This is a genomic window from Cutibacterium sp. (assembly GCF_030525615.1).
In the GTDB taxonomy this organism is placed as follows: Bacteria; Actinomycetota; Actinomycetes; order Propionibacteriales; family Propionibacteriaceae; genus Cutibacterium.
The window spans coordinates 1-113,320 of the sequence record NZ_JAUNEJ010000006.1; the positions used below are offsets into that span (position 1 = coordinate 1).

A 113,320-nucleotide genomic window follows, 5' to 3' on the forward strand; every position below is an offset into this window, starting at 1 on the left:
ACGGTTGCGGGACAGCTCCGGATTCACACCGGATTCCCCTGCAGTTGCGGTGCCATTCTAAGCTCACGATCATGAGGTGTCCACACCGGGGTGGCGGCGGGAACACGTTTGGTAGCATTTTGGTGGTTTCACCGATGGAGAACCTGGTGAGAATCCAGGACTGTCCCGCAACCGTGTCGTCTGGCAGAAATGTCGGCCAAGTCGGATCGCCGTCGTTGAAATGTCTCGAACTCAATTCCGTCGTGGATAGCGGAACGGTCGGTCCTGTACCTGGCGACGAAGCGTCCACGCAGTGAAAGGCAGGACCCGTGAGACGGTTCAAAGGGTTGGCCGCAGTATTGTCTGCGGCCTTGGCGGTACCGATGGCCATTGCGTCATTCGTCCCGGCATCGGCGGCTCCGACGACGTCGTATGACGATGAGGCCCAGAAGTGCATCAACCAAAACCATGTGTTCGTGTATGCCGAGCGTGACGATGGTCACGTTGACACTGGTTGCGCTTCGGAGTTCTCCAATGGTGTGGAGGCGTTGAAGTCGGCTGGTTTCGATCTTGGTGGTACCGATTACGGCGGTGATCTTGGTACGTTCGTTGACACCATCAATGGATATCCAGAAAACCCGGATATGTTCTACGCATATTGGGGGTATTTCCATGCTCAGCCGGCGGGCAAGGACACCGAGGCGAAGTGGGAATATTCACAACTTGGTGCAAGTAGTTATCATCCCAAGCCCGGTTCCATCGAAGCCTGGCATTTCATGCTCATTGATGGGCCATGGGAGCTTCCACCAACCTGGACACCGAAGGTTGATCCCGCCTCGGCAACCCCGGCGGCCTCCTTCGAGATTCCTGACAAGGCGTTGCAGAAGTGCATCACCGACACGATCGGCACCACTACTCCCACCAAGGAGCAACTTGCTGACCTGACGAGCTTGAGCTGCCGGAACAAGGGAATCGAAGACCTAACCGGTATCAATCAGCTGACCGGCCTTGGAAAGGTCTTCCTGTCGGGAAACAAGATCACTGATCTCAAGCCCTTGGCCTCGCTGCCCAGCATTTTCAGCCTGGATATCAACAGTAACGAGGTCTCCGACATTGCACCGTTGCAGTCCTTGACGAAGCTATCTCGTTTGGATGTCGGTAAGAACCACATTCGCGACTTGTCCGCTCTCAAAGACATCAAGGGTCTGACCAGCATCACGTCGAACTTCCAGACCGTTGACGGGGGATCAGCCACCGTTGGTGTCGAGACTGCGGTTCCGACCGCCGTCGATCGCACTGGAAAGACCTTTGTGGCCGACCGTGAGGTTCCCGAGGGTGTCGAGATCAAGGGTAAGAACGTCACCTACCCCTCTGCCGGCGACTACGTCTGGCAGTTCCGTGACAGCTCGATGTACTTCAACGGCTCCATTACGGTTCACGTGAAGTCGGCTCCTGCGCCGGTACAGCCAGTCAACATCCCTGATGCCAATTTCAAAGCATGTCTGCAGGATGCCGTGGGCCAGGGTAAGCCCCTCACAGCCGACAACTTGGGCGCTCTCACCGAAGTCAAGTGCATAAACAAGGGCATCAAGGACATCACTGGCGCTGAGGCGCTGACCGGCGTCAAGACCCTGTATCTGACGACAAACGAGATCGAGAATCTGAAGCCGCTGGCCGGTCTGACGAAGCTTGAGACCCTGTATCTGCCCAACAACCACGTCAAGGATCTGACTCCGCTAGCAGGGTTGCTAAACCTCAGGGAACTGAGCCTGGATCAGAACCCGATCACTACGGTACAACCGCTGTCCTCGCTGACGAACCTGGCTGATCTGACGATCAACCAGAACAAGAACAAGAGCGGCAAGTACGCGTACCCCGGCGTCAGCAGCTTGGAGGGACTTGGTTCTCTACCCAAACTCGAGCGGTTGGTGGCCAACAACAACGTCAACCTGTCAGATCTGTCCGGGATCTCCGGAGCGACCTCGCTGAAGAAGCTCTTTCTCAACAACGACAAGATTTCCGATCTGAGCCCCATCAAGGGTCTGACAAACCTCGTCGATGTTGGTTTCGATGACAACGAGATTTCCGACGTCTCCGCCCTGGCTGGGATGAAGAACCTCACCCAGATCGGTCTGAGTTCGAACCACGTCTCCGACCTGTCACCGCTGTCGGGCCTGGACAAGATCGCATTCATGGGTCTGCGGGTTCGCTGGCAGACCGTGACGGCTCCGCCCGTTCTAGCTCAGCAGGAGGTTCCGGTCCCGGTGGCCAAGGCTGCCGACGGTACCAAGGTCGAGTTCACCGTTCCGGAAGGAGTGAAAGTCTCCGATGGCAAGGTGACCTACCCGGCTGCCAGCGACGGGTACAAGTGGGCCTGGTCGCACAAGGATGCGAACAGCCACTCCGAGGACTTCTCCGGGACCTGGATCCAGCCCGTGACGGCCGCAGCTCCCACGGTCAGTCCGAGTGTGACACCCACTGCCCCCGAGACGACTCCCACTGAGACGCCTTCGGTGACCCCGACGCCGACGGTTTCTCCCACGGTCACTCCGACGGAGACGCCTTCGGTGACCCCGACGCCGACGGTTTCTCCCACCGTCACTCCGACGGAGACTCCTGCTGAGACGCCCACTGCGCCTTCGGCGGCCATCCCGACGGTAGCTTCGCCGGTCACCTCACCTGGAAGCCCGACGCCGAGTGCACGTACGCGCGGACCTCGTCAGGGCAACATCCCAGTGACTGTGTCGTTGCGGAGCACCAATCTTGGACTTCCAGCCACGGGAGTCTGATTGGCCTTCCGGGAGTGTGATGAAGGGCCTTACCGTCATTGGCGGTGAGGCCCTTCATCACGCTGTGCGCGCTCTACCGGATCTGTTCGCATGAGGTTCGCGGTCACCGTGCAGAACTGCGATGATGACCGTGAACCGGCAAGCTACCACGTCCGCCCAGTGCCTGAACCCGCGTCCTTTTGAGACGTATTGGCCTGGTCGAGGGCCTTCTGACGCTGCTCCTGAGCCTTCTTGAGCTTCTGCTCCAGCTCATCTTCCTTGTTCTGCTGACCGGAGGAATCTGCCTCCTCGCCGGCATTTCCTGCACCGCCATTTTGACGCTTGCGATCTAGTCGAGATCTAGTGCTTCTTACCGCTGTCTGCTGCGACGACGAGGTGCACTGTGTATCAGTGAGCACAGCTTTACCTTGACGCCATCTGACTAAGGCCTCGTCGCGATTATCAGCCGTGGCATACCGGTCAGCTGACGCCTCCAACGACCACGCCCAGTTCAAACGAACCCGACACTGTTCCTCATCGGGGGCCAGACCGGCCGCTTTCTCGAACTTACTGGCGGCCCCGTCGTAATTACCTCGGGTGTACCGAGCAACCCCCGCGTCGTACGGAGCGATCCACTTGTCGATGGTTGCCAGTTTCTCAGCTGCCGTGAATTTTCCCTCCGCGCTGGCAGAGTCGCCACGGTCTAGGTCCGCCCGGCCACGATCTACGAGGATCATCGTTCGCGCTGGAAGGATTGCCGCCGCGAGGGCGACGACGGTAACGAGTCCGGCCCCAACCCGGACGGTCCACGGGGCTTTGACACCGTACATGCCATGGCGTCCAGGTCTTTCCAGATTTGCCATCACGCCACCTCCTTGCGCATTCGACGCCACGCCCGCACGCTGAGCCAGACGTCCGCCATCTCGCACACCAGGGCGGCTGCGGCGAACCACCAGGCCCAGTGGCGAACGTGTCCGGATTGTGGATCTGCCGGCTGCTGGAGTGGGTTCTCCCACCACGTCACCGTGCTGGCTCCATTACGCTGAACAAACCGTCCGCCCATTTGCTCGGCCATGGTCTGTAGCGATTGTGGATTGGCACGAGACACTGCCGGAGAACCATTTCTGGTCACTTTTTCAGTAGCACCCGGGCGGATGGGCATGGTGCCTCCCGAAGTCGTCCCATAGCCGAGAACCAGCCCACCGTCGATGAGTCCGGATACGTCGGAGAAACTGTGCGGAGCTGAGGACGCTGTCTGCTCTCCATCGCCCATGTACACCAAGTACCTCTTGGCGCTCGGACGACTCGCTCGTGCCTTGACGAGCATCTGGCGAGCCAGCGGTTCAGCCAGACCAATGTCGGTGCCAGTGGCGTTTACCGTCTCTCGCCAGCCCAAGGTCTCGGCGAGGGTGCGCAGTGCGGCCGGGTCGGTGCTGGGCGGCAAGGCGATACGTGCCTGGTTGTCCGAGGCGATGACGGTAACTCGGGCTGACGGCATTGCGGCGGCCAAGGAGATGAGGTCAGCGGTCACGCCGGACATTCGCGGTCGTCCGGAGTAGTCGGTTGCTCCCATCGAGGTGGTGCGGTCGACGATAACAACGACCTCAGCACCGGCGGCCTCGTTGCTGCGCGTGGTGTCGGTGCTTCCCGGGCGCAGTGCCACTCCCACGAGTAACAGGGCAGCCAGCACCCGACACCACATGGCCGTGGTAGATCGGGGAGAAGAATGGCGGGGTGCCATCACTGCGATGGCAGCCAGCACGAATGCTGCCAGGATCGCCACGACGAGGAGGATCCAATCGGGGTTGATGGTCATGAGTCCTCCTTCCGGCGCTTCAGGTCAACGGCACCCGCCGCGACGAGACACACCAAGGCCAGCACCCCGAAAGGCCAGACGACATCGACCTGCGTCCAGCGTGCAGTGGCGGCGGTACTACGAGCTTCTTGGTCGCTTACTGCGGTGATAATGCGATTCGGGTCTTCCAGATCTGTTCCAGTGACGAGGGTGACGTCGCCTCCCGTGTGTGCCACGGCGTCATGGAGTACTGACACTGCGGTGGCGTCCGCCTCCGAGGGGGAGACTCCTTGTACCAGCACCTTGCGCTTGGTGGCTTGACGGATAGCTTCGTTCAGACTGAAGACCGGTGTGCCGGACAGCTGATTGTCGGTGGCTAGGACGACGGTGCGTCCGCGCTGGTCGTCAGACCCGTCGAAACGCTGAAGGCAAGAGGTAAGACCATCGCCAATGAGGCTGGAACCGCTCGTACCCGCCCTAGATCCCGGGATGGGTCCACGGTCAAGATCATGGGAGAACTGGGAAAGCTGAGAGTCGATGTAGTCGGCGTCGTCGGTGAGTGGGAAGACCGTCACGGCTGCTGAGTCAAAAGCGACTAGCCCGATCCGGTTGCCGTCCAGGCGAGCAGCCAGTTTTCGGTACGCCTCGATGACGTCATGATCGACATCAGACATCGACCCGGACACGTCGAGGCACAGCACGACGTCGTGGTTGCGGCGTTGTTGCCAGTCCTCGTCAGGCTTGGCTGGCCGACCCACTAACACCACTAAGCACGCTGCAGCGATGAGGACGCACACCACCTGGATGAGGCGGCGTCGCAGCTGGCCATGCACAAGGTGCTGGTAGCGGGGGAGGACCCGCAGCCGGTCCAGGTGGTCTAGCGGAACCGCAGAATGCCGCGCCCGATGACGGAGAGGCCACAGGAATGCCGCGATGACGACCGCCAGGCCGACGACGGCGGCAACGACGGCGAAGGGCCATTGCATTAGTGCCATGAGGTCACCACCTCCCTCCCGGACGCGATAAGGTCGCGCGCACAGGACTCGCTGGGCTGTGGGCCGAAACAGGCGTCACGGGCCTGCTCCGAGAACGCAGCAGCTGGTTGCAGCCGGGGTTCACGCCGGGCTGCCCGTGTCAGTTCGGAGGCGGTGAGGTAATCGGCGTCCTCGGCGCTTACCAGGCCTACGAAGCGGCGTACGATACCGCTCACCTGGTGGCATGCGTCACGCGGAGAAAGATCCTCGCCCAGCTGGGCAGATACATCGTCGAGGGCTTTCAGGCACTCAGCTTTCAGCCTCGCCACGTCGTCACGAGGCTCTTCGTTGGCGTCACGCCGCCGAGACATAAGGATCAGAGCCACCAAAACAGCGATACCGATAGCAGACAGCGCGGCGACGAGAATCCACCAATGGGACGGTATCGGAACGGTGGGATTGATTTTGAGGGGAATCACGACCGCCTCCTGCTTCGTGACAGGGCCAGCGCAAGATTCTCCGGTGCCTCGGCGACGGCGTGTACCCGAGCATGGGTAATGCCGAGGTCGTCGAGCATGGAATCGGCGCGTCGAGCGAGGTCGATCTGGGCGAAAGCGGCCGCCTCACGCAGCTGACGATCGCCAAGGACCTCCTGCATGACAGAACGTCCACCATCAGCCGCCGTGATCGTGTGACCGGCAAGCCGTGGATCTGTGGCCAACATATCGGTGAGAGTGACGACGATGACGTCGTGGCGCACCGAGGCTCGGCTGAGCGCATTGGCCTGGGCCGAGGTGAACTCGTCGTCGTCGCGGATGAGGAGAAGTAGTCCAGGACGTCGCATGGCATTCGTGGCCGTCGCGAGAACTGTCTCCAAGACGTGTGGATCCGGGGAGCCCTTGGCGTCCCCGAGATTGATGATTTCATGGAGCATCCGCTCCACTTGTGGCAGCTGGGCGGTCGGACGCCATGACGACCTCTCGCTGGGTCCGGCGCACACCATGGCGACCCGATCGCCATGGTCCACGGCGATCTGGGCCATGATTGCGGTCACCACCGCTGCCAGATGAGCCTTCGTCACATTCATGTCACACCAGCCACGCATCGCTGGCGTCCCACACACCCCGACCATGAGGGTTGCCTGACGTTGGGCGACGTGGCGGCGGATGAGTAGCTCGCCGCGCCGAGCCGTAGCTTTCCAGTCGACATCCTTGACGTCATCTCCGGGAGCGTAGGCTCGCAGGTCGTTGAAGTCGAGGCTGCGGCCGACATGGACCGAGTCATGGTCGCCATCAAGCAGGGATTCCACCCGACGCCGCAACACCAGCGGCACTCGGGAGCGCACCGCTTGGATGAGAGCTCGCTCCCGGGTGTTCAGCACACTGGCGGAAGAGGTTACGGTCACGGGGTGGGCACCGCCTCGAAGATGGCGTCGATGACGTCGGTGGGACGCACCCGCTGGGCCTGAGCCTCGAAGCTGAGGACCAGGCGGTGGCGCAGCACGGCGTGACGCAGAGTCACGACATCTTCCGGGATGACGTGGGCGCGGCCATCCAGCAGGGCCAGCGCGCGTGCGACGGCCATGAAAGCGATCGAGGCACGCGGGGAGGCTCCGTACTCGATCGCACGGGCAGCGGAATCTGACAGAGCCGACTCGGGATGGCGAGTTACCGCGACGAGGTTGACGATGTAGCGCTTGATGGCTTCGTCGACGACAACACGACGGGTGAGGTCTTGCAAAGTGAGGACGTCGTTGGTGCTTACTGCGGGAGTGGCAGGGGCCTCAATCGATCCATCTTCAATACGGTTGAGGACTTCGAGCTCCTCAGAAACGTCGGGGTAGTCGAGCACTTCCTTCAGCAGGAAGCGATCCATTTGAGCGTGGGGCAGGACGTAGGTGCCCTCCTCCTCGATGGGGTTCTGGGTAGCCAGCACCATGAACGGGTCAGGGAGTGGGTGGACGACACCGCCGATGGACGTCTGGCGCTCCTGCATTGCCTCAAGCATGGCCGATTGGGTCTTCGCGCTGGAACGGTTGATCTCGTCGAGCAGCACGATGTTGGCGTGTACCGGACCCAGTTCGGTGCGGAAGGTCGCCGTGGACTGGTCGAAGACCTGGGTGCCGATGATGTCGGAAGGCAGTAGGTCGGGGGTGCACTGCACGCGGGTGAAGGAGCCGTCAACGGCCGAGGCCAGCGTGGAAGCTGCGAGAGTTTTCGCGAGTCCGGGCACCGATTCGAGCAGTACGTGTCCACGAGCCAGCATTGCCACGAGCAGGCTGGTGCGTAGGGCGGACTGCCCCACCACACGTGTGCTGAAAGCGGTGGACAGGGCGCCGAGTCGATCTGCGGCCCAGCTCAACTCCTGCTCGCCTAGCGGGGGCCGTGCGTGGACGTCGGCGTCAGTGTGATGTGTCATCATCGTCTCCTGAGTGGTGCGTGGTGGTCGGGAAGGAATCGGTGAGGTCGTCGAGACCTCGTTTGGCGAGGGCTTTGTCGTTGACAGCCGAGATGACAGGTCTGAGTCGAGCTGACGCGCGACGATCAGGGGCCAGGGCTTGCCGCAGGGCGCGAATGACGAACGGAATCACGATGAGCCACACGACTGCGTTCGTGATTGCTCGGGACATGTCGAAGGCCAGTGAGGTGGCTTGGGTCCAAGCCCATAGGCGTTGAGCCTCGTCGAGTGGGTTGAGACCTGCGAGGAAGGACTGTCCTGGATCGGTTTCCGCCCATGCCCAGCCCATGAGGTTGAGGAGAACCCCGGTGACCGGGCCGAGAATCACGCACCACAATGCCCCCGCGAGCCAGGTCGTGACTGTGCGCAACCGGACCATGGCGGCTCCAGCCAGTCCCCACAGCTGCCAGACGACGAGCTGGCCGGCGAGGGGGGTGGCGATGGTGCCGATGGCCGCCGAGGACACCAGACAGGTGAGGGTTCCTGCGAGGACGCCGCCGGGGGCTCCCAGTACCGCTCCGACGAGTAGTGGAATCCAGAAGACTGGCTCTATGCCGTTGGCTCCCGGGGCCACAGCGGCACGGATACCAGCGGCGAGCACGCAGGCGCCCAGGATCAGGCTGAGTTGGCGTGCAGATCTCGTTTCGTGGACGAGGACGGCTGCCAGGGCCGCACTGACACCGATCTGGGCTGCGATAAGCCACGGTGCAGTGGATTCGGCCTGGGTTTGAAGGGCCGCAGTGCGGGAACCCCAGACTGGCCAGGTGAGCCAGATGACGCCGAGTAGGACCTGGATGATGGCGATGGCGCGGCTGAGAGGTCCTGAGGTCGCTCCGACTGTCTGCCAGCGAGCTGTGGGTGCTGCCACGGTGGTCGTCATATCGTCCTCCCTTCCGCGACATCGAGGGAGTCGATGATGTCGCCCAGGGTCATGTGGTACTCGGAACCGGCCAGGGCACCGACGTGGGTGAGGGGAGCGAGTCCGAGGGCCAGTGGAGATCGGTCGGCAATGACGCGATGGCCGTCAATGACTATGACCCGGTGGACAGCACGTACCAGGAATTCCACGTCGCGGCTTGTGACAATGCGCACACCGGCTGGTGCGTTACGAAGACTCTCGGAGACCAAAGACCGTTCGATCGGATCAAGGTCGTGGTCAGCATGGGCCAGGAGTAGTGGGTCCGGAGTTGTCAAATGGCCGTGGACGCGCAGCCATGCCCGTTCACCACGAGATAGGTCGCGGCGGCGTTGTGACGCCAGCTCGGTTGTTCCCGCAACCTTGCGCGGGTCGTAGCTGGGACGAAGTTGCGATGAGGGGAGAGATCGTCCCGGCCGGGGAAGGGCGTGAAGCAGGCGGGAGGCAACGGATTCGGGTCGGATGGCCCCATCGGAGGTGTGGTCGGTGTTAAGTCCGGTGGCACCCGCGAGGTCGTCAGCGCGGACGATGGCCAGCGATTCGCGATCGTGGATGACGAGGTCGGGTCCTTCCAAGCCGAGATCGCGGCAGCCGATCATCGTCATGACAGGTCCGGTGCGGTGATCGTCATTGCGGCGTGGCCGTGGCAGATCGGAGAAGACGAGGGCGTCAGTGTCGACCTGGTCGCGTGCTAACGATGTGAGGGCTCGTCCGATCGGCAGCGGAAGGCCATGGGGGACCCAGGAATGAGCTGGTGAATCCGACACGACAGAACCTGCCGACATCTCCACGATACGGTCAGCCTCAGCCCACGCAGTGTCGAGGTCATGATCGGCCCACAGCACTGTTGCTCCCTGGTCGGCGATGGCACGCAGTCGCTCGGTGAGGGCATGACGTTGTAAACGATTGAGTCCGGAGGTTGGATGATCGACCAGGACAATTCCTTGCTCATCTGCCACGCGTGAGTTGACGAGGGATGCCGCGATCCGGGCGCGGATGTCGAGGGGCCAGGTGTCGAGAGGACGACGGGTCCACGGTCCGGGTTCGGGGGATGTCGAATCGTCCAGATCCGCCCACGTCAGCAGGTCGGTGTCAACGATGTGGGTGGTCTCTGCAAGGAGATCTGGTCCCATATCCATGACGTCGACGCCATCGATGAGGGCCTTTCCGTTGACTCGGGTACCAGCCGGTAACTGACCGGCGAGCAGCCGAAGCAACATCGTCGTTCCTGCGCCACGTCGGCCCACGAGACAGGTCACGGTGCCGGCATTCAGAGAAAGGCTGACGTTCTTCACGACGGTGCCACGCCCGGGAAGCCACACCGTCACGTCATCGAGAACAATCACGCGGAGACCTCCTGATGACGACGCGGGCTGGTAACAGCGACGGCTAGGGGAAGAGCGAGGACGCAAATGAGGCTGGCGATGGGAATCGGTGGCCAGCCTGGGCGAGGAGTGATCGCGGAGCCGTCAAGGCCGATGACCCACAGTGCGAGGGTGATGACGGCCAGAATCGCCACGACAAGGCTGAGTCCCGAGATCGTCCCGATGGGTTCTCCGGTCGGCAACAAGGCAGTGAAAACTGCGGCGGCGAGGAAAGCCAGCAAGGCTGTCGTGGGCTGATCGACTCCCGGCAACGGGTGTTTGGAAACGAGTCCGACGACCGGAACTGTCACGCACACGACAAGGATCAACGCACGTACTGGAGCAGTCCAGGAAGCCAACGGGCGGTGTCGCCGCGCCAGTCCAGACGCACCTTGACGTGCGGCTGTGGCGAGCGTAGCTGCGGAGACAGTCTGGCTATCCAAGCCGGCAGGCAGGGCGGCGAAGGGTTCCAGCGCGGATGACCACGAACCCAGCAGGCGGCGACCTGCAGCGGATACAGCGGTGGGCTGCACTGCTGTCATGCCAACTCCCGCAATCGTCACGAGGACAAGCGCTCTCATCATGGTCGTTGCGGTCAACAACAAACCCGAGGCTGTCATTGCGCCGCCTAGATGAACTCCCGGCCCGGGTGACCACGTCGGCAGCCGCCACATGATCGAGTCGATGGTTGAGTCCGCTGAGGGACTCACGATTGCCATGATGATCCACCACACCACGACGATTCCGGACAGCCAGCGAGTCATGGCTAGCGCGCCGGGCCGGGGGCTGAGCATTTTCAGGGTCACCACGAGACATACCCACATCACTGTCAGAAGTAGCGGGTTCGTCGTCGCTACGGCAATCACGGCCAGAATGAGGAGTTCAGTTCCCCAGGCCCAGGCGGGGACGGCTGAGGTCGGGTCGATACGAGGTGTCCTCATGAGGCACTCACCTGGTTGCTGGACTCTTTTTGTGCGCGGTCCGGGTTGTCACGTCGTTTGGGTCGGGATGTGAGGGCGAGCGCAGAGACGACCCCGGCGCCGAAGAGGACCCCAGTGGCAGCCTTGACCACCCCTTCGGGATGGCTGCCACGATCAGTGGTCGGTACGCCGAGATTGGTACCGACAGGCGGGGGAGTGAACAACGAGCTGCGGGCACCCTTGACCCCGTCGGCGGTCGGGATGAGGGTCCATGAGGTCGTGCGCCGCGGATCAGTGAGGGACTGCACCCTGACGTCGTGTTTCGTGCCGGTGAGTCCGCGTGGCACCGTCCAGCGTATGTGGCTGATCTGAGAGGGATTGGCGGCAGCCTCAGTGGTCTCGCCGATAGCAGTGGCGTCATGCCAGGTGTCGCCCTGCTTGACCTGTACCCGGTACCTCTCGCCAGGAACCGCGCCTGTTGCCTGCATATCGAGGGTCTGGCCAGCCGGCTTGCGTTCGGTGTAGCCGTCGCCCAGTAGATGTGGCACGAAGGACCCGAAGGGGACAAATTGTCCTGGCATTCGCGTGGTGTCGAGGCCCTGAATATCGGAGACGCTGACGAGGGCCCAGCCGCCTTCACCAATGTCCGGGGAGGAGGCAATCGGGACGAAAACATCAGCGAGGCCCTTGGCGTTGGTGAAGAAAGTTGTCTGCTTGCCGATCGGTTCAAGCCCAGTGAGCTTGTTGTCCTTGACAACAGCTCGGAAAACCCGCACTGTGCCGCGAACATTGGGATTTCCGCGGACGCTCACTCGTGGGGTCGTCCCTTCGCGCAGCCAACGATCTGTGGTCAGGCTGCACACCTTCGCTCCCGTGCACAATGCCGTCGTCTGGGCGCTCTGCTCGGCGTGGGCCGGGACAGCCCCCATGACAGCGCTACCCGAAATCATCAGGAGCGCGATCGACGTTGCGCCGATCGTGGATATGCGGTTCACTCTTCGTCCTCCCAACCTTGACGACGAGGACGACGATGGCCGAAAGCCGCGAAGGCCAACCCGGCCAGGGCTACGACTCCAACACCGACTGGCACCCACCATGGGACACCTGCGTGTTCGTCCTTGGCAGCAGACCGACGAGTACGGTCCTCGCGTCCCCACACAGGAGATGACGACGACTGTGGAGCCAGCGCAGATCCGGCGCTGGCGGCAGGAGAGGACGCGCTGGGACTCGGAGTTGGGGAACTCGGGGTGGCCGAGGACGGGTGAGGCTGTGATGGCGACACTGATGCTGTGTCGGACCGTTGTGGCTGGGGTGCCGTCGGCCTCACCGTGGAGATTGTGGTGAGGCGGCTGTCTGCATGGTCGCGGTTCTTGCCAGATTTGTGGCTGGTGCTGCGGCTCTTGCTCGGCTTGGGACGATCTTTCGAATCATCATTGTGTCGTGGTGCCGTTGACGGGTGGCGGTTCTGATGGCTTCCGCCATGGCCCTTTCCATGGCCTTCGCCGCCGCCGTGGCCTTCGCCGTGGCCCTCGCCGTCGTCCCCATCATGACCGCGATCATCGTCATCATCGCCCGGCTCGTGAGTCGGCTTTCCGGTGGGGCCGTGGGTGGGCTTTCCGGTCGGTCCTGCTGAGGGACCGGGATTCGTGCCTGGGCCGTCTCCGCCATCTCCGCCTTTGGCGAACTTCGGGGTCGTTGGAGGAAGCTTTGCTGAGTCAGCGGAAAAGACGATGACGCCAAAACCGTTGACCTCGAGATTGGGGCTCCAATTTGAGTTTTCGTTCCATCGACCGCCGGATCCCTCCTCAAAAGTGCCGGTGTGGTACCACCAGTACGCCGGGAAATCAGCGAACGGATCTGATTCGATGCCGTTGATTGTGCTAATGACACCACCGGACGATCCATATTCGAATTTGGCTAGTTTCACAGCGTCTTCGCGGCCATCACCGGAGGCCTGGTGTGATCCAATAATGCAGCGCACCAGGGTCTGGGAGTCCAGATTGCCCGGAATCTTGGGTGTGACGTCAGCGGGCTTGTCGGGCCAATACAAAACGACCGCAAACCCTTCGTCCTTTTGACACCACCCGTCGTGAAACTCCGCCCCCTCGGCAGTGGTTGGGGCAGCCATTAACGACCCGGTGGCGCACGCGAACGCAAGCAGGCTCGCAGCGGCGACATTCCGGCGACCCATCAGGCTCCTCTCGGCGGGGTCGCTGCGACGAACGAGAGGGTCGTCACGCCACGCAACCCACGACATGGCATCAACATCAACGCTCAACTGATTCGGCGATCCGGCTTAGCCACATGGCATCACGGTTGCGGGACAGCGCCGGACTTTCACCGGCTTCTCCGTCACAGCTGTCGGCCCGGGGCACACGACCTCGGACGGCCCGTAGTCTACGGCGTGACTTCCATCGGCGCGACCTGGCCCCTCTGATCGGACTTCTCCGTGTGGGGTGACAGCGGGAAAGGCGTTGTCAGATGATAATGACAGCAGCGACGAGAACAACGGTGACGCAAATCGTCATCCAGTTCGGGTGAACCTGGATTTCGTTGGGCTTCTCGCCTGTGGGTTTCTGCTGGTTGTCCTTGGCACTAGGCTGGTCGGACTGCGCGTCTGCCGTGGTCTGTGTGGCGGTCCGCGCCTTGCCCGTGGGGTGACGTTCGATCTTTTCGGTCTCAATCAGGCGGGCCGTCGAGTGAGAGTCCAAGGACCATCTCATCGGAACTTCGGAGCCGACGATGACCTGCGGGATGTGGCCGGCATTGCCCTTCATCGCGGTAGCGGTCCCTCGTGCCGGGGCAGCCCACGCCGAAATTGTGCGCGGCTTGCGAATCCCCTCGGCGTCTGGACGACGCTCGGCCGTCAGCGACAGGCCCCAACGTCCGGTGGCTTCTGTTATTCGTTGCCAGGGAACGTCCCAGATTCGGAATTGATTGACGACGGTCACTCCCTCGTCATGGATCCGGATCTCTGCAACTCCCCACACGATCCACACCAGCCACACGAAAAGCAGCAGGGCAGGAAGATTCGTCAACCCAGCTAGACCAGATCGGATGAGGTCGAGAATCGTCACCACGACGATGACCGCCAGGACGATCCCGACACCGATCCGCCCCCGGTGTGAGGAGATGATGATCGGCGGTCTCATGGCACTCCAGACGGGGTCGGACGGGCAGTGATGTGGAGCGACGTGGGTATTGCCGCTATAAGTTGATAGGCTACCCGCGCTGTGTCCATGCTCCCAGACATTTGCCTTCCGCGCGTCATGGGGGTTGGATTCGGGTAGTCAGTAGTCCACGAGATGGGAGAGGGCCCGGATGCTTTCCGCCTTCGCCAATGCTTTCCGAACACCGGATCTTCGCCGCAAGATCCTGTTCACACTCTTCATTCTGGCGGTTTTCAGGCTCGGGTCCGTCGTTCCCGTCCCGAACGTCAACGTGTCGAACATCAACACGTGTGTGAGCCAGGCGAGTTCCGGCTCCTCGGCCGGCCTGTACTCGATGATTAGCCTGTTTTCGGGCGGTGCTCTGCTGAAGTTGGCGATCTTCGCGCTCGGCATCATGCCCTACATCACCGCGTCGATCATCTTGCAGCTGCTGACCGTCGTCATCCCAAGACTCGAGACCCTCAAGAAGGAGGGAGCGTCCGGGCAGAACAAGATCACTCAGTACACCCGTTACCTCACTTTGGTGCTTGGCCTGTTGCAGGCGACCGCCTTCGTCACCTTGGCGACGTCGGGTCGGCTGTTCACCGGCTGCACCTTGCCGGTGGTGTACTCCACCTCGATTTTCGAGGTTATCGTGATGATCCTGACGATGACGGCCGGCACCACGATCGTGATGTGGATGGGCGAGCTCATCACCGACCGCGGTATCGGCAACGGTATGTCGATCATGATCTTCACCCAGATCGCTGCCCGCTTCCCGGATTCTCTGTGGGGTATCAAGGTTGCTCGTAATGGCGCAGGTCAGGCTCACGCCTGGTTTGTGTTCAGCATGGTGATTGCTATCGGGCTGCTCGTTATGGCCGCCGTCGTGTTCATCGAGCAAGGGCAGCGGCGAATCCCGGTGCAGTACGCCAAGAGAATGGTCGGGCGTCGTATGCTCGGCGGCTCGACCACCTACATTCCATTGAAGGTGAACCAGTCTGGCGTCATCCCGGTGATTTTCGCTTCGTCGATTCTGTATCTACCGGTGCTCTACGCTACCTTCCGACCGGAAACTTCTGCGGCGAAGTGGATCGGTAAGTATTTCACGACTGGCGACCATCCGGTCTACAACATCGTTTACTTCCTGCTGATTATCTTCTTCTGCTACTTCTACGTCGCCATCACTTTTGACCCAGTCGAGATGAGTGACAACATGAAGAAGTATGGTGGATTTATTCCTGGCATCCGGGCCGGGAAGCCCACCGAGGAGTACTTGGCCTATGTGCTGTCGAGGCTGACGGCACCTGGGTCTTTGTACCTGGCCCTCATATCGATGATCCCGACGCTCGCGTTCGTGTACCTCCAGGCGAACCAAAACTTCCCGTTCGGCGGCACGAGCATCCTCATCATCGTGGGTGTGGCGCTGGACACCGTGAAACAGGTGGAAAGCAAGTTGCAGCAACGACACTACGAAGGATTCCTGTCATCATGAGATTGCTCATCATGGGCGCCCCGGGCGCTGGCAAGGGAACTCAGGCCACCGCCATCGCTGAGCACTACTGCGTGCCAGCGATCTCCACCGGTGATATGTTCCGTGCCAATATCAAGAACGGCACCGAGTTGGGCAAGAAGGTCAAGGCCATCATGGACGCCGGCGACCTTGTTCCCGACGAGTTGACCGATGCGATAGTTGTCGATCGCCTGAACCAGGACGACGCTGGCAACGGTTTCTTGCTCGACGGGTACCCCCGCAACATGCACCAAGTTGAGGCACTCGACACGTACCTCAAAGAGCACGGGCAGAAGCTCGACGCGGTTATTAGCCTCGACGTCGACCCTGAACTGCTCACTCAGCGTTTGCTGAAGCGCGCAGAGATTGAGGGGCGTACCGACGACAACGAGGAGACCATTCGCAACCGCATGAAGGTTTATTCCTCTCAGACTGAACCGCTGCTCGAGCACTACCGTTCGGCTGGCATCCTTGTTCCGGTCGACGGTGTGGGTGAGATCGACGAGGTGCGTCAGCGTATCTTTGCCGCACTCGATTCCGCGAACTGACGTGCTGGGTCGCAATCACTTCCAGATCAAGACACCCGACCAGATCACAAAGATGCGTCGGACGGGGCTGGTTGTTGCCGAGGGCTTGCAGGCCATGAGCGCGGTCGCCGTACCTGGCGCCACTACTGCCGACATCGATCGGGTCGGTCGCCAGGTGCTTGAGCGTCACAATGCGGGGTCGAACTTCCTCAACTACGGGGGAGATTGGGGCCTTCCGCCCTACCCGGGCGTGGCGTGTGTGAGTCCGAATGAGACCATCGTCCATGGCATCCCCGGCGACCGCGAGCTCAAGGACGGTGACATCGTTTCCATTGATTACGGAGCCATTGTTGACGGCTGGCATGGGGATGCTGCGCGAACGGTTCTGGTCGGAGATGTCGGCCAGGAGGCTCGGACCCTGTCCGAGGTTACTCGGGAGTCCATGTGGGCTGGCATTGCCAAGCTTGCGCCTGGCGCTCGTATTGGTGATATCTCGGCGGCTGTGCAGGCTTCATTGGAGTCCCACGACCGTGACTACGGGATTGTCCGTGAGTACACCGGTCACGGGATCGGTACCCAGATGCACATGGACCCGGACGTCCCGAACTGGGGTCGAGCTGGCCGTGGCCCGAAGATCGTCGAAGGCATGGTGCTGTGTATCGAGCCGATGGCGACTCTCGGCATGGAAGACACTGCCACCCTGGACGATGAGTGGACGGTTGTTACAGTGGACGGCTCGTGGGCCAGTCACTGGGAGAACACCGTCGCCGTGACCAGCAAGGGCCTGTGGGTGCTGTCGGAACCCGATGGTGGCAAGGCTGAGCTGGAGAAGCGAGGATTGCCGTTCGGCCCGCTCGACTGAGGTTGAGTTTTGTGGTGCTTGCCGGGACGGTGGTCCCGGCGAGCACTGTTTTATGGAGTCCCGGTGTCCGGGCAGTTCCCTCGAGCCGGGCCTGCCTACTTCGGGGTGTCAGCGAAATCTGCCAAAAACTGGGGAAAACTTGGCCTGTAAACGTGTTCATGCCGACTTTTTGGCAGATTTCGCTGAGATAACAGATTGCCCTGTGGATAAGTGACGCATTGAGGCTCTCGTGACGACAACTGTCAGTATGAGAACCTCACACTGGACCGAGATTTCCATCCCCACCCAGCTATGCCCAGGGGGAGTCGTATCTACCGCCGTGCTTATCGGGACCGGCCTCTCCAAGGCCAAGATCGATACCGCTCAGCGTCACGGTTCCATTACGCGGCTTCGCCAAGGGTGGTGGGCGCTGCCCGACGCTGACCCCAACGTGGTGGCGGCGGTGAGAGCTGGTGGTGTTTTGGGTTGTGTCAGTGCCTTGAAGATGATGGGCGTCTGGTCACCACTGGGTTCCCAGGTGCACTGTCGAGGCCATCGTGAACCGTTGTCCGCAACGGTTCGTTCTTGCCCGGCACCACGCCGCGCTGCCCCCATTATCGCTGTCGACTCACCTGACATCGCAGTGCAATCGGTTGTCCGGTGCCTTGACCACGATGAAGCCGTGGCTGTCCTCGATTCAGTGCTGCGAAAAGGGATACTTACGCACGAACGGCTTGAGGAGTGCCTTGCTCCGATACCGGCAGGTCGGCGGACCCTCCCTGACCTTGAGTGGGCCGACTCCGGAACTGAGTCTTTGGTCCGGTGCCGGCTCCGTCGTCTCGGGCTGGTAGTGAGAACTCAAGTCACCATTGAGCACGTCGGCCGAGTTGACATGGTGGTCGGGGACCGGCTGATTATCGAGGTCGATTCGGTGGCACACCATACAGACGTCGCAGCATATTCCAACGATCGGCGGCGCGATCTTGAACTCGTCTCGCGGGGCTATCTGGTCATTCGGGTCACGTGGCACCAGGTCATGTACGACTGGGATCATGTCGAGCAGCTCATTATGGAAATCGTTGGAGCCGGTGACCACATGGGTGGTGTCCGCTCAAGCTGACAATGGCGAAACCCGATCCCGAGGGCTGGTGACCTGCGGCTGATTTGGGACGGCGGCGTTGAGAAGGTATCGTTACCTGCTGGCTTCGTGTGCGCGGAGCCAACAGCCGTACCCGCAGGGGGTACGGTCAGCGGACAGATGGGACGTAATGGCCAAGAAAGAGGGAGCACTCGAACTGGAGGGAACTGTCGTTGAGGCCTTGCCCAACGCCATGTTCCGTGTCGAACTCAAGAATGGACATCGCGTTCTTGCCACGATCAGCGGCAAGATGCGCCAGCACTACATCCGAATCCTGCCGTCAGACCGTGTTGTCGTCGAGCTGTCGCCCTACGACCTCACTCGCGGTCGGATCGTCTACCGCCACAAGTGAGCTACGGCTCATTGCCAAGCGCTTAACGGCGCACCACCCAGGTTCCCGCCAGGGGACCGTTACGCGAAAGAGAATCTCATGAAGGTTCAGCCGAGCGTCAAGAAGATCTGCGACAAGTGCAAGATCATCCGTCGCCACGGCCGCGTGATGGTCATCTGCGAAAACCCGCGCCACAAGCAGCGTCAGGGCTGAGCCCACGCCGCGACGGGATCGCAGATTGTCCATACGACGGTCAGCAGGAATGCAGGGGTTCGGCCCCTGAGGTCCACCGTCAGGCCCACCCGCCAGGTGGGAGCGGTGAACAAGTGAACTGCACAACAGAACAAGCACCGGTTGCACACACTGGTGCAGACCTCCCGGGCGCTGCTCGGGACACCGTGGAAGCACGTCCTGGAACCCCGCTCGAAACCATCGAGCACGGATCTGGGCCACTACCCCCGGACGAAGGCCGGGGCCTCGTCGGACGGTCAGACACCGCCCATCGTTCTTCGGAATGACGAGGACGCTCCACGCCGGACACCTTCGCGGCTCGACATTGTTCGAGTCGAAAGAACAAGAAAGGGATGCCACATGGCACGCCTCATCGGAGTTGACCTGCCGCGCGACAAGCGTCTCGAGGTCGCCCTGACGTACATCTATGGAATCGGTCGCACCCGCGCCACCGAGACCCTCAAGGCCACCGGAATTAGTGGTGACCTGCGCGTTCACGAGCTGACTGACGATCAGCTGGTGGCTCTGCGTGACCACATCGAGGCCAACTACCACGTCGAAGGTGACCTTCGCCGTGAAGTTGCCGCCGACATCCGCCGCAAGATTGAGATCGGCACTTACCAGGGCCGTCGTCACCGCAGTGGACTGCCGGTCCGTGGTCAGCGCACCCGCACCAACGCCCGTACCCGCAAGGGCAAGAAGAAGGCCGTCGCCGGCAAGAAGAAGGCCACCAAGTGAGCTGTGGCCCGTCGGGCACTCAGCAACCTTCATCGACGCGCAGATCACACTGATTTCAGGAGAAACACCACATGGCTACTGCAGGCCGCAAGGGCGCACCCAAGACCAAGGTGCGCCGCAAGGAAAAGAAGAATGTCGTCGCCGGACAGGCGCACATCAAGAGCACGTTCAACAACACCATCATCGCCATCACCGATCCTTCCGGTGCGGTGATCTCGTGGGCCTCTGCCGGTACCGTCGGCTTCAAGGGTTCTCGTAAGTCCACCCCGTTCGCCGCCCAGATGGCTGCTGAGGCCGCTGGACGTCGTGCCATGGAGCATGGCATGAAGCGGGTTGACGTTTTTGTTAAGGGTCCGGGCTCCGGCCGCGAGACCGCCATCCGTTCCCTCGGGGCGGTCGGCCTGGAGATCGGCCCGATCTCCGACGTCACCCCCGTTCCGCACAATGGATGCCGCCCGCCGAAGCGTCGCCGCGTCTGACCCATTCCGAGAGCAAAGGACTGATACACAATGGCCCGTTACACCGGCCCCCTTACTAAGAAGTCCCGTCGCCTCGGGACTGACCTTGTCGGCAACGACAAGTCTTTCGAGCGTCGTCCGTACCCCCCGGGCGTTCACGGTCGCGGTCGTACCAAGGACTCCGAGTACTCGCTGCAGCTGCGCGAGAAGCAGAAGGCTCGTTACGCCTACGGCGTCCTGGAGAAGCAGTTCCGTCGTTATTACGAGGAGGCAGACCGTGCCCAGGGCAAGACTGGTGACGTCTTGCTGCAGATCCTCGAGTCACGTCTCGACAACGTCGTGTACCGCGCCGGGCTTGCTGTTACTCGTCGTCAGGCTCGCCAGCTGGTCAGCCACGGCCACTTCCTGGTCAACGGTAAGAAGGTCAACATTCCTTCCTACCGTGTGAGTGCGCACGACATCATCGACGTACGTGAGAAGTCCAAGGACCTTCACCCGATCGTCGTTGCCCGCGAGACCTTCGAGACCCGTGAGATCCCGGCTTGGCTGGAGGTGCGCCCGAACAGAGGACGTATCCTCATCCATCAGCTGCCGACCCGTGAGCAGATCGTCGTCGACGTCAACGAGCAGGCCATCGTCGAGTTGTACTCGAAGTGATCTAAGGGGGACGACCCCCTTTGGATCCCCCGAGCGGGTCAAGCTTGGTTGTCTAGCCTCTGGTTTTGGTGGTTGGGTTCGGGTTTGGGTTTGCTTGGGATTGTTTTAGGGGGGGACGACCCCCTTTGGATCCCCCGAGCGGGTCAAGCTTGGTTGTCTAGCCTCTGGTTTTGGTGGTTGGGTTCGGGTTTGGGTTTGCTTGGGATTGTTCTCGGGGGGACGACCCCCTTTGGATGTGTGGCGGCTTTCGGTGATTCGGGGGCCGCCACTGAAAAACTGAATAACCTCCCGGCGGGGAGTTCCCGTCATCCCGTTCCCCTCTGCGCCTTCATATAGCGGTTGGCGCGAAAGGTAGAAAACATGCTCATCGCACAGCGTCCCACTGTCACTGAGGAGCCCGTCTCGGAGTTCCGCTCGAAGTTCATCATCGAGCCACTTGAGCCTGGCTTTGGCTACACCATCGGCAACTCGCTGCGTCGCACCCTGCTGTCGTCGATTCCGGGTGCTTCCGTGACGAGCATCAAGATCGAGGGAGTCCAGCACGAGTTCTCCACCATCGAGGGCTGCGTTGAAGACGTCACCGAGATCATTCTGAACCTTAAGGGCCTGGTGCTCTCCTCTGAGGAGGACGAACCCGTCACCATGTACCTGCGCAAGTCCGGTGCCGGCGAGATCACTGCTGCCGACATCAATCCGCCGGCTGGCGTGACCATCCACAATCCGGAACTGCACATCGCCACCCTCAACAACGATGGCCGTTTCGAGATGGAACTCGTCGTCGAGCGTGGTCGTGGTTATGTGTCCAGCACCCTCAACGACGACCCGAACTCCGAGATTGGCCGGATCGCTGTCGACTCCATCTACTCTCCAGTTCTCAAAGTGACCTATAAGGTCGAGGCCACCCGAGTTGAGCAGCGCACCGACTTCGACAAGCTCGTTGTCGACGTAGAGACCAAGCCGAGCATTCTGCCGCGTGACGCCGTCGCTTCGGCTGGCAAGACCCTCGTCGAGCTCTTTGGTCTGACCCGTGAACTCAACGCTGACGCCGAGGGTATCGAGATCGGTGCTGGTCCGGTTGACGAGGAATACGCCGAGAGTCTCGGAACCCCGGTCGAGGAACTCGACCTCACCGTCCGCTCGTACAACTGCCTCAAGCGGGAAGGTATCCACACTGTTGGAGAGCTTGTCTCTCGTTCGGAGCAGGACCTGCTTGCCATCCGCAACTTTGGGTCCAAGTCCATCGACGAGGTGAAGGAGAAGCTGGCTGAGCTCGGTCTGGCTCTCAAGGACTCCGCTCCGGGCTTTGATCCCCTGGCTGCCGCCGACGCCTACGACGAGGCGAATGACGACGACGATTACGCAGAGACCGAGCAGTACTGAGTTAACGGTGCAAGGGGGCGACCCCCTTGCGGCGGCGCTTACGAAGCAGGGGGACGACCCCCTTGCGACCCCCGAGGGGGTTCGGCTCTGGTTCTCAACCGTTGTTGGGTTGAGTACTGAGTCACTGTTAACAACTAAAGATTTCCTCTCTTCGGAGGGGAGGCCAGGGGGGTGGACCCTGGCCATACCCCCACCCGTCATCAGGGAAGGGGAGGGGAGGACAACCGTCCTTCCTCAGCCGGACTGCGGTGGGTCCACCTGCCCGCCGCACCGACACACAAGGAGAAAAGAATGCCGAAACCTACTAAGGGTCCCCGTCTTGGCGGCTCCCCGGCCCACGAGCGGATCATCCTGCGAAACTTGGCCAGCCAGCTCTTTGAGCACGGCCACATCGTGACCACGGTTACCAAGGCCAAGCGCGTCCGTCCGCTCGCCGAGAAGCTCATCAATCGAGCCAAGACCGACACTCTCGCCAACCGTCGTCTCGTCAACCGCACGATCACCGACCGCGGCATCGTGCACATCCTCTTCACCGAGATCGGCCCCCTCATGGAGGGTCGAAACGGTGGTTACACCCGCATTACCCGCATCGGCAACCGCAAGGGCGACAATGCTCCCATGGCCGTCATCGAGATCGTCACTGAGAAGCTGACCTCGAAGGCTCCTAACAGCGCTGCCGACGCCAAGGCACAGATCAACGCCGCCACCGAGGCCAAGGACGCTGAGCCCGAGGCCAACGAGGGTGACGCTGCCATTGAGGACAACACCCTCGCCGAGAACGCTGCTGCTGAGGCTCCCGTGGCTGATGAGCAGGACGCTGCCGAGGCCGACGAAAAGCCCGAGGAGAAGCCTGAGGAGAAGCCCGAGGCCTGATCCTCTTTCCAAACATCCAAGCGCCGGTCCCTCTCAGGGGCCGGCGCTTGTTTGAACACTCGATCCAGACTGGTCATCACCGCATAAGCTGAGACCGTGACGACCCTACGCATCGCTCAACTGGCCAACTTCGTCGGTCCTGTATCTGGTGGCATGAAGGTGGCCATCGACGCTCTCGGCAAGGGGTACGTCGCTGCCGGGCATGAGCGGATTCTCGTCATCCCGGGGCCGAAGGACCATATCACCGAGTCCGAGTCAGGTATCACGGTCGAGATTGCAGCACCGCGTGTTCCTGCTGGATACCGGATGATTGCTACCCCTTGGCGGGCCCTCGACGTCCTTGACCGGTTCCACCCCACGTCCATCGAGTCTTCGGACAAGTGGACACTCACGCCCGCAGCAGGTTGGGCGTCGCGACGCGGAATCGGTTCAGTTCTGTTCAGTCACGAGCGCCTCGACGACATGCTGGCGATGTGGGTGCGTCGTCAATTCGGCGTCGCTGCCGCAGTCGGTGCCCTGAACCGTCGTCTCTCCAAATCCTTTGACATCGTGGTCGTTACCTCGGACTATTCGGCGGGTGAATTCGCCGACACTGGTGCTCGTTTGGTCAAGGTACCTCTCGGTGTTGACCTGCAGACGTTTAACCCAGACAAGCGTCAGACCGGCTTGTCGACACCTCGTTCCGACGGCCTGCTTAGGCTGTGTTACGTCGGGCGGATGAGCCACGAGAAGAGCCCACAACTGGCCGTCGCTGCGGCCGTCGAGTTGCACCGCCGTGGCGTCCCGCTGCGCCTGGATATGTACGGAGTTGGTCCAGACACAGAGGCCATGAAGAAACAGGCAGGCGACGCCCCGGTCTTTTTCAACGGTTTCGTCAAGGGACGCGACGAAGTCGCGCGTCGTTTCGCAGCTGCCGACATTTCTATGTCAGTGTGTCCGGCAGAGACCTTTGGTCTGGCGTCCCTGGAAGCCCTTGCCTGTGGCACTCCGGTTGTCACTGCCAATCGTGGCGGTGCTCACGAAATCGTCGACGTTACCAGCGGGGAAGCAGGTAGTGCCGACGCAGATGGTCTGGCGGACGCCACTGAGCGATTGGCTGCCCGTCTCGGACCCGATCTGCGGATGGCTGCCCGGCGACGAGCTGAGCAATTCTCGTGGAGTGCCAGTGTCGAGAAGATGCTCGCCATCCATTCCGAGATTGCCGCACGCCCCGGTAGGAAGCCCTACTGGAAGCAGAAACTCAAGGACCGTCATGCCGCCCGGAGAGGTGTCGACGATCCACTCGCCCCGCACGATGAGCACATTGACGACCTACAGGAGCGTAGATGAAAAAGATCCCACTCGTGCTGGCCGGCATGGCAGCAGTCGCCCTCCCCGTGGTTCTGGCGGCGCCGAAACCAGAACCTGCCCTACCAGCAGGACCCGACGGCAAGCCGTTACGTACTTTCGATGATGTTGTCTCGACCTGCCGCGCGACGGGTAAGACCGGCTGGGCCCTCGTCGACGAGGCGACTCAACTCGTCCACCGGATGTATACCCATTACTCGTGTTGGCACCTGTGGCTTAGCCCAGAAGCTTCGTTGGAGGCTGGGCATGGCCATGCTGGGCAATACAACATCGCATTAGGACGAGTACTCGAGGAGCTGGGGTTCCAAGTTCGTCCAGTTCACGCTGCACGGGTTCGCTTGGAACACCACCCGTGGTACCACACCGGGCACAATTGGCTCCGGGTGACGTACGAGGGTAAAGAACTTGACGTGTGTGCCTCGCGGCCAGGCAACACCGCAGGGAACGTCGCTTTTGTTCCCATCACCGAGGTCCTCGACCGCACCAGGCTCAACAGTATTGACACCACCCTCGCACTAGCCCCGATCGTCGTCGTCAGTGTATGGAAATCCTGGTTAACGGGATCGGGGGTCCAGCGCTGGATTTACCGGCCATTCGGCCAGTCGGCCTGAATACGGGGAGATTCCAGCGTCAGGCATGCGACAGCTTCCCGGTTGCGGTCTTGGTAAGCGGCCGGTGCATGGTTTCAGGTGCCATGGACTGTCCAGTCACAGCGCCGACAACGCACAGAGCTGCCGCGATGACCATGCACCACTTGATACCAATCGTCTCGATACCAAGCGGGAGCAAATAAGTGCCGAGGAAGGCACCAACGCGGCTGGCTGCTGACCCGAATCCCACACCACTGGATCGGATGTCGGTATCGAAGATCTCTGAGGGATACACCGCAGTGAGGATGTCGCTGTAGGAGTTGACGAGGGCGAAGGCGGCCAAGCCCACCACCAGTACCCACGAGGGAGCATTGGTCCACAACCCGACAATCAGGAGAACTGCGGTCTGAATCCAGAACGGCCCGATGAGCATACGACGACGGCCGATTCGATCGATTGCCAGCACGCCAACGACTGCACCGACCACACCAATGGCGTTGGAGAGGATTGTCCCGGCAGCCTCAGACTTCACGTTGAGAGATTCCAGCACCTTCGGGGCGTAGGTGAAGATCGCGAAATATGGGGTGACGATGCAGGTCCAGAAAATGCAGACAAAGATGGTGCGACGCCGCTGGCCGGCACGAAATAGCTTGCGGTAACCCTCTCCGCTCACCGACTCCGCAGCGAGGTCCTCGGCATCGAAGTATTCCGGCCCCATGTGCGTCTCGACGACCTGGCGCGCCTCGGCCTCATGACCGTGACGAAGCAGCCAGCGTGGAGATTCTGGAAGACCGATCCGTAAACCCAAGACGATGAGGGCAGGGATGGCCGAAGTAGCCAGGATCCACTTCCATGAGACCCCAAGCCACAGCAGTGCGTACCCCAGCAGGACGGCGATGAGAAAGCCAATGCGCCAACACAGTTCGAGGAAAGCCAGCTTCGAGCCACGCTCGCGGGCCGGAGCGAACTCCGAGAGCATGGGCGCTCCGATCGAGTATTCGGCACCAATCGCCATGCCCAACAGGAATCTGAGGATTGCCAGCGAGATTCCGCCGGTGGCAAAGGCCTGCCCGACGCCGATAATGATGAACGCAATGATGTCGACGAGGAACATCTTGCGTCGCCCGAACTTATCGGTGAGGAAGCCGAAGAGCGGGGCACCAATGAAAATACCCAGCAAACTCGCAGCACCGACAAGCCCCTCTACCGCAGGGGAGAGTCCTAGGTCGTGATTGATATGCAAGATGACGACGCTGATGATGCCCAAATCGAAACCATCGAGACCGCCGCCGAAGGCCGTAGCAGCCGTCACGTGACGTAAGAATCGTCTGGCTTCGGGGGAAATCGATGATGACGCCACTTGTGTGTCAGACGTCGGGCGGGCGGTATTGAGCTGAGTGTTGGCGGCCATTGTGGCAGCCCCTTCCAGTGGCGGACAATGCACCACGGAGCGCGGTTTAAGCCGATCTATCGGTTGATCGATACGCCGCTCCATGGTTCTTCGGTCGATAGTTCTGGTTTTCGACCGATTTATTTACCGTACTGGCAATGGAGGTCGCAGCGCTGAGATTTGACACAATGCGGGTTTTCTGGACACACAATGAGGGACCCGTCGTGGCGACGAGTCCCTCATGAGTTCAGATGGCCTCTCAGATGAGACCCGGAGTCTGGGAACGGGCACGATCAAAGCGAGCCTGGGCGTCGGCCCAGTTCACAACATTCCACCACGCGGTGACGTAATCGGCCTTCGCGTTCAGGTACTGCAAGTAGTAGGCGTGTTCCCACATGTCGAGCTGCACGATCGGAATCTGCCCGGAAGGCAGGTTGCCCTGCTGGTCGAACAGCTGCATGGTGTTGAGACGCTGGCCCAGGACATCCCAGACGAGCATGCCCCAGCCGGAACCCTGAACCCCCTTGGCGGCTTCCTCGAACTGCTTCTTGAAGCCGTCAAAGGAACCAAAGAACTCGTCAATGGCGGCAGCGAGTTCGTTGCCCTCGGGGCGACCGCCACCGTCGGGAGACATGTTCTTCCAGAAGACGGAGTGGTTGATATGACCGCCGAGGTTGAAGGCCAGGTCCTTCTCGAGCTTGTTGATGGCTCCGAAGTCGCCCTTCTCGCGGGCCTCGGCCAGCTTCTCCAGGGCGGTGTTGGCACCCTTCACGTACGTGTTGTGATGCTTGTCATGGTGGAGTTCCATGATCTTGCCCGAGATGTGGGGTTCCAGTGCGCCGTAGTCGTAGTCGAGATCGGGAAGGGTGTAAACAGCCATTCTTCCTCCTGTGGAACGAGATGCGCCATGGCATTCGTCATGACGTGGCCCTCGGTGGGCCGCTTGTCCGGTACAACACCGAAGCTGTCTCCATCATTCCCGCTACTGCGAGGTTTTTCACGAAATGTGTCGGAATTGGTGTCACGTAAGGCTCTCGGGCTGCGACCTGGCAATCTGGTTTAATAACTGACATGACTGACTCCACTCGGCCTATGCCTCAGATGTCGGTGACGGCCCCGACGCATGAGCCAGCCGTCAAGATCGAGGGCCTCACCAAGAGATTCGGTTCCAAAGTAGCCGTCAACAACCTGACGATGTGGGTTCCGCGTGGCTCCATGTTCGGCTTCGTCGGTCCTAATGGAGCCGGAAAAACAACAACCCTTTCTATGGTCACCGGCCTGCTGCGTCCAGACAATGGCCGAATCGAGGTACTTGGTCACGACGTCTGGGCAGACCCAGCCAGTGCCAAGGCCCGGATGGGTGTCCTTCCTGACGGCATGAAGACCTTCGACCGGCTTTCGGGCCGAGAACTGCTGCACTTCTGTGGGATGCTGCATCGACTCGAGCAGCGCACCGTCAAGGAACGCACTGATGGGCTTCTGGAAGCCCTTGGTCTGGTGGAATCTGCTAACACTTTGGTCTGCGACTACTCCGCTGGTATGACGAAGAAGATCGGTCTGGCCTGCGCCCTTATCGCTGACCCGGCCCTGCTTGTCCTCGACGAACCCTTCGAGTCCGTCGATCCAGTGTCGGGCCAGACGATTCGCGCAATCCTGCGTCACTTCGTTGAAGGCGGCGGGACGGTCGTCATCTCCAGCCACGTCATGGAGTTGGTTGAGTCCCTTTGTGACTCGGTGGCTGTTATTGCGAACGGACAGCTCCATGCCATCGGGACCATCGACGACGTCTGCCAGGGCAAGTCCCTGCAGGACAGGTTTGTCGAGCTTGTTGGCGGGAATGCCAATGTCGGGGAGGGGCTGACGTGGTTACGAAAGTCCTGAAATATCAGTGGCGAACTACCCTGGCCCCCTTCCGCAAAGGTGCAAAGGCCTCGGAGGTCTTCGGCCTCATCGCCATCATCATCATGGCCTTGTTTCTGGGTCTCAGTTATTTCGCCTACGTGACGTCCACCGGACGACTCGGCGTCGATTCTCGTGGTTCCACCACTGCTGTGGCGGGCGCGTCACTCATCGTTTTCTGGATCGTTCTGCCGGTCCTCTTCGGCTCGCAGTCGACGTACACCGACCCCTCGCGATACGCGGTTTTCCCCCGGCGTGCTCGGGAACTCATGCCCGCGTTCGTCATGGCTGGGCTGTTAGGTATGGGCGGAATCGTCACTTTCCTTGCAGCTGTCTCCCATATTTTCGCATGGTCCAGCTCCGGGACGGTTGACGTCGTCGCAGCCGGTCTCGGTGTCCTACTGGGGTGGGCCGGTGCCATGGTCGCTTCGAACCTGTTATTGGCCGCGATGTCAGCGGTACTGGCCAAGCGTCGATTCCGTGAGACCATGATGATCTTGCTTTGGCTTTTGTGCTGTGGACTGGCAGTCGGGATGCAGTTCGTGTTGAGAGCTGACCCAACTACCACTGAGATTCCGGTGCATGTCGGTCGGATCGTCGGGTGGACCCCGCTGGGATGGTCATGGTCGATGCCGTGGGAGGCGGCCAATGGCAGCTGGCTGGCTTTTGTCGTCAAACTCCTCTTCAGTGTTGTTGTGCTGGCTCTCATGGTGGGGGCCTGGGGAATCATCGTCGACCGTCGCCTCGTCTCACCAACAGGAGACGGGGACGGTGCCGAAAAGGTCACGACCGAAAGCCGGATTGACCGCATATTTCCGGCTACCCCGACCGGGGCGATTGCCGGACGCACCCTGCGCTACATGAAGCGCGACCCACGAATGGTGTCGGTGTTGCTCACGACCTTCCTCGTCCCGGTTCTCTCGTCGATACCCATGTTCATCAATGACACGAATGAAGCGAGCGATACGACGTCAGCTCTGTTTTTCACCGGTTTTCCTTTCGTGGTCCTGCTGTGGGTGGCACCGCTCTACGCAGGTTCGCTCGTGAGTTATGACGGGACAGCCTTGTGGCATCACATCGAGGCGTCGATCAGTGGTGCAGAGGATCGGCGAGGCCGAGCGATTGCTTACCTGATCGCCACGACGCCTATTGGGTTGGTGCTGGCCTTCGTCTTGGTATGGCGCTGTGGTCAGTGGGAGCTGCTCCCCGTGGTTGTCGCTGAAGCGTGGAGCGCTCTCCTGCTGTCAACGGGGATTGGTTCGTGGATGGGTGTTGTCATTCCCGTACGGGTTGCCGAGAACCGCAAGGGGGGCGGTTTTAACTCGGGTTGGGGGTCGTTAGGTGCGAGTTACCTAGGTGTCCTCATCGGCATGGCGGTGGGATCCATCCTCTCTGCCCCGATCGTCTTTCTCGTAGTGCTGGTCGGAATCAGCGGGCATTCGTGGCAGAGCATTGTGTTGACCTTCGTCGTCGGGCTGGGATGGTCCTTCTTGGTGTTGCACCTCGGGATCATTGTGGGCGGGCGACGACTTGACCGCAGTTGGCACGAGGTGCTCGAAAAGATCACTCCGGTGGCGTGATCTGTCGGGGGAACCGATCAGCGGTGTGTGCATGCCAGCTTGTTACCATGGGTGTGTCCCCTGCGATCAACGATGTTTGGAGGAGAGACAATGACTGGACTGCTCGATGGTCGTACCGCGCTGGTGACCGGCGGATCCGTTGGAATAGGTCGCGGAATTGCGGAGGTTCTCGCCTCTCACGGTGCCCGGGTGGCCGTCACCGGTGTCACCGAGGAAGAATGCACTCAGGCTCGCGAGGACGGGCTTGACGCCTACCAGCTCGACGTGCGCGACAAGAAAGCATGTGTCCGGGTGGTCAATGATGTCGCTGTCGAATTCGGTGGTCTGTCCGTACTGGCTGCCAACGCGGGTGTGTACCCTCAGGCCCGCCTCGCCGATCTTGATGATGACCAGATCGACTTCATCTTCGACGTCAATGTCAAGGGCATGATGCACGTGGTGCAGGCGGCGACGCCAGCCCTGCGTGAATCTGGTCGCGGGCGCATTGTGGTGACATCATCGATCACTGGCAATATCACCGGCTATCCCGGGTGGTCTCATTACGGTGCCACCAAGGCAGCCCAGATGGGATTCATCCGCTCCGCCGCAATGGAGTTGGCTAGCGACAAGATCACCATCAATGCTGTGATGCCGGGCAACATCGTGACTCCAGGTTTGAAGGCGCTTGGCGAGGATTACCTTGCCGAGATGGCGAAGGCCGTGCCGCTGGGGATGTTGGGCGAGGCGAAGGACATCGGTGAGGCAGTGGCGTACCTCGCCTCGGACGGGGCTCGCTATGTGACGGGTCAGTCGATCGTGGTGGATGGCGGGCAGATTCTGCCGGAGGGGCCGGACGCGCTGGCGAATATGTAAGTCAGTTTTCCGGTGTGGGTTTCCTGGTTGCGTCCGGGACGAACTGGGCGCGTCGGGAAGCCCGGCGTAATACTCGCAGGATCGGGCCTCCCAACAGAGCTAGGCAGACGACGTTGGTGACCGCGCGCCCTAGGTTCCACCCCATCGATGTCACGACGTTGAACAGCACGAAGTGCCACAGGTTTGTGAGCGGGGAGGTGTGTGGGTCGAAGGAGAGTTGGGTGCCGTTTCCCAAGTTGAAGGGCCAGAAGGCGAAATCCATCAGCCAGCCATAGACGAAAGCAGAGACGAATCCCCAGCCGCATAGCCACGCGATTTCAGTTTTTCCTTTGGCTCGGGGAAGGAGACCCGCTCCCAGTCCGACGAAGCCCGAGGCGATCATCTGATACGGCAGCCACGGGCCGAAACCCGCAGTGAGAAGGGCGGACGCGAACATCGTCGTCGTCCCCACAACGAAACCGAACCCTGCTCCGAACACTCTCGCCCCAAGGATCATGAGGATGAAGACGAAGGAGATTCCGGCCATCGACGGGCTGAGGGTTCGCAGCGCGGCCCCACACGCGGTCAGGACGCCAATCATGGCGAGGGCTTTGACGTCGATTCCGTCGGAACTGAGTTGGGACACCACCACCGCCAGCACGACCGGCAGGATGGCCGCGAACAGGAAGGGGGTGCGCGTCTCGTAGTCGGCTGAGCTACCGGGATTCAGGAAGAGCGGCCAGAAGAAGGCCAGCAAACCCATGATTGCGGTGAGGATGAGTAGTACCCGCGAGGTCTTCGACGTTCGGACAGCGACGTTCTGCGTGTGCGGGATACTCATCGGCCTGAACCTCTCGGATTATCCACGAGCCTCTCAACATCAGCGATCGTCATGACGTCAGCGGGGTGGAAAACTTTGGCGATCTGCGGGCTGAAGGCCGGGGAAGAGGCACACACCGAGCGCGTGGATCCGTCGGCAACAACCTGGCCGGTTGCCATGACAATGGTGCGATCGGTCGTTGCTGCCGCGAATTCCACATCGTGTGTGGCCAGCAAGACTGCCGCAGGAGTTCCGGTCACGCCCGCCGTGATGTCTTTGACGATTCTCGCCAGCTCGTTTTTCATGGCGTAGTCAAGACCACGGGTGGGCTCATCGAGGAGAAGAACGTCAGGGCGGCTGGAGAGCTGGATTGCGAGTACAAGAGCTAGCCGCTGGCCCTCCGAGATGTCACGAGGGTTGCGATCTTTCGGTAATTCCACGCCGAGCTGGGAGAGGATGGCCTGCGTGGTTCCCTCGGGAACTTCCGATTCCTTGTCAGCCTGGGCGCACTCCTGGGCCACGGTCGGCAAGTAGAGCAGGTCGGCGGCGGACTGGGGGACCAAACTCACCATCGTCCGAGCGGTCTCGGCATTGGCTTTGCGCGGGTCGGTCCAAGAGCCATTGTGGTTGACAAGGACCTTTCCGGATGACTTTGTCGCTCCCTGGATTGCCCACATCAGCGATGACTTTCCGGAACCGTTACGGCCCATGAGGCAGGTGACTGTCCCTCGCTCCAAGGTGGTCGTCATGGTGTCAACGGCATGTATCTTGCCGTAATCGACACTGACTTTTTCCAGCCTCAGCACGTCGTCGCCGTTCTCCCGCCACGTCATGGCCTCGGAGGGTTGTGGCGCATCGGGGAGTTCGGGATGAGGGCCCACGCGGCGGCGGGCTTCGCGCACCGACAGCGGGATGGTCGACCATCCGAGCGCTCGGCCCAGAGCGGCCAGCGGCGGAACGACGTCAGCCTCGGCCAGGATTTGTTCCGGCGGTCCCTGCACAACGGACCCGTCACCGGGCAGCCACCACACGGTGTCGGCAGCGTGCATGACACGTTCCAGCCGATGTTCTGCCAGAACCACGGTCAGCCCGACGTCATGGACGAGCGTGGTGATCGAGGCAAGAACGTCTTGGGCTGCGGTGGGGTCCAGCGCGCTGGTTGGTTCGTCGAGAACGAGGATGCGCGGCTGAGCGGCGAGCACGGCGGCAATAGCGACCCGCTGCTGTTGTCCACCCGACAGACTCAGCAAAGCCCGTCGTCGCAGATCGGCGATCCCCATGAGGTCCAGGGTCTCCTCGACTCTTTTGCGCATCACTGACGGAGAAATACCCAGCTGTTCCATTCCATAGGCGATCTCGTCCTCCACGGTGTCGGTGACGAACCCGCTGACCGGGTTCTGCCCCACCACTCCGACGACATCGGCCAGGTCGCGTGGACGATGGGTGCGGGTGTCGCGGCCAGCCACTGTCACGGTGCCGTTGAGACGTCCGCCGGTGAAGTGGGGGACGATTCCATTCAAGGCACCCAGCAAGGTCGATTTGCCGGTGCCGGTACGTCCGACAACCAGCGCCAAGTCACCCTCCTCAACAGTGAGGTTGATGTTTTTGAGGGTCGGAGTCGTGGCTCCAGGGTGGGTAATCGACACGTTCGACAGGGTGATGACATCGCTCATGGCTCACTCACCTGATCTTTCCGGTTTTTCCACGATGCCGCCTGCTCTGGGTCGGCTGACGTGGATCGTTGAGGTGCTGGGGTGAAGATTCCGGGCAGCGCTGCTGCCACCACGACGATGAGCATGGCCGGTTCCAGCGGCGGCCAGACTACTGGTGAGGTGGAAACGGTGATGGCATCGGGGTTGGCCTGGGACAGCCAGATCATGGCGACCATCGCGGCAGCCCCGCACAGGCACGAGGCGGTTGCCTGCCACGTCCAGGGGTCGGGGCGGTACCGGCTTACCCCGAGACGGCGTCCCGAGACACGCAGACCGATGATCGACCCGACAATTCCGGCGATGACGAGGAGAATGCCGATGTGCTGACCCATCCGGTCGGCCAGGAACCACGAACACAGGCTGCCGGCGGCGCAGGCTGACGGGTCGGTGTTGAAGGACCCGGTCGGATCTGCGGTGAACGAGCCGGTCGGGTTGGCCAGAATCCCGTAACAGCCCAGGGTCAGTACCATCACGGAAAGAACGAGCAGAATCCGTGTCCCGGGTCGGACCCGACGGTCGTCGCGGGTGCGTCCGTAGCCGCGCGACTCCATCCCACGGGCTAGGGACATCGAGGTTTCCACCGAGTCCTCCAGCACGGGGACGATGACCGCGACGAGGGCCCTTATTCCTTTTCGGTCGTCGCCGCGCAGTCGTCGCGCACGGCGGACTCGTTGTACTGAAGCGATGAGTTGCGGAAAGATCGACAGCGCAATGACGATGGACACCGAGATGTCATGCAGAGCGGCAGGGACTGATTTGAGCACTCGTCGCGGGTTGGCTAGGGAGTTCGCGGCCCCGAAACAGATCAGCATTCCAGCCAGGCGCAAGGCATCGTAACCGGTGGCTGCCAAGCCTTCGGCGCTGACCGGTCCACCAAGACGGATTCCGGCTGCCCAGTCAGGCAGGGAGACCTCGGGTAACCGGAAAACGACGGTGCCCGTCCCGTCACCTCCCATTAAGATCTGGAAAAACACCCGAATGACAATGACCGTCAGGGCTATGCCGGCGTAGACCCCGGTGGAACGAGCCCATGGTTCGTCGGTGCGACGCAGGGCGACAACGAGCGCCACGGCCGCCATGATGAGGACGACGAGGAGGGGATTGTTCGTGAGGCTGATGGCAATCCCGCAACCAGCAGCCCAACCCCACCACGACCACGGGTGGACAGTTCGGGTACTTCCTGCTGTGACCGCGCCAGGGGCCTCAACGATCGGGTCGACCGTCCTCATCACCAATCTCGACACGGTCTATCCCCGGTTCCAGTCCCTGTGAGGCATATCTTCCTTCTCTCTTGGCACCACGTCAGCTTACGACGGGCTCAGGCATTGACGTCGATGACCCGGAACCCCTTCGCGGAGGCGACCCGGGCCGCGTCGAAGCCCTGCTCACACATCCAGCGGGTGAGGGAGTCTGCGCCGAGGTTTTTCCCGACGACGAGATGAGCAACCCCTTCGTCGGCCAGTCGGGACAGCCACGTTGTCAGTATTTCGTGCAAGATCGGTTTGCCGACCCGGATTGGTGGGTTGGACCAGATCTCGTCGAAGCGCATGTTCGGGTCGACTTCTTCGGGACGACAAGCGTGGACGCGATCGCCCACCCCAAGCGCGTTGGCGTTGCGGTTAGTGAGGTCAATGGCTAGGTCGTTGACGTCGACAGCGACGATCCTCGATCCGGGACAGGCCCGTGCCAAGGCGCAGGCGATGGGTCCATATCCGCAGCCCAGATCGAGGAAGGTGCCGTCGGAAGGCGGGGGAGTGATCTCACGCATGAGAACGGCTGTCCCGGGGTCCAGACGTGCTCCGGAAAACACCCCGCCGGCAGTGGTCATCGTCATGGAATCTCCCCAGACGTTGACGGTGATTGTGCGGGTTTGCACCGGCCCCTCGGGGGTGGTGAAGTAATGGCTGGGCGCGCGGCGATCGCGGCGGGATTGACTCATCGGCCCTCCTCACAGGTGTCGCAGAGTTCGTCATGGCTTCGTCGGGAACGGGCTTGGGCGGCGCGTCGGGCAAGGTCTTTGTCGGCTGGGTAGCCGACTTCTTCAAGGGTGAGGCCGCAGGCTGGCATAACGAAAACCGACGACGCCCTCGTTGGGCTGGCTGCTACCTCGTCGAGCCATTCTTGGCTGCGCCGCCCTGCGCCGACTGCAGTGAGAGCCCCGACGAGGGACCTCACCATGGAGTGACAGAAGGCGTCCGCGCGGACGGTAACCTCGACGGTTCTTGACGGGTCGTTGCGGCGCTCGGCGTGGCACTCGAGCAAGGTGCGGATGGTCGTCGCACCCTCGCGGTACTTGCAGAAGGCGGCGAAGTCGCGTAGTCCGAGCAAGGATTCCCCAGCAGCGTTGAGACGCTCAAGATCGAGGTTTCCTCGTACGGTTGCCACGTGAAAGCGCGTCAGGGGATCAGGCTGGGAGGACTCGTCCCAAAGTCGGTAGACATAGCGACGCCACAGTGCCGAAAACCGGGCGTCAAACTCATCGGGGACAGGGCGGATGGACCTGACGGCGACGTCGGGTTCAAGGACTCGCGCTAATCGACGCAGCATTGAGGAGGTGTCGATGTCGTCAGGAAGATCGAGGTGTGCCACCTGACCTCGGGCGTGGACACCGGCGTCAGTTCGCCCGGCGACCGTCAGCGGGGTTGGCTCGTCAAGCCGAAGCACCCGAGGAATCCACTTTTCCAACTCGCCTTGGACGGTGCGACGGTCGGGCTGGGCGGCCCAACCCGAGAAGTTCGCCCCGTCGTAGGCGATGTTCAGGCGCCAACGAGTCATGATTCGTCCACACGACGCCAGGTGAGGTCACGGACGGTTCGTCCGGCCGCGAGCCCTTTCTCTTCGTAGCGGGTCAATGGGCGCTCCTCCCATCTGGGGCTGAAACCATTCGCATTAACTGGCTCGAGGAGCGGCTCTGCTGACAGCACGTTGACCATCCAGGAAGCGTAGTCGTCCCAGTCGGTGGCCAGCCGCCACAATCCGCCCGGGCGCAGTCGGGACGCCACCAAGCGAGCGATGTCGGGATTGACGATGCGGCGTTTGTGGTGACGCCTCTTGCGCCATGGGTCAGGGAAGAAGGTCCAGACTTCGTCGACATGCTGAGGGGCGAAGAGACGATCTATCCCGGCTGCCGCATCAGCAAGGATGACGCGGGCGTTAGTGGCATTGGTGGCGTGAAGTTTGTTGAGAGTGCTCGCGACTGACGGCAGGTAAACCTCGAAGCCAATGAAGTCGCGATCTGGATGAGCTTGGGCCAGGGAGGCGAGGACGGTGCCGGCCCCAGTCCCAATCTCCACTGTGACTGGTGCTGTCCGGCCGAATATTCCTGGCAGGTCGAGATAGGGTCCAGGGGCCACCGAAGTACTGGTCGTGTCGCGGGGGACATCGATCAGATACGTGCTAGCCAGAGTGTCCATGGCACGTTGCTGGGACTCATTCATCCTGGGGGAGCGGCGCACGAAGGAGACGATGCCGCGGCGTACCTGCTTTGTTGGCCGGTCGGCGTTGGCTGAACGGGTGCCCCGGTGTGGTGCAGGTTCAGGCTTGGAGGGAGTGGATGTGCTCGCCAGCGTGGTGTCGGGGTCGTCGGTCACGGCAGTAATGCTAGGTGATAGGGGCAGTGACGCTCATATACAAGAACCCCGCCCACGTCGTGACGCGGGCGAGGCTCTTGTTTATCAGGTTCGCGAATCAGAACAGACCCTTGCTCTTGGCGGGCTTCCCGAAATCGTTGAGGGTAGCCGTCTTGGAGCTGACGTTCTGGTCGTTGTCGGTGGAAACGTCGCCATCGATGCGGCCAATCTGGGTGACCTCGATGGAGTTCACCAAACGGCCTTTCTTGGTCAGACCGTCACCGAAGGAGAGAGCGGTCAGGACTTGGTCCTCACCAGGCTCGATGGGGTTCGAGAGAGTTACCTCAAATGTACGGGTGGAGGTAGCGCGATCAAAACCAAGGTCACGGGCGTAGGCACCGTGGTGATTTGTGGTGGTAATCAGACGATCGACGCCCTTCGGACCCTTCTCAGTCTTGACTTTCACCAAGAAACGGGTTGGCTGGCTGATGTCTTTGTAGTACTCCTTGTTGCCAACATTTTTCACATGCACGGCGACGGAACCTGCGAAGCCAACAGCCTTGGCGTCGGAGACAGTAAGAGACGGCTGGAGGTCGTAGTCTTTCGCGTCAACTCCCTCGACAGCCTTCGGGACGTCGGCTGGAGCGATGTCGTACTTCGGGAGGTTGTCCTTCAGGCTGTCAGTAGAGCCGGTGATGGCACCGGTGGCGCGGTCGTACAGGGACACCCGGATCTCGTTCTGCACCGGTATCATGGCGCGCCATGCGACGGGGTTAGACCATGTTCCGTTGGGTTTGCAGTGCTGCTGGGTGCCGGTGATGTTCATGGTCCGGAATCCATAGGTGGCTTCCCCAGTGTGGGCAGCAGGCACCTCGTAAGGGCCAATCGTTTGGCCGACGTTCCACGACAGGGAGTACGAGGCTGAGACGCCGAGCTGCTTGCTTATCGACAAGCCGATGGACGGAGAAATCGAGGCGGATGTGCCGTCCTTGGAAGTTCCTGCGTCTCCACCCAGGCTGACGTCGATGGATTCCGTGGCGGAGCCATTGATCGAAAGGTCGATCGATTGTGAACGGGACAGATCCTGGGACAAAGAAATTGGCTTGTTCGTGTTATTGGTAGTCTTCACAGAACCAGCTGGAACAAAGTTCTGAGTGACCTTGTAGGCAGTTGTGCGATAGTCCTCAGAAGAGTTACATACTGGCGACGGATTGAGAATGTTGGCTTTGAGGTGATCCGAGCCGTGGTACGTATTTACCAGCGGAAGAATCTTGTTGGTCTTGGGGGTTTCCGGGTATACGTCGTGAGATTCCCCAGCCATTGCTGGGATGGCGGCTGCTGAGGCGACCAACGCGCCGAGTGCGATCCCAGCAACTTTACGGATATGTGACATCGGTCCTCCATCTAGATGATCCAAACAGCTTCAGGGGAAGCTGCCCGATGAGATATCGGTATCATTACTCTTGGGGAACAGCCGGTCAAGTCGCGTCCCAGGCATGAAATCTGTACTTTCGGACACGTTCAGCTGTACCGACGTTGCGGCCATGTGGACGCTGGTGGCCCAACGGGCTTTTCGTGGCTCGTGACAGGTAAGGCGCTCATCGCAAAATGAGGGTGTAGACGGCTGGCTTCTCGATCGGCTTGGCATCAGCAACAGACCCACCAAGGCCATCGATAATTGTCCGGAACACTTGTGTGGCTCGGCCCTGGGGTCCTGATCCACACATCACCAGATCATCTGTGGGAGACGGAGGATTCAGGCCGCCTGTCTACGCCCTTATTTGCGATGCCCCCTTGTGATTCTGGCGGAAAATTCTTCAAGGCCATTCGAAGTGGGTATCGCGCGAATTTCGGAAACTAGCGAAAGATGTAGTAGGCATAGAGCCATAATAATGACGCCCGCCAGTAGAGTATTTGTGTAGCCAAAATGCTCATAAAGGAAACCGTTAGCCGCAGTAATTGAAGCCCCAAAAATAAGCTCTAGAATCCCAGTAGCTGCGGTTGTTCGACCAAGTCTTTCGTCGGGAACTATGAGTAACTGTAGCGATCCAAGTACCGCGCTTCCTGCCGGAAGTAGAAGTAACGCAGGTGCGAGCAGAAGTAGATGAGCCACGGAGGAATGAAACATCAAAAGCAATCCGGTGGACGCAAGCGGCAAAACATAACCAAGGAGGACAATGATGCTACCACGGATGGCTCTCGTTAGCCGAGTGGCTATAGCGGCACCGATGAGTACTCCGACCGCCACAATGCTGTTTGCTATGCCGGCAGTTGCAGCGTTTCCAGTACTTTTTAGCGTATGCCATATCGTTGCTGTTATGACGGCGTTAAAAACGTTGATCGCTATATTTCCGGATGTTGTGACTACTCTGAGCAGCCGAATTGACAAAATGGTTTCAAATCCAGCAAGCAATTCAGGTATGGAAAATGATTTATGAGAGCCTTTCTTGTGGCTGAGGGCTGCCACAGAGATAGAACGCGGCAGGAATAAACTTGCGATGGATCCGAGAAGATTGCTGATAATATTGAACGCGTAAGGGAAAATATATCCAAGTTGAAGTAGGGCTCCAGCAAACGGGGAAGTTCCAAATTCAATTACCGCATCTCGCGCTTGATTTACCGATATAGCTTTCGGTAAAATATTACCAGGGATAAATGCTCTTAGCATGACGTTCGTCACGTTTGCGCAAAGCCCAGATCGTATCCCTAACGCAAACGCCAGGATGGAGGCCGTAACAAAGGTAAAAGTATCGGTTGACAGCAGAACGATTCCTGCAGCATATAGAACAATCCCGGAAATGCCATTCCAGAAGGCTACCTTTCGACGATCCCATGCATCTTGAATCCAGCCTCCCAAAATGTGTAATATGCCCGCTGTGACGAGGGTAATTGAGCTGACTATTCCAGCATGGGACGCGGAACCTGTTTGAGTAAGGACCAATATCGATAGGACAAATCCGTTTATGGCTGAAGATAAGGCGAATGAAGTGTCAGTTGTGAACCAGGAAATATATCCTGGATACCGCCAAAGGGAGGAAGGCTCAGCTTTTTTTAGGTTCATTTATCCACCCGGTAAGAAGTCCCTCTAGTGCCCCAATTCGATAGGCGCAGCCGACAGGATCAATTCCTGTGAAATTTCCGTTCATAGCAAAGATTCCACCGGGGCAGCCTCTACAAACCTCTCGTATGTCACAGGAAGAACAGAATTGTGTGGTGCGAGGGTTTGCATTGCGCAATTTTACCGCGATACTCTTATTGGCATGAATATCCGCGGGTGCATGTCTTGAAAGTGATCCCATCCGCCACTTGTCCTTGTCGTGAAGTAACGTATAACAAGGTAGAATCGACCCATCTACGTCGACTGTAAGTGTTGTGGTTCCTAAACCGCACCAGCCCAGGTTGGATGGGTGAGCGAAGATGATACGCATCTGCTCATCCATTACCGACTTGTAGGATTCGTGGCGGTCTTTCAGTCGCACAGCTTCACGTAGATACTCCTCGGCGCACGTGCGAATCCAGTGGGTGAACTTAGCTTCTTGGTGTTTGTCCTCAAGAGACGCCTGAAGAGGGGTTATGATTACGCCGGGAGAATCGAACTCATCGACCAGGAAGTCGTGAAGGGCGAGTATCGAGATGCCCGAGTCCATGTGAGCAGGAGAGTACACACATTCGATTCCGGCAATGTTAACTCCCGCATCCCGATACCGTTTTATATTAGCTTTTATTCGATTGTATGATCCCTTACCATTTCGGAAGCGACGGTTTTTGTCATGAATTTCGATTGGGCCGTCAATAGATGCGGTGATATGTAGGTTTATTTTGTGAGCAAGGCAAGAAATCCGCGCGGAGTAAATTGTCATATTCGTGACGCAGCCTATCGAAACTTGATTTCGCTGCGGCGTCGTCTCGTTCGAAAATTCTTGGACGGCTTGGGCGCATCCCTCCATTGCCGGAATGTTCATAAAAGGTTCGCCACCGAATAACTTAATACGGTGAATAGTCGGATGGGCGTGCAGCATTTGTAATGTGAAGTTGTAAGCGTCAGATTCTGTCATCCAGCTTGATGTGTTGCTACCGTACAGTCCTGCATTTGCGAAACAGTAGGGGCACTTTAGGTTACATCCCTTAGAAATGTTAAGTACGAGCTCTTCTGGCTTGTGCGGTGTGTCATCATAATTGGTGTGTTGGTGATGGACTCGATTTTGAATCTGGCGGTACAGTTCAAGCGCCGCAGAACTATGGAATCTGGCCATTTCAAGAAGCGAGGTGGGGCGAGGAAGTGTGCTGCTCACCCCACCTCTTCCGATCAGCTGATGCCGATTCCGGAACAGCCGAATCCACACCATGCCGCCGAAGCTAGCTTGGTGCTTCGTATGTACGATTCCATTTCTGAGAGAGTCTCGGCCATCATTGGCTCCTTTCCCGATTTGTGGTGTTCGTTACGAACGGCTTGATACTAGCACTACGTGGTTGCGTCGCACCGTGGTTGGGGTACTTGTGCAGTTGTTCATGATTGAGAATGTAAGGCAGTTTAATTCTGTCGGTGTTGAGGAGTAACCTCTCGCATACATGAGGCAAGGCCCGAAACGGCAGCTGAGTACAGTACAGGTGTTCGAAAACTATGTCGATAACTTTAGTTGACTGCTCGCGGGTATGGCGTATCAATCTTGACTGGAATGTTGGTCCCTTCGTTCTGGTGTCTGAGGGGTGCTGGACCCCTCAACACAGTGGACCCTAGGCGAGAGCCTCTATCGGAGTGACTCTATTGAAAAGGCCTTGTCAGATCGTGCTTGTCGACGAGTATGTGGTTAGCCGCAACCATAACTGTAGGGACTCATGACAAATAAGGGTATAGGCGGTTGATGGTGTGGCGGTGTTGGGTCAGCGGCCTGCCCCGATGGGGTATCACCCGCCACAATGACACCCTGGTCAGCGAGCGGACCCCGTATAAGAAGCGGAACAAAACTCAGTACACCTCGCTATTGGACGCCGGATGATTCAGACCTCCGTCTACTTCCTCAATTATGGAATGCTGCTTTCGTCACATGGTCTGGTGGTCTTGTCCACAGATTTTGCGGGTTGTCCACAGATTTTGGCTGTGGGGGTTCTCACCGGTTGTGTGGGCCTCCAAGATTGTGGCCATGGTGATGAATGGTGAGCATGTCGGACGTTGTAGACGGTGGGTAGCGACGATGGCTGTCTTTGCGGGGATGGTTGTAGGGGTGAGCGGGTGTGGTGGAGGGGGTTCGTCCGGGTCGATGGGCGGGGTGACTCCAGCTGCCAGTGCGTCGACGAGTTCGACTCCGGGGGCGGACGGGTTGAGGTTTGTGAAGGCGTCGGCGACGCCGGTGCCGGGGACGAAGGAAGACGCGGTGTTTCTGGAGGCCAAGAAGGTTTACGAAACGTATTTGGACGAGATTTACAAGCTCGAGGCCGAGGGGGTTGGGGACTCCTTGTCGCCTGAGCTTGAGGCGATTCTCAGTGACAAGGGCGTGGAAGTTACGTTCAAGGGGTACTCGGAGGCGAAGAAGAGGAAACATCGTGTCCTGCCACTTGAGAAACCGTATCCGGATACTCAAATTAAAGCAGAAAGGTCTGCTGACGGTCAGCAGATAACTGTGTACGGATGTGCAGATATTTCCGCGTGGAGGTTCACAGATTCAATAGACGACAAACTCATTCCGGGTCATATTCGGCGTGATCGTTTCGTGATGGAGCGAATCGACGGTGATTTGATTGTTATTGAAGTTGAGTCGGATCAGGTTGAATCATGTCACGTATGAACGTCGTTGCGATAGCTGCTCTCATGTCTATGCTGTGGGTGTCAACACCTGCTCTAGCGGATGATTCTGGCGGGGTTAGTGTGGATGAAGAGCGCGGATCTATAAGTGTCGGTTATAAAGGTGCCGGTTCTTACCGGAGGCCGGGTGTCGGTTTTGATCGGGGGGCTAAGCATGGTGCCCCGGGTAGCAGGGACTCTCATCATAAGCGTCATCGTTCTCGTGGTGCCGATGATGGTGGTGGTGCCTCGTCTGAGCCTGGGAAGCGGTGGGGACCTTATGATGATTCGCCGGTTGTTGTGGTGAATCGGATCCCGTATTGGGTTGGGTATAGCGATCCGGGGGAAGAGTCTCAATCCGGTCGTCGTTCTGCGCGTGGTAAAAATACAGGTCCGTCGGCTGAACAGGTGAGGGATTGGTCGGTTGATATTGCGGCGAATATTCAGTTGCCGAAACCTGTTATCGAGGTTGAGCCGCGTCCTTCGGCTAATAAGTGGAATATTACGGCGGTGGGGCAGCCGTTATGGTTTCATAATCCGGGGGTTGGGCATCGTCGAGCGAGTAATTCTTCCCATGGGATTGTGGTGTCTCTTGACGCACATCGGGTGAAGACTATCTATGACACGGGGGAGAAGGTTATTCGGTGCACGCATTCGACTCCTCGTCCTGCCAGTGCTGATCCGCGCGCTGAGTCCCCTGATTGCGGGTATGTGTATCAGCATCCTGGGGAGTACACCCTTGGTATGACGGAGGTGTGGACAGTGGGGTGGCGTGCGGGTGACCAGTCTGGTGAGATTGTGACGACACGGTCAGCGTCGAAACCATTCAAAGTTAACGAGCTTGTGGGATTGCTGACCAAACCCGGACAACAATAAGCCGAAGCGAACTGTCCCAGGTTTGTGGCTCATCGCAAACGAGGGCGTAGGTGGGGTGTGGATCCTCCGGCGTCGAGGAGTGATCTGGTGATGTCGTGGGTGAGGTTTCGGAATCCTAGGGCTGTGCCGTGTAGGTGTTGTTGATGGTTTCGGTGAGTCTGTGACTGGTATGGGACCACACGTGTTCGCCCAACCCCGATCACCCTCACCCCGTTGAGGCGGGCCGGATCGTTGATAAGCAGGTCATGTCCGGCGGTCACCACGGCGGTGTTGGCGGTATGCCAGGCCACCTTCAACCCGGCCAACCCGGGCGATCGGCGGGTAGTCGACCACAACCCTCCTGTTAAGGCCCAACCCAGCCCCGGCCCACGACATCATGGCCCGTGCCGGTGCAGCCGCAGCCATGTTGTGACGCCACAGGTGCCCACACCCTCGACACCGGTAACGGTGTACCTTCACCAGCACCACGATGGGCCGCCACCCGACCGGTTCACCGGCAAACCTACAAATCACTGTTGCCGACGCAACACCGTGGCCACCGCAGCGGTGACACCACTGATCGGGTTCAACAACACGGCAGCCCAACACTGCCTGCTGAAGGCCAACACATTAACCGGTAACTTCAGACCCCAGCTACTCAAAACCGCAAAACGTCGTCAGATCAGCAGTGGTGAAGATAGCGTCGAGGCCTTCCGAATGGACGCTGTGACAACGCCCATCATCGAGGGACCTCGACCCTGACCCCCAACCGTCACGCTCACCCGCTCAACTGCGAAGAGCCACTGTGGGGTTGCTGTTAAGGCTGCCATTATTTGTATCTCGTCACCGTATTAATTACTTGAATTTGACAGCGCGAAGAGTCCGAAAAGGTGAGCAAAGGCTGTGCTAATTTGCGGTCGTTACACCTTGTCAGAAGCAACTCTGAGATGAGGCTTGCCTTGCTTGCGGCTAGTGTTTTGGAGTCCTATGTTGAACATGTCAGACACGCGGTGGTCATTCATGAAAGGTTTCGACATGCCTACCGCAACTCCCGTTGTTTCCTGCACCTGCACCGACTGCGCTTTCAATGATTCCGGCTGCACTGCTATCGCGGTAACCGTCGGTGGAGTCACTGGAAAGCCCGCTTGCGCAACCATTGCCCGCCTTGACGCTCGTGCCGGCCTCTCCTCTGCCGCTGGACGCGTTGGTGCCTGTCACCGTATCGAGTGCATTCACAATGACAAACTTCTGTGCACTGCCAAGGAGGTCACCATCAGTGACGCGGCGGCTTGCACGGCTTACCAAGCCCGCTGAGTCGGGCGTACCAATTCCGGCTGTTGAAGGTGACGGTGAGAGCCGTCGCATCCCTGGCGCAACTGACCGCCGTGGTTCAGGCGTGGACCCTCTCGGGGGGAGAGAGGGCCACGCTGTCCCGGATCCGGCTGTCAGACACGCGTAGGGCGTACCGGGTCCGAGTTCAGGGGGAGCCGGGCCACAGCGGCCTCCAGCTCAGAGAGGGACGTCGCGTCCCGATCCAGAGGAATGAACACCGCACCCGTTTGATCGGGATTGACGTACATGAGGGTCAGTCCGGTGCGGTCGATGTCGGCGCAGAACACCCGCCCCACGGTGTGGGGGCATGCCTGGTGGGTGGCGCGCGACCAGCAAGTGCAGCCGAGCAGTTCTTCCCGTCTCACTGCGTCACACAGCTGCGACAGATGGAAGTCACCGATGGAGGCGACGACGTCAAGAGCTGAGAACTCGTCCTGGATAGAGGGAAAGACCTCGTCATTGGGCGTCTCGGCGATGAGAGTGGGGATGTCTATCTCTGTGCTTCCCATCGCGTCGTGCAGAATGGCCTGATGCGGGTCAATGACGCCAATGAGGCCATCATCGAAACCAGCGATTATCGAGACCTCACTCGGCACCAGCTCGGTTGCGAGCAGATGATCGATCTGGCTGACACTCAACCAGGTCACGGTTCCGAGGACGTGGAGAGTGGCCGCCAACAACCGGATTCCTGGCTCCGGGGAGTCCTTGGAAATCTCCAGGCGAATGTCAGTCGGCACGCCCACAGGGACCTGGCAGAGCGCCTGCGCAGGTTGTGAGCGCACGGCGACCACGAATCGTCCTGAGGTTGTGACTCCGTGAGCCTGCAGATCGCACGTCCACTGATCGGGGTCTCCGTCTGCCGAGATCATCGCGTGGGCGACCATGGTTGCCGCGCCGGCGCCGGCAAGTATGCGTCGTGCAATAGATGAAGTGCGTTGTGACAAGGTCGGTGCGATACGGGTCTTTGGATCTAGGGCCTCGCCTTTGTTGGTGTCGCCGATGGTAGTCATTGTCACATCCCTTCGGATTAGGTGAGCCTACTCTAACACAGCGGAGGTTTGCGGTGGGTTGAAGGTCGGTCTGCCACAACATCCCGTGGTAATGCCGAAAAGTAACGGTGCGCGTGCCATCTGGAGTGGCAGGGAACCTTGGTGTTACCGGTAATTCCACAAGCCGACCAGCATGAGTTATCGGCGGGAGTGGGGGAGATCGGGGTAGCTGGGATGAGGCCCCGTGCAGCGGGTCCTGGGTGACAAGAGCGAGTGTCAGGCGGGCACGACGCCAGCCATGATTTGGCGCAGGATGTGTTCGGGGAACGTCACCCGGGGACGGTGCCGCCGGTGAAGGTGGGAGGTGAGCCAATCCAGCACAAATTGCGGGTGTTGCCTAATCATGGTTGGGGTGGTGTGCAGGACCTTCCAACCGGACCGGTCAAGGTTGGCGGACCGCATCATCGTGTTCTCGTAGCCCTCAGCTGTTCCGTGAATCATCCTGCCGTCGATCTCGAGCGCGACTCTCTCAGCTTCAAACGCCTTGTCGAGGATGTACCGGCGATCCCCGGCACGTACCGCATGGTTTGGCTTCACGCCAGTGATTCCTACAGCTCGCAACAGTCGACCGAATTCCAGTTCAGGGACCGACCAGGACCGAAGGTTGATGTCAGCGAGTGCGGAGGCGATACGTTGCCGACTAAATCGCCAGGACAGGCTGGAACGCGCATCTCGACACGATTCCGGACTCACCAACCCCTGCCGGAGTGCCTCGCAGACCCATGCCCAGTCCCCGCGAATTGCAAGGAGCAGTACTGACACCTCGGGCTCCACGACCCACATGCCATGTCTCTGCGTCACGTACCGCCGAGGGACTCGCCATCGGTAAACACGGATCTCCTCTCGCTCGATTGAGCGGGTACGAGAATAGGCCTCAATGTCTTTCACTGCGTCAAAGTCATGAAGGTGCTCGCCGGGCGGTTTTAACCCTTGCATGACGAGGGCGGCCTTGCCGATGAGGACTGCGTTTTGGTGCCACATGTGCACTGCTCTGATTCGCACCCTCGGGTCACGTGCCACTGTCGTTGGTGACACGACACCCGGGAGTATTCGCACCGCCTTCCCAGCAGCTACCGCTCGGTCAGCTTGCCCTCTCAGGTGGCTGAATCGGTGAATGCGGGCCACCCCGCCGTTTGCGCGCCATTCGAAATCGAGTTCATTCATACCTTCAGTTGTCGTCTGAAGTTCTGAAATCCGTCACCATCTTTGAAATCTGTGGACAACTGGCAGAGAGCACTCAAAGATGCTTGTGGAAAACTCCCGACCTGGTTCTCGCTGCTACCGCAGGCGGCAGTCAGACGGTGATCTCACGGTTTTTCCTTGCGGCAGGCGGGGAGGGGCGCGAGCCGAGGGGTTTGGGTCTCGGAGCGTCCATGAGCGCGCCGGGTCGATGATCGGGGTCCCCATTTCGTCTTCGATTTGGGCCTCGGCCTGCTGTCCGTGTATTTTTACATCGTTGCCCTCGAGCAAACGGGAGTTGGCCGCCGCGGTCGCTCCGTCTGTCCGACACAGCGATGTCGTGATGCGGTTCCGGTCTCCGGCGTGTCACGCCGTCGAGTGGAGGAATCGCCCGCAGAGCACCACCACGTTGCAAGATCCCTGTGCGTGAGTTCGTACCGTGACTTCATGCATGGGACCGAGTTCGAGAAGGTACCTGTGACCACCTACAGCCCCAAGGCCGGAGAGGTGCAGCGGAATTGGTACGTCATCGACGCCGAGGACATCGTCCTGGGTCGGCTGGCTGCTACCGTTGCCAACCTCCTGCGCGGCAAGCATAAGCCGCAGTACGCCCCCCATATTGACACTGGTGACTTTGTTGTCATCATCAACGCTTCCAAGATTGCGCTGACCCGCAAGAAGGCCACCAATTCGCTGCGTTACGACCACTCGGGTCGCCCGGGCGGCCTGCGCGTCACCAGCATCGGCGAGATGCTGAAAGAAAACCCCCGTCGCGCCGTTGAGCGCGCGGTGTGGGGCATGATGCCCAAGAACAAGCTGTCGCGTCAGCAGCTCAAGAAGCTGAAGGTGTACGGCGGCCCTGAGCACCCGCACGCTGCGCAGAACCCGCAGCCTTATGAGATCACCCAGATCGCCCAGTGATCGCCCACGAAGGATTGTGACAGTGACTGACACCGCAACCGAGAACCTCGAGAACACCGAGGTCACCCCGTTCACCGAGGGCGACCGTGAGATCGCCTACCGCACCGACTCCAACCCGACCGTGGCTGCTGGCGACTCCAAGCGCCCCGCCGTGGTCGCCCCTGGTGCTGCTACCGGTCGCCGCAAGGAGGCCATCGCCCGTGTTCGCATCGTCCCTGGCTCCGGTCAGTGGAAGATCAACGGGCGCACTCTGGAAGATTATTTCCCGAACAAGGTTCACCAGCAGATCGTTACCGAACCCTTCACCACGGCTGGTGTTGAGGGTTCGTATGACGTCATCGCCCGTATCGATGGCGGCGGCATCAGCGGTCAGGCTGGTGCGCTGCGTCTGGGCATTGCCCGTGCACTCAACAATGTTGACCCCGAGGCCTCTCGCCCGGCCCTCAAGAAGGCCGGTATGTTGACTCGTGACGCTCGCGTCAAGGAGCGCAAGAAGGCCGGACTTAAGAAGGCCCGCAAGGCTCCGCAGTACTCGAAGCGTTGATCTGGTTTTCCTAGAACGTGGGGCGGCCCTCCCTTGGCGGAGGGCCGCCCCGTTTTTGTCGTCGCCACCTCAACAAACCGTGAGAAGGATGTCCCTAGGATGGGCGGGGATTGACGACAGGCCACCACGAGCCAGGATTACCAAACCAAGAGGCTCTTGGGGCGCGCGTGGATTGACGGGGAAGTTCGCGACCTCCCGCCACCTCTGGTGGCAGAACCCGACGTATGTCACGGTGTTTCCACAGGTGTTCGGGATCACCCCTACCGCCGGTACCGAATCAGGTCGATTCCAGTGAGGTGAGCGGATATTTCGTTCAGTTTGTGTGAGCGGTTGGTAGAGTGGCCCTCCGTGGCACGACTATTTGGAACTGATGGAGTGCGCGGTGTGGCCAACCAGGACCTCACCGCCGAATTAGCCCTTGATCTCTCGGTCGCGGCCGCCCACGTTCTGGGCGAGGCTGGCGCTTTCGGCCATCGGCAACCCACCGCGTTGGTGGCACGGGATCCTCGCGCCTCGGGCGAGTTTCTTGAGGCGGCCGTGTGCGCGGGTCTGGCGAGCGCAGGCGTCGATGTACTGCGGGCGGGTATCATCCCGACCCCGGCTGCGGCGTATCTGGTCAACGAATATCGCACCGACCTGGGCGTCATGCTGTCGGCTTCCCACAATCCCATGCCCGACAACGGCATTAAGTTCTTCTCGCGCGGCGGTGTGAAGCTTCCCGACGACCTTGAGGACGCGATCGAGCAGCGGATGGGGGAGCCTTGGGCTCGACCCATCGGTGACAAGGTTGGACGTATTCGCTACACCCCACAGGCTGTCGATACCTATGTCGATCACCTGGTGCGCTCCCTGCGTCAGCAGGACACCCTCAAAGGGCTCAAGATCGTCCTTGATACCGCCAATGGCGCTTCTTATCACACTGCCTCGGCAGCTTTCACCGCCCAGGGCGCAGAGGTCGTCGCGATCCATGACCAGCCGGATGGCCTCAACATCAACGACCATTGTGGTTCCACCCATCCGGAGAAGCTCCAGGCCAAGGTCGTCGAGGTCGGGGCCGACATGGGGCTAGCTTTTGACGGCGACGCTGACCGTTGCCTGGGTGTCGACCACGAGGGCACCATTGTCGATGGTGACCACATCATCGCGATTCTGGCTCTTGCGCTTCAGGAGGATCATCGTCTGGCGTCCAACACCGTCGTCGCGACGATTATGAGCAACCTCGGTCTCATCATCGCTATGCGGGAGCATGATATTCACGTTGACCAGACCAAAGTCGGTGACCGTTATGTGCTCGAGTCGATGAACGCTAACGGCTTTTCGCTCGGCGGTGAGCAGTCCGGACACGTCATCATGAGCGAGTTCGCCACCACTGGTGACGGCGTCCTCACTGGCTTGCACCTAGCCGCTCGCGTCGCCCGCACCGGAAAGACTCTTAAGGAACTCGCGTCGGTGATGACCCGCCTGCCGCAGGCCCTCATCAATGTGCGTGGGGTCGACAAGCTGCGTGCCGGTATCGATCCTGACGTCAACAGAGCCGTCGCTGACGCAAACCAGAAGCTCGGTGACACGGGTCGTGTCGTGCTGCGTCCCTCCGGCACCGAGCCGGTCGTGCGTGTCATGGTCGAGGCCGCCACCCAGGAAGAGGCGGACAAGATTTGCTCTGAGTTGGCTGAGACCGTCAAGAAGTGCCTGGCCCTGTGAGACTCTGATTATGGTGTTGTTTCGTCGCCGTCCCGACGCCGACCTGCCTGGTCTGGATGTCGGGGCGGCGAATCGTGTGCGCGGCATGGTTGCGCAATCCCTGGCGGCCATGGGCATTGTCGCGAAGGTCGACGCCAACCATGTCGTCACATCTGTCGGCGATATTCCGTTGGCACCCGTGGTCGATGAGCTCGACGGCCACGATCGCGGTGACTGGCCAGTAGTCGTCGATGAGCTCGTCACGCGTATGGTGCGCTCTCTCCTCGACGGGGCGACCCGCCTGACTGACGCGACCCTCGCCGATCATGTCGTGGTCAAGATCCTGGGAGACCGGGAGCGGGCTGGACGCAGTTTCGCCTACGCCCGCCCCTTGGTGTCGACCGCGACTGGCCAGCCGGTCCCCGGGTTCGTCGTCGCCCTGGCATGGCTCGACGACGGGGTTGAGCTTCTCAACGACGCGGCCTTGGCAGAGGTCGACGATCTGGATAGTGCCTACCGTCGTGGCTTCGAGAGATTGGCAACCGCATTGGCTGATGATCTCGATGTGGTCCGTCAGGGGAATATCGTTACCGTCACTGGGTCATCGTGGCTGGTGTCTTCCTGGCCTCTGGCCGCGGGGGCAGGGCGTCCCATTATGGCTGAAGTGGGATGTGACGTTGTTATCGGAATTGAAGCTGCGAACAAAGTCCTGGTCTCAGCGAGCAGCCACGCGCGTGAACTAGATGACGCCCTGTCTGCGTCGCGGGTTGCCGACCCCTTCGCGTGGCACATCGATTGATTGGTTACGTGTTGACTGGCGCACCGGTTGAGCGGCACTGGTTGCCCCAGCCGACATCGACCAGTCCTGCGGGCGGTGCTGCGTCGAGGGCTCGTCAGACTTTCCGAATCCACACGTTACGGATTTCGTGGTCGGGACCCTTGTGGAGGATTGCGGTGGCGCGGCCGCGGGTGGGGAGGACGTTCTGCACGAGGTTCGGGCCGTTGATGGTGTTCCAGATTTCCCTGGCCACAGCAATGGCCTCCTCGTCCGGCATACGTGCGTAGTCTCCGAAGAAGGAGTCCGGGTCGGTGAATGCGGTCTGACGCAGGGTCAGGAACCGGTTGATGTACCACCGAATGATGTCAGTCTCCTCGGCGTCGACGTACACCGAGAAGTCGAAGAAGTCGCTGAGGGCCAGCCCCATCGTCCCGCTGCTGCGGCGGCGCGGAGGTTGCAAGACGTTGAGACCCTCGATGATGAGGACATCGGGCTGACGGACGACGAGCTGCTGGCCGGGAACGATGTCATAGGTGACATGGGAATATACCGGTGCGGTGACTTCCGGCATACCAGATTTCACATCGACAACGAATTTCAGCAGGGCATGACGGTCGTAGGACTCCGGGAAGCCTTTACGCGACAACAGCCCACGTTCTTCCAGAACCTTGTTGGGGTAGAGGAATCCGTCGGTTGTCACGAGGTCGACGACAGGGCGGAGCGGGGAACGTCCCAGCAATTCTCGCAATAGACGAGCCACGGTCGACTTTCCGACTGCCACCGATCCGGCGATACCGATGACGAAGGGTGTGCGGCGCATACCGTGGCGGCTGAGTTGTAAGAAGGCATTGGAGGCGTCAAAAAGGGCGCCGGTGTGCATACAGTACAGGTGGATGAGCTGGGTCAGCGGTCGGTAGACCTCGACGACATCACGGTGACTTGTAGGGTCGCCGAGGCTGCGAATGCGATCCAGGGTGGCTTCATCAACGTCGATTTCAGTCGAGTCGGCGAGGGTGGCCCAGGACTCCCGTGACAATTCGATGAACGGACCGGGTTCGGTGTTGTCGTCGTCGGCGGGAGCAGGTGGTGTGAGATTCACTGTTGGCACCTCATCATGGCTGTATATGACGTCGAATGACTGTACCCATGTGAGGGTACCTTGCGCAGCGGATGGTCTGACGGCGCAGCCCCGCGAACTGCGCCGTCAGCTTTGGGCATGGGCGGAATCAGCCAAGGAATGGCTGGGGGACGCAAACCACCGGTTTGGCCTGCTCAGGATCCAGCGCGTTGACGGCCATCTGGTACACGTTGATGTCGTAGGTGAAGTTGATGTGGCTGGCGTGGTCAGAGCCGCAGGTGTTCTGAACGAGGATGTTCTTGACTCCGGACTCGTACAGGAAGGCGTTGGTGAACGGCACCACGGTGTCGTCGTAGCGTCCCTCAATGATCGTGTATGTGACGCCAGGGCGCGTCACCGGGCCGTTGCCGTACAGGTCCTTGTTGAAGCGGGAAGATCCGAGTTGTTGCTCGTAACTGGCGATACCGGCCTTGGTGAAGGCGGCCTCGATCTGCTCGTGTTTGGCCTCGTCAACGGCTTGGTTGAGGAAGGCGGAGACCGCCTTCGTGCCGATGCCGTGGTTCGACGGGGCGAGGGCGATGAGCTTGTCGACCTTCTTGTAGCCGCCAAGTTTGGTGATGTAGTAGTTCGGCAGCGGGCCGCCGCCTTGGGACCATCCGATGATGTCGACTTTCTTGGAACCGGTGGCCTTGAGCACACGGTCGACGAACCCAGCGACAGCTTTGGCGGAGATTCGGATGTCACCGGTGTAGGCGAAGTTGGGGAGCAGCTGTAGCCCGTTGAAATTCGGCGAGAACACGCAGTATCCGAGCTTGGTGAGCTTCGGGGAGTACATCGACCACGATGCGTAAGCGTCAGAGTTCGTACCGGGTAGCAGGACGACTGGGTTCTGGCCTTCGCGCGGCTTGCAGCCGAAGTCATTGGCCCCCTGAGGGTTGGTACCAGGATGGGCCAGGGCGTATACAGATGCCGGGTAGGTGAAGAGTTTGGTGGGTCCGTCACCAGCAGATGGAACACCATCCGGACTGCCGGGCATGGTGATCTCGGGCGGCACCGAGGTGTCGGCGTCGGCGGCATGTGCCGGGGCAGCTGAGACGGCTGCTAAGGAGGTGGCCACGGCAGTGGCCAGGGAAATCAGGACTGTTGCGAGCTTCTTTGATCTCATGTGTTTCCTTGATCGTGCGTCGGTGCAGGATGTGAAGAAACCTACGAATCGGCAGGGTCATGAGCGGGTGTGTGGCTGCGAATGAGGTCATTCGTGCATATGACAGCGGCGATAGGTGCTCATACGCGCAGGCGTTTCGGTTGGCTGAAACGCTCATAATTGATGTACGTTTCTTGCCATGTGCGGAATTGTTGGTTATTGCGGTCATCGACAGGCCGAACGTGTCATCATCGACGGACTTCGACGTTTGGAGTACCGAGGATATGACTCAGCAGGGTTGGCAGTTGTGGCGGATGGAGGCCTGCACCGGGCCAAGAAGTCCGGCAAATTGACCAATCTTGAGCAGGAACTCGCGGCTCATCCGCTCCCGGAATCCAACCAGGGTATTGGTCACACGCGCTGGGCGACTCACGGTGCCCCGACTGACCGGAACGCCCATCCTCATCTATCGTTCGATGGCCGGGTCGCGGTCGTCCACAATGGCATTATTGAAAACTTCGCCTCCTTGCGCGCTGAGCTTGAGGGACAGGGGGTCGCCTTCACCTCGGATACAGACAGCGAGACCGCTGCCCACATGATCGCCTTGCGTATGCAGCAAGGGTCCTCGTTGGCTGAGGCCATCGGTGCCGTCGCCTCCCGGCTCGAAGGGGCATTTACCCTTGTGGCCATGAGCGCTGACGCTCCCGATACCGTCGTGGCTGCGCGTCGCAACTCCCCGTTGGTTGTGGGTCTGGGGCAGGGCGAGAATTTCTTGGCCTCCGACGTCGCTGCCTTCATCGAGCACACCCGCGAGGCCCTCGAGTTGGGTCAGGATCAGGTCGTCGTGCTGACTCCCGATGATGTCACCGTCACTGACTTCGATGGCAATCCCAGCCAGGCTCGTCCGTACCACGTCGACTGGGACCTGTCGGCGGCTGAGAAGCAGGGCCACGATTGGTTCATGCGCAAGGAGATTTTTGAACAGCCGCGCGCGGTAGCTGACACCTTGCTGGGCCGCTGGTCTGAACGTGGGGAGTTGGTGCTCGACGAGATGCGCATTTGCCCGGAGGACCTGCGACGCATCACCAAAATCGTCGTGGTGGCCTGCGGGTCGTCTTACTATGCCGGGATGGTCGCCAAGTACGCCATCGAGCACTGGACCCGAGTGGCCTGTGAGGTCGACTTGGCCAGCGAGTTCCGTTACCGCGACCCCATCATCGATCCGACGACGCTGGTCGTCACAATTTCTCAATCCGGTGAGACCGCCGACACTCTTATGGCGATCCGGCACGCTCGCGAGCAGCATGCCAAGGTCATCGCCATATGCAACACCAACGGAGCGACGATTCCACGCGAGTCCGACGCCGTGATCTATACCCACGCCGGTCCGGAGATCGGTGTCGCTTCGACCAAGGGATTCCTCACCCAGGTCGTTGCCTGCTACCTGCTCGGCCTTTATCTGGCCCAGGTGCGTGGCATGAAGTACGGCGACGAGATCCGCGCTGTGATGTCCGAGCTGAATCAGATGCCGGGCAAGATTCAGCAGGTTCTCGACGACATCGAGCCGGTCTATGAACTGGCTCGGGTGATGGCTAAGGAAGAGGAAGCGGTGTTCTTTCTAGGTCGTCATGTCGGCTACCCGGTGGCTCTGGAGGGAGCTCTCAAGCTCAAAGAGATCGCCTACCTGCACGCCGAGGGCTTCGCAGCTGGCGAACTCAAGCACGGCCCGATCGCTGTCATCGAGGATGACACTCCGGTCTTCGTCGTGGTGCCGCCGAAGGGCCGGGACCAGCTTCACGACAAGGTGGTGTCCAATATTCAGGAGATCCGTGCCCGTGGCGCCAGGACGGTCGTGCTGGCTGAGAGGGGAGACGAGGACGTCATGGCGTTCGCGGACACCTTTATTGGTCTGCCGCCGTGTTCGACCTTGTTACAGCCGCTAGTGGCTGCGGTCCCATTTCAGGCCTTTGCGTGCGAACTGGCCACGGCCAAGGGCCACGACGTCGACCAGCCGAGGAACCTGGCCAAGTCGGTCACTGTGGAGTGATGCGAATTCCGGAATTGAGGATTCCGGCAGCGATGTGCAGGTCAGCGCGCGGGGTGCTCCTGGCGATCCACCTCGTCGAAGGTGAAGATCTGTAGGAAGGTCTTGGCCCTCTCGCTGGTCGGGTTCGTGAAGAATTGATCCGGCGTCGATATCTCGACGATCTGTCCGGCGTCCATGAAAACGATTCGGTCGGCAATGGCTCTCGCGAAATCCATCTCGTGGGTCACGAGGACGAGGGTCATGCCGTCACGAGCGAGTTCGAGGACGACGTCGAGGACCTCACGCACCATTTCGGGGTCAAGGGACGCCGTCACTTCGTCAAGAAGAACGACCTCCGGCTCCATCATGAGGGCTCGCACGATTGCCGCGCGCTGCTTCTGCCCGCCTGAGAGCTGACGTGGAAGGGCGGACGCTCGGTCCAACAGTCCGACGCGCTCGAGCAGCCGGTGGGCACGTTCCCGCGAGACCTCCTTGGACTCGTGCTTGACGAGTCTTGGCGCCAGTAACAGGTTGTCCTCGACGCTCAGGTGCGGGAACAGTTCGTAATTCTGGAAGACCATGCCGACGCGCTCGCGCATCTGGCGCAACCCCGACGGGGTGTACTCGAGAGCCTTGCCGTCGAAGGTGACGGTACCTGAGTCGATCGTTTCGAGGCCGTTGATGGTGCGCAGCAAGGTGGACTTACCGCAGCCGGACGGGCCGACGATGACAACGACCTCGGATCGGGCGACGTCCAGGGAGACACCGCGCAAGGCCGTCACCCCATTGGGGTAGGTCTTGGTGACCCCTTCGAGGGTCAGGTGGTGATCTGTCATGACAGCGCCATCCTCCTTTCGAGGTGACGGGAGTACAGGGAAATGAGGAAGCAAACGACGAAGTACAGGCAGAAAACCGTGCCGTATATCCACAGGGCGGCGTCTGGGTAGTCGAAACGGTTGCGGTCGATGAGGGCCTGGGCCACCTTGAGGATCTCAACGACCCCGATGAGGGAAACCAGCGCCGTCGTCTTAATCATGCGGGTGACAAGGTTGACCGTCAACGGTACAAGCTGCCGCAGGGCCAGTGGCATGACGATGTGGCGTCGCAGCGCACGGTTGGACATTCCGAGGGCTTGAGCGCTGACGATCTGGTGGCGCGGTACTGCTGCGATGGCGCCGCGCACCAGGTCGCCCATCTCTGCGGTGCCCCACAGGGTGAACACAATGATGGCCGCGACCTCGCCGCTGACGTCGAGACCGGCCACCTCCGCCATGTCGAAGTAGACGACGAAGAGCAACACGAGCTGGGGTAGCAACCGCAACGCTTCGACGTAACCGCGAGTCAGGATTCGCACCCACAGGTGCCGGGAATCCATCACGAGACCGAGCGGAATAGCCAGGATGATGGATAGCACCATTGAGATGAGGGCGATACGCACCGAGACCCATAGACCCTGCAGCAACAGGATCCAGGTCTGGGGGTCAAGCAGTGGCTGCATGACGACGTGTCCTCCTCTCGAGGTAGCGGCCCAGCAGAGCAATCGGGATGAGGATGAGCAGGTAGAACACGACGAGGAGGAAGAGTGCCTCAGTCGTTGTATAGGAGTTGCCGATCTGTTCCTTGGCTCGGTACACGAGGTCAGGCAGGGCGACGACCGACACCATGGAGGTTTCCTTGATGAGAAAGATGGTGTTTGCGGTCAGGGCCGGCATCGCGGTGGCCACGCCTTGGGGAACGAGGACATGGATGAAGGTTTGACGTCGATTCAGCCCAAGGGCTGCGGCACTCATGCGATGAATCTTGGGGATTTCCTCGAGTCCAGACCGTAGCGCCTCAGCCATGTACGAGCCGCCCAGAAAGGTCAGCCCGACGATGGCGCAGGTCTCGCCGGACATGGTGACGCCGACCTTCGGTAGACCGTAGAACAGGAAGAACAGCTGGACCAGCAGCGGGGTATTGCGCGACAGCTCGACGTATACCGCGACGATCTGGCGTACCACCGGGATACGAAAGTATTGCACAGCCGCGCACAGTGCGCCGAGGATGAGTGACGCGAGGACACCGATAATGCCAATGCGAACAGTGAGGGCGGCCGCCTCCGCATAGAGCGGAAGCGACCGTCCGATGACGTCGAAATCCATATGATCCGGTGTAGGGGATGAACCCTACTTCCTTCCGCCTTCGATGACGAGCTGGTCGGGTGTGATGGTGTCGCCGTAGACCGGCTCCAGGGTCTCCTTAAAGTTCTGGTGGAAGAACTTTTCCTTGCCGAGGGTGACGAGGTCGTCGTTAATCCACTCGCGAAGCGCGTCATTACCCTTCTGGACGGCTGGGGCGATGGTTGCCTTTTCGCCGAACGAGGTGATTCCGGTGACGAATTTCTTGTTCTGGCGCGTGAATGCCACGGCCTCGGTGTTGTCGGTGATCCACACGTCGCCGCGCCCGTCAGCAAGAGCGCTGGTGACCTCGGCGTACTGCTCGAACTTCGTCACCTTCCAATCCGGATGGTTTTCCTCGATCCAGGCGTCCTGGCTGGTGCCCTTGACGACCAGGATGTCAGCATTGTCGAGGTCGGAAACCTTCGTGATCGGGTGATCGGTCGGAGAAACAGCGCCGAAGGCCACCTGCATGTACGGGTTGGCGAAGTCGACCTTCTCAGCGCGGTCCTTGGTCACGGTGAAATTGGCAAGGATGATGTCAACCTTGCCCGATTCGAGGAACTCCACTCGGGACGCGGCGTCAACGGGCACCCATTCCAACTTGACACCCATGTCCTTGGCGAGACGCTCGCCATAGGTGATGTCGTAGCCCTCGTAGGTGTCCTTGCCTGTCAGGGACCCGAAGGGGGCTTTGTCGGCAAAGGTGCCGATGTGGATGGTGCCGTCCTTTTTGATCTGCTCGGGAGTGCGAGAACCAACGTTGCTCGCTGTTTCCGTGGAACCTTCGGATTCGCCTCCCACGTCAGGGGACCCACACCCGGCAGTCGCGCCAACCATCATCAGTCCGCAGAGCAGGGCAGCGACAAGTGCCTTGGTGCGGGAGCTGACAGCGTTGAGCGGGCTGGTAACCCGACTGTGACGCGTGATGCGGGACATGGAAAACTCCTGTTGTTGGTGACGTGTTGTCCCGGATAGCAATACCACAGTGGCTTTGGGGTTCTGACCATTGTTGACGGCGTGAAATCGTCGTCTGGGCCTGTCATGAAGCCAAAAACTCGGCCTTGAAGGCCGATCATAATAATCTGTAACGGTCTCATAAAATGAGATAGTGATTCAACAATTGAGACTATTTATCTCTTGAGGCCGTGTCTCACGCGTACCGGACTTCACCCCGCACCGCAGCACGACACCCACCCCTGGGGGCGCACCGCAGGCGTACCGCATACTCTTGGCGGGTGATTATCGGAATCGGGGTGGATGTTTGCGATATCGCTCGGTGGGAGGCTGCCGCAGCGCGTCATCCGGGGATGGTTCGCAAGATTCTCACCACCGTGGAGGCAGCAATGCCAGCACAATCGCAAGCTGCCCGATTTGCCGCGAAAGAAGCCCTATACAAGGCGTTGAGTGGGGGAGAGGGGCTGTCGTGGCAAGACTGTGAGGTGGTGCCTGACGAGGCGGTGTCGGCTGCTGTGCGGTTCGAATTGCGCGGATCGGTGGCGCGACGGGCCTCAGAGCTTGGTGTAACGCGGGTACACCTTTCTCTCAGTCATGACGCTGGGGTCGCGGTGGCCATGGTGGTGTGCGAAGGGTGATTCAGGCTCTCACACCGTAGCTGAGTGGCACTCATGATTGAATGAGAGCCAGTCTGCAGCGAGAACCCTGATTTGGGCTGGAGGAATCGTCATGGCAATTGTCTGCACCGCTGAGGCCACCCGAGCTGCTGAACAGAGGTGGTTCGATGCTCACCCTGGCCAGGACCTCATGGACGTCGCAGCCCATGCCGTCGCTCGCAAGGCCCAAGAATTACTGTTGGGCGGACTTGTCGATGACGTCGTGCCGGACTGGGCTGCCACGCAGTGTGTTCTCGTCCTCGTGGGTGGGGGAAACAACGGCGGTGACGGTCTCTTCGCGGCTGCTGCGTTGGCTCAGCGTGGCTGGCGGGTCGAAATCGCCCGGGTCATGGGCCAGCCCCACGAGGCCGGCATGGCCGCAGCATTGCAGGCTGGATGTATTCTCACCCCCCTTGGGGAGGTCACCACTCACTCCTACGACCTCGCTATCGACGCTGTCCTTGGAATCGGCGGGCGCCCCGGCATTCCGCAGTCTCTCGAGCGGATTGACGGATGGCTACGGGAGCGTCAGATCCCGGTGCTGGCGGTTGACCTGCCATCGGGTCTGGACGCTAACTCCGGTGAGGTGGAATCATGCGTCCACGCTACCCATACCCTGACCTTTTCCAGCCTCAAGTGGTGCCACATTGCCTACCCGGCCGCGAGGTTCTGTGGTCAACTTGAGGTCCATGACATTGGTGTCGATCTGGTCGACGACGAGGGGAACCCACTGGACGGAGTCGACGAGTACTGCGATCTGACCGAAATGGCCGCGCTGTGGCCGGTGCCTGACCGTCGTGCTGACAAGTATTCTCGCGGAGTTGTCGGTATAGACACCGGATCGAAGAGGTTCCCCGGGGCGGCGGTGCTGGGGGTCCTCGGGGCTTTGCGCAGCGGTCCAGGGATGGTGCGATTCGCCGGACCATCTGCGATTATGGCGTTCATCCTCAATCGGGCACCATCTGTGGTTATTGGGGAAGGACGCGTTCAAGCCTGGGTTCTAGGGTCGGGTTGGGGCGCTGACGACAGCAACGCCGACCGGTTCATCCAGCGAGCTGCTGACGGCGTCCCCATGGTCATCGACGCCGACGCGTTGAGCCTGCTACCGGCTGAATTGCCGAACGGATGTCTTCTCACCCCACATGCTGGCGAATTGGCCCGAATGCTGCGGATTGAGCGCAGTGAGGTGGCAGCTGACCCGAGGGCAGCGGCTCTCCGCGCAGCTCAACATTTTGGTGCGACGGTTTTGGTGAAGGGGTCGATCCAGTGGGTTGCACGCCCCGACGGTACCGTCCGGGCTGCGCTGCCGGGTCCGGCATGGACGGCTCAGGCTGGGTCTGGTGACGTATTGGCGGGAATCTGCGGGACTCTCATGGCGGCCGGATTGGACGCTGCCGACGCAGCTGTGTGCGCTGCTGGGATACAAGCCGCTACGGCGATCTCCATGCCTGGCCCGTACGCCCCCGACCAGATCGCCGAGTTGCTGCCGGGGATTGTGGCGACAGTTCTGGGCTGATCGGGCACCGTTTGGGGTCGCTGAGGACTGGGTGAGGAACTCGGGGAAACTGGGCTTCTCAGAGCAGGGGCGTTGCCTTAGAGGACCTCGTGAATTTTCGTCGAGCGTCCGGACGCTCGGATGGCTTCTTTGTAGTGTTCGACGAGCTCGGCACACAGGTGCTCCCAGGTGCGGTCCTCGATGGAAGCCCGAGCGGCAGCGCCCATGGCACGACGCTTGTAATCGTCACCCACGAGGTCAACGACGCGAGAGCGGAAGTCTGTCATGTCGCCAGGCTCGTAAAGCCATCCGGTACGAGACGGATCGATGAGGTCGATTGGTCCGCCCTTGCGGGGGCTGACGACCGGGACTCCACAGGCCTTGGCCTCTTGGACGGCCTGGCAGAAGGTCTCAAGCTCTCCGGTCGAGCAGAAAACGTCCATGCTGGCGACCGCGCGGGGAAGATCCTCACCGCCCAGACCCCCGGTGAAGATCGCGTGTGGCAGCTGTTTCTCCAGCTCGGCTCGTGAAGGGCCGTGGCCGACGATGACGAGCTTGGTATTGGGGATGTCTGCCAGGTTTGTCATGTCGGCGACTCGCTTTTCTGCGGCAAGCCGACCCATGTAGCCGACGACGACCTCGCCGTTGGGGGCCCATGTGTCATGGAGTTCCTGGGAGCGTTTGGAAGGATTGAAGCGCACCTTGTCGACGCCACGACCCCAGATACCGACTCGTGGTACCCCGTGGCTGATGAGCTGGTCTCGGGAGAACGTGGAGGGGGCATAGGTCGCGACGGCCAGAGAGTGAATCTGGCGGACGCGATACCACCCGTAGAACTCCAGTTTGCCGAATCCATAGCGGCCGGCGTAGGAGGGGATGTCGGTCTGATAGATCGCCACAGCAGGAACTCCGAGGGAAGCTGCAGCAAGCGCGCCCTTGTACCCGATCATGAAGGGGGCGGCCAGGTGAACGACATCGGGTTCGAATTCGGCGAGGTAACGCTCCATGGTCCACTGGGGGCTGGTGGACACGCGGACGTCCTGGTAACCCGGCCAGTGCAGGGAGGCCAACGGAATGACGGGGAATCCGGCGTACTCGTGGGGGGTTTGCGCATCGCCGGGGACAAGGACGAGGGCCTCGTGACCGTTGTCACGTAGGTGCTCCAGCACCCGCAAAACCGAGTTCGTCACTCCATTGACTTGGGGGAGGAATGACTCCGTGATGATCGCAACACGCACAAATCCATAGTAACCGGGGTATGTGACGAGTGAGCGGGGCTGCGGTGTCAGGTGGGTGAACATGGGCCGGGTGCGGTTTCCATTCCCGTGGCAATCTCGGGTAGAGTGAACACGTTGGCAACGGCCCGACGTGTTCGGACCCATGATGCGTTTCAGTTGCTCGATGTGCCCTCGGGGCATAACGGAGCCGTCGGCTCCGGGATTGATTCACTGCATTCACCTGCACAGCAGCTATTCGCCCGGCCATCGAGAAAGACAAGCAATCTAGGATTCCATCACCAAGGCCCCTGGGTCTGGTGCGTCGTGGCCAGATTCCGCGACCCCGTGCAGTGACGCCGCGCCTTCATGTGCGGTGACGTGGGTTGCCTGCGCCCGAGGAGTCCACTCACCGTGAGGGATGACCCCATTGAGCAACAAGAAACGCAACCCCAAGTCCTTCAAGGCCGACGGCACCCCGAAGCGTCGCTGGACCGCCGCTGAGCGTGCCGCTCGCGGCCACAAACCCCGCACCAGGGGAGGAGTTCGTCGCAGCCACACCGATTCCCGTGGCCGTAACTTCGAGGCGTGGAATCCCCGGGAGAATGCGGGTCGTGATGAGGGTGCTGCTGGCAAGGACCGGGATTACTCCCGCGATCGCCGCAGTGGTGGCGAGTGGTCTGACCGTCATGATGGCAATCGCCGCTATGACCGGCGTGGCAGCGGGCGTCGTGGTGATGGGGATTGGGATCGTCGGGACGATCGTCGTTGGTCGGATGACGGCGAATTCCGTCCGCACAGGTCACGTCGATTCAACAATGACGGCAAACGAGACTGGAAGCGTGACAACCGTCGTGGCTCGGGGTGGGGCGATTGGCCTGACAACCGGCAGCGTCGTAGTGGCCGCTATGACCGGCGCGAAGGCAGTCGCGATAGGTCCTGGGATTGGCAAGAGGATCGTCGTGAGGACCGTGGCGATTACGGGAAGCGCGATGATCGCGGCTACCGTGGCGACCGCAGCCGCCGGGACTTCCACAAGAACCACGGTTTTCGCGAGGACCGTCGCCGCAGCGACCACTGGACTGACCGGCGAGATGATCGTCGCTATCAGGATGACCGCCACGACGACTGGCACGAGGATCGCGAAGATGCCGACAACATGGACTGGAAGGCCACTGAGCTGACTGATCTCGACGTTTCTGGCGTCGACCATGAGGGGGGATTCTCGGCTCTCGGAGTTCCCGATGAGATCGTTGCCGCCCTCGCCGCCACGGGAATCACGAAGCCCTTCCGTATTCAAATTGCGGCGATTCCGGACGCCATCGCCGGGCGTGATGTTCTGGGTCGCGCATCGACAGGTTCGGGCAAGACCTTGGCCTTTGGTGTCCCCCTGTTGTCGCGGCTGTCTGCCGAGCGACGCGAGGACAAGCGTCCGGGCGCTCTCATTCTCTCTCCGACCCGAGAGCTGGCGATGCAGATCGCCGACGTCCTGTCCCCGTTGGCGTCCTCAATGGGCCTGTCCACTATCCTCATCGCCGGTGGTATGAGCTACGGTCCGCAGACTCGGGCCTTCAAGAAGGGAGTGGACCTCGTCGTCGCTACTCCGGGACGCCTGGTCGACTTGCTCGAGACCGGTGATGCTGATTTGTCCGGTATCACCGTGACCGTCCTCGACGAGGCCGATCACATGGCCGAGCTGGGGTTCATGGAGGCTGTCGGGTCAATTCTTGACGCCGTGCCTGCTGAGGGGCAACGCCTGCTATTTTCGGCCACTCTTGACAGTGCCGTCAACAAGCTCGTCAAGCGCTACATGCACGACCCCGTCATCCACGAGATCGACTCTGACAAGGGATCTGTGGCGACGATGACCCACTACGCCTTCCAGATCAAACCGCACGAGAAGGTGGGGCTGATGTGCGAGATCGCCAACCGTGACGGTCACACCATCGTCTTCGCCCGTACTCAGCGTGGCGCGTCTCGGATGGCTGAGCAGATTCGCGAGGCTGGCGTCATGGCTGGTGCCCTGCATGGGGGCCTGACGCAGGGTGCTCGTGCCCGGGTGTTGGCGGCATTCAAGGATGGCTCACTTCCCGTCCTGGTCGCCACCGACGTGGCAGCCCGGGGAATTGACGTCGATGATGTCACCCTGGTTCTGCAGGTCGACCCGCCGATGAACTCCAAGGACTATCTGCACCGTTCCGGACGTACTGCTCGTGCCGGGCACGACGGGGCCGTCGTCTCTCTCGTACTGCCGCACCAGCGTCGCAGTATGTCGCGTCTGTACCGTCAGGCTGGGGTCAAACCGGTCCAGGCGCAGGTCATGATAGGTGATGAATACGTCGCCGAAGTTGCAGGATGTCGCCCGGCTGAGGGAGCCCCGATCGACGAGAAGACCTACGAGGCTCTCGTCGCTCCCAAGCAGCAGCGCAGTAAAAAGTCTCGTGACGGCAAGCCCCGGCGTGGCAAGGGCGGACGTAACCGTGGAGGTCGCGGCTACGATCGTGATCGGCGCAGCAGCTATAACCATGAATTCCGTGGTCACAATGGCCGCAGCCACGAAGGGCGTCGTGGTCACGATGGTCATCGCCGCGACTTCGAGGCCAAGTACGGCCGCTCCGGCAACGACACGTGGTGAGTTGGCACTGAATCACCGTGCGGGCAACGGATGGTTTGGACATGTCGACAGCACCCGAACCATCGCGTTGCGTTCCGCCGAGGTAACCCACAGGTGATACTTCTTTTTCACCACAATCTGACGAGACACGTAGTCACAGCGATATGACTTGTTTGGCGGGAGCCATGTCGCAGCGTCTCCGGCACTCTTTTGCTGATTGGCCTTCCCCTCGACGGCCAACAGGTTGAGGGGGTCGTTCGCCAGTGCTTGGCGCTGATCCATCGACAGCTGTTGGGCTCCGGTGACCCAGGCATTCGCCAACGCGACAACGTGGTCAATCTGCACGACGGCAGATGTGTCGCGTCCTCGTTTCCACGTGATAGTTCGGCCGGTATAAGGATCGTGCAACGTCCCGGAGGCGACGACACACCGGCTGCCAGATTTCAACTTCGCCCCCACAAGGTCTCGCGCCAGGGCGTCATCACGGGTACCGCACCCGTTGTGCCCCCATGGGCGGGTGAGGGCGGGATCGGAGTCGTCATCCCAGGCCGAACCGAACTGTTCGCGTGCATACCCGGTCATGGGCGCTCGCCCTTTGACCGGAAGCTGGCCGAGGGCTTCGGCTGCCTGGCCGTAGGCTGTCGATCCCTCATCTGGGGCAGTCCGGCGATAGACGCCGACGAGAACCAGTGCTGCGGCGACAAGCAGCACCAGCCACACCCACCGTCGCCCTGTCCGTATCGCCATGTCCTCACCTCCACAATCGTGGCTTTGACCGGTGGCTTGACGCTACTCCCAACCGCCCACGGTGGAGAAGGGTTGCGGCGAACACGTTTGCCATGCTTCGGCATCGGCGTCGGCGAAAACCGGGCGCGGCTCGGGGACTATCCTGATCCCTTGTGGATGAACAGACCAGCCCGCAGGACGTGACCCCACAGCTTGGGGTCGCAGCCGCCGAAGAGGCCGCAGAACTGGCGTGCGCCCTCGACCTTGACGAGACGACCGTGTCCACATGGTTGACCCAGGGAATTGGAATTACGGCACGTCGCGGCGCCAAATCCGTCGGCCTGGCCCATCTGGTTGATGACGGCGGTCACGCTGAGGTCACCGATCTCGTCCTGACGACCCCTGACGACGACATCACCGCAGCTCTCGTCCGGGGCGCCGAGCAGATCGCTACCGATCTGGAGTCTCGCATTCTGGTCGTCTCATGCCTGGATGGTGCCCCCAGCCGCGAGTACCACCGTGACGGTGACGATTGGGTTCGTGCGCTGCCTACTCGGATTGTCGTGCCTACCACAGACGCCATGCACACCTTCGGGGCCGCGCTGGCTGCTGAGCTTCGCGCCGGCGACATCGTGCTGGCCTCCGGAGACCTCGGTGCCGGTAAAACCACCTTGGCTCAGGGAATTGGACTGGGCCTGGGTGTGGAGGGTCCGGTCATTTCGCCGACCTTTGTGCTGGCTCGACGCCACGCGGGGGTTAACGGGCGTCCTGGACTTGTCCACGTCGATGCGTACCGTCTTGGCTCAGCCGCAGAACTCGTCGATCTCGATCTTGACGAGACAATGGACCAGGCCGTCACTTTGATTGAATGGGGGGCCGGTATTGCTGAGGACCTCGGCCGCTCCCACCTGGACATTGACATTCGCCGCAGTGAGGATCCCGCCGACGAGACCCGCGTGGTGTACTTGGAAGGTTTCGGCCCTCGCTGGCAGCACGTTGACTTGTCGCCGCTGTCTGAACTTCCCCTCAACGCCACCTGTGAGCAGAGCGGAGACAACAACTGATGAACACTATCGTTTTGGGAATCGACACCTCGACGGCTGTCAGCGTCGGCTTGGCGCGCGGACCGGAGGTGCTCGTCAGCCTGCACCATGACGACCCTCGCGCCCATGCCGAACAACTCATGCCGTTGATTCATCGGGCCTGCGAACAGGCTGGGATCGCTCTGACCGATATTGGTGAGGTGGCTGTCGGAGTCGGCCCCGGCCCCTACACCGGGCTTCGTGTCGGGGTGGCCACCGGACGAGTGCTCGCTTACCTCGCGAATCTGACCCCCCATCCGGTCTGCTCCTTGGACGTGCTGGCTTGCCAATGGGCCGGTGATGGTGTCGACGGGGAATTTGTGGTGTGTACCGACGCCCGTCGCCATGAGCTGTACTGGGGTCGTTACGACGCATCCGGCAATCGCCTCGACGGTCCCAACGTCACCCGGCCTGAGGATTTACCTGAGGGCCTTCCAGTCGGCGGGCCGGGCTGCTTGGTGCGTGGTCTGACACCAGCTCCTGGGTCCCCAGAGCGCCTGGACGCTGGGGTACTCGCCGCGTCCTGGCGCACCATGCCCGACGTCGGTCTGGAACCCCTTTATCTGCGCGATCCCGACGCCACCGTTCCGACGACCCGCAAGGCAACCCTGACCCCGACGCGGCTCACCCTGCCCGACCTCAAGCGATGATAAGGACTGCCAACCCGACCGATCTCGACGCCATCATCGCCGTTGAGCAAGCCAGCTTCGACTCGTCCCATCAATGGTCACGAACGTCCTGGGCTGAGGAGATCTCCCCAGTATGCCATCGTCTCACCCTCGTGACGGGGGATGAGGAGGTCACTGGTGTCGCCACCTTCCATGGTTTTGACGTCGCCGACCTTGACCGGATCATGGTGAGGCCCGTGGCACGTCGGCAAGGACTTGCCGCCGAACTGCTATCTCGTGGTTTCGAGTGGGCATCCTCCCGAGGATGCCGCACCATGATGCTTGAAGTGCGCCGCGACAACGACCCGGCGATTTCTTTGTACCGACGCTTCGGATTCGAGACCATTTCCCAGCGTTCCAACTACTACGGCAGCGGGGTTGACGCCCTGGTGATGTCCGTCGACCTGCCTGTGAACACAACCGAGGAGAACCATGTCTGAACCGCTCATCCTGGGCATTGAGTCGTCCTGCGACGAGACCGGAGTTGGCATCGTCCGTGGCAATGATCTGCTCGCCAACGAGGTTGCCTCCTCGATGGAGCAGCACGTGCGCTTCGGCGGTGTCGTGCCCGAGGTGGCGTCCCGGGCCCACCTGGAGGCAATCGTCCCCGTGCTGGAAAAGGCCACCGCCACCGCAGGTGTGGACCTGTCCGAACTCGACGGTGTTGCCGTGACTGCTGGCCCCGGTCTGGCCGGTGCCTTGGTCGTCGGTCTGTCGGCTGCCAAGGCGTTGGCGAGTTGGCTCAACAAACCGCTCTACGGGGTCAACCACCTGGCCGGACACGTCGCCGTCGACCTGCTTGAGCACGGAGACCTTCCGATGCCCTGCGGCGCTCTGCTGGTGTCGGGCGGACACACCAGTTTGCTGCGAGTCAATGGCATTGCGACCGACATCATCGAGATTGGTTCGACGATCGATGACGCCGCTGGCGAGGCCTATGACAAGGTGGCTCGCGTACTCGGTCTGCCCTACCCGGGAGGTCCGGTCATTGACAAGGCAGCAGCCCAGGGAGACCCCAAAGCCATCCGCTTCCCCCGCGGATTGACGGCCCGCCACGACATGGCCAAGCACCGCTTCGACTACTCCTTCTCCGGCCTCAAGACCGCAGTGAGTCGTTGGGTGGAGACCCAGCAGCGAGATGGAATCGAGTTCCGGGTTGAAGACGTCGCCGCCAGTTTCCAGGAAGCGGTTGCCGACGTGCTGACTGCCAAAGCCGTCGACATGTGTCAGGAGTACGGTCTCAAGCACTTCCTCATCGGCGGAGGAGTAGCTGCCAACTCGCGGCTGCGTACCTTGCTCGCTCAACGGATGGAGGCCGCCGGGGTCGAGTTGCGACGCCCGCGCCCCGGTCTGTGTACCGACAATGGGGCGATGATCGCTGCCCTCGGCGTGCAGGTTGTCAAAGCGGGCCTCCCGCCCTCGGCTATGGACATCTCGGCCGATTCCGGGCTGCCCATTGAGAAAGTGCTTGTCTGAGCTGGAGTACGGTGACAAGACCGTCGGAAAACTGTTGGTCAGGCTCGACTCACAGATTGGCCCCTGCTGGATTATGCGCGGTTCTGAATCGTGCGCCATCCTGTGGGGTATCAGTATTCGAAAGGAATGGATGACGAATGAGTGAACCCTTCGTTCTTGATACCAGTTTTAGTGCCCTACGCGCCGAGTCCTTTGCCAATGATGTCACCGGGCGGCTGGTACAGAATGCGGTGAGCGGAACCGGGGCCGACACCGTGAGTCTGGACCGAACCGTGGTCAACGGTATCGACGAGACGACCTCCGAGCGGCTGGATTCTTGGGCAGTGACCGACCAGAAGCACTCCGGACGATGCTGGGAATTCGCTGGGCTTAATGTTCTGCGCGCCAAAGTCATCGACGAACTCAAGGTCGACAACCTGGAGTTTTCGCAGAACTACATCGCTTTTTTCGACAAGCTGGAGAAAGCCAACCACACCCTTGCCAGGGCCATCGCCACAGCTTCCCGCGACGCTGATGAGGAAGAAGTGCGCTCCCTCCTCGACTTCCCGGCTGACGACGGCGGATGGTGGATGGAGTTTACCGACCTCGTCATCAAGTACGGTGTGGTGCCGGCGTGGACTATGCCTGACACCGAATCGGCGGGCAACACCTTGCAGATGAATCGCGCATTGTCGACGGTGCTGCGTCGAGCTATCGGGAAGATTCGTGACGCCGCCACTAATTCTGACTCCTCCGAGGGAGCCGCCCAGATGGAGGCGGTTCGCAGCGAGGCATTGAACGCGGTATGGAAGATCCTTGCGATACATCTCGGTACCCCGCCCACCAGCTTCACCTGGCAGTATCGCGACAAGGACAAGAAGTTCCACCGAAAGGGCACCTACACCCCGCTGGAATTCGCGCACGAGATTGTGCCGCAGGTTTTTGAACCATGGGTCAGCCTTGGTCACGACCCGCGTGAGGAACACCCGGTTGGCCGCACCTACGTTCACGAGCACACCCCGTATATGGAAGGCGGCACCCCCTACTGGCACTTGTCGGTGGAGTTGGATGTCATGAAGAAAGCCGTCATCGACTCGATCGCCGCCGGCGAGCCAGTCTGGTTTACCTGCGACGTCAAGAAACAGTTCGACAAAGACCTGGGTGTCTGGGACGCCAAGCTGCATGACTACGAGGCGCTTTACGGGGTCGAGATGGAGATGTCCAAGGCAGAGAGACTGCGTCTGCGCGAGTCCGGCGGCACCCATGCCATGACCTTCGTCGGCGTGGACCTGGTTGACGGCGTCCCGGTGCGCTGGCGGGTTGAAAACTCCTGGGGCGACGCGGTTGGCAAGAAGGGGTTCTTCACGATGAATGATTCCTGGTTCGACGAGTACGTCTACAACGTCGTCGTGCCGCGTTCCCGGGTCTGCGAGGAGATCGCCAAGGCGTGTGACCAAGAGCCGATCGTCCTGCCGTTCTACGACATGATCTAAGCCCTGTGGCGAGGCTGGGCTGCCCGTCCGCATTCTTCGGCAGCTTTTGGGTGGGGGCCTCATCGCGCGTGGACAATCCGTGAGGTTGGTGAGGTTCTGCCAGCCGTCGTGGCGTGCGACGAGAGTTTTCCCGGGGATACCACGGGCGGGCGGGTATGCCGAGTTCCTCGCCTGGTTTTGAGGGGCGGCTGATGAGCTGGGCGGGTGCGGATATGCGCTGGTGGCTCGTCGTGTCCTACTTCTTGAGAAAATGACCTCATGATGACACCGATCCTCACCACCCTTGGTTTCGTTATGCACTCTGACGGCGAGCGCGTCCTCATGGTGCACCGAATCGCCCGCCCCGGCGACGAACAACTGGGGAAGTACAACGGTCTTGGCGGCAAGGTGGAACCGGGAGAAGACGTCGTCGCTGGTATGAAGCGAGAACTGCGCGAGGAAGCCAGTATCGAGGTCGACGCCATGCGATTACGGGGGACTGTCTCCTGGCCGGGATTCGGACGACATGGGGAAGACCACTTCGGGTTCATCTTCGTCATTGACGCATGGCATACCGTTGCGCCGACCCTCCCCGACGCAAACGAGGAAGGCCCGCTGAGTTGGGAGCGGGTCGACTCCCTCGATGACCTGCCGATGTGGGAGGGGGACCGCTACTTCCTGCCGCTGGTCTTCGATGTTGGGATCACCCAGTTCCACGGCTGCCTTCCGTATTCGGGTGGTCATCCCACAGGGTGGTCTTACTCAATCCTGTGACAACGCCGTTATCGGTGAAGGCCGTATTCAGCCAGCGAGTCCGGCGATCCACAGGATCAGGCAGACAACCGGGCCGACCCACCGGGAGCTCCATGCTCCGTAATGGGTTTCGGTGAAAATGCTGTCGGCACGCGGATTGCTGCCCGGCAGGCTGAAGGGTGCAATGATCGTCAGCACCAAGCTCACCGGCAGGAGAATCGAGAAGGCCACTGGAGTCGTGACGATCGGTGTTGCCGCGAGGATCCCCATAGCGATGATGCCGCCGAGAGCCAGCATGAGGGTCACTGCGGTAACGACGTCCTGACCGGTACCGTCCGGCTTCACGAATGATTCTGCGACGGTTAGCAGACCGGGGATGACGATGACCGCGATGAAGATCAGGGTCCAGCTGATGGTGGCCTGGGAGTCCATGCTGAGGGGCTCAGTGCGCGAGGCATAGTAGGTCGTCACCATAGCTGCGAGCTGGAAGGCGGAGCCGATGAAGTGATGGATGTACCACCCGGCAGAACGGTGTGGAGAACCATCCTCGGAAGTCACGTCCCTGGACTCTCGAGGCTGCGGGCGCTGGGTAAAGCTCGGTTGATTCTCGTAAGTGGTGATAGCCACGACCGTACTGTGTGCTCCTCGTGCGGAAAACAATGCAAAGCGATGTCTCGACCGAGGATTGTACCCAACCTGTCCGGAAGTACCTCTATGGTGGCAGTGTGGATCACACTGTGGCACGTCGTTTGGCCAGCGATGAGGGGGACGAAGCCCTCAGCCTTGCTGGCGCCGAAGCTGATCCGGATTCGCTGTCCGCTGCGACCAGGCTGCGTCGTCACATGGACGCCGATCTTGCTGCTGCGGCCCTCGACCAAATCAGCCTGAGACGTCGTGCCGTCGACAAAATTGGTCCAGCCGGGGCGGATATGCTGTGGACCCGCGACGGCCTGGAGCAGGCTACCCGTGGCGACGTCTCCCGATGGCGTGCGCAATGCCTCGTTTCGGCGGGTTTCACTGATGTTATTGACCTGGGCTGTGCCTGCGGCGCTGACTCCAGGGCTTACCTTGACGCCGGGTTGAGGGTGACCGCCGTCGAGATTGATTCGGCGACCGCTGAACTCGCCCGCCATAATCTGCCCGGGGCTCGCGTACTGTGCGCGAATGCGACTGAGGTCGTCGACAACCTGCTTGCGGACGCACCGGACACCACGGTCGTCATGATGGATCCGGCTCGCCGCACAGGCCGGGGACGGACATGGCGTTTGAAAGATGTCCAGCCGCCGTGGTCCTTCGTTGAGAAGGTGATCGGCGTGGCGCCCAGCGTCGTCAAGCTTGGCCCAGGCGTCGATCGTTCTCAGTTGCCAGATAAACCCGTCACCTATGTGGGTCATCGAGGGGATCTGGTTGAGGCGACGCTGTGGGCTGGATGTGGCGATCGTTGGCAGGGGGATCGGGCCGTTCTCGTCAGTTCCGAGCGGGTGCTCGAGCTGCCCGGCGCGCTGCCCGATCCGCAGGTTGGTGAGCTGTGCTCTTTTGTGGCAGAGCCTCATCCGGCGGCTATCCGGGCAGGCAGTCTTTCGGCGATCGATGATTCCCTGTGTATGGTGTCCGACGGCATTGCGTACCTTACGGCAGACACCCCTGTCGATTCTGCGTGGTTGACGTGGTTTGCTGTTAAGGACGTGCTTCCTCTAGACGTCAGGACCCTACGTTCCTGGGTGCGCGATCATCACGTCGGGACGGTCGAGATCAAGAAGCGCGGTGTTGATGTGGATCCTGTTACGTGGAGACGGAAGCTCAAGCCTTCTGGGCCACATGCCGTCACTCTAATCTGCACTCCAGCACGAGACGGTGCGAATCGACACGGTGCTAATCGAGACGGTGCGAAACGACACGGTGCGAGGGCGGTGGTGTGTGACCGAATTCGGTGACGCCGGAGACGTATCCAGCTCTTCACAGTTCAGCGGGTGGGGGTTGAACGTGGCGGTGATACCGGCTACGAGTCCTCCGCCGCCGAAGAGGTCCGTGAGACGGTTGCAGGTGTGGACCTGTTCCATGTGGTCCGGTTAGCTGGTGAAGACCTGGACCGGTGCCGGGTTTAACAACAGGTGCATGGTCGCTGTGGACGTGCAGCCAATTTGCGTATGTGTGGTGTTATGTGATTATGGTGACAACTCGGCGCTCAGCAAGATACTTCATGGTGTTGTTGCTGGCCCCACTCCTCCTGCTGTCCGGTTGCGGAAAACTCAACGTTGGTTTCGTCATCAAGGATGAAAACCATATTGGTGTGGCGATAACGGTCGGAGTTCTCAAGTCGGCGCTCAACGAGTTCACGGCAGGTGCGAGCGCGGAGGTCCTGAAAGAGTTTCGCGATTGTTCAAAGCTCAAGCATTCTTTCGATGGGATTGCTGCTGGCACGATGACGGTGAGGCCCTTTGACAATGACAGTCACGTGGGCTGTACGGTAACCGGCACGATGACGGCCCGCGAGCTGAGTGGCCAATCGTCACCCACGACCCCGTCGCAATCACCATCGCGGAGTTTCCAAGGTGAAGGGCCGGTCTTCATCGCATTCGATGATGACAAGATTCGATTCCATGTGGATGGTTTAGAAGTTCTCGATGCCTTCCCTGAGCTGGGCTTCTTGGAGTTGGGAAGCACATCCAGGACTTTTAATTTCAAGGTTTCTGTGACCTTTCCCGGCGAGGTCTTGAGCCATTCTGAATCGAGCAAGGTCGACGGTAAGACTGTAACGTGGACCAGCATCGAAGACTTGGAATCATATTCGGGTTTGGAGGCCTCAGGTAAGCGACAAGGTGAGTTTCCTGGCTGGGCATGGGTGGTCCTTGGCGTGCTGATTGCTGCGGGTGGTGGTGCTGTTGCGGCAGTGGTGACCAGCTCAGTAGCCGGCAAGAAAAAGAAGGACGAGTCTTCGTAGGGGGCGCAGAATACACCTTCTGGCCACGCATAGGGAGTTCTCGACCGTGTCGTGAAGCTGGCCCAGATCCGCACTGGTCTCGAGCTCATCCAGGAACCATGACGTCTGCGCCGCGCCGAGATATCCGCGCGCGGCAGTATCAGCGGCGGTGAGAAATGCTGATATGGCGACTCCTAACGTGACGATGACGTTCGTCTACGGGCCTATCCTCAGATCCCGTCCCTGTGATTGCATGGAGCTGTACTGGATGATGGCATTGTGCTGGATGAGGGCATTGTGCTGAACGATTGCATGGTAATGCGCTGAATGGTTGCATAGCACCATGCTGAGTGCTTCGCGCCACCTGAGACGCTACGCCGTCCTGTTTCTCCTGCCCCTGGTATTACTTGCCGGCTGCGTCAAAATCGACGCGGCGATGGACATCAAGGACGAGGACCACATCCATGTGAAGGTCACGATGGGTATGTCCAAGTCGGCGGCCTCAATGTCGCAGCAGAACATCATGTCTGAACTGTCCGACTGCAGTGACGTCTACGGTTTGGGTAGCGGTGTCAGGAATGCGAAGGGCGAGGAGTTCGAAGACGATCAGTACATCGGGTGCACCTTTTCCAGCGACGTGACGGCAACCGAGTTCAACGCTGGTGTCGGCAGCAAGATCATCTTCGACAAGGACAAGGTGACCTTCACGATGGATGCCGGTTATTTCGATGATGTCGCTGGTGTCGGTGTGCCCCGTGACACGAGCCTAATTACTGCGTTTACGCTGTCCGTCACGTTTCCCGGCAAGGTGCTGAGCCATTCGGGTTCCAGCACGGTCGACGGAAGTACCGTCACCTGGACCGATCCTCATGACGTGTTTTCGAGCGCCGGTCTCAGTGCCACAGGTGAGCGCTCGAAAGGTGCCCCGGTGTGGGTTTGGATCTTGGTTGTGGCAGTCGCGCTCGGTGCCACCGGGGTCGCTGTGGGCGTTGTGCGTAAGAATAAGAGCGAGTCAGACAAGGATGATTCCCGGCCGGCGATGCCGTACGCAGGACAGCCTCAGAATCAGCAGCCTCACCAGTGGAGGGGCCAGCCTTATCAGGACAGCCGCCCCTACCAGGACAGCACACGGACTCAACAACCGCCTCACCAGAGTCCGGGCCAGCACCAACCAGGCCAACCGTGGGGTAGTTTTCCGGGCAGTACAACCACCGGTCCCCAAGCAGGTCAAGACCCGGCTTCTGGGCGGGGTGCTCAGCCCAGCCAGCAGCCACCGCCAGACCCCGACGAGTTCTGGAAGTATCACGGACCCAAGTGATACTTGGCGAGATTGAACAGACCATTTCTGGCACTCCCGTTGCCTGAGTGCCAACTGCGGGTGTACTTTCGTGATTGGCACTCTCGTGGTGAGTGTGCCAACGGACCTGAAGCACCCGCGACGCAGAAGGTCCGTCGCGCTCGGGGCTCGCAACCCCTGGCGAGAGACAACGACATAATCCGTCTTCAGTAGAAAGGGGTCTTGACGTGGCAACCACGATCAAGCCACTCGAGGACCGAGTCCTCGTCCAGCCTCTCGAGGCCGAGCAGACCACCGCTTCCGGACTCGTCATTCCGGACACCGCCAAGGAAAAGCCGCAGGAGGGCAAGGTCATCGCCGCCGGTCCCGGCCGCGTTGATGACAAGGGCACTCGCGTTCCCATGGATGTCAAGGAGGGTGACGTCGTCATCTTCTCCAAGTATGGCGGCACCGACGTCAAGTATGACGGCCAGGAGTACCTGCTCCTCAACGCTCGCGACATCCTCGCCGTCGTCGAGAAGTGAGGCGCTGATACATGGCAGCCAAGCAGCTTCAGTTTGACGAGGAGGCGCGTCGCTCCCTCGAGCGCGGCGTCGACATCCTCGCCGACACCGTCAAGGTGACCCTTGGCCCCAAGGGCCGGTACGTCGTTCTCGACAAGAAGTGGGGAGCCCCGACCATCACGAACGACGGCGTGACCGTCGCCAAGGAGGTCGACCTCACCGATCCGTACGAGAACCTCGGAGCCCAGCTCGCCAAGGAAGTCGCCACCAAGACCAACGACGTGGCCGGTGATGGAACCACCACCGCTACCGTGCTCGCTCAGGCCCTCGTCCACGAGGGACTGCGCGCCGTGGCTTCCGGGGCGAACCCGGTTGGCCTCAAGCGCGGCATCGAGAAGGCCGTCGACGCCGTGGTGGAGGAGCTTCGCTCCATCTCCCGCGCCATCGACACCACCTCGGACATGGCCAGCGTCGCCACCATCTCCAGCCGTGATGAGAAGATCGGTGCCCTCATTGCCGAAGCTTTCGACAAGGTTGGCAAGGATGGTGTCATCACCGTCGACGAGTCTCAGACCTTCGGCACCGAACTTGACTTCACCGAGGGTATGCAGTTCGACAAGGGCTACCTGTCGCCCTACATGGTCACAGACCAGGACCGCATGGAGGCCGTGATTGAGGACCCCTACATCCTCATCCACTCCGGCAAGATCTCGTCGATGAACGACCTGCTCCCACTGTTGGAGAAGGTCATTGCCGCCCACGGCAGCCTCTTCATCGTGGCCGAGGACGTCGACGGGGAGGCCTTGAGCACCCTCGTCGTCAACAAGATTCGCGGCACCTTCAACTCGGTGGCCGTCAAGGCTCCGGCCTTCGGTGACCGCCGCAAGGCCATGTTGCAGGACATCGCCACCCTCACCGGTGGTCAGGTCGTCGCTCCCGAGGTTGGGCTCAAGCTCGACCAGGTGGGCCTTGAGGTTCTGGGCCGTGCCAAGAAGGTTGTCGTCACCAAGGACAACACCACGATCGTTGACGGTGCCGGGGCCAAGGCCGACGTCGAGGGACGCGTCGCTCAGCTGCGCGCTGAGTATGACAACTCTGACTCGGAGTGGGACCGCGAGAAGCTCCAGGAGCGTATCGCCAAGCTCGCCGGTGGCGTGTGTGTCATTCGCGTGGGTGCAGCCACTGAGGTTGAACTCAACGAGAAGAAGCACCGCATCGAGGACGCTGTCTCCGCAACCCGTGCAGCTATCGAGGAGGGCATTGTCGCCGGTGGCGGCTCCGCTCTTATTCATGCGGCTCACGTGCTCGACGAGAACCTCCATCTCGAGGGTGACGAGAAGGCCGGCGTCCAGATCGTCGCCAAGGCCGTTCGCGAGCCCCTGCGCTGGATTGCTGAGAACGGTGGCGAGCCTGGCTACGTCATCGTCTCCAAGGTCGCCGAGATGGAACCCGGACACGGCTACAACGGTAAGACCGGCCAGTACGTGGACCTCATCGCTGACGGCGTTATCGACCCTGTCAAGGTGACCAGGTCCGCCCTGGCCAACGCCGCGTCCATTGCCGCTCTGTTGCTCACCACTGAGACCCTCGTGGTGGACAAGCCAGAGGACGAGGACGACGACAAGTGAGTCACTGATCCTCGCTGATCGCTGCGGGCCCCAGAACCACACGGTTCTGGGGTCCGTTGTTGTGTGCCCATAGGTCGTGGTCCGCTTGACGCTTGGCGAACCGGTGGCGTGACTCGGCACGTGCGTGGAGAATCCGATAAATCCGGGGGCACGTGCCATCTGGGGTGGCACGAGGCGATGATTCTTTCGAAGATTCCACGGGACTTGCACGGGACTTGTTCGTGCCGGTGTGACGGGTGCGGTCATGAGGTTGCTACCTGTGGCGTGGGGACCACCGGCGATTGGGCGGTCGGCGTGGCGCTCACGTTGTGCGAACTCCACGATGTACCAACCGCAATATGCACCAGGGCCCGGGGAACACTCCCCGGGCCGATATGCACGACACTCCTATGACATCAGTCTTTGAGCGGTTTGCCTTCTCGGTCCATGGTGTCGAACAGCTCATGGTCCTCAGGCAGGTGTTCCAGGTAGTCGCGTTCGGTATCGGGGGCAGTGTGCCCCAGATTCAGCTTGTCGCTGCGAGCGTCCATGGCTGCTGCTCGCAGGGCGTACTCCTGGTCGGCAGTCTTCAGCTGTTCCGGGGTGGCCTCGTTGGCTACCATCATGCCGGCCTGGGCCTCCTTAGGCACCTGAGGAATGACGCCAGCGTCGAGGCGCTCTCGATGTCCCTTGATCTCGCGAGCGACCACTCGGGCCAGGAAGTACATGCCCAGTACGTTCGGAACCGCCATGAGGAAGAGCATGGCGTCGGCTAGACCGAGGATCGAGGTCATATTGGTGGCGGCCCCGACAACCAACAAGATCAGGAAGATCGCGTTGTAAATGTGCTCAGCGGTGGCCGAGTTACCGAACAAGAAGCCCACAGCTTTCTTGCCATAGAAGGAGTAGGACAACATGGTTGAGAAGGCGAAGAGCAGTACGGCTAGCGTCAGTAGGGAGCTGAACCACGGGGCGACCGTTCTGAGAGCACGGGCGGTCATTTGAACGCCATCGGCGTCGGGGGCCTTGTAGACACCGGTGATGATGATCGTGATGGCCGTCATGGTGCAGATGACGACAGAATCGATGAACGGCTCCCACATCGCGACGAAGCCTTCCTGGGCCGGACGACGGGTCTTCACGGCAGAATGGGCAATGCCAGCGGTACCGACACCTGCGGCGTTTGAAAAGGCAGCACGCTGAACACCGACGATGAGTACGCCGAGGACGCCTCCGGTAATCCCCTGCCCGGTGAAGGCGCCTGACCAGATGGATGTGAAGGCGGCACCGACCTCAGTGATGTTTGCGCCGATCACGGCCAGACACATGATGGTGTAGAGAATTCCCATGAAGGGGACAATCTTGGAGGTTGCTGCGCCAATCTTGGACGCGCCGCCAACGATGACGATGCCGACCAGGACCGCGAATACGAGCCCCACGACCCACATGTGGGTGCCGATCCACGAGTCTTTGCCGCCGACAAACATCGCCAGCTGGTAGGCGGCCTGGTTGGACTGGAACATATTGCCCGCGCCGATGACGCCGAAGGCGGTACATATGGCGAAAATGGTGGCGAGGACACGACCCAGCTTGGGTTTGCCGATCGAGGCCAGACCGTCACGCAGGTAGTACATCGGGCCGCCAGAGATGGTTCCGTCCTCGTTGATGACGCGGAACTTGACCCCGAGGGTCGCCTCGGACATTTTGACGCTCATTCCGACCAGGCCAGCTACCGCGATCCAGAAAGATGCACCCGGACCCCCGGTCGAAATGGCGATGGCGACACCGGCGATATTTCCCAGTCCGACGGTGCCTGACAGCTCGGTGGCGAGAGCCTGGAAGCTGGTGACATCACCGGGATCGGTATGGCGGGAGAAATGGCCCCGCATCACATGACTGGAATGGCGGATCGAGGCGGGGCGGATTTGCTGGAAGCCCAGGTAAACCGTGAAGAAGACGCCGGCTACCAGCAGCCATGCCAAGATGAGCGGAAACTCATTGCCTCCGGGCAGCGGTACGGCCCAGAAGACCGCGTCAGAAATGGCGGTGGCGACGGGGGAGAAGAATTCGTCAATGGCCTGATCCAAGCTCAGAGGAGCTGGAGCCGAGGTCTCGAGAATTGTGGAAACGGGCGATGACATGCTGCCAATTGGCACGAATAGTCCTATCCGTTGACGACATTGGACACCGAGCCCGGCAACACTGCAGTGAGCGACCATTTCGCGAGCGATCTCAACACCCACAGGGACCAGAAGCCCGGCGGGCACGACCACACCACACATCCCACATCAAGGGCAGGGTCGCACCAGTAGCGGAACACAACCGCCGTGTGCACCTTAGCGGGTGAGCGTGCCAATGTGGCTCAAAACGCTCGACACCAGCGCTTTCCGACGTCATCTGGCCATGCGGTTCCCGTACGCTGATTCCTGATGACTACAGCCACCCGCCCTCATGATTCTCAACCTGCGTTGAGCCATGCCCGCCCCGATCGGCGCCGTTTCGTCGAGGTGATCGTGATGGGATTCGTCGGGTCCGTCATGATGGTGGTGTGGGGATGGGGGTCTCCCGACGCCGGAATGCCAGAGCAGGTACGTCTTAGCGGTGTGGCGGTGGCTGCCAGCGGCGTCGTCGGTCTGAGCGCCATGATTATCGCCTGGCTGCGCTCCCGCAAGCTGGTCGGCGTTCGTCTTCTGACCGTCGTCGCATGGTCGGTACCGTTGCTGGCCGCCCCGCCTCTGCTCAGCCAGGATGGCTGGGCCTATGCCGCTCAAGGGTGGGTCCTAGCCCAAGGTATGGACCCCTATACGGTTCCGCAGGGCATGGCAGGTGTGCTCGGTCAGGCCGTCGACACTCCGTGGCGTGGGACGACGGCGGTATATCCACCGGGATCGCTGTGGATTCAGGCCGCGATGGTGACGATCGCTCACGCCGATCCGTTGTGGTCAGTGCTGCTCATGCGCGTCCCGGCACTTGTGGGCGCCGCCCTCATGTTCTGGGCGGTGCCACAGCTTGCCCGATATGCCGACGTAGATTCCGATCGCGCGCTGTGGCTCGCGGTGTGTTGCCCTTTGACGATCTTGTGCGTCATCGGTGGTATGCACAATGACGGTCTCCAGGTCGGCGTGTCACTGGTGGCCCTGGTCGTGACAATCCGGCTGACCTTGTCCGGGCGAGGATGGTTGGGACTGGTCGCCGGTGGGGTGATCGTCGGTCTGGCTGGCACTGTCAAGCAGCCAGGTGTGCTGGCTGGAGTCGGTGTTGTCGCACTTGTCCACGTCAACGCTGTGCGTCATGGCAGTCACCGCTGGCCCACTCGACATTGCTGGTCGGCCCTTTGCGTCCGTACGGCTGCGGCAGCCGTCCCGGCGCTGGCTGTTTTCGGTGGGATCTCCGCCATTCGCGGTTTGGGGCTGGGATGGCTCAACTCCACTGCCGGTAATCCCGTTTCCGTAACGAGCGACTCACCTATTGCTCTCGTCGTCCAGGTTTTGCGAGGAAGCGGCGGTATTCCATTGGATCAGATGGTCGGTCCGGCTACCGCCATCAGTTTGGTGCTCACCATCGCCGCAATGGTGTGGTGTTGGGGCCGTTGGGGTCCCGTCCCACCAGTGGGACGCCGCAATGACGCCGTTGGTCAGCTGGGCAGCCCGCTGCGGCTGCAGGCCGGCGTCATCATTGCTTTTGTGGTTTTTGGGGCCTCCCTGCAGCCTTGGTATCTCATTGGAGCGCTGGCCATGGTGGCCTCGGTTCAACTGCGTCGCACCCACCGCGACGTCATCACTGCCGGTGTGGTGGCCGTCGTCATCTTGACCTATCTGCAGTGGTATTGGTCGCCATACGTGTGCCTGCCGCTGGTCATCGTCGGCTACCTCATCGTCTGGAAGATCCCGAAGGCGCGGGCTTTCGTGACGGCCGCGCGATAACAATGGCCGGGGACAACGAGAGGGGACACCGACCGGTGGCCCCGCTCGAAGTGATCGAATCGGTGCCACCGACGATAGGATGATGTCTATCCCGGCGAAAGGTGGCTCATGACCTCGGATTCCCGCCCGACCACGATTGAGGAGCTGGCACCGCTGGCCCTCACCTTCGATGACGTCCTGCTGCAGCCTGTTGAGAGTAACGTCATCCCCTCCCAGGTCGATACGACGACCAAGGTTTCTCGTCATATCGAAATCGCCATACCGCTCGTCAGTGCGGCAATGGACACCGTGACAGAGACCCGGATGGCAGTGGCGATGGCCCGCGAGGGGGGCCTCGGGATTTTGCACCGCAACCTGTCCATCGAAGACCAGGCTGCGATGGTCGATCAGGTGAAGCGTTCTGAGGCTGGCATGGTTGACGAGCCCATCACCATCTCCCCGGACGCCACCTTGGCCGATGTCGAAGAACTGTGCCATACCTACCGCATCTCCGGAGTACCGGTCGTTGACGATAAAGAGAACCTCGTCGGCATTATCACTAACCGTGATATGCGCTTTGAAGAGGATCCGCGCCGGCCCATTCGTGAGGTGATGACCCCGGCCCCGCTGGTCACTGCTCCGGTGGGTACCAAGCCGTCTGACGCTCTTTCCCTGCTGGCCGCGCACAAGATCGAAAAACTGCCGCTGGTCGATGCCGACGGCAAGCTGCGCGGACTGTTCACTATGAAGGACTTTGTCAAAGCTGATAAATACCCCCATGCCACCAAGGACCCACAGGGTCGGTTGCGGGTAGGTGCGGCCATCGGCTTCTTCGGCAATGCCTGGGAGCGTGCCATGGCTTTGGTGGAAGAAGGGGTTGACCTCATCGTCGTCGACACCGCTCACGGCCACACCCAGGGTGTTCTTGACATGATCGCCAAGCTCAAGGCCGAGCCTGCTGCCAAATCCGTCGACGTCGTGGGAGGAAACATCGCCACCTACGAGGCCGCCAAGGCATTGTGCGAGGCGGGAGCTGACGGTATCAAGGTCGGTATTGGACCAGGCTCGATCTGCACCACCCGCGTGGTGGCCGGCGTTGGCGTCCCACAGGTCACTGCCATCTTCGACGCGTCACGCGCTGCTCGCCAGTACGGCGTGCCAGTCATCGGTGACGGCGGCCTGCAGTACTCCGGTGACATCGCCAAGGCCATGGTCGCCGGTGCTGATTCCGTCATGCTCGGGTCGTTGTTGGCTGGCTGCGAGGAGTCTCCCGGTGAGCTGGCCTTCATCAACGGCAAGCAGTTCAAGACCTACCGCGGTATGGGATCGATGGGTGCTATGTCGGCGCGCGGAGAAAAGCTGTCCTACTCCAAGGATCGCTACTTCCAAGGTGACGTCACCGCCAATGACAAGATCATCCCTGAGGGGATCGAAGGGCAGGTCGCCTACCGTGGCCCGCTGAGCGCGGTGGCTTATCAGTTGGTCGGCGGGCTGCGGCAGTCGATGTTCTACACCGGCGCTCGCACCATTGATGAGTTGCACGAGCGGGGTCGCTTCGTGCGTATCACGTCGGCTGGTCTGCGAGAGTCTCATCCGCACGACATTCAGATGACGGTCGAGGCACCCAACTACTCCGCCCACTGACGGGCGAGCCGGAGACTCCGGCAGGAAAGGAATCATGTACGACATCGGACGCAGCAAGCGTGCCAGCCGGGCCTACAGCTTGGACGACATCGCTCTTATCCCTTCCCGACGCACTCGCGACACCGAGATGGTGAACCTGGAGTGGCGTATCGACGCACTCACCTTCGATTTCCCCATCATGGCGGCCCCGATGGACTCGGTGATGAGTCCGGCAACGGCTATTGAGTTTGGGCGTCTGGGCGGTCTCGGCGTGCTCAACCTTGAAGGGCTATGGACCCGCTACGAGGACCCCACCCCGTATTTGGAGGAGCTCGCCGGGATGGGCGACGATGTCGCTACCACTCGCCGTATGCAGGAGATCTACTCGGAGCCGATCAAGGCCGAGCTCATCACCGCGCGAATGGCCGAGATCCGGGCCGCCGGGGTGCCGGTGGCCGGGTCCCTGTCCCCGAAGAACGCATCCCGATTCTCTGAAACCGTCGTCAACACCGGTGCCGATTTCTTCGTCATTCGTGGCACGACGGTGTCGGCTGAACACGTCAGCAGCAGGGATGACGTCCTCGACCTGCGCAAGTTCATTTACGAACTTGACGTCCCCGTCATCGTCGGCGGGTGTGCGACCTACCAGACGGCCTTGCACCTCATGCGGACCGGCGCCGCTGGCGTGCTCGTCGGCTTCGGTGGGGGAGCGGCTCACACCACTCGGCAGGTGCTCGGAATCGAGGTGTCGATGGCGTCGGCGATTGCTGACGTCGCCGAGGCGCGCCGGGATTACATGGATGAATCGGGCGGACGCTATGTCCATGTCATCGCTGACGGCTCAGTGGGATGTTCCGGCGATATCGCCAAAGCCATCGCGTGCGGTGCAGACGCCGTGATGGTCGGATCTCCGCTGGCTCGGGCTACCGAGGCCCCTGGCAAGGGATGGCATTGGGGTGCGGAGGCATGGCACGCTGACCTGCCGCGCGGTAACCGGGTGCATTTTGAGCCGGTGGGGACCCTCGCCGAAGTGCTCAATGGCCCATCTCGAGTCCCGGATGGCACGATGAACCTTGTTGGCGGTCTGCGTCAAGCTATGGCCACCACCGGGTATTCGGAGGTCAAGGAGTTCCAGCGTATCGAGTTGACGATTCGCTGATCGTCCCATTAGGCAGGACATCGCCATGGTGAGGGGGATGGGTGGCTAGCCTGCGGGCATGAGCGAACTTCCCGAAGAATTGATCGCGTTGCGCGGCGCGATCGACAACATGGACGCCGCCCTCATCCATTTACTTGCCGAGAGGTTCCGGATCACCCGTCAAGTGGGCCGTCTGAAGGCCGAGCGCGGCCTGCCACCGGCCGATCCGGCACGGGAAGCCGAGCAGATCGCGCGCTTGCGTCAGCTTGCCATCGAATCGAACCTCGATCCCGAGTTCGCCCAGAAGGTCATCACCTTCATCGTCGCCGAAGTGGTGCGTCACCATGAGGCCATTGCTGACAAGTCGGGTTCTGCTGATACGTCGGCGACGGAGACGTCCAGTGCTGAGGCCCCTGAGGACTAATTAGGCGATGACGTCGCCTTGGTGAACTTTCGACGGGATACCGACGACGACCGTTCCGGGGGCGACGTCCTTGATGACCAGGGCGTTGGCACCGATCTTGCAGTCGTCGCCAACCGTGATGTCACCGATGATCTTGGCACCGGCACCAATGAGGACGCGATTGCCAATCGTGGGGTGACGCTTGAAATGTCCGCGGGCACGACCACCAAGGGTGACCTGGTGGTACATCAGCACGTCGTCGCCGACGACCGCCGTCTCTCCGATGACGACCCCCATGCCGTGGTCGATGAAGAACCGACGCCCGATGGTCGCTCCCGGATGGATCTCGATTCCGGTGATATGGCGGGAGAACTGAGACAGCAGACGGGCCAGGGGTCGCAGCGCCGGGTATTTCACCCAGATGGCATGAGCCACACGGTGTGCCCAGATGGCGTGGACACCTTGGTAGGCAATAGCGACCATGAGTTTTGACGTGGCGGCGGGGTCTTCACGCATGGCGGCGTCGAGATCCTCCATGGCGCGTTCTTTCCATCGTTTGAGAGTCTGGAGGAGTGCCGTCGTCGGTGTCGTCATGGCCAACCTCAGTTCTGCTGCAGAGTACCGGTGGATAAAACTGTATCGAGTCCACACCCGCGAGCGGATGACCTGGGCTTCGGTTCCTAGCCATCTAACAACATTCCGATACTCATGCAAGGACGATCGCACAGTGTGGAACCGGACGAGTGGCGCGATACGGGGCGGTAGGCCATAGACTCGGCCTCATGGAACAACTCCACGACGTCGTTCTGGTGGTCGACTTCGGGGCGCAGTACGCCCAGCTCATTGCGCGCCGAGTCCGCGAGGCGAACGTATATTCCGAAATCGTCCCGCACACCATGTCAGTGCGCGACATGCTTGCCAAGGAACCTGCTGCGATCATCCTTTCTGGTGGCCCGGCTTCGGTATATGTGGATGGGGCACCGAGCGTTGACCCGGCCCTGTTCAATGCAGGTGTACCGGTGATGGGTATCTGTTACGGCTTTCAAGCTATGGCCCAAGCCCTCGGCGGGCAGGTCTCCCACACCGGAACCTCTGAATACGGACGCACCAGTCTGTGTATCAGCTCTTCGGGACAGCTTCTTTCTCGCATTCCTCATACCATCAGTGTGTGGATGAGCCACGGAGATTCGGTGTCGCGCGCCCCGGAGGGATTCTCGACCCTGGCTCGCACCGCCGGTGCCCCCGTGGCTGCTTTCGAGGACGTGGAGCGCAAACTCGTCGGTGTGCAGTGGCACCCGGAGGTGCAGCACTCCGAATCTGGCCAGACGGTTCTGGAGCACTTCCTTTTCGACATCGCCAGCTGCCGACCGGATTGGGATTCCAGCTCGATTGTCGGCGACCAGATCGCTCAGATTCGTGGTCAGGTTGGTGACCGGCGGGTTATTTGCGGACTGTCTGGTGGGGTTGACTCTGCGGTCGCTGCCGCTCTGGTACAGCGCGCCGTAGGCGATCAGCTCACCTGCGTCTTCGTCGATCACGGCCTGCTGAGGCAAGGAGAGGCCGAGCAGGTCAAGCACGACTTCGTTGAGGCTACTGGTGCCGATCTGGTGGTGGCAGACGAGTCCCAACGCTTCCTGGACGCTCTGGCTGGTGTCACCGACCCGGAAGCCAAACGCAAGATCATCGGGCGGGAGTTCATTCGCACCTTCGAGGACGTTGCCAAGCGACTCAACGCCGATCAGACGATCGACTTTCTGGTGCAGGGGACCCTCTATCCTGACGTTGTTGAGTCTGGCGGCGGCGACGGAGCTGCCAACATCAAGAGTCATCACAACGTCGGTGGTCTGCCGGACGACCTGCAGTTCAGCCTGGTTGAGCCGCTGCGCACTCTCTTCAAGGACGAGGTGCGGGCGGTTGGCCTTGAGCTGGGCCTGCCTGAGGACATCGTGTGGCGCCAGCCCTTCCCGGGTCCGGGATTGGGTATCCGCGTCATCGGTGAGGTGACCAAGGAGCGCCTTGAGGTGCTGCGTACTGCCGACGCCATCACACGCGAGGAGATGAGTGCGGCTGGTCTGGACCGCAAGGTCTGGCAGTGCCCGGTGGTCTTGCTTGGTGACGTTCACTCGGTGGGTGTGCAGGGAGACGGACGTACCTACGGTTCTCCGATCGTGCTGCGCCCGGTGACTAGTGAAGACGCTATGACTGCCGATTGGGCGCGTATTCCCTATGACGTGCTTGAGAAGATCTCGACCAGGATTACCAACGCTTGTCCGCAGATCAACCGGGTTGTGCTCGACATCACGTCGAAGCCGCCGGCCACCATCGAGTGGGAGTGATGAGCCTTTGATGTCACAAGGCCCGCACCGATCAGTGCGGGCCTTGTGTGCAGGTCAACCTGTGTGCAGGTCAACCTGGGTGAAGGTCAGTCTTCCCGGTAGGGGTCGAAGGGTTCGTCGGGACGATGTGGTGCTGTCGTGGAGTCATGGCTTGAGCGACGCATTTCCTGCTTCTTTCGCGCCTTCTGGGCAAGATCTCCAGCCAGACTCGCGCCGCTGCCCTCATCGGGGATAATCAACCACAACACGAGGTAGATGAGCGGCCCTGAACCGGCAAAGAGAACTAAAACTGCCGCAACCATGCGGACAATGGTCGGATCCAGATCGAAAGCCTTGGCAATGCCTTGGCAGACTCCGCCGAGAATGCGGCCCTCCTTGGGCCGGGTGATCTTGGTTGCCATAGGTCGGTCCTCCTGACTAGTGGCGTGTATCCATGGTGCCATATGCATTGCGAGGGTACGCGTCTGCATACAGTGAGGTGTTGGTGTGCAGTGACGCCGCTTTATGCAGTTTTATGCAGTGATTATGCAGCGAGGCCCCGTCGGATGACGAGACCTCGCTGAGGTGGGGGTTCAGGGTCAGTTCGTCACTGCTTGTTCTTCTTCTTGGTGATGGCACCCCAGATCCACAGCACGATGAGGGCACCGACGATCGAGACGAGCCAGGTCCACAGATTCCAGAAGTCGCCCAGCGGCTTGTTGAATATGAAGGACCCAAGCCAGCCGCCAAGCACCGCGCCCACAACACCGAGGATGAGGGTGACGAAGATTCCGCCGCCCTGCTTACCCGGCATGATGGCCTTGGCGATTGCGCCAGCGATGAGTCCGAGAATAATCCATGCAAAGAATCCCATGGCTCTAGTGTCCTTGACGTGGAGTCAAAACGTCCAGCGACGACCATGGACGATGGCCAAAAATGGGCCGAAAGGTAACCGTGTTACTGACGTCAACAGTCTTTTGACTAGGTGATACGTCATGTTACGCTGGCGACGAAATCTCAGAAGAATGGCCGCCACGGTGACAACAGCGCCTCGGTGAATTTCGCGACGTTGGATCGGGACTGCCATTCATCAAGGGTAAGTTCCACGCAGTTGGCCATATCGATCTCAAATATTTCAGCCATTCGCTTAGCGACAGTGGGATCAGTAATGGCAATGTTGACCTCGTAGTTGCCCTGCAGGGATAGCCGGTCGAGGTTGGCCGTCCCGATGGTCGACCAAATGCCGTCAATGGTGCAGGTCTTGGCGTGAACCATCGCTCCCTGATAGAGGAACAGCCTTACTCCCTGGTGAAGGAGCCGGTCGTAGTAGCCCCGGCTCAGCCAGTCTGCGATGACATGGTTCGACTCAGCTGGGATGACGATACGCACGTCGACTCCACGGGAGGTCGCTTGGTGGAGGGCGGCAACGACGTCATCGTCCGGGATGAGGTAGCCCTGGGTCATCCAGATTCGCTCGCTGGCGCGGTCGATGGCTTCCAGGTACATATTGCGAATCGGGTAGACGGCCATCCGTGGTGAGTTGCGATGTACGGCGAAAGGGGTGTCCCAGTAGCGCACCTCAGGGGAGGGAAGTACCGGCTGATTGCGTCGGGAAGGCAGTGCTCCTTTGGGCCGTTGATTCCACATATCGACGAAGACATTCTCGAGTTCACCGACAGCCGGGCCGGTAATGCGGGCATGGGTGTCGCGCCACCGGTCGGCATACAACGAACCAATGTTGTACCCGCCGATGTAGGCGACGGTGGAGTCGACGACAAGGAGCTTGCGATGGTCGCGACCCATGTTGCGCAGGGTCGGCACCCACGAGGGGGTGACGAGTGGTTGGGCGCGAACATGAACACCATGCAGTTCCCGGAAGAAGCGCGGATCCACGACGAGGTTGGCGAAGGTGTCCCACATCGCGTAGACCTCAACTCCACGGTCGGCGGCGTCGACCAGAGCCTGACGGAATTGACGTCCTACTTCGTCGTTCTTCCAGATGAAGGTTTCCAGGTAGACGGTGTGCTGGGCCGCCTCGATGTCAGCGAGCATCGCGGTATAGAGGTCGCGTCCGAAGGTGAAGATCTCGACCTGGTGCTCGCCGACCGTGAGGGGTTCGACTGGCGCGGTAGGAAAGCGGTAAGGTCGGCGGCCCCGTCTCTTGATGCCGTTGAAAGCGACGAGTGCTGTCATCGTGGCTATTTGGGCGGCAACCGTTCCACCTGCTGCCCAGTGCAGGGCGCGGCGGAGATTGACTTTATGGTGAGGGGCCCGAGTCATGTGTTCAGCGTACCGGCATTATGGACGTCGCCTGCGGGGCAGTCAGCGTCAACGGTTCGGGAGGCGTGGGTCGGGTGGGTGTGTCATAGCGACTTCGCCTGGTAGCGAGGCGTGCCATCGAGAGCGCTCACCGGCGTAGTGCCCGACGTGCCAACCAGTTACCTAGGAACTGAGCGAGCTGCACGACGATGATGATCGTCACGACGGCAACCGCTGTCACCGTCCAGTTGTAACGCTGGTAACCGTAGGTGATGGCGAACTGGCCGAGACCGCCGCCACCGAGAGCACCGGCGATGGCCGTCATGTCGACGATCGCGATGAGAATGTAGGTGTAGCCCAGAATCAGCGGGCCGAGCGCCTCGCGAGCCACGACGTCAAAAAGGATTCGCCACGGGCCTGCACCCATGGCACGTGCTGCCTCGATGACGCCAGGATCGACGGTAACGAGATTCTGCTCAACGATTCGGGAGATCGCGAAGCTGGCTGCAATGCACAGTGGGAAGGTAGCCGCACGAACACCGATCGTCGTCCCGATGACTTTGAGAGTCAGCGGCGCAATCGCCGTCATGAAGATGATGAACGGAATCGGCCGAATGATGTTGACGATCACGTTGAGGACGGTGTGGACGACTTTGTTGGCGAGCAATCCACCCCGTCGAGTGGCGTAGAGCAGAATGCCCAGCACCAGTCCGCAAATGCCACCGATCACGAGGGTAATCAGGGCCATGAAGAGGGTTTCCCAGATCGCCTGGAGATAAATCGGACGCAGGTACTCATTCATGAGCGGTCCTCCTGGCTGGTGGTAGCGGTGGCAGCCGTGTGGGAGGCGTCAGCCAGGATCTTGGCAGACGCCTCAACGGCTTCGTCCAGGCCCGATAACGCCACGGTGTAATTGCCCAACGAGCCGCCATGAACCTCGATGACCCCGCCGTGGACAATCCGGAAAGTTGCCCCGGTGGCACCAATGCGAGCCAGCGCGTCGCCGAAAGCCTCACTGGAAACTGAGCTGACGTCGACCAGGCGAGCGCCCGGGTTCTCCGAGCGCAGCCTAGCCTCTTCCTCGCCACTGGGGTGTTGACCAATGATCGTCGACAGAAAGCGCTGGGTGGTCTCGGATTGCGGATGCGCGAACACACTGCGCGCGCTTCCGGTCTCGACCAGGTGGCCGGCCTCGAGCACCGAAACCTGTTGGGCAATGGAGCGGACGACCTCCATCTCGTGGGTGATGACGACGACCGTTACCCCGAGAACCTCGTTAACCCGTTTGAGTAACGAGAGGACGTCGGCCGTCGTCTCCGGATCGAGGGCCGAGGTGGACTCGTCAGCGAGCAGGATTGATGGTTTGGTGGCCAGCGCCCGGGCAATTCCGACCCGCTGTTTCTGCCCGCCCGAAAGCTGGTCCGGGTGATCCCAGACCTTGCTCGTCAGCCCGACGAAGCTCAACAGTTCGGCGACGCGCTCCTTCTCCTGAGCCTTCTTCCAGCGAGCCAGCTTGAGCGGGTAGGCGACATTGTCGTAGATGGTCCGCGACCCAAACAGATTGAACTGCTGGAAGATCATCCCGATGTCGGCCCGCAGTGGGCGCATTTGTTTGTCGGAGAGTTGGGAGACGTCGGTGCCGTCGACCAGTACTCGTCCGCTGGTGGGGGATTCCAACCCATTGATGAGGCGAACCAGGGTGGATTTCCCGGCGCCGGAGTGTCCGATGACAGCTGAGATGGAACCTCTCTTAATCGCCAGACTCACGTCGTCCAAGGCTCGCACCGGTCCGGTACGGGTCTGGAAGTCCTTGGTGACGTGTTCGAAGACGATGTGATCGGGACACTGCGGCGCCGAGGACGGCGCGACGTCTGTTGCCATGAAGAGCCTCGCTGGAAAATGGGTAAGGATCAGGAATCGGAGTTCTTGATCTCGGTGGTCAGATCGCTCAGGATCTTGTCGAGATCAGCCTGAGGACGGTCAGTGACGATTTTGGTACTGCTGCCATACTGCGCGATGATCGCCTTCTTGACCTCAGGGTCGGACCACAGCTTGGCGACCTTTTTGAAAGTCTCGTTGTTCCTGTTTTCGGGCTTAACAGCGATGACGTTGATGTAAGGGTCGGCTGACTGGCCACTGGCGTCGTCCTTGAAAAAGGCGGTGTTGGCGTCCAAGCCGGCATCAGAGGCGTATCCGTTGTTGACAACCGCTGCATCGACACCGCCCAGGGAGGTCGCCGTCTGAGCGGCATCAATGGGCTTGACCTTCACCTTCGACTGGTCGGCGATGACGTCGGCAGGGGTTGACAGGGGAGAACCGCCGTCACGCAGCTTGAGCAGGCCCGCCTTTTGCAGCACCAGAAGAGCACGGCCCTGGTTGGTGGCGTCGTTAGGAATGGCGACGGTTGCCCCGGCAGGAAGCTGGGAGACTTCCTGGTACTTCTTGGAGTAGATATTCAGCGGCACGATGTAGGTCGCAGAGATCGAGGTCAGGTTGTCGTTGTTCTTGACGTTGTAGTCAGCCAGGAAGAACAGGTGCTGGAAGACGTTGAGGTCGACCTGGCCTTGAGAAAGAGCAACGTTGGGCTGCGTGTAGTCGTTGAAACTGACGACCTCGACGTTAATTCCCTGGGCCGAGGCCTTTTTCTTGACGACGTTCCAGTAGTCGCTGCCAGCCTCGGTGGTGCCGATCTTGACAGTCTTAGTGCCAGCTGCGGAGTCGTCGCCGTTGTTCTTGGTCACCGCGAAGATGATGCCGGCAATGATGGCCAGCACAACGATGACGACGGCGACGATGAGGCCGGTGTGGTGGCCTCCGGGCTTTTCGGGAAGAGCTTCATGGCTCGCGGGGGTAGATGCACTCATGGTTGGTCTCCTGAATATGTCTGGAAGATCGGAAATGGCAGGTAGCTCTGTGCGGGTCTGACCCCTATGGGTTAGCAGATGTGCGCACAGACCAGCCGCTGGCATGAACAGCTGGTAAGAGCCAGTACGAAAAGAGGGGGTAGGAGTCCTGCCGACGGAATGAGTCCGTCGTCAGCAGGTGCCGAGCATTCGCGGGCAGCACGAGCAGCACATCATCATCGAGACCGCGCGAAGGTCGGCGTCGACGGTGTGGCTGAAGGCCGCAGTCATAGCAGTGCTCCTGAATCCGGTGATGACCCTGATCGGGCCAAGCTTTCTTTGAACCTACGGCTATTCGTCCGAATCTGTCAAAGTGTGAGCGTCGGTATCACACCGTGAACAGGCGGTGGGCTGAGCGATCTGTAGACGGTCCTGGCGGGCCGGTAGGCTGTGAGCTGCCATGACGACACCGGATTTGTTTTCGTTCTTCGACAATGGCAGGCGCCACCCGGTTGAACCGGGAGTCTTGCCGACTCGTGCCCCGACGACTGGGGGAAGGGCCTCGTCTGCCGATCTGCTGGGTGATCTCAATGAGCCCCAACGTGAGGCTGTGCTCCATGCGGGCACGCCGGTCCTCGTGGTGGCCGGGGCAGGATCAGGTAAGACTCGCGTTCTGACTCGCCGTATCGCCCACCTGGTAGGGGAGCGTGGGGTCCATCCTGGTTCGATTCTGGCCATCACCTTTACCAACAAGGCTGCGGCGGAGATGAAGGCACGAGTCGTCGATCTGGTAGGTAATCGCGCCAAGCCAATGTGGGTGTCGACCTTCCATTCCGCTGCCGTCCGAATGTTGCGGACCGACATTGATCGCCTTGATATTTCGCGCAATTTCTCCATTTATGATGATACCGACGCGAAACGGCTCATCACTCTGGTGACTCGCGATCAGAATCTGGACCCGAAGAAGTTCCAGCCACGGACGATTATGAACTGGATCTCGAGCCAGAAGAACGAGCTTGTCTCTCCTAAACAGGCTCTCGAGAAGGCTAGCAGCGGAAACGATCGGACGAATGCTGAGGTGTACGTCGAATACCAGCGTCGGCTCCGTGCTGCGAATGCGCTGGACTTTGACGACCTCATTATGTGTACCGTGACGCTGCTGCGCCAGTTCCCCGACGTGCGAGAGCAGTATCGACGCCGTTTCCGTCATGTTCTCGTTGACGAGTACCAGGACACGAACACCGCTCAGTATCAGTTCATTCGCGAGCTGTGTGGTAATGATCCAGTGCAGGTGGTCGATGGGGTGCGCAGAGTCGATCCCCCCGAGCTGATGGTTGTCGGTGACTCGGACCAGTCCATTTACGCTTTCCGAGGAGCGACTATTCGGAACATCCTTGACTTTGAAAAGGATTTCCCTGGAGCGCGGACGATTCTGTTGGAGCAGAATTATCGATCGACGCAGACGATTCTTACCGCCGCAAACAATCTCATTAAGGTCAACTCGAATCGTCCTGCGAAGAATCTGTGGACCGACCAAGGCGACGGCGATAAAATCGTCGGATATGTCGCTGACACCGAACATGACGAAGCCGCTTGGGTTGCGCAACGTATTGACGAACTCGTGGATGAGGGACGTACCAGTTACGGACAGGTAGCGGTGTTCTATCGCACCAATGCCCAGTCGCGAGCTTTCGAAGACGTTTTTATCCGCACGGGTCTGCCATACCGGGTCGTCGGGGGTGTGAGATTTTACGAGCGCAAGGAGGTACGCGACGCCGTTAGCTATCTGCGTGCCATCGCCAACCCATCCGACGACGTTTCACTGCGACGTGTTCTTAATACCCCGCGTCGTGGTATTGGAGCGCGAGCTGAGGCTGCTGTCGAATTGTTCGCCACCGCACGGCGGATTAGTTTCTGGGAGGCGCTGACACGAATTGACGAGATCGACGGCCTTGCGACAAGGTCAGTCAACCAAATCCGGGCTTTTGTCAGCTTGATGAAAGACCACATCGCAATGGTCAGCCAAGGCAAGCGGGCTGACGAGATCGCCGGCTCCATTCTCAAGGAATCCGGTTATATCGCTGAGCTTGAGAACTCCAAAGACCCTCAGGATGAGACGAGGTTGGAGAACCTTGTCGAGTTGGTTTCAGTGGCCCAGGAATTCGTGGCGCGGGTCCACGCCGTCGACCTTGAGGCAGCCGGGGAAGGAAACGTCGAAGATTTTGAGGCTGATGACTCTTTGCCGGCCTTCTTGGAACAAATTGCCTTGGTCGCTGATTCTGACCAGTTGCCGACCGGCTCCGAGGGGGTCGTCACCCTCATGACTTTGCATACCGCCAAGGGGTTGGAGTTCGACACCGTATTCATCACTGGATTTGAGGATGGGATCTTCCCCCATATGAGGTCTTTGGCGAATGCCACCGAGCTGGCAGAAGAGAGGCGGCTGGCCTACGTGGGGATCACGCGTGCTCGCAAACAGCTGTTCTTGTCTCGGGCAACGGTGCGAACCATGTGGGGTCAAGCCCAGTACAACCCGCCCAGCCGCTTTGTCGACGAGATTCCCGAGGATCTCATTGAGTGGGAAAGGCTGGGGCAGGCGTCGGTGGGATGGTCGAGTGCTGCGAGTAGTCGCGCACAGTCGGCACGTGGGGCCTTGCACGGTGGCGCCCCTGTCTTTGGCTCTGGACGTGGACCGGCGAGTGCTCCCAAGAGCAAGGTCTTGACGCTGTCGGTGGGAGACAAGGTGCTGCATTCGTCTTTCGGGCTTGGGACGGTCAAAGCCACTTCTGGTGAAGGTGACAATGCCAAGGCTGACGTCGACTTCGGGTCGGCTGGTCTCAAGAGACTGGCACTGAAGTTCGCCCCACTCGAGAAGCTCTGAGTATCCGGTTTGTGATGACTGCGGTGATTGTCGCCCCAGATCGCTCGACATTGTGGCACTAGGTAGGCACTCGAGCGTCAAGGTTGTTAGTCTGTCCTCGGTGGGCAAACGACCAACCGTGCTGGCCGCCACATGAACATTCTTGTGTGTTTAGCAGGTTGCCGTCAGCCCTGTCCCCGGCCCGGTAACGGCCGGTCGACTCGCAGAGTGGAGAGATTGTGGACCTGTACGAATACCAAGCCCGCGACCTGTTTGAGAAGCATGGCGTGCCTGTGCTTCGAGGCATTGTTGCGGAGACTCCCGAGCAGGCATCCGAGGCCGCAGCGAAGCTCGGCACCCCCGTTGTCGCCGTCAAGGCGCAGGTCAAGGTGGGTGGCCGTGGCAAAGCCGGCGGCGTCAAGATCGCCAAGTCGCCTCAGGAGGCAGCCGAGCGCGCCAAGGCCATCCTGGGTATGGACATCAAGGGGCACACCGTTCACAAAGTGATGATCGCTGAGGGGGCGGATATTGCCGAGGAGTACTACTTCTCGATCCTGCTCGACCGTGGTGAGCGTCGCTACCTGGCGATGTGTTCGCGTGAGGGTGGCATGGACATCGAAACTCTTGCCAAGGAGCGCCCTGAGGCCCTTGCCAAGGTTCCGGTCGACCCGATCGATGGCATTGATGACGCCAAGGCTCGTGAGATTCTCACGGAGGCTGGGTTCCCGGAGGGCGAGCAGGACGCCATCGTCCCGGTCGTCATCAAGTTGTGGGAGACCTACCGTGATGAGGACGCGACCCTTGTCGAGGTCAACCCGATGATTAAGACCGGTGACGGGAAGATCCTCGCCATCGACGGCAAGATGACCGTCGACAACAACGCTTCCTTCCGTCAGCCCGAACACGCGGCTCTGGTGGACCGCGCCGCGACCGACCCGCTGGAGCTGCGTGCCAGTGAACTCGGCCTCAACTACGTCAAGCTCGACGGCAGCGTCGGCGTCATCGGAAACGGTGCCGGTCTCGTCATGAGCACCCTGGATTGTGTCGCCTACGCCGGCGAGGAATTTCCGGGTTCCCCGGCCCCTGCCAACTTCCTTGACATCGGAGGTGGCGCCTCGGCTGAGGTCATGGCGAACGGGCTTGACCTCATCATGAGCGACCAGCAGGTTCGTTCCGTGTTCGTCAACGTCTTCGGCGGCATTACCGCGTGCGATCAGGTGGCGCTGGGAATCAAGGGCGCCCTCGAGAAGCTGGGTGAGAAGGCCACCAAGCCGATCGTCGTCCGTCTCGACGGCAACAATGTGGCTGAAGGCCGCAAGATTCTTCAGGAACTCAACCATCCGCTCGTGACCATGGTTCCGACCATGGACGAGGCCGCCAGCAAGGCCGCCGAGCTCGCATCCAAGGAGGCCTGAGACATGGCGATCATTCTCGACCAGAACTCCAAGATCATCGTCCAGGGCATGACTGGCTCGGAGGGCATGAAGCACACCCAGCGTATGCTCGACTCCGGCAGTACCGTCGTTGGCGGCGTCAACCCGCGCAAGGCTGGCACCACCGTGTCTTTCAATGGCGGGACCACTGTCCCGGTTTACGGCACCGTCAAGGAGGCCGTTGAAGCCACCGGGGCCAACGTGTCTGTGGTTTTCGTCCCGGCCAAGTTCTCCAAGTCAGCTGTTATGGAGGCCATCGAGGCCGAGGTTCCGCTGGTTGTCTGCATTACCGAGGGCATTGCCGTCAAGGACACTGCGGAGTTCTTCACCGCTGCCCAGCGTTCCGGCAAGACCCGCATTATTGGCCCGAACTGCCCTGGCATCATCAGCCCGGGGAAGTCCAATGCTGGCATTATTCCCGCCGATATCACCGGGCCGGGACATGTCGGCCTGGTCTCCAAGTCAGGAACTCTGACCTACCAGCTCATGTACGAGGTGCGCGACCTGGGTATCTCGACCGCCATTGGTATCGGCGGAGACCCGGTTATCGGTACCACTCACATCGACGCCTTGCAGGCCTTCGAGGATGACCCGGAGACTGACATCATCGTCATGATCGGTGAGATCGGTGGTGACGCCGAGGAGCGTGCTGCCAAGTACATTTCCGAGCACATCACCAAGCCCGTCGTGGCTTACGTGGCTGGCTTCACCGCTCCTGAGGGCAAGACGATGGGCCACGCTGGTGCCATCGTGTCCGGCTCCTCCGGTACCGCAGCTGCCAAGAAGGAGGCTCTCGAGGCTGTTGGTGTCCGCGTCGGCAAGACCCCGACCGAGACCGCCAAGCTGGCTCACGAGGCGATGAACTCGCTCAAGAAGTGAGACCCTGATCCTGCGATGCTGCCAGACCCGGCCCCGTGTGGGGTCGGGTCTGGTGCGTTGTGGGGCGTACGGGGTGCGGTGACTGAAGAATCGTCGCCACTGGACGGTAGGGTTCAAAATGACCTTTTCCCCACACCGAACAGGATCTCCCACATGGGCACATCTGGCTCGACATCGACCTCGGCGAGGTTCGTCGTTGAGTCTTCCAAGACTGACGGACCCCGCGAGCCTCGTATTCCGTGGCCATGGCCGGTCGTCGTGCTAGCGGCGGCGGCCGTTGCCATCATGGCCCAATGGCTCGCATTGGCCGGGATCATCATTCCGGAGTGGTTGTCCAGCAACGGTCAGCCGTTCTCGAGCGTTCTCACCGCTGCGTCAAGCCTGTGGCTCAGCGGCCACGGTGTGCCCATCGACATTCTGGGGATTCATATCGGGCTCATCCCGCTGGGACTGACCTGCGTCAGTCTGGTGTTGGGCGAGGAAACCTGCCGCTATGGCACTCGCGTCCTGTGGCACCGCCACGACGGGCACCCGCCGCGTCGACATATCGGTGAGGCCATTGCTCTTCACACGACGGTTGAGGTTCTCGCGGCGATCACTATGACGGCGACCGCTGGCACATCTCATTGGGCGACGGCGACGGTGGGCGGCCTTCTGGTAGGACTGTGCTCGGGTGTTGTCGGAGCATGCTGTGGAGCACGTGTCAACCCATTCAATCGTTTGCCGCGCTGGGCCCGTGGACTGCCGAGAGCTGTCGGATCAACCGTAGCTGTCTGCTTGGCTGGCGGATCGGCTGCACTCGCGGTTGCCTTGCTCGTGCGCGCGGATAACGTCGTCCAGCTGCACGAGCACATGGGTGCCGCTGGGTGGGAAGGAATCTGCCTCATCCTGGCGCAACTGGCCTGGCTGCCAACCATGGCGTTGTGGGGAACCGCGTGGACGCTTGGTCCGGGTTTTGCCCTCGGAACCGAGACCTTCGTCTCACCACTGGGGACGCACTTAGGTATCGTTCCGGCACTCCCACTTTTAGGTGCGTTACCGGCCAATGGTCCGCTGAACCTCGCTGCCTGCGCATGGTTTGGGGTGCCGGTAGCCGCCGGGGTTATCGGCGGCATTCTCGTCATGAAATCCCTGCCAGAAGCCAGGTGCGAGTCCGGGGCGAGTCTGGGTGCCCTGTCTGGATTGGTGTCCGGACTTGTGCTGACGATGCTGGGTCTGCTGAGCCGTGGAAGTCTGGGCGACGAACGTCTCAGCGAGGTGGGGACGATTATGCCGGCCATGGCCGGATGTGCGGTCGGCATTTTGACCGTAGTCACCATGCTGTGCGGTTTCGTTATCGGAGTGATTCGACGCCTGCGTTCCAAGAAAACACCTCAGGAGGACGTCGGGGGCGGAGAGGTGAGCGAGGTCGGTGAGGAAGAGACCTCTCGCATTGTGAGCGTGCCCGATGAGGGTGCCACCTCACCTGAGAGCAATTCTTCCAGGGAACGCACCGGTTCCAAGAGGATCAGCCGTCCGAACGCGGCGTCAGAGGAAGCTAAAGCCATCAGGGAAGTGGCTATCGGCCACGACATCTACGACTCGATTCAAAACGACCGCGACGGTCTTGGCGGCGAAGACACCACTGACCACTCCTGAATTGTTCAGAGTCTGAGAGACAATGCCCCACGCCGTGGCAAATAGGTGCATACTTGTCAACAAGCACACGTGCTCCGGGGTCGGTGAAAGTCCGAACCGGCGGTGATAGTCCGCGACCCGAGCTGTCCTCGTGACGGTGAGGTTGAACTGGTGGAATTCCAGTACCGACGGTTAGAGTCCGGATGGGAGGCAGCACGGAAGGTGGTTGACGTTCTCGTCAGCCGCGTGCGTCGTCCTTGCGTACCCCCGGAGCCGCAACGGCCCGGGAGGACAAATGGACCAGAGATGGGACGACGTCATGAGACTCGCCCTGAACTTGGCAGAGAACTCACCTTGCCCTGACCCAAACCCACGTGTCGGCTGCGTCATCATCGCCGATGGCCAGATCGTTGGACAGGGATGGCACCATGGGGCGGGAACCCCACACGCCGAGGTGGAAGCACTGCGCCAAGCCGGCGACGCCGCTCGCGGAGCCACCGCCGTCGTCACCTTGGAACCGTGCAATCACACCGGACGAACTGGTCCGTGCAGCCATGCCTTGCTTGAAGCCGGGGTTTGCCGTGTCGTCATAGCTCAGTGTGACCCCAACGCGGTGGCAGCAGGGGGAGCTCAGTTCCTCAGCGCCAACGGCGTTGAGGTCGTTACCGGTGTTCTTCACGAGGATGCCATGGCTCTCAATGCTGACTGGACCTTCAGCCAGATTCACCGCCGCCCTCGGGTGTGCTGGAAGTACGCCGCCACTCTTGACGGGCGTAGCGCCGCCCCTGACGGCACCAGCCAGTGGATTACTGGGGAAGAAGCACGTCATCAGGTCCAGATCGGCCGCTCCCGGTGCGGGGCAATCATCGTCGGGACCGGAACAGCCGTGGCCGATAACCCACGGCTCACAGTGCGGCTGCCCGAGGCCATCCGCCAGCCGTTGCGCGTCGTGGTAGGGATGAGAGATTTGCCCGCTGACTGCCATCTCCATGACGAGTCCGCTGAGACCTTGCAGATTCGCCACCACGACCCCGCTGAAGTGCTCGACGTGTTGTGGCATCGCGGTATCCACCGGGTGTGGTTGGAAGGTGGTCCGCGTGTTGCTGGGGCATTCCTGGCGGCCGATCTCGTCGACGAGGTCGTCGCGTACATCGCACCGACGATATTGGGCAACGGTCGGGCAGCCGTGATCGATCCCACCGTCACCACATTGGCCTCGGCCCGCCACTTCGTCATCGACGACGTGTGCCAGCTGGGCCCCGACCTTCAAATCCGCGCACATCACCAGTGAGGAGACCCATGTTTACCGGAATCATCGAGGAAATCGGTGAGGTTGTCGCCATCGACAGGGGACAGGAATCGGCTCGATTGACCATTCGTGGACCTCTGGTCTGCTCCGACGCGCGGCTCGGATCCTCTATCGCCGTCAACGGTACATGCCTGACGGTCACCGATCTCGACCAAGGGACTTTCGGCTGCGACATCATGGCAGAAACCCTCAATCGCACCGCTCTGGGGCGCTTGACACCGGGAGCCAGAGTCAATCTGGAGCGCCCGGTGGCTCTTGCCGGACGTCTCGGCGGACACATCGTGCAAGGACACATCGATGGGGTGGCGGACTTGGTGTCCCGTACTCCCGGGGAACACTGGGAGGTCTTTCGATTCAGCCTGCCCGCCGCCTTGTCCAGGTACGTCGTCGAGAAGGGATCAATCGCCGTCAACGGCACATCGCTGACCGTTTGCGAGGTCAGCCGTGAGTGGTTCGAGGTGAGCCTCATCCCGACCACTCTGGCGGACACGGTTCTCGGCGCACTCAAGCCTGGCGATGTGGTGAATATCGAGGTTGATGTCCTCGCGAAGTACCTGGAGTCCCTTATGAACAAGGAGAAGTCATGCTGAACAGCATTGAGGAAGCCCTAGCTGAGTTGCGTGCCGGACGTCCAGTTCTCGTTTCCGACGACGCCGACCGGGAGAATGAAGGAGACGCCATTCTTGCTGCGGAGCTGGCAGATCAACGGTGGGTGGGGTGGATGGTGCGACACACCTCCGGGTACCTGTGTGCGCCGATGACCGAACAGCACGCCGACCAACTCGGTCTGCCGCTGATGTGGCCGGCTAGCCAGGACCCGTTGCGTACCCGATACACCGTTGCCGTCGACGCAGCGTCGGGTATCACGACCGGCATTGACGCTGCCCAGCGTGCCCGTACCGCTCGAGTCCTCGCTTCCGCCACATCAACCCCTGCCGACTTCGTACGCCCCGGCCACGTCCTGCCGCTGCGAGCCCGCTGCGGGGGAGTGCTGGAGCGGCGAGGTCACACCGAGGCTGCCGTCGATCTCACTCGACTGGCCGGGTTGCAGCCTGTCGGCCTCATCGGCGAACTCGTCGGGGATGATGGTATGTGCATGCGTACTGAGGCCATCTGCCAGCTGGCGCGCACCGAGGGGTTGGCTTTCATCACCATTGACCAGTTAGCGAAGTGGCGACTCGCCCATGACAGTGCTGACGTCACCTCGACCCCTCGGGTGACGGCTTTTGTCAGCGCTGAATTACCCACCCGGTATGGCCATTTCACGATGACGGGTTATCGGGACAACCTCACCGGGGCCGAGCACATTTTGCTGGTCTCCGACAAGGGGGTTGCCGCCGACGATGGTGGGCCGGCCTGGGTGAGGGTGCACTCGGAATGCCTCACCGGCGACGCTCTGGGTTCGCTGCGGTGCGACTGCGGCGACCAACTGGCAGCAGCCCAGGCCCACATCAGTAAACATGGCGGGGCCATCATCCTGCTGCGTGGCCATGAAGGACGTGCGACCGGTCTTCTGAACAAGATCGCAGCGTATCGGGCCCAAGATGGTGGCCTCGACACTGTTGACGCTCAGACCCATCTCGGCCTGCCCATCGACGCGCGTGAATACGGAGCGGCCGTGGCAATCCTGGCCGACACTGGGATTTCTGCCGTCCGCCTGCTTACGAACAACCCTGCCAAATCCGAAGCCCTGCGCAAAGGAGGCCTTGAGGTGACGATGTCGCCTCTCGAGATCCCGCCCCGCCCCGAAGACGTGCGGTATTTGCGTACGAAACGCGACCGGATGGGACATGTGCTGGCACTTGACCACGATGTTTCCGCGATCACCACGTCGAATTGTTCCGCTTCACCTACTCAAGGAGAATGACCATGAGCTCTCGAACCGATCTGGGCCCTGCCGCCCCGAACCTCGCCAACCTCAACGGCAGTGGGCTGCACGTCGCCGTCGTCGCCTCCCAATGGCACGAGAAGGTCATGAACGGTCTGCTCGACGGTGCCCTGCGTGGTCTAGCCGATGCCGGGGTTGCCGACCCGGTCGTCGTCAGGGTGCCGGGGTCTTTCGAACTGCCGGTGGCCTGCGCTTCCCTCGCTGACCATTTCGACGCCTTGGTCGCTCTCGGTGTGGTCATTAGGGGAGGAACCCCGCACTTCGATTATGTCTGTGACGCCGCCACCCAAGGGCTCACCGACGTTGCCGTACGTACCAAGACCCCCATCGGCTTTGGGGTTCTGACCTGCGATGACGACGCTCAGGCTCTTGATCGGGCTGGGGTGGAAGGCTCCCACGAGGACAAGGGATACCAAGCAGCCCAGGCAGCCGTCGCAACGTTCACGACCCTGTCCGCTGTGATCGCTTCGCGACCCGTAAAGACCTCGAGGGCCTAGGGTAAGGTCGTGACTTTTCGCGTCGTCGTGCTCGTTTCAGGCACCGGAACCCTGTTGCAGTCCCTCATTGATAACCTGCCTGCGCAGGTGAGTATCGTCGCCGTTGGTTCTGACCAGCCTGACGCCATCGCCTTGCAGCGAGCGGACAAAGCCGGCATCCCGACCTTCACCGAGCCTCTCCCTCAGGCCGACGCTGACCAGCGGGCCGCCACGAGAGCAGCCTGGGATGTTCGACTAGCTGACGACGTGACCCGGTTCGCCCCAGATCTGGTTGTGTGTGCTGGTTTCATGAAGCTGCTCGGAACAACCTTCCTGGAACGTTTCGGTGGCCGTACCATCAACTCCCACCCGGCATTACTGCCGTCCTTCCCAGGAATCCACGGTCCACGAGATGCCTTGGACTATGGCGTCAAGATCACTGGTGCCACAGTCTTCATGGTCGACGCCGGGATTGACACCGGCCATATTCTCGCCCAGCGGGCCGTACCCGTCCTCACCGACGACACCGTCGAATCCCTCCACGAACGCATCAAGGTGGAGGAACGTGAGATGCTCGTCGAGGTTGTCACAGAACTTGCCGGGGTTCGCCCCGGCACACTAAAACTCGGCACCGAACCGTCCCGGAAGGATCCACAGTGAGCGAACGTCAACCCATCCGTCGCGCCCTCGTCTCTGTCTACGACAAGTCTGGTCTTGACCAGTTGGCCAAGGCCCTCATCGACGCCAAAGTCGAGGTTGTCTCGACCGGCTCTACCGCCAGGGAGTTGGCATCTCACGGAGTGGCGGTGACCGAGGTCAGTGAAGTTACCGGATTCCCGGAGTGCCTCGACGGTCGGGTCAAGACGCTCCACCCGAAGATCCACGCCGGAATCCTTGCCGATCGTCGCTTGGAGTCTCACCGCGACCAGCTTTCCGAACTCGACGTCAAGCCTTTCGACCTTGTGGTGTGCAACCTTTACCCCTTCTCCGAAACCGTGGCTCGCGGGGGAAATTTCGACGAATGTATTGAGAAGATCGACATCGGTGGACCGTCCATGGTGCGCGCTGCTGCCAAGAATCATGCCAGCGTCGCCGTTGTCACCAACCCTGACCAGTACGAGGACCTTGCCCGCGCCTTGGCGGAGGGCGGCTACACCGTCGAGGAGCGTCGTGTCCTGGCGGCCCGGGCTTTCGCCCACACTGCCGCCTACGACGTCGCCGTAGCTACGTGGTTCTCCACCCGCGACGGGGTATGTGCAGACGGGGTGCCGGCGTTTGTTGGCATGACTGGTGAACTCATCCACCCGCTGCGCTACGGCGAGAACTCTCACCAGGCCGCTGCGGTATACCAAAGCTCGGGCGAGGCCGGTCTGGCTGGTGCGCGTCAGCTTCATGGTAAAGCCATGAGCTACAACAACTACGTCGACACCAACTCGGCCCGTCGCGCTGCCTTTGACTTTGAGGAGCCGTGCGTTGCCGTCATCAAACACTCCAACCCGTGTGGTATTGCTACCGGTGCGGACATCGCCGAGGCCCACCGCAAGGCCCATGCTTGTGACTCGCTGAGCGCCTTTGGCGGCGTCATCGCCACCAACCGCCCGGTCAGCGTCGAGATGGCTGAGCAGGTTGCCGAGATTTTCACTGAGGTCGTTGTCGCTCCCGGGTATGAGGAAGGAGCTGTGGAGATCTTGTCGCGCAAGAAGAACATCCGCCTGTTGGAGGCTCCTGCTCCCAAGGTGGCTGGCTGGGAGCTGCGCCAGATCGACGGTGGGTTGCTGGCTATGGAGAGCGACGTTTTTCAGGGCGAGGGCGACGATCCGAGCCGGTGGACCCTTGCTGCCGGTGATGTTGTCGATGACGAGACCCTCGCTGATCTGTTCTTCGCGTGGAAGGCCTGCCGATCGGTGAAGTCCAACGCCATCCTGCTGGCTCACGACAAGGCCTCGGTCGGTGTCGGCATGGGCCAGGTCAACCGCGTCGATTCCTGCCGTCTAGCTGTGGAGAGGGCCGGTGATCGTGCTGCGGGATCAGTGGCCGCGTCCGACGCCTTCTTCCCCTTCGCTGACGGACCTCAGGTGCTCATCGACGCCAAGGTGAAGGCCATCGTCGAGCCGGGTGGATCGATCCGTGACGACCAGACCATTGAGGCTTGCCAGAAGGCTGGCGTTCCGCTCTACTTCACCGGAACGAGACACTTCTTCCACTGATACCCGGCTCAGCGCATTGAGGCGGATACCTCGGACGTGAGGGTAAGACACACGGGGCCTGGACCATGACGGTCCGGGTCCCGGTAGATCTGTGAGAAGGTTCAGTCGAGCTCGGCTAGTTCCTTAAGCAGGTTCGGTCTACTCACGGCAGTCGGAAAACGAGAGAGTAATGGGTAAACGGCAAGGGAATTGCTGGTGAATGGTGACATGAGGACGTGGGTAGCACTAGGGCGGCAAGCGTTTTCGGTAGTCGCCAGATGGCTGCGTGATGGGGTTTGCCCCGGTGGCGCTCACTCCCCGTGGATTCCTGCGGACACCCTTGTCGTGCCCTGGTTTTGCTGTCAGACGATGGTCACCCCGTGGCAATTGGAGGGGTACCGGGTACGACGGGTGGAGGTGGGAGACGACTTCCTGCTCGACGCTGATTCTTTGGCTGCGGCAACGGCGTCATGTCGTCAGCGCGGTGAACATCCGGTGGTGTTGAGTTGTGAGACTTTCGGAATTCAACCCAGTTTGGCGCTGGCTGGCGCCCTCGAAGTCATCCGTCGTGACGGCATTCCCGTGGTCGTCGATCGTACCCACTCCTTCTTAGGCCCTTCGTCCCAGCCTGCCGACGTCGAGGTCGTCAGTACTCGCAAGCTTGCACCCCTGACTGAGGTGGCGTGGGTTAAAGCCGTCGACGATCTCTCGGGTCTGGTGGGAGTACGGGGCGAAGGGGACGAACTCCTGACAGCAGCGCGGCGGCGGTTCCTGGTTGAACCTGGGGTGGACACCTTCGAGGTGGCGGAGGACTTGGCCGACGAGTGCTGGACTCCGGTGCCGCCAGATGACGACGCTCGTCGAGCATTCGAAGCCTGTGACATTACGGCATACGCACGATTGGTTGAAAAGACGCGGGATGACGTGGTGTCTGGGCTGCCTGAGGCGGTTCATGTCGTCAATCCGAGAGCGTCGTGCGCGGTCGTCCTCCAGCACCCGGACGCTGCGGAGATCGCTGATCGGTTGCGAGATGTCGGGATCGTTGGTCCGTTGCACTGGGATCGCCCGCGTCACCTGGACGTTGAATGGCCAGATGATCTCGTCAGTCTGCCGCCGGTCATGGATGGAAGCACCATTGATCGGGTTGTTGAGGTCGTCACTGTGGTGGTCAACCGGTGAGGGGCCTCGTCTCGTGGAAAGATGGGGTGCTGTTGAGATCGTGACACAAGGAGGATCCATGAGCGCTCAGAAACTCGACGGTAAAGCCACGGCTGCCGCCATCAAGTCCGAGCTTGCCGAACGAGTAGCAGCCCTACGCGACAAAGGAGTTGTTCCGGGGCTGGGGACGGTCCTCGTCGGGGATGATCCCGCGTCTCACCAGTACGTCGCCGGTAAGCACCGCGACTGCGCTCAGGTAGGGATTGAGTCGATTCGGGTCGATCTTCCTGGTGACGTCACGTCGGAGGAGCTTGCTCAGGAGATTCGCGGACTCAATGCCAATCCACGTTGCACCGGGTACATCGTCCAGCTGCCGCTACCAGACCATATCGACACTAACTGGGCTCTCAACCTCATTGATCCCGACAAGGATGCCGACGGTTTGACCCCCGCGTCCTTGGGACGGTTGGTTCTCAATGAGCCGGCTCCGCTGCCGTGCACCCCGCGCGGCATCGTGGAGCTGTTGACTCGGCATGGGATTGAGCTGCCGGGAGCCAATGTGTGCGTGGTGGGCCGTGGCACGACGGTTGGTCGTCCGCTGGGATTGCTGCTGACCCGGCGTACCGAGAACTGCACGGTCACGTTGTGCCACACCGGTACCCGGAATCTCGCTGACCACACCCGTCAGGCGGACATCATCGTCGGTGCGGCAGGATCCCCGGGGCTCATTGACGCGAGCATGATTCGTGAGGGAGCCGTACTCGTTGACGTCGGTGTGTCGCGTTCGGCTGAGGGGAAGATCTTGGGCGACTTCGCCGCTGACGTGTGGGACAAGGCCGCATGGGTTTCGCCCAACCCGGGTGGGGTCGGTCCGATGACCCGCGCCATGTTGCTGTCCAACGTCGTCGACAGGGCCGAAAAGCTCGCAGCGGATCCTTCATGAGTCAACAAACAGGTGCTACTCGACGACCCAATGGTCGTTACACCGCGTTAAGGGCACGTCTGGAGTCGTGGTCTGCGCTGACCGTCTGCTTACTCGGAGTTGCTGCGTCCGCAATTGTCATGGCAACAGGGCACTGGAGACGCGGTGCGATGATCTTCGCTGTTTCGGTGCTGCTGGCCGGATTATTGAGGGCGGTGCTACCCGACCAGCTTGCCGGAGTGTTGGCGGTACGGGCGCGATGGGTGGATTCGCTGCTTCTGCTGGGCTTGGGGACCTTCATGGTTATCGTCATCTTGACCAGGTGACTCTTGACCAGGTGACGATTCGGGCAGTCCGCAGCCCTGTTCGGTGTCTTTGGAAACCATTTCCCGGTGTCTGAGTCGTCTGGCGGATATCGGTTGTCGTGCGGTAGTTGCGCTGAGTGTTGACGCTCAGATGTCGTTTTAGCTGGGCCGTTGCCGGTGTTACGCCAGGATCGCGCACCTGCACCGTGTAAACCTGGCGCAGGTGCGTAATATTTGGCGCAACTGCATAAGACCTCGGGTATATAGCTCGGCTCAGTGTGCGTCGAGGACGCAACGACGCCGACGGGCGAAGCTGCGGGCAGAGGTCAGCCCCTCTCCGGTCGGTCCGGCGATGGTAAAGGTCGCAAATCCCTCCCCATTGATGCCGATACCGGCAAATGATGGCCCGTTCTTGACGAAAATCGTCGTCTGAATGCGTCGAGCCATAAGGTCGAGCCGTGAGACATCCCGGGAGTGCATGATCGCGGTGTGACGGTTCCCGTGTTCTAGCTCCACTGCCAGATCAATGGCGGTGAGGTAATCAGTGACGGGTACCACCGGGACGACCGGCATGAGCATTTCGACTTGGACGAAGGGGTCCAGCGGGTCGGTGACCATGGTGATGAGCCGGGTATCTTGTTCGGGTTCGATACCGGCGGCACGCAGAATCTTCTGAGCGTCTTGGCCAACCCAAGCGGTGTTGGGCTTCGTGCCAGACCGGTTGAGCAGCAGAGATCGCAATTGTGCAAGATCCTCCGGATCACTGATGACTTGGGCGCCATTGGCTTTCAGTGCGGCCATGAACTCCGGCAGCACGGAGGCGACGACGATCATCTCCTTCTCAGCGGTGCACGGTAGGTTGTTGTCGAAGCTGGCTCCCTGCACTATGTCAGCTGCCGCTTTGGCGATGTTGGCGGTTTCGTCGACGACGACGGGCGGGTTACCCGATCCCGCGCCGATGGCTTTCTTGCCGCTCGACAGCACCATGTTGACAATCTGTGGGCCGCCGGTGGCTACCAACATCGCGATGTCCGGGTGACTGATGAGCTGCTTGGTCGTCTCGGGAGTCGGTTTTGCGATAAGGGTGATGAGGTTGGCGGGGGCACCGGCCGCTATCATCGCGCGGTTGAGGATGTCGACCAGCCAGGTGCTGAGGAGTCGAGCCCTGGGATGGGGGCTGAAGACGACGGTGTTACCTGCCGAGAGCATTCCGATCGTGTTGCAAATGATGGTTTCGGTGGGGTTGGTTGTCGGGGTGATGGCGCCGATGACTCCGTAGGGGGAGTACTCGAGGGTGGTCAGCCCGTCGTCACCTTGATGAGCCTCCATGACGAGGTCCTCGACTCCCGGGGTGCGAGTGGCGGCGTAGAGATTCTTGAGCACCTTGTGATGAGCATTTCCCATCTTGGTTTCCTCGACGGCTGCGGCACCCATGTACTCCAGCCGCTCCTGCTGGCTTGCAGCCGCACGGACGGCGTCGACAAAGGCGCGACGTTGTGCTAGGGAGCATTCCGAGAAAGCGATGAAGGCTCTACGGGCCACGCCCACCGCTGAGTTCACGTCATTGAAGACTCCCTCGAGTTCCTCGACGTTAGGTTCGGTGACGGGGCGGTTAGCTGTGATGGTCATAATTGCTGGCTCCTTCGGGTGCGGATTCCTGGGGGAGATCCGCCTCTTTGCGGTGGACCTCAGGACATCTGATGTAGCGACCATAAGAATGACGAATCTTGTTCGTCTAGGGCTAAACGAAGAACAGGCCCGAAGTGCAGCTGAGGTAAACCTGCGTGTGCACCGATGTGCATGACGAAACAAAGGTAACGTGTGGGATTTATCACCGCTATCTTGAGGTCAAGAGGCTTCTAAAACCGCGTTATATCAGGGTTGCAAGCAGAAATGCACACACTGCTAATGGTGTAAACCACTGCACACTTGTGCGGCTCATCACAAACGAGAGTGTGGGGTGGTTGATGGTGTGGCGGTGCTGGGAGTGGCCTGGAACACCGTAAATGGCCGTCGGCCGCCGCCTACTGATTAACGATCCAACTCGCCTCGATGGCGTCACTGCGATCGGGGCTGGGCGAACACGTGTGGTCCAACACCGCTACAGCCGGCAGGTATGTCATCGTGATTATCGGCCCCACACCGCCCGCCGAGACCAGCCACCCGCCTCGTTACTCCCCGCAGGCGTAAGCAACGTCATGCGTAACTACAGCTAATAGTGTCAGCCACTGCAGACTTGTGTACAACTGTCAGGAGGACGGCAATCGTCACACAATGCCCTCAAACAGGTGTCATGACACGCAAAACGGGCCCGGAAACCTTGGTTTCCGGGCCCATTCGTCACAGGATCAGATGAGGCCGAGTTCCTTGGCGGAGGCGTCGATCTTGGCGCGCGAGAAGTCGTCGATCTCGAGACCCTGAACGATGTCGACTTTGCCGTTTTTGATGGTGACGGGGAAGGAGGAGATGAGGCCCTCAGGTACTCCGTAGGAGCCGTCGGACGGGATGGCCATGGACACCCAGTCACCCTCGGGGGTGGAGTTCATCCAGTCACGCATACACTCAACGGTGGCATTCGCGGCGGAGGCAGCGGAGGAGGCACCGCGGGCGTCGATAATGGCTGCGCCGCGTTTGGCGACCGTTGGGATGAATTCGTTTTCGATCCACGCCTCGTCCACCAGATCGGCAGCCTTCTGGCCTGCGCCAGGCTCCTGGTTAGTCAATGGTCACACCGGTTCAACAACCACCATCCTCACTCCTCGCTGGGCTACCAAGCCCCCAACGAGTACGCTAAACAATGGAAGAAAAGAACACAGTCAACACCTAAGTCGACTGGACCTAATTCCTAGACCACTCCAGAGCGTGTCAAGAGCGAATGGGTGAGGGGTAAGTATGACGGGCTTGACACCCCACTGATTATGAGCCTCTTCGTGGCAAGTGGTCGCCTGCCATTAAACAACTATTTGTTTCTACAAGGAGGAATCATGGCAGATCAAATGGTATTGAAAACACAGTAATGGTTGAACGATACCTATAAAGACAATAGCGGGTTCGGATCAGTAGAAGAGACCGGCCAGACGGGATGGGACACCATCTACGGGTTGATTCGTGCCCTGCAGATCGAGCTGGGGATCACCGATACCGCGAATAACTTCGGTGAGGGTACGCAATCGCGTTTCAAAAGCCGTTGGCCAAACGGTATCACAAAAAGGGACACAAACAATAACATTTACGGAATTATTCAAGGTGCCCTATGGTGTAAAGGATACCCAGCGGAATATGGTGGAATTACGGCACAATTCACCGACAACGTGGCTGATTCTATTATTCAGCTCAAACAAGACATCGGCTTGAGAGAGACGAGTTCAACGATTGACCTTGAACTGATGATGGCGTTACTATCCATGAAGCAGTTTAAACTATTGTCTGCTTATGGCGGAAAAACAGCGATCCGCACCGCCCAACAGACAATTAACCGCAGATAAAAACGCTACACGGGTATAATTCCGACTGACGGTTTGTATGGACGTGAAATGAGCACAGCCCTGATCCAAGTCCTACAAGCTATCGAAGGATTCACCCCGGCTGAAGCGACCGGTAATTTCGGCGATGGAACCAGGTCCCGCCTGCAAACCATTAGTAGCGGTACCAGTGAGTGGGTATGGCTTGCCAGCGTGGCACTACTATGCAACGGATACTCTACCGAACCGGTGTCAACATGGAATGACGCGCTTGCCACTCTCCTACGACGTTTCCAATCGGCATATGCCATCCCCGTCACAGGAGCTGCTGATCCGACTACCTGGATGAGCCTACTCACCTTTAAAGGAGACCCGAACCGTGCCTGTATAGCCTGTGACACCCGGTTTGAGATCACCGATGAGCTTGCTGAGCATCTGAAAGCTGATGGCTATCAGATCGTAGGACGGTACTTGTCTGAACCTGGACAGGAAAGCTTGCTGGAAGATGACTATTTCAAAGCGCTACGCACCGGTGAGTTGGAGCGAATCGTTCGTCATGGGTTGAAATACTTTCCTATTTTCCAAGAATACTCAACCAAATTAAGGTATTTCACACCGGAAACCGGTGCGCGTCACGCAAAAGAAGCCCAAGCGACAGCCCAGCGTCTTGGAATTCCTTCAACGGTGATCTATTTTGCGGTCGACTATGACGCTACAGATCCTGAAATCGATAGCAATATGATCCCTTACTTCCGAGCAGTCTCTGAGAATTTAGGAGGTGGATATCGGGTCGGCATATACGCCTCACGCAATATTTGCACACGCATAGCTCAAGGAGGATACTCGGTTGCGTCGTTCGTGTCCGACATGTCCACGGGATTCTCAGGCAACCTCGGCTTTCCAATCCCAGACAATTGGGCCTTCGACCAATTCCACGAAATCAGCGGATACCGAGAGAAGTGGGATCTCGACCGAGTCGCTTACTCGGGAAGAGTTTCGGCTGTATCAACTGTCAAAAAAGCTGCAGCTGAATACTCGTCAATCTCACTTATTGACCTTATTGAAGCCCTTGAAAATAGATTTGACGAAATGCGCAGCATCTACGCGGATTACGGATTCGGCACCGATACTAGACCTGCAGAAGAAGGAACCATCAAACGACTACGAGTACCCACGTGGCACTGTATCCTCAATCACTTGGCGAAATCTTATCTTAAGGACGGGGTGCGCTGGGCGCTGTCAGTTGAACCTTCCCGGAAAGCTGACGCTTCACGTCTTGAGTCAGATCCCATCGCTTCTGAAATTATCGCCGCTTTGAACAAGTGGATTGATGATGAACCGGAATTATGGCAAGATCCATATGGAGGCAGTGTTGATGTTGCGCATATGACAGTTACAACACTCGGCTACGTAAACATGAATCCATTAGTTGCAGATAAATGGACAGGTTGGGCTGGAGATTTAGCATCGGCGTTAGGCTACATTCAGAAAATAGTTGATATGAACCCAAACTCAGATCCATCAGAAATCGCGAAAGCCCTTGTAGGCCAGGGAGATGATTATAAATCCCATGAGGGGCTTCAAGGTTTGAAATTACCCGATGTACTACGGAATAACTGCAACTACTCCGACCTTTGTAGTGACGGCGATGCTATTTCGTTCGCAGCTATCCTAGAGGACGCTGTTAACATCAATACACATCTTCTTTCGCAGACTATGCGCGGATACTACTACAATCCCGTAGTACTATCACGACGGTTTAAGAGAATTTCAGAAAGCGTCGGTGCAAATGATCTTGAATCTGCTAAGAAAAAGTTCTATTCAGAGATAGATGGCAACCTGGATAATAGATATGTTGGTGTGCTCACAGACGGCTACGATGGTGCGACAGGGTACTCAGAGGCGGAGATATCTCAGTCTGTTAAACAAGCGGCTTGCGATGCGCTTGCTGAATTTATTTACTAGATAGTGCCTTCTTCACTCTTGTGGTTGGAATTGTATGCTACGGTCGCAATTCCAACCGCAACAATATAGATCAGCCAAGATCCGCCACAGAACGCGATATTTTCGCGCCAGTCACCCACAAATATCTGGGTCCCCTCTCGCGTGAAGTTGCTGTACGCAAAAAGCAGTAACGCCGCTAGCGCCGTGGCCATTAGTCGCGCAAGGACCGAAAGCGCTACTGGCTTTTCCCATTTCGATGGTGGGTCAACGATGAGAAGTACTATTCCGGTAAGAAACGTTCCCCACAGTGGAATCACCATAAGTAGCGTACCCGCTGTCGCTAGAGCAGTTGCAGGGATATAGAAAACACCCCACGAAATTCCAATCCAATAGACATAGCTGCGAATAGCGTCTTTTAAAAACCTGCTCATGTCTACCCTTCGCGCGCACAATGACAAGATGTCACTATATCAATAGAAGTCTCGCGGCGTACACCGATGGTTCCTGTTGCGGTTCATGGGGTTTTTGACGCTGCTGGAGAGGGGGCAGGCCCCGTTAGGATAGTAGTTTGAAAATAACCGCCTGATTAGGGAGCCTGCCGGTGAGTAATCACCGTAACCCACTTTTGACCGGACGCCTGGTTGAGCGTTGCCGAACCCGTCCGATCGCCCATGGTGGGCTTCGAGTTGGGTATCAGTTGGGTTACCGAAAGTACATGGGTTAACCGGCTCTTCGTACTTTAGGTGGGGGTGGTTATGTTGAGTCCTCCGCCGTTGAGGAGTATGCGGAGGCGGTAGTTGTGCCGGTTACGGAATCCTGTGGCGATACGGCGGCCGAGTTCGATGATCCCGTTGGTGGTTTGGGTGCTGCCGGTACTAGCACTGTTGGTGTCGAAATAGGGTAGGAATGCTGTCTTCCAGCGCCGTAGCGTTCTACCGAGTCTGGCAATCTCGGGGATCGGGCAGGCAGGCAGTGAATCGATCAACCGTTGTGCAAGGCGGCGCCCCTGAGCGGGTGTGGGTTGGCCGAACACGTCTGGAATATCTTGGGCACACTGGTAGGCGACCTCGAGTGAAATGTGGTCCCGGTGCGCAGCAAACGCTTCTGCTAAGCGTATGCGTTGGCGTGGGGTCAGTCGTTGCCGGCCAGCACGCACAAGGTTACGGATCCCATATAACGGGTCGCCTTTGCGTCCCCGATGACCGACAGTCCCTGGATTCGCCGTCTGACCTCATCAAGGGCACCGGTGGCGAGTTTGACGATATGGAAGGCATCCAGCACGCAGGTGGCGTCTTTGAGTTGATCGTCAATAGCGTTGGTGTATCCCCTAGAACGAGTCGAGTGTCGCGATCTTGACACCAGCACAGAACGCGTGACCGCGTTGGCTAAGCCAGTCCCGGTAAGCCTTGCCAGAGCGGCCGGGAACCAGGTCTAGCAGCAGGGCTCGTAGGTGTTTGTGCTGGTTCGGGGTCAGGTTGACCATTCCGGTTAGTTCCTTCGGGCCTTTGCGGCGTGGATCACGGTGGTGCCAGATGTGCTCATCAACACCAAGGATGGTCACACCATCGAAGCGAGACTCGTCATCGGCTGCAGCTTCCAACAGTGGCTTGATCGACGACCACACGGTGCGCCATGGGGTGCCGAGTTGACGGGCTAGACCCCTGAGTGAGGCATTCTCACGTGCCAGCTGGCCAATCGCCCACCAGCATGCC

At 60.3% G+C, this 113,320-nt stretch carries 112 protein-coding genes, 1 pseudogene and 4 riboswitches; of the genes and pseudogenes, 64 read left to right on the forward strand and 49 right to left on the reverse strand.

The features are described from left to right. Nucleotides 1-75, reverse strand: a riboswitch (cobalamin riboswitch). This riboswitch is flagged as partial in the annotation. 31 nt (nucleotides 76-106) lie between these two features. After that, nucleotides 107-229, forward strand: a riboswitch (cobalamin riboswitch). A 79-nt stretch (nucleotides 230-308) separates the two neighbouring features. Beyond that, a complete protein-coding gene (locus tag Q4B98_RS08720; protein ID WP_303196799.1) occupies nucleotides 309-2,768 on the forward strand; it encodes a leucine-rich repeat domain-containing protein in 2,460 nt (819 codons plus the stop codon). Nucleotides 2,769-2,911: 143 nt separating this feature from the next. On the opposite strand, the gene Q4B98_RS08725 is transcribed toward Q4B98_RS08720, so the two are convergent. The 12 genes from Q4B98_RS08725 to Q4B98_RS08780 all read right to left on the reverse strand — a co-directional run bounded on the left by Q4B98_RS08725 (nucleotide 2,912) and on the right by Q4B98_RS08780 (nucleotide 14,325). Next, entirely contained in the window at nucleotides 2,912-3,610 is a 699-nt protein-coding gene (locus Q4B98_RS08725; protein ID WP_303196801.1) for a tetratricopeptide repeat protein, read from the reverse strand. Beyond that, complete coding sequence (locus Q4B98_RS08730) at nucleotides 3,610-4,563, reverse strand: VWA domain-containing protein (protein WP_303196803.1); 954 nt, start codon at nucleotides 4,561-4,563, stop codon at nucleotides 3,610-3,612. Before Q4B98_RS08730 ends, Q4B98_RS08725 begins: the two co-directional genes overlap by 1 nt. Next, nucleotides 4,560-5,537, reverse strand: coding sequence for a vWA domain-containing protein (locus tag Q4B98_RS08735; protein WP_303196805.1), 978 nt, complete (start codon nucleotides 5,535-5,537; stop codon nucleotides 4,560-4,562). The genes Q4B98_RS08730 and Q4B98_RS08735 overlap by 4 nt, the downstream gene beginning before the upstream one ends. Further along, the gene (locus Q4B98_RS08740) at nucleotides 5,528-5,995 is read right to left on the reverse strand and encodes a hypothetical protein (RefSeq protein ID WP_303196807.1); all 468 of its coding nucleotides are present in this window, start codon (nucleotides 5,993-5,995) and stop codon (nucleotides 5,528-5,530) included. Before Q4B98_RS08740 ends, Q4B98_RS08735 begins: the two co-directional genes overlap by 10 nt. Beyond that, nucleotides 5,992-6,921, reverse strand: a complete 930-nt coding sequence (locus tag Q4B98_RS08745; RefSeq protein WP_303196809.1) for a DUF58 domain-containing protein — start codon at nucleotides 6,919-6,921, stop codon at nucleotides 5,992-5,994. The genes Q4B98_RS08740 and Q4B98_RS08745 overlap by 4 nt, the downstream gene beginning before the upstream one ends. Next, on the reverse strand, nucleotides 6,918-7,934 hold the full coding sequence (locus tag Q4B98_RS08750) for a MoxR family ATPase (protein WP_303196811.1): 1,017 nt from the start codon (nucleotides 7,932-7,934) through the stop codon (nucleotides 6,918-6,920). Before Q4B98_RS08750 ends, Q4B98_RS08745 begins: the two co-directional genes overlap by 4 nt. After that, on the reverse strand, nucleotides 7,918-8,853 hold the full coding sequence (locus Q4B98_RS08755; RefSeq protein WP_303196813.1) for a hypothetical protein: 936 nt from the start codon (nucleotides 8,851-8,853) through the stop codon (nucleotides 7,918-7,920). Before Q4B98_RS08755 ends, Q4B98_RS08750 begins: the two co-directional genes overlap by 17 nt. Next, nucleotides 8,850-10,235: an ATP-binding cassette domain-containing protein gene (locus Q4B98_RS08760; RefSeq protein ID WP_303196815.1), complete on the reverse strand. Its 1,386-nt coding sequence runs from the start codon at nucleotides 10,233-10,235 to the stop codon at nucleotides 8,850-8,852. Before Q4B98_RS08760 ends, Q4B98_RS08755 begins: the two co-directional genes overlap by 4 nt. Next, nucleotides 10,232-11,194: a hypothetical protein gene (locus Q4B98_RS08765; RefSeq protein ID WP_303196817.1), complete on the reverse strand. Its 963-nt coding sequence runs from the start codon at nucleotides 11,192-11,194 to the stop codon at nucleotides 10,232-10,234. The genes Q4B98_RS08760 and Q4B98_RS08765 overlap by 4 nt, the downstream gene beginning before the upstream one ends. Continuing rightward, on the reverse strand, nucleotides 11,191-12,168 hold the full coding sequence (locus Q4B98_RS08770; protein ID WP_303196819.1) for a hypothetical protein: 978 nt from the start codon (nucleotides 12,166-12,168) through the stop codon (nucleotides 11,191-11,193). The genes Q4B98_RS08765 and Q4B98_RS08770 overlap by 4 nt, the downstream gene beginning before the upstream one ends. Next, a complete protein-coding gene (locus Q4B98_RS08775) occupies nucleotides 12,165-13,364 on the reverse strand; it encodes a hypothetical protein (protein ID WP_303196821.1) in 1,200 nt (399 codons plus the stop codon). The genes Q4B98_RS08770 and Q4B98_RS08775 overlap by 4 nt, the downstream gene beginning before the upstream one ends. A gap of 76 nt (nucleotides 13,365-13,440) precedes the next feature. Further along, nucleotides 13,441-13,572, reverse strand: a riboswitch (cobalamin riboswitch). Between the two features lie 78 nt (nucleotides 13,573-13,650). Continuing rightward, nucleotides 13,651-14,325: a hypothetical protein gene (locus tag Q4B98_RS08780; RefSeq protein ID WP_303196823.1), complete on the reverse strand. Its 675-nt coding sequence runs from the start codon at nucleotides 14,323-14,325 to the stop codon at nucleotides 13,651-13,653. 169 nt (nucleotides 14,326-14,494) lie between these two features. Between Q4B98_RS08780 and secY the strand changes: the two genes are divergently transcribed. From secY to Q4B98_RS08845, 13 genes are all read left to right on the forward strand, one after another. After that, a complete protein-coding gene (gene secY, locus Q4B98_RS08785; RefSeq protein ID WP_303196825.1) occupies nucleotides 14,495-15,817 on the forward strand; it encodes a preprotein translocase subunit SecY in 1,323 nt (440 codons plus the stop codon). Further along, nucleotides 15,814-16,383: an adenylate kinase gene (locus Q4B98_RS08790; protein WP_303196827.1), complete on the forward strand. Its 570-nt coding sequence runs from the start codon at nucleotides 15,814-15,816 to the stop codon at nucleotides 16,381-16,383. The genes secY and Q4B98_RS08790 overlap by 4 nt, the downstream gene beginning before the upstream one ends. 1 nt (nucleotide 16,384) lies before the next feature. Then, nucleotides 16,385-17,224 (forward strand): type I methionyl aminopeptidase, encoded by an 840-nt coding sequence (gene map, locus Q4B98_RS08795; RefSeq protein WP_303196992.1) that lies wholly within the window; start codon nucleotides 16,385-16,387, stop codon nucleotides 17,222-17,224. Between the two features lie 247 nt (nucleotides 17,225-17,471). Continuing rightward, nucleotides 17,472-18,323, forward strand: a complete 852-nt coding sequence (locus tag Q4B98_RS08800) for an endonuclease domain-containing protein (protein WP_303196828.1) — start codon at nucleotides 17,472-17,474, stop codon at nucleotides 18,321-18,323. A 148-nt stretch (nucleotides 18,324-18,471) separates the two neighbouring features. Further along, nucleotides 18,472-18,693 (forward strand): translation initiation factor IF-1, encoded by a 222-nt coding sequence (gene infA / locus Q4B98_RS08805; RefSeq protein ID WP_002514837.1) that lies wholly within the window; start codon nucleotides 18,472-18,474, stop codon nucleotides 18,691-18,693. 78 nt (nucleotides 18,694-18,771) lie between these two features. Further along, complete coding sequence (rpmJ, locus tag Q4B98_RS08810) at nucleotides 18,772-18,885, forward strand: 50S ribosomal protein L36 (RefSeq protein WP_303196831.1); 114 nt, start codon at nucleotides 18,772-18,774, stop codon at nucleotides 18,883-18,885. 378 nt (nucleotides 18,886-19,263) lie between these two features. Beyond that, nucleotides 19,264-19,641 carry a 30S ribosomal protein S13 gene (rpsM, locus tag Q4B98_RS08815; protein ID WP_303196833.1) on the forward strand — a complete coding sequence of 126 codons (378 nt, stop codon included), beginning with the start codon at nucleotides 19,264-19,266 and terminating at the stop codon, nucleotides 19,639-19,641. 71 nt (nucleotides 19,642-19,712) lie between these two features. After that, a complete protein-coding gene (rpsK, locus tag Q4B98_RS08820; protein WP_303196835.1) occupies nucleotides 19,713-20,120 on the forward strand; it encodes a 30S ribosomal protein S11 in 408 nt (135 codons plus the stop codon). Nucleotides 20,121-20,150: 30 nt separating this feature from the next. Beyond that, nucleotides 20,151-20,756, forward strand: a complete 606-nt coding sequence (rpsD, locus tag Q4B98_RS08825) for a 30S ribosomal protein S4 (protein WP_303196838.1) — start codon at nucleotides 20,151-20,153, stop codon at nucleotides 20,754-20,756. 360 nt (nucleotides 20,757-21,116) lie between these two features. After that, the gene (locus Q4B98_RS08830) at nucleotides 21,117-22,136 is read left to right on the forward strand and encodes a DNA-directed RNA polymerase subunit alpha (protein WP_303196840.1); all 1,020 of its coding nucleotides are present in this window, start codon (nucleotides 21,117-21,119) and stop codon (nucleotides 22,134-22,136) included. A 291-nt stretch (nucleotides 22,137-22,427) separates the two neighbouring features. After that, nucleotides 22,428-23,009, forward strand: coding sequence for a 50S ribosomal protein L17 (rplQ, locus tag Q4B98_RS08835; RefSeq protein WP_303196842.1), 582 nt, complete (start codon nucleotides 22,428-22,430; stop codon nucleotides 23,007-23,009). Nucleotides 23,010-23,105: 96 nt separating this feature from the next. Then, entirely contained in the window at nucleotides 23,106-24,338 is a 1,233-nt protein-coding gene (locus Q4B98_RS08840; RefSeq protein WP_303196844.1) for a glycosyltransferase, read from the forward strand. Beyond that, a complete protein-coding gene (locus tag Q4B98_RS08845; RefSeq protein WP_303196846.1) occupies nucleotides 24,335-24,967 on the forward strand; it encodes a hypothetical protein in 633 nt (210 codons plus the stop codon). Before Q4B98_RS08840 ends, Q4B98_RS08845 begins: the two co-directional genes overlap by 4 nt. 19 nt (nucleotides 24,968-24,986) lie before the next feature. On the opposite strand, the gene Q4B98_RS08850 is transcribed toward Q4B98_RS08845, so the two are convergent. Next, entirely contained in the window at nucleotides 24,987-26,357 is a 1,371-nt protein-coding gene (locus Q4B98_RS08850) for an MFS transporter (protein WP_303196847.1), read from the reverse strand. A gap of 238 nt (nucleotides 26,358-26,595) precedes the next feature. Beyond that, the gene (locus Q4B98_RS08855; protein WP_303196849.1) at nucleotides 26,596-27,216 is read right to left on the reverse strand and encodes a superoxide dismutase; all 621 of its coding nucleotides are present in this window, start codon (nucleotides 27,214-27,216) and stop codon (nucleotides 26,596-26,598) included. 221 nt (nucleotides 27,217-27,437) lie between these two features. Between Q4B98_RS08855 and Q4B98_RS08860 the strand changes: the two genes are divergently transcribed. The 3 genes from Q4B98_RS08860 (at nucleotide 27,438) to fabG (ending at nucleotide 30,667) form a co-directional block, all read left to right on the forward strand. Then, nucleotides 27,438-28,217 (forward strand): ABC transporter ATP-binding protein, encoded by a 780-nt coding sequence (locus tag Q4B98_RS08860; protein WP_303196994.1) that lies wholly within the window; start codon nucleotides 27,438-27,440, stop codon nucleotides 28,215-28,217. After that, nucleotides 28,199-29,815 carry an ABC transporter permease gene (locus Q4B98_RS08865; protein ID WP_303196850.1) on the forward strand — a complete coding sequence of 539 codons (1,617 nt, stop codon included), beginning with the start codon at nucleotides 28,199-28,201 and terminating at the stop codon, nucleotides 29,813-29,815. Before Q4B98_RS08860 ends, Q4B98_RS08865 begins: the two co-directional genes overlap by 19 nt. Before the next feature lie 90 nt (nucleotides 29,816-29,905). After that, nucleotides 29,906-30,667, forward strand: a complete 762-nt coding sequence (gene fabG / locus Q4B98_RS08870; RefSeq protein ID WP_303196851.1) for a 3-oxoacyl-ACP reductase FabG — start codon at nucleotides 29,906-29,908, stop codon at nucleotides 30,665-30,667. Between the two features lies 1 nt (nucleotide 30,668). On the opposite strand, the gene Q4B98_RS08875 is transcribed toward fabG, so the two are convergent. From Q4B98_RS08875 to Q4B98_RS08915, 9 genes are all read right to left on the reverse strand, one after another. Then, nucleotides 30,669-31,481, reverse strand: coding sequence for an ECF transporter S component (locus Q4B98_RS08875; RefSeq protein ID WP_303196996.1), 813 nt, complete (start codon nucleotides 31,479-31,481; stop codon nucleotides 30,669-30,671). A 2-nt stretch (nucleotides 31,482-31,483) separates the two neighbouring features. Beyond that, complete coding sequence (locus Q4B98_RS08880; RefSeq protein ID WP_303196852.1) at nucleotides 31,484-33,139, reverse strand: ABC transporter ATP-binding protein; 1,656 nt, start codon at nucleotides 33,137-33,139, stop codon at nucleotides 31,484-31,486. After that, nucleotides 33,136-34,407 carry an energy-coupling factor transporter transmembrane component T gene (locus tag Q4B98_RS08885; RefSeq protein WP_303196998.1) on the reverse strand — a complete coding sequence of 424 codons (1,272 nt, stop codon included), beginning with the start codon at nucleotides 34,405-34,407 and terminating at the stop codon, nucleotides 33,136-33,138. Before Q4B98_RS08885 ends, Q4B98_RS08880 begins: the two co-directional genes overlap by 4 nt. Before the next feature lie 89 nt (nucleotides 34,408-34,496). Next, nucleotides 34,497-35,117 carry a class I SAM-dependent methyltransferase gene (locus Q4B98_RS08890; protein ID WP_303196854.1) on the reverse strand — a complete coding sequence of 207 codons (621 nt, stop codon included), beginning with the start codon at nucleotides 35,115-35,117 and terminating at the stop codon, nucleotides 34,497-34,499. Next, nucleotides 35,114-35,953 (reverse strand): tRNA pseudouridine(38-40) synthase TruA, encoded by an 840-nt coding sequence (truA, locus tag Q4B98_RS08895; protein ID WP_303196857.1) that lies wholly within the window; start codon nucleotides 35,951-35,953, stop codon nucleotides 35,114-35,116. Before truA ends, Q4B98_RS08890 begins: the two co-directional genes overlap by 4 nt. Next, nucleotides 35,950-36,768 carry a tRNA (guanosine(46)-N7)-methyltransferase TrmB gene (gene trmB / locus Q4B98_RS08900; protein WP_303196858.1) on the reverse strand — a complete coding sequence of 273 codons (819 nt, stop codon included), beginning with the start codon at nucleotides 36,766-36,768 and terminating at the stop codon, nucleotides 35,950-35,952. The genes truA and trmB overlap by 4 nt, the downstream gene beginning before the upstream one ends. A 97-nt stretch (nucleotides 36,769-36,865) precedes the next feature. Further along, the gene (locus Q4B98_RS08905) at nucleotides 36,866-38,140 is read right to left on the reverse strand and encodes a hypothetical protein (RefSeq protein ID WP_303196861.1); all 1,275 of its coding nucleotides are present in this window, start codon (nucleotides 38,138-38,140) and stop codon (nucleotides 36,866-36,868) included. Between the two features lie 384 nt (nucleotides 38,141-38,524). Further along, entirely contained in the window at nucleotides 38,525-39,808 is a 1,284-nt protein-coding gene (locus Q4B98_RS08910; protein ID WP_303196863.1) for an MFS transporter, read from the reverse strand. After that, nucleotides 39,789-41,000: a radical SAM protein gene (locus tag Q4B98_RS08915; protein ID WP_303197000.1), complete on the reverse strand. Its 1,212-nt coding sequence runs from the start codon at nucleotides 40,998-41,000 to the stop codon at nucleotides 39,789-39,791. Before Q4B98_RS08915 ends, Q4B98_RS08910 begins: the two co-directional genes overlap by 20 nt. On the opposite strand from Q4B98_RS08915, the gene Q4B98_RS08920 reads away from it, so the two are divergent. Further along, on the forward strand, nucleotides 40,938-41,201 hold the full coding sequence (locus tag Q4B98_RS08920; protein WP_303197018.1) for a hypothetical protein: 264 nt from the start codon (nucleotides 40,938-40,940) through the stop codon (nucleotides 41,199-41,201). The two genes, Q4B98_RS08915 and Q4B98_RS08920, sit on opposite strands and share 63 nt — an antisense overlap. A 587-nt stretch (nucleotides 41,202-41,788) precedes the next feature. Here Q4B98_RS08920 and Q4B98_RS08925 read toward each other — a convergent pair. After that, nucleotides 41,789-42,136, reverse strand: coding sequence for a hypothetical protein (locus Q4B98_RS08925; protein ID WP_303196865.1), 348 nt, complete (start codon nucleotides 42,134-42,136; stop codon nucleotides 41,789-41,791). On the opposite strand from Q4B98_RS08925, the gene Q4B98_RS08930 reads away from it, so the two are divergent. From Q4B98_RS08930 to Q4B98_RS08940, 3 genes are all read left to right on the forward strand, one after another. Further along, nucleotides 42,120-42,530: a hypothetical protein gene (locus tag Q4B98_RS08930; RefSeq protein WP_303196866.1), complete on the forward strand. Its 411-nt coding sequence runs from the start codon at nucleotides 42,120-42,122 to the stop codon at nucleotides 42,528-42,530. The two genes, Q4B98_RS08925 and Q4B98_RS08930, sit on opposite strands and share 17 nt — an antisense overlap. A 404-nt stretch (nucleotides 42,531-42,934) precedes the next feature. Next, the gene (locus tag Q4B98_RS08935; protein ID WP_303196140.1) at nucleotides 42,935-43,402 is read left to right on the forward strand and encodes a hypothetical protein; all 468 of its coding nucleotides are present in this window, start codon (nucleotides 42,935-42,937) and stop codon (nucleotides 43,400-43,402) included. A gap of 999 nt (nucleotides 43,403-44,401) precedes the next feature. Then, nucleotides 44,402-44,695, forward strand: coding sequence for a DUF1540 domain-containing protein (locus Q4B98_RS08940; protein ID WP_303196867.1), 294 nt, complete (start codon nucleotides 44,402-44,404; stop codon nucleotides 44,693-44,695). A gap of 131 nt (nucleotides 44,696-44,826) precedes the next feature. Here the strand turns inward: Q4B98_RS08940 and Q4B98_RS08945 are convergent, their stop codons facing one another. Together Q4B98_RS08945 and Q4B98_RS08950 are read right to left on the reverse strand one after the other, a co-directional pair. Continuing rightward, complete coding sequence (locus Q4B98_RS08945; protein WP_303196869.1) at nucleotides 44,827-45,723, reverse strand: hypothetical protein; 897 nt, start codon at nucleotides 45,721-45,723, stop codon at nucleotides 44,827-44,829. A 255-nt stretch (nucleotides 45,724-45,978) separates the two neighbouring features. Further along, on the reverse strand, nucleotides 45,979-46,926 hold the full coding sequence (locus Q4B98_RS08950; RefSeq protein WP_303196871.1) for an endonuclease domain-containing protein: 948 nt from the start codon (nucleotides 46,924-46,926) through the stop codon (nucleotides 45,979-45,981). Between the two features lie 492 nt (nucleotides 46,927-47,418). On the opposite strand from Q4B98_RS08950, the gene rplM reads away from it, so the two are divergent. The 4 genes from rplM (at nucleotide 47,419) to Q4B98_RS08970 (ending at nucleotide 50,885) form a co-directional block, all read left to right on the forward strand. Next, the gene (gene rplM / locus Q4B98_RS08955; RefSeq protein WP_303196872.1) at nucleotides 47,419-47,862 is read left to right on the forward strand and encodes a 50S ribosomal protein L13; all 444 of its coding nucleotides are present in this window, start codon (nucleotides 47,419-47,421) and stop codon (nucleotides 47,860-47,862) included. Between the two features lie 22 nt (nucleotides 47,863-47,884). Continuing rightward, nucleotides 47,885-48,406 (forward strand): 30S ribosomal protein S9, encoded by a 522-nt coding sequence (gene rpsI / locus Q4B98_RS08960; protein ID WP_303196874.1) that lies wholly within the window; start codon nucleotides 47,885-47,887, stop codon nucleotides 48,404-48,406. A 348-nt stretch (nucleotides 48,407-48,754) separates the two neighbouring features. Beyond that, nucleotides 48,755-50,107, forward strand: a complete 1,353-nt coding sequence (gene glmM / locus Q4B98_RS08965; protein ID WP_303196875.1) for a phosphoglucosamine mutase — start codon at nucleotides 48,755-48,757, stop codon at nucleotides 50,105-50,107. 109 nt (nucleotides 50,108-50,216) lie between these two features. Further along, nucleotides 50,217-50,885 carry a hypothetical protein gene (locus Q4B98_RS08970; RefSeq protein WP_303197001.1) on the forward strand — a complete coding sequence of 223 codons (669 nt, stop codon included), beginning with the start codon at nucleotides 50,217-50,219 and terminating at the stop codon, nucleotides 50,883-50,885. Nucleotides 50,886-50,979: 94 nt separating this feature from the next. On the opposite strand, the gene coaA is transcribed toward Q4B98_RS08970, so the two are convergent. Next, nucleotides 50,980-51,963 (reverse strand): type I pantothenate kinase, encoded by a 984-nt coding sequence (gene coaA / locus Q4B98_RS08975; protein WP_303196877.1) that lies wholly within the window; start codon nucleotides 51,961-51,963, stop codon nucleotides 50,980-50,982. A 127-nt stretch (nucleotides 51,964-52,090) separates the two neighbouring features. After that, entirely contained in the window at nucleotides 52,091-53,107 is a 1,017-nt protein-coding gene (locus tag Q4B98_RS08980) for a triacylglycerol lipase (RefSeq protein WP_303196879.1), read from the reverse strand. Between the two features lie 178 nt (nucleotides 53,108-53,285). Between Q4B98_RS08980 and glmS the strand changes: the two genes are divergently transcribed. Continuing rightward, the gene (gene glmS / locus Q4B98_RS08985) at nucleotides 53,286-55,133 is read left to right on the forward strand and encodes a glutamine--fructose-6-phosphate transaminase (isomerizing) (protein ID WP_303196881.1); all 1,848 of its coding nucleotides are present in this window, start codon (nucleotides 53,286-53,288) and stop codon (nucleotides 55,131-55,133) included. Nucleotides 55,134-55,174: 41 nt separating this feature from the next. Here glmS and Q4B98_RS08990 read toward each other — a convergent pair whose 3' ends face one another. Genes Q4B98_RS08990 through Q4B98_RS09005 form a run of 4 tightly spaced genes read right to left on the reverse strand, consistent with a single transcriptional unit; the run spans nucleotide 55,175 to nucleotide 58,207 of the window. Further along, nucleotides 55,175-55,948, reverse strand: coding sequence for an amino acid ABC transporter ATP-binding protein (locus tag Q4B98_RS08990; RefSeq protein ID WP_303196883.1), 774 nt, complete (start codon nucleotides 55,946-55,948; stop codon nucleotides 55,175-55,177). Further along, nucleotides 55,945-56,610, reverse strand: coding sequence for an amino acid ABC transporter permease (locus Q4B98_RS08995; RefSeq protein ID WP_303196884.1), 666 nt, complete (start codon nucleotides 56,608-56,610; stop codon nucleotides 55,945-55,947). The genes Q4B98_RS08990 and Q4B98_RS08995 overlap by 4 nt, the downstream gene beginning before the upstream one ends. Then, the gene (locus Q4B98_RS09000; protein WP_303196885.1) at nucleotides 56,594-57,253 is read right to left on the reverse strand and encodes an amino acid ABC transporter permease; all 660 of its coding nucleotides are present in this window, start codon (nucleotides 57,251-57,253) and stop codon (nucleotides 56,594-56,596) included. The genes Q4B98_RS08995 and Q4B98_RS09000 overlap by 17 nt, the downstream gene beginning before the upstream one ends. A gap of 24 nt (nucleotides 57,254-57,277) precedes the next feature. Then, complete coding sequence (locus Q4B98_RS09005) at nucleotides 57,278-58,207, reverse strand: transporter substrate-binding domain-containing protein (RefSeq protein ID WP_303196887.1); 930 nt, start codon at nucleotides 58,205-58,207, stop codon at nucleotides 57,278-57,280. Between the two features lie 299 nt (nucleotides 58,208-58,506). Here Q4B98_RS09005 and Q4B98_RS09010 point away from each other — a divergent pair, with 299 nt between their 5' ends. Then, the gene (locus Q4B98_RS09010) at nucleotides 58,507-58,863 is read left to right on the forward strand and encodes a holo-ACP synthase (RefSeq protein WP_303196889.1); all 357 of its coding nucleotides are present in this window, start codon (nucleotides 58,507-58,509) and stop codon (nucleotides 58,861-58,863) included. A gap of 91 nt (nucleotides 58,864-58,954) precedes the next feature. Continuing rightward, on the forward strand, nucleotides 58,955-60,397 hold the full coding sequence (locus Q4B98_RS09015; RefSeq protein ID WP_303196890.1) for an NAD(P)H-hydrate epimerase: 1,443 nt from the start codon (nucleotides 58,955-58,957) through the stop codon (nucleotides 60,395-60,397). 77 nt (nucleotides 60,398-60,474) lie between these two features. On the opposite strand, the gene Q4B98_RS09020 is transcribed toward Q4B98_RS09015, so the two are convergent. Further along, entirely contained in the window at nucleotides 60,475-61,614 is a 1,140-nt protein-coding gene (locus Q4B98_RS09020; protein WP_303196891.1) for a glycosyltransferase family 1 protein, read from the reverse strand. 1,135 nt (nucleotides 61,615-62,749) lie between these two features. Here Q4B98_RS09020 and Q4B98_RS09025 point away from each other — a divergent pair. Then, nucleotides 62,750-64,225, forward strand: coding sequence for a DEAD/DEAH box helicase (locus Q4B98_RS09025; RefSeq protein WP_303197003.1), 1,476 nt, complete (start codon nucleotides 62,750-62,752; stop codon nucleotides 64,223-64,225). A gap of 12 nt (nucleotides 64,226-64,237) precedes the next feature. Here the strand turns inward: Q4B98_RS09025 and Q4B98_RS09030 are convergent, their stop codons facing one another. Beyond that, a complete protein-coding gene (locus Q4B98_RS09030; protein ID WP_303197005.1) occupies nucleotides 64,238-64,918 on the reverse strand; it encodes an HNH endonuclease family protein in 681 nt (226 codons plus the stop codon). A 185-nt stretch (nucleotides 64,919-65,103) separates the two neighbouring features. Here Q4B98_RS09030 and tsaE point away from each other — a divergent pair, with 185 nt between their 5' ends. From tsaE to Q4B98_RS09065, 7 genes are all read left to right on the forward strand, one after another. Then, on the forward strand, nucleotides 65,104-65,994 hold the full coding sequence (tsaE, locus tag Q4B98_RS09035; RefSeq protein ID WP_303196893.1) for a tRNA (adenosine(37)-N6)-threonylcarbamoyltransferase complex ATPase subunit type 1 TsaE: 891 nt from the start codon (nucleotides 65,104-65,106) through the stop codon (nucleotides 65,992-65,994). After that, complete coding sequence (gene tsaB / locus Q4B98_RS09040; RefSeq protein ID WP_303196894.1) at nucleotides 65,994-66,662, forward strand: tRNA (adenosine(37)-N6)-threonylcarbamoyltransferase complex dimerization subunit type 1 TsaB; 669 nt, start codon at nucleotides 65,994-65,996, stop codon at nucleotides 66,660-66,662. The genes tsaE and tsaB overlap by 1 nt, the downstream gene beginning before the upstream one ends. Further along, on the forward strand, nucleotides 66,659-67,120 hold the full coding sequence (gene rimI, locus Q4B98_RS09045) for a ribosomal protein S18-alanine N-acetyltransferase (RefSeq protein WP_303196895.1): 462 nt from the start codon (nucleotides 66,659-66,661) through the stop codon (nucleotides 67,118-67,120). Before tsaB ends, rimI begins: the two co-directional genes overlap by 4 nt. Then, nucleotides 67,113-68,156 carry a tRNA (adenosine(37)-N6)-threonylcarbamoyltransferase complex transferase subunit TsaD gene (tsaD, locus tag Q4B98_RS09050; protein WP_303196897.1) on the forward strand — a complete coding sequence of 348 codons (1,044 nt, stop codon included), beginning with the start codon at nucleotides 67,113-67,115 and terminating at the stop codon, nucleotides 68,154-68,156. Before rimI ends, tsaD begins: the two co-directional genes overlap by 8 nt. Next, nucleotides 68,149-68,301: a hypothetical protein gene (locus tag Q4B98_RS09055; RefSeq protein ID WP_303196898.1), complete on the forward strand. Its 153-nt coding sequence runs from the start codon at nucleotides 68,149-68,151 to the stop codon at nucleotides 68,299-68,301. The genes tsaD and Q4B98_RS09055 overlap by 8 nt, the downstream gene beginning before the upstream one ends. After that, nucleotides 68,294-69,628: an aminopeptidase C gene (locus Q4B98_RS09060; protein WP_303196900.1), complete on the forward strand. Its 1,335-nt coding sequence runs from the start codon at nucleotides 68,294-68,296 to the stop codon at nucleotides 69,626-69,628. Before Q4B98_RS09055 ends, Q4B98_RS09060 begins: the two co-directional genes overlap by 8 nt. Before the next feature lie 258 nt (nucleotides 69,629-69,886). Further along, complete coding sequence (locus Q4B98_RS09065) at nucleotides 69,887-70,381, forward strand: 8-oxo-dGTP diphosphatase (protein WP_303196902.1); 495 nt, start codon at nucleotides 69,887-69,889, stop codon at nucleotides 70,379-70,381. A 27-nt stretch (nucleotides 70,382-70,408) separates the two neighbouring features. Here the strand turns inward: Q4B98_RS09065 and Q4B98_RS09070 are convergent, their stop codons facing one another. Next, nucleotides 70,409-70,834, reverse strand: coding sequence for a hypothetical protein (locus Q4B98_RS09070; protein ID WP_303197007.1), 426 nt, complete (start codon nucleotides 70,832-70,834; stop codon nucleotides 70,409-70,411). Nucleotides 70,835-71,085: 251 nt separating this feature from the next. Between Q4B98_RS09070 and Q4B98_RS09075 the strand changes: the two genes are divergently transcribed. The 6 genes from Q4B98_RS09075 to groL all read left to right on the forward strand — a co-directional run bounded on the left by Q4B98_RS09075 (nucleotide 71,086) and on the right by groL (nucleotide 76,708). Beyond that, entirely contained in the window at nucleotides 71,086-72,294 is a 1,209-nt protein-coding gene (locus Q4B98_RS09075) for an SAM-dependent methyltransferase (protein WP_303196904.1), read from the forward strand. Between the two features lie 36 nt (nucleotides 72,295-72,330). Further along, entirely contained in the window at nucleotides 72,331-72,465 is a 135-nt protein-coding gene (locus tag Q4B98_RS09080; RefSeq protein ID WP_303196905.1) for a hypothetical protein, read from the forward strand. A 62-nt stretch (nucleotides 72,466-72,527) separates the two neighbouring features. Then, nucleotides 72,528-73,301 carry a hypothetical protein gene (locus Q4B98_RS09085; protein WP_368492337.1) on the forward strand — a complete coding sequence of 258 codons (774 nt, stop codon included), beginning with the start codon at nucleotides 72,528-72,530 and terminating at the stop codon, nucleotides 73,299-73,301. Nucleotides 73,302-73,623: 322 nt separating this feature from the next. Then, nucleotides 73,624-74,598, forward strand: a complete 975-nt coding sequence (locus Q4B98_RS09090) for a hypothetical protein (RefSeq protein ID WP_303196907.1) — start codon at nucleotides 73,624-73,626, stop codon at nucleotides 74,596-74,598. 206 nt (nucleotides 74,599-74,804) lie between these two features. Further along, entirely contained in the window at nucleotides 74,805-75,101 is a 297-nt protein-coding gene (groES, locus tag Q4B98_RS09095) for a co-chaperone GroES (RefSeq protein ID WP_303196908.1), read from the forward strand. Between the two features lie 11 nt (nucleotides 75,102-75,112). After that, nucleotides 75,113-76,708: a chaperonin GroEL gene (gene groL, locus Q4B98_RS09100; protein ID WP_303196910.1), complete on the forward strand. Its 1,596-nt coding sequence runs from the start codon at nucleotides 75,113-75,115 to the stop codon at nucleotides 76,706-76,708. A gap of 395 nt (nucleotides 76,709-77,103) precedes the next feature. On the opposite strand, the gene Q4B98_RS09105 is transcribed toward groL, so the two are convergent. Next, nucleotides 77,104-78,828: a sodium:alanine symporter family protein gene (locus Q4B98_RS09105; protein WP_303196911.1), complete on the reverse strand. Its 1,725-nt coding sequence runs from the start codon at nucleotides 78,826-78,828 to the stop codon at nucleotides 77,104-77,106. A gap of 288 nt (nucleotides 78,829-79,116) precedes the next feature. Between Q4B98_RS09105 and mptB the strand changes: the two genes are divergently transcribed. The 4 genes from mptB to Q4B98_RS09125 all read left to right on the forward strand — a co-directional run bounded on the left by mptB (nucleotide 79,117) and on the right by Q4B98_RS09125 (nucleotide 83,774). Next, the gene (gene mptB, locus Q4B98_RS09110) at nucleotides 79,117-80,610 is read left to right on the forward strand and encodes a polyprenol phosphomannose-dependent alpha 1,6 mannosyltransferase MptB (protein WP_303196912.1); all 1,494 of its coding nucleotides are present in this window, start codon (nucleotides 79,117-79,119) and stop codon (nucleotides 80,608-80,610) included. Nucleotides 80,611-80,718: 108 nt separating this feature from the next. Next, nucleotides 80,719-82,233 carry an IMP dehydrogenase gene (gene guaB, locus Q4B98_RS09115; protein WP_303196914.1) on the forward strand — a complete coding sequence of 505 codons (1,515 nt, stop codon included), beginning with the start codon at nucleotides 80,719-80,721 and terminating at the stop codon, nucleotides 82,231-82,233. Between the two features lie 34 nt (nucleotides 82,234-82,267). Next, a complete protein-coding gene (locus Q4B98_RS09120) occupies nucleotides 82,268-83,371 on the forward strand; it encodes a GuaB3 family IMP dehydrogenase-related protein (RefSeq protein WP_303196916.1) in 1,104 nt (367 codons plus the stop codon). 58 nt (nucleotides 83,372-83,429) lie between these two features. Further along, a complete protein-coding gene (locus Q4B98_RS09125; protein WP_303196918.1) occupies nucleotides 83,430-83,774 on the forward strand; it encodes a chorismate mutase in 345 nt (114 codons plus the stop codon). Here the strand turns inward: Q4B98_RS09125 and cysE are convergent, their stop codons facing one another. After that, on the reverse strand, nucleotides 83,775-84,347 hold the full coding sequence (gene cysE, locus Q4B98_RS09130; protein WP_303196920.1) for a serine O-acetyltransferase: 573 nt from the start codon (nucleotides 84,345-84,347) through the stop codon (nucleotides 83,775-83,777). Between the two features lie 188 nt (nucleotides 84,348-84,535). Here cysE and guaA point away from each other — a divergent pair, with 188 nt between their 5' ends. Then, the gene (guaA, locus tag Q4B98_RS09135; RefSeq protein ID WP_303196922.1) at nucleotides 84,536-86,089 is read left to right on the forward strand and encodes a glutamine-hydrolyzing GMP synthase; all 1,554 of its coding nucleotides are present in this window, start codon (nucleotides 84,536-84,538) and stop codon (nucleotides 86,087-86,089) included. A gap of 86 nt (nucleotides 86,090-86,175) precedes the next feature. Here guaA and Q4B98_RS09140 read toward each other — a convergent pair whose 3' ends face one another. The 6 genes from Q4B98_RS09140 to Q4B98_RS09165 all read right to left on the reverse strand — a co-directional run bounded on the left by Q4B98_RS09140 (nucleotide 86,176) and on the right by Q4B98_RS09165 (nucleotide 91,191). After that, complete coding sequence (locus Q4B98_RS09140) at nucleotides 86,176-86,490, reverse strand: PspC domain-containing protein (RefSeq protein WP_303196923.1); 315 nt, start codon at nucleotides 86,488-86,490, stop codon at nucleotides 86,176-86,178. A gap of 185 nt (nucleotides 86,491-86,675) precedes the next feature. Next, the gene (locus Q4B98_RS09145; RefSeq protein WP_303196924.1) at nucleotides 86,676-86,942 is read right to left on the reverse strand and encodes a GlsB/YeaQ/YmgE family stress response membrane protein; all 267 of its coding nucleotides are present in this window, start codon (nucleotides 86,940-86,942) and stop codon (nucleotides 86,676-86,678) included. Between the two features lie 143 nt (nucleotides 86,943-87,085). Then, nucleotides 87,086-88,348 (reverse strand): phosphatidylserine/phosphatidylglycerophosphate/cardiolipin synthase family protein, encoded by a 1,263-nt coding sequence (locus Q4B98_RS09150; protein WP_303196926.1) that lies wholly within the window; start codon nucleotides 88,346-88,348, stop codon nucleotides 87,086-87,088. 127 nt (nucleotides 88,349-88,475) lie between these two features. After that, complete coding sequence (locus Q4B98_RS09155) at nucleotides 88,476-89,129, reverse strand: methionine ABC transporter permease (RefSeq protein ID WP_303196928.1); 654 nt, start codon at nucleotides 89,127-89,129, stop codon at nucleotides 88,476-88,478. Continuing rightward, nucleotides 89,126-90,208: a methionine ABC transporter ATP-binding protein gene (locus Q4B98_RS09160; protein ID WP_303196930.1), complete on the reverse strand. Its 1,083-nt coding sequence runs from the start codon at nucleotides 90,206-90,208 to the stop codon at nucleotides 89,126-89,128. Before Q4B98_RS09160 ends, Q4B98_RS09155 begins: the two co-directional genes overlap by 4 nt. A gap of 29 nt (nucleotides 90,209-90,237) precedes the next feature. Next, nucleotides 90,238-91,191 (reverse strand): MetQ/NlpA family ABC transporter substrate-binding protein, encoded by a 954-nt coding sequence (locus Q4B98_RS09165; protein WP_303196932.1) that lies wholly within the window; start codon nucleotides 91,189-91,191, stop codon nucleotides 90,238-90,240. A 159-nt stretch (nucleotides 91,192-91,350) separates the two neighbouring features. Here Q4B98_RS09165 and Q4B98_RS10625 point away from each other — a divergent pair, with 159 nt between their 5' ends. The 14 genes from Q4B98_RS10625 to Q4B98_RS09230 all read left to right on the forward strand — a co-directional run bounded on the left by Q4B98_RS10625 (nucleotide 91,351) and on the right by Q4B98_RS09230 (nucleotide 106,224). After that, nucleotides 91,351-91,569 carry a hypothetical protein gene (locus tag Q4B98_RS10625; protein ID WP_368492338.1) on the forward strand — a complete coding sequence of 73 codons (219 nt, stop codon included), beginning with the start codon at nucleotides 91,351-91,353 and terminating at the stop codon, nucleotides 91,567-91,569. Between the two features lie 61 nt (nucleotides 91,570-91,630). Beyond that, on the forward strand, nucleotides 91,631-94,051 hold the full coding sequence (gene pcrA, locus Q4B98_RS09170; RefSeq protein WP_303196933.1) for a DNA helicase PcrA: 2,421 nt from the start codon (nucleotides 91,631-91,633) through the stop codon (nucleotides 94,049-94,051). Between the two features lie 218 nt (nucleotides 94,052-94,269). Next, nucleotides 94,270-95,445 (forward strand): ADP-forming succinate--CoA ligase subunit beta, encoded by a 1,176-nt coding sequence (gene sucC, locus Q4B98_RS09175; protein ID WP_303196934.1) that lies wholly within the window; start codon nucleotides 94,270-94,272, stop codon nucleotides 95,443-95,445. A gap of 3 nt (nucleotides 95,446-95,448) precedes the next feature. Then, complete coding sequence (gene sucD, locus Q4B98_RS09180) at nucleotides 95,449-96,342, forward strand: succinate--CoA ligase subunit alpha (RefSeq protein WP_303196936.1); 894 nt, start codon at nucleotides 95,449-95,451, stop codon at nucleotides 96,340-96,342. A gap of 153 nt (nucleotides 96,343-96,495) precedes the next feature. Then, the gene (locus Q4B98_RS09185) at nucleotides 96,496-97,980 is read left to right on the forward strand and encodes a DUF6350 family protein (RefSeq protein WP_303196938.1); all 1,485 of its coding nucleotides are present in this window, start codon (nucleotides 96,496-96,498) and stop codon (nucleotides 97,978-97,980) included. Between the two features lie 65 nt (nucleotides 97,981-98,045). Beyond that, nucleotides 98,046-98,180: riboswitch (FMN riboswitch) on the forward strand. A 74-nt stretch (nucleotides 98,181-98,254) separates the two neighbouring features. Further along, nucleotides 98,255-99,250, forward strand: coding sequence for a bifunctional diaminohydroxyphosphoribosylaminopyrimidine deaminase/5-amino-6-(5-phosphoribosylamino)uracil reductase RibD (gene ribD / locus Q4B98_RS09190; protein WP_303196939.1), 996 nt, complete (start codon nucleotides 98,255-98,257; stop codon nucleotides 99,248-99,250). Between the two features lie 8 nt (nucleotides 99,251-99,258). After that, nucleotides 99,259-99,858, forward strand: a complete 600-nt coding sequence (locus Q4B98_RS09195) for a riboflavin synthase (RefSeq protein ID WP_303196940.1) — start codon at nucleotides 99,259-99,261, stop codon at nucleotides 99,856-99,858. Next, nucleotides 99,852-101,135, forward strand: coding sequence for a 3,4-dihydroxy-2-butanone-4-phosphate synthase (gene ribB, locus Q4B98_RS09200; RefSeq protein WP_303196942.1), 1,284 nt, complete (start codon nucleotides 99,852-99,854; stop codon nucleotides 101,133-101,135). Before Q4B98_RS09195 ends, ribB begins: the two co-directional genes overlap by 7 nt. 2 nt (nucleotides 101,136-101,137) lie before the next feature. Continuing rightward, nucleotides 101,138-101,653, forward strand: coding sequence for a 6,7-dimethyl-8-ribityllumazine synthase (gene ribH, locus Q4B98_RS09205; RefSeq protein ID WP_303196943.1), 516 nt, complete (start codon nucleotides 101,138-101,140; stop codon nucleotides 101,651-101,653). Nucleotides 101,654-101,662: 9 nt separating this feature from the next. After that, on the forward strand, nucleotides 101,663-102,292 hold the full coding sequence (gene purN / locus Q4B98_RS09210) for a phosphoribosylglycinamide formyltransferase (protein ID WP_303196944.1): 630 nt from the start codon (nucleotides 101,663-101,665) through the stop codon (nucleotides 102,290-102,292). Beyond that, nucleotides 102,289-103,839, forward strand: coding sequence for a bifunctional phosphoribosylaminoimidazolecarboxamide formyltransferase/IMP cyclohydrolase (purH, locus tag Q4B98_RS09215; protein WP_303196945.1), 1,551 nt, complete (start codon nucleotides 102,289-102,291; stop codon nucleotides 103,837-103,839). The genes purN and purH overlap by 4 nt, the downstream gene beginning before the upstream one ends. Before the next feature lie 207 nt (nucleotides 103,840-104,046). Continuing rightward, nucleotides 104,047-104,997: a hypothetical protein gene (locus Q4B98_RS09220; protein WP_303196947.1), complete on the forward strand. Its 951-nt coding sequence runs from the start codon at nucleotides 104,047-104,049 to the stop codon at nucleotides 104,995-104,997. Between the two features lie 58 nt (nucleotides 104,998-105,055). After that, nucleotides 105,056-105,919, forward strand: a complete 864-nt coding sequence (locus tag Q4B98_RS09225) for a bifunctional methylenetetrahydrofolate dehydrogenase/methenyltetrahydrofolate cyclohydrolase (RefSeq protein WP_303196948.1) — start codon at nucleotides 105,056-105,058, stop codon at nucleotides 105,917-105,919. Continuing rightward, the gene (locus Q4B98_RS09230; RefSeq protein WP_303196949.1) at nucleotides 105,916-106,224 is read left to right on the forward strand and encodes a DUF3017 domain-containing protein; all 309 of its coding nucleotides are present in this window, start codon (nucleotides 105,916-105,918) and stop codon (nucleotides 106,222-106,224) included. Before Q4B98_RS09225 ends, Q4B98_RS09230 begins: the two co-directional genes overlap by 4 nt. A 252-nt stretch (nucleotides 106,225-106,476) precedes the next feature. Here Q4B98_RS09230 and Q4B98_RS09235 read toward each other — a convergent pair whose 3' ends face one another. Both Q4B98_RS09235 and Q4B98_RS09240 read right to left on the reverse strand, forming a co-directional pair. Further along, nucleotides 106,477-107,832 carry an aldehyde dehydrogenase family protein gene (locus Q4B98_RS09235; RefSeq protein WP_303196950.1) on the reverse strand — a complete coding sequence of 452 codons (1,356 nt, stop codon included), beginning with the start codon at nucleotides 107,830-107,832 and terminating at the stop codon, nucleotides 106,477-106,479. Between the two features lie 719 nt (nucleotides 107,833-108,551). Next, nucleotides 108,552-108,905 (reverse strand): annotated as a pseudogene (locus Q4B98_RS09240) (malate dehydrogenase); the annotation flags it as partial. Between the two features lie 9 nt (nucleotides 108,906-108,914). On the opposite strand from Q4B98_RS09240, the gene Q4B98_RS10630 reads away from it, so the two are divergent. The 3 genes from Q4B98_RS10630 to Q4B98_RS09250 all read left to right on the forward strand — a co-directional run bounded on the left by Q4B98_RS10630 (nucleotide 108,915) and on the right by Q4B98_RS09250 (nucleotide 111,629). Next, nucleotides 108,915-109,052: a hypothetical protein gene (locus tag Q4B98_RS10630; RefSeq protein WP_368492343.1), complete on the forward strand. Its 138-nt coding sequence runs from the start codon at nucleotides 108,915-108,917 to the stop codon at nucleotides 109,050-109,052. A 171-nt stretch (nucleotides 109,053-109,223) separates the two neighbouring features. Continuing rightward, entirely contained in the window at nucleotides 109,224-109,688 is a 465-nt protein-coding gene (locus Q4B98_RS09245; RefSeq protein ID WP_303196952.1) for a hypothetical protein, read from the forward strand. A 48-nt stretch (nucleotides 109,689-109,736) separates the two neighbouring features. Next, complete coding sequence (locus Q4B98_RS09250; RefSeq protein WP_303196953.1) at nucleotides 109,737-111,629, forward strand: glycoside hydrolase domain-containing protein; 1,893 nt, start codon at nucleotides 109,737-109,739, stop codon at nucleotides 111,627-111,629. Here Q4B98_RS09250 and Q4B98_RS09255 read toward each other — a convergent pair. From Q4B98_RS09255 to Q4B98_RS09265, 4 genes are all read right to left on the reverse strand, one after another. Continuing rightward, entirely contained in the window at nucleotides 111,626-112,039 is a 414-nt protein-coding gene (locus tag Q4B98_RS09255) for a hypothetical protein (protein WP_303196954.1), read from the reverse strand. The genes Q4B98_RS09250 and Q4B98_RS09255 overlap by 4 nt on opposite strands. Before the next feature lie 308 nt (nucleotides 112,040-112,347). Continuing rightward, nucleotides 112,348-112,764: a transposase gene (locus Q4B98_RS10635; protein WP_368492341.1), complete on the reverse strand. Its 417-nt coding sequence runs from the start codon at nucleotides 112,762-112,764 to the stop codon at nucleotides 112,348-112,350. Next, a complete protein-coding gene (locus Q4B98_RS09260) occupies nucleotides 112,740-112,967 on the reverse strand; it encodes a transposase (protein ID WP_303196956.1) in 228 nt (75 codons plus the stop codon). The genes Q4B98_RS10635 and Q4B98_RS09260 overlap by 25 nt, the downstream gene beginning before the upstream one ends. Beyond that, a complete protein-coding gene (locus Q4B98_RS09265) occupies nucleotides 112,936-113,232 on the reverse strand; it encodes a hypothetical protein (protein ID WP_303196957.1) in 297 nt (98 codons plus the stop codon). The genes Q4B98_RS09260 and Q4B98_RS09265 overlap by 32 nt, the downstream gene beginning before the upstream one ends. Nucleotides 113,233-113,320: the final 88 nt, after the last annotated feature.

Excerpts from the sequence above, each read along its gene's own strand:
- ribD (WP_303196939.1), top strand. The coding sequence starts at position 98,255 with ATGGACCAGAGATGGGACGACGTCATGAGACTCGCCCTGAACTTGGCA.
- Q4B98_RS09025 (WP_303197003.1), top strand. The coding sequence starts at position 62,750 with ATGGACTGGAAGGCCACTGAGCTGACTGATCTCGACGTTTCTGGCGTC.
- Q4B98_RS08790 (WP_303196827.1), top strand. The coding sequence starts at position 15,814 with ATGAGATTGCTCATCATGGGCGCCCCGGGCGCTGGCAAGGGAACTCAG.
- Q4B98_RS09255 (WP_303196954.1), bottom strand. The coding sequence starts at position 112,039 with ATGAGCAGGTTTTTAAAAGACGCTATTCGCAGCTATGTCTATTGGATT.
- pcrA (WP_303196933.1), top strand. The coding sequence starts at position 91,631 with ATGACGACACCGGATTTGTTTTCGTTCTTCGACAATGGCAGGCGCCAC.
- Q4B98_RS08750 (WP_303196811.1), bottom strand. The coding sequence starts at position 7,934 with ATGACACATCACACTGACGCCGACGTCCACGCACGGCCCCCGCTAGGC.
- guaB (WP_303196914.1), top strand. The coding sequence starts at position 80,719 with ATGACCTCGGATTCCCGCCCGACCACGATTGAGGAGCTGGCACCGCTG.
- infA (WP_002514837.1), top strand. The coding sequence starts at position 18,472 with ATGGCCAAGAAAGAGGGAGCACTCGAACTGGAGGGAACTGTCGTTGAG.
- guaA (WP_303196922.1), top strand. The coding sequence starts at position 84,536 with ATGGAACAACTCCACGACGTCGTTCTGGTGGTCGACTTCGGGGCGCAG.
- groL (WP_303196910.1), top strand. The coding sequence starts at position 75,113 with ATGGCAGCCAAGCAGCTTCAGTTTGACGAGGAGGCGCGTCGCTCCCTC.
- Q4B98_RS09250 (WP_303196953.1), top strand. The coding sequence starts at position 109,737 with ATGAGCACAGCCCTGATCCAAGTCCTACAAGCTATCGAAGGATTCACC.
- glmS (WP_303196881.1), top strand. The coding sequence starts at position 53,286 with ATGTGCGGAATTGTTGGTTATTGCGGTCATCGACAGGCCGAACGTGTC.
- Q4B98_RS09155 (WP_303196928.1), bottom strand. The coding sequence starts at position 89,129 with ATGAATGAGTACCTGCGTCCGATTTATCTCCAGGCGATCTGGGAAACC.
- Q4B98_RS09150 (WP_303196926.1), bottom strand. The coding sequence starts at position 88,348 with ATGACTCGGGCCCCTCACCATAAAGTCAATCTCCGCCGCGCCCTGCAC.
- Q4B98_RS08885 (WP_303196998.1), bottom strand. The coding sequence starts at position 34,407 with ATGAGGACGGTCGACCCGATCGTTGAGGCCCCTGGCGCGGTCACAGCA.
- Q4B98_RS09225 (WP_303196948.1), top strand. The coding sequence starts at position 105,056 with ATGAGCGCTCAGAAACTCGACGGTAAAGCCACGGCTGCCGCCATCAAG.
- Q4B98_RS09120 (WP_303196916.1), top strand. The coding sequence starts at position 82,268 with ATGTACGACATCGGACGCAGCAAGCGTGCCAGCCGGGCCTACAGCTTG.
- mptB (WP_303196912.1), top strand. The coding sequence starts at position 79,117 with ATGACTACAGCCACCCGCCCTCATGATTCTCAACCTGCGTTGAGCCAT.
- Q4B98_RS08940 (WP_303196867.1), top strand. The coding sequence starts at position 44,402 with ATGAAAGGTTTCGACATGCCTACCGCAACTCCCGTTGTTTCCTGCACC.
- Q4B98_RS09085 (WP_368492337.1), top strand. The coding sequence starts at position 72,528 with ATGGTGACAACTCGGCGCTCAGCAAGATACTTCATGGTGTTGTTGCTG.
- Q4B98_RS08990 (WP_303196883.1), bottom strand. The coding sequence starts at position 55,948 with ATGACAGATCACCACCTGACCCTCGAAGGGGTCACCAAGACCTACCCC.
- Q4B98_RS08725 (WP_303196801.1), bottom strand. The coding sequence starts at position 3,610 with ATGGCAAATCTGGAAAGACCTGGACGCCATGGCATGTACGGTGTCAAA.
- Q4B98_RS09060 (WP_303196900.1), top strand. The coding sequence starts at position 68,294 with ATGAGTGAACCCTTCGTTCTTGATACCAGTTTTAGTGCCCTACGCGCC.
- truA (WP_303196857.1), bottom strand. The coding sequence starts at position 35,953 with ATGACTCGTTGGCGCCTGAACATCGCCTACGACGGGGCGAACTTCTCG.
- Q4B98_RS08800 (WP_303196828.1), top strand. The coding sequence starts at position 17,472 with ATGAGAACCTCACACTGGACCGAGATTTCCATCCCCACCCAGCTATGC.
- Q4B98_RS09070 (WP_303197007.1), bottom strand. The coding sequence starts at position 70,834 with ATGGTGACGACCTACTATGCCTCGCGCACTGAGCCCCTCAGCATGGAC.
- Q4B98_RS09235 (WP_303196950.1), bottom strand. The coding sequence starts at position 107,832 with ATGACCATCACAGCTAACCGCCCCGTCACCGAACCTAACGTCGAGGAA.
- rimI (WP_303196895.1), top strand. The coding sequence starts at position 66,659 with ATGATAAGGACTGCCAACCCGACCGATCTCGACGCCATCATCGCCGTT.
- sucD (WP_303196936.1), top strand. The coding sequence starts at position 95,449 with ATGGCGATCATTCTCGACCAGAACTCCAAGATCATCGTCCAGGGCATG.
- Q4B98_RS09005 (WP_303196887.1), bottom strand. The coding sequence starts at position 58,207 with ATGTCCCGCATCACGCGTCACAGTCGGGTTACCAGCCCGCTCAACGCT.
- Q4B98_RS10625 (WP_368492338.1), top strand. The coding sequence starts at position 91,351 with ATGAGTCCGTCGTCAGCAGGTGCCGAGCATTCGCGGGCAGCACGAGCA.
- Q4B98_RS09105 (WP_303196911.1), bottom strand. The coding sequence starts at position 78,828 with ATGTCATCGCCCGTTTCCACAATTCTCGAGACCTCGGCTCCAGCTCCT.
- Q4B98_RS09000 (WP_303196885.1), bottom strand. The coding sequence starts at position 57,253 with ATGGATTTCGACGTCATCGGACGGTCGCTTCCGCTCTATGCGGAGGCG.
- rpsK (WP_303196835.1), top strand. The coding sequence starts at position 19,713 with ATGGCTACTGCAGGCCGCAAGGGCGCACCCAAGACCAAGGTGCGCCGC.
- Q4B98_RS08980 (WP_303196879.1), bottom strand. The coding sequence starts at position 53,107 with ATGAGATCAAAGAAGCTCGCAACAGTCCTGATTTCCCTGGCCACTGCC.
- Q4B98_RS09195 (WP_303196940.1), top strand. The coding sequence starts at position 99,259 with ATGTTTACCGGAATCATCGAGGAAATCGGTGAGGTTGTCGCCATCGAC.
- rpsD (WP_303196838.1), top strand. The coding sequence starts at position 20,151 with ATGGCCCGTTACACCGGCCCCCTTACTAAGAAGTCCCGTCGCCTCGGG.
- Q4B98_RS08950 (WP_303196871.1), bottom strand. The coding sequence starts at position 46,926 with ATGAATGAACTCGATTTCGAATGGCGCGCAAACGGCGGGGTGGCCCGC.
- Q4B98_RS08850 (WP_303196847.1), bottom strand. The coding sequence starts at position 26,357 with ATGGCCGCCAACACTCAGCTCAATACCGCCCGCCCGACGTCTGACACA.
- Q4B98_RS09125 (WP_303196918.1), top strand. The coding sequence starts at position 83,430 with ATGAGCGAACTTCCCGAAGAATTGATCGCGTTGCGCGGCGCGATCGAC.
- Q4B98_RS08855 (WP_303196849.1), bottom strand. The coding sequence starts at position 27,216 with ATGGCTGTTTACACCCTTCCCGATCTCGACTACGACTACGGCGCACTG.
- Q4B98_RS08775 (WP_303196821.1), bottom strand. The coding sequence starts at position 13,364 with ATGGGTCGCCGGAATGTCGCCGCTGCGAGCCTGCTTGCGTTCGCGTGC.
- Q4B98_RS08970 (WP_303197001.1), top strand. The coding sequence starts at position 50,217 with ATGGGCATTGTCGCGAAGGTCGACGCCAACCATGTCGTCACATCTGTC.
- Q4B98_RS09140 (WP_303196923.1), bottom strand. The coding sequence starts at position 86,490 with ATGGCAACCAAGATCACCCGGCCCAAGGAGGGCCGCATTCTCGGCGGA.
- Q4B98_RS09065 (WP_303196902.1), top strand. The coding sequence starts at position 69,887 with ATGATGACACCGATCCTCACCACCCTTGGTTTCGTTATGCACTCTGAC.
- Q4B98_RS08995 (WP_303196884.1), bottom strand. The coding sequence starts at position 56,610 with ATGCAGCCACTGCTTGACCCCCAGACCTGGATCCTGTTGCTGCAGGGT.
- Q4B98_RS09165 (WP_303196932.1), bottom strand. The coding sequence starts at position 91,191 with ATGAGTGCATCTACCCCCGCGAGCCATGAAGCTCTTCCCGAAAAGCCC.
- tsaB (WP_303196894.1), top strand. The coding sequence starts at position 65,994 with ATGAACACTATCGTTTTGGGAATCGACACCTCGACGGCTGTCAGCGTC.
- Q4B98_RS08845 (WP_303196846.1), top strand. The coding sequence starts at position 24,335 with ATGAAAAAGATCCCACTCGTGCTGGCCGGCATGGCAGCAGTCGCCCTC.
- Q4B98_RS09185 (WP_303196938.1), top strand. The coding sequence starts at position 96,496 with ATGGGCACATCTGGCTCGACATCGACCTCGGCGAGGTTCGTCGTTGAG.
- Q4B98_RS09220 (WP_303196947.1), top strand. The coding sequence starts at position 104,047 with ATGAGGACGTGGGTAGCACTAGGGCGGCAAGCGTTTTCGGTAGTCGCC.
- Q4B98_RS09230 (WP_303196949.1), top strand. The coding sequence starts at position 105,916 with ATGAGTCAACAAACAGGTGCTACTCGACGACCCAATGGTCGTTACACC.
- Q4B98_RS09145 (WP_303196924.1), bottom strand. The coding sequence starts at position 86,942 with ATGGGATTCTTTGCATGGATTATTCTCGGACTCATCGCTGGCGCAATC.
- Q4B98_RS08905 (WP_303196861.1), bottom strand. The coding sequence starts at position 38,140 with ATGTCACATATCCGTAAAGTTGCTGGGATCGCACTCGGCGCGTTGGTC.
- Q4B98_RS08755 (WP_303196813.1), bottom strand. The coding sequence starts at position 8,853 with ATGACGACCACCGTGGCAGCACCCACAGCTCGCTGGCAGACAGTCGGA.
- Q4B98_RS09090 (WP_303196907.1), top strand. The coding sequence starts at position 73,624 with ATGCTGAGTGCTTCGCGCCACCTGAGACGCTACGCCGTCCTGTTTCTC.
- fabG (WP_303196851.1), top strand. The coding sequence starts at position 29,906 with ATGACTGGACTGCTCGATGGTCGTACCGCGCTGGTGACCGGCGGATCC.
- cysE (WP_303196920.1), bottom strand. The coding sequence starts at position 84,347 with ATGACGACACCGACGACGGCACTCCTCCAGACTCTCAAACGATGGAAA.
- ribH (WP_303196943.1), top strand. The coding sequence starts at position 101,138 with ATGAGCTCTCGAACCGATCTGGGCCCTGCCGCCCCGAACCTCGCCAAC.
- Q4B98_RS08860 (WP_303196994.1), top strand. The coding sequence starts at position 27,438 with ATGTCGGTGACGGCCCCGACGCATGAGCCAGCCGTCAAGATCGAGGGC.
- Q4B98_RS08920 (WP_303197018.1), top strand. The coding sequence starts at position 40,938 with ATGGACTCGATTTTGAATCTGGCGGTACAGTTCAAGCGCCGCAGAACT.
- Q4B98_RS08730 (WP_303196803.1), bottom strand. The coding sequence starts at position 4,563 with ATGACCATCAACCCCGATTGGATCCTCCTCGTCGTGGCGATCCTGGCA.
- Q4B98_RS08780 (WP_303196823.1), bottom strand. The coding sequence starts at position 14,325 with ATGAGACCGCCGATCATCATCTCCTCACACCGGGGGCGGATCGGTGTC.
- Q4B98_RS08945 (WP_303196869.1), bottom strand. The coding sequence starts at position 45,723 with ATGACTACCATCGGCGACACCAACAAAGGCGAGGCCCTAGATCCAAAG.
- Q4B98_RS08735 (WP_303196805.1), bottom strand. The coding sequence starts at position 5,537 with ATGGCACTAATGCAATGGCCCTTCGCCGTCGTTGCCGCCGTCGTCGGC.
- Q4B98_RS08880 (WP_303196852.1), bottom strand. The coding sequence starts at position 33,139 with ATGAGCGATGTCATCACCCTGTCGAACGTGTCGATTACCCACCCTGGA.
- tsaD (WP_303196897.1), top strand. The coding sequence starts at position 67,113 with ATGTCTGAACCGCTCATCCTGGGCATTGAGTCGTCCTGCGACGAGACC.
- Q4B98_RS09015 (WP_303196890.1), top strand. The coding sequence starts at position 58,955 with ATGGCAATTGTCTGCACCGCTGAGGCCACCCGAGCTGCTGAACAGAGG.
- secY (WP_303196825.1), top strand. The coding sequence starts at position 14,495 with ATGCTTTCCGCCTTCGCCAATGCTTTCCGAACACCGGATCTTCGCCGC.
- rpsM (WP_303196833.1), top strand. The coding sequence starts at position 19,264 with ATGGCACGCCTCATCGGAGTTGACCTGCCGCGCGACAAGCGTCTCGAG.
- Q4B98_RS09160 (WP_303196930.1), bottom strand. The coding sequence starts at position 90,208 with ATGGCAACAGACGTCGCGCCGTCCTCGGCGCCGCAGTGTCCCGATCAC.
- Q4B98_RS08910 (WP_303196863.1), bottom strand. The coding sequence starts at position 39,808 with ATGAACCTAAAAAAAGCTGAGCCTTCCTCCCTTTGGCGGTATCCAGGA.
- ribB (WP_303196942.1), top strand. The coding sequence starts at position 99,852 with ATGCTGAACAGCATTGAGGAAGCCCTAGCTGAGTTGCGTGCCGGACGT.
- Q4B98_RS08890 (WP_303196854.1), bottom strand. The coding sequence starts at position 35,117 with ATGAGTCAATCCCGCCGCGATCGCCGCGCGCCCAGCCATTACTTCACC.
- rpmJ (WP_303196831.1), top strand. The coding sequence starts at position 18,772 with ATGAAGGTTCAGCCGAGCGTCAAGAAGATCTGCGACAAGTGCAAGATC.
- Q4B98_RS08765 (WP_303196817.1), bottom strand. The coding sequence starts at position 11,194 with ATGAGGACACCTCGTATCGACCCGACCTCAGCCGTCCCCGCCTGGGCC.
- rplQ (WP_303196842.1), top strand. The coding sequence starts at position 22,428 with ATGCCGAAACCTACTAAGGGTCCCCGTCTTGGCGGCTCCCCGGCCCAC.
- Q4B98_RS08830 (WP_303196840.1), top strand. The coding sequence starts at position 21,117 with ATGCTCATCGCACAGCGTCCCACTGTCACTGAGGAGCCCGTCTCGGAG.
- Q4B98_RS08915 (WP_303197000.1), bottom strand. The coding sequence starts at position 41,000 with ATGGCCAGATTCCATAGTTCTGCGGCGCTTGAACTGTACCGCCAGATT.